98 protein-coding genes, 2 tRNA genes and 1 pseudogene (1 of these 101 running past the window's edge) are annotated in these 107,323 nt (G+C 69.0%); 46 read left to right on the top strand and 55 right to left on the bottom strand.

The window, feature by feature from the left end:
- Positions 1-142 precede the first annotated feature (142 nt).
- The 5 genes from ACQ5SP_RS07685 to arsB are packed head-to-tail and all read left to right on the top strand — an operon-like array spanning position 143 to position 5,421.
- Positions 143-1,192, top strand: a complete 1,050-nt coding sequence (locus ACQ5SP_RS07685; protein WP_430937764.1) for a patatin-like phospholipase family protein — start codon at positions 143-145, stop codon at positions 1,190-1,192.
- A gap of 55 nt (positions 1,193-1,247) precedes the next feature.
- Positions 1,248-2,108 (top strand): helix-turn-helix domain-containing protein, encoded by an 861-nt coding sequence (locus ACQ5SP_RS07680; RefSeq protein WP_430937763.1) that lies wholly within the window; start codon positions 1,248-1,250, stop codon positions 2,106-2,108.
- Positions 2,105-3,103, top strand: a complete 999-nt coding sequence (locus ACQ5SP_RS07675; RefSeq protein ID WP_430937762.1) for an ArsJ-associated glyceraldehyde-3-phosphate dehydrogenase — start codon at positions 2,105-2,107, stop codon at positions 3,101-3,103. Before ACQ5SP_RS07680 ends, ACQ5SP_RS07675 begins: the two co-directional genes overlap by 4 nt.
- Positions 3,100-4,371: an organoarsenical effux MFS transporter ArsJ gene (gene arsJ / locus ACQ5SP_RS07670; protein ID WP_430937761.1), complete on the top strand. Its 1,272-nt coding sequence runs from the start codon at positions 3,100-3,102 to the stop codon at positions 4,369-4,371. Before ACQ5SP_RS07675 ends, arsJ begins: the two co-directional genes overlap by 4 nt.
- Positions 4,372-4,380: 9 nt before the next feature.
- Positions 4,381-5,421, top strand: a complete 1,041-nt coding sequence (gene arsB, locus ACQ5SP_RS07665; RefSeq protein ID WP_430937760.1) for an ACR3 family arsenite efflux transporter — start codon at positions 4,381-4,383, stop codon at positions 5,419-5,421.
- On the opposite strand, the gene ACQ5SP_RS07660 is transcribed toward arsB, so the two are convergent.
- A complete protein-coding gene (locus ACQ5SP_RS07660; RefSeq protein ID WP_430937759.1) occupies positions 5,405-6,025 on the bottom strand; it encodes a helix-turn-helix domain-containing protein in 621 nt (206 codons plus the stop codon). The genes arsB and ACQ5SP_RS07660 overlap by 17 nt on opposite strands.
- A gap of 65 nt (positions 6,026-6,090) precedes the next feature.
- Here ACQ5SP_RS07660 and ACQ5SP_RS07655 point away from each other — a divergent pair, with 65 nt between their 5' ends.
- From ACQ5SP_RS07655 to ACQ5SP_RS07645, 3 genes are read left to right on the top strand one after another with little or no spacing between them, the layout of a single operon-like run.
- On the top strand, positions 6,091-7,626 hold the full coding sequence (locus tag ACQ5SP_RS07655; protein ID WP_430937758.1) for a class I adenylate-forming enzyme family protein: 1,536 nt from the start codon (positions 6,091-6,093) through the stop codon (positions 7,624-7,626).
- Positions 7,623-8,261, top strand: coding sequence for a DsbA family oxidoreductase (locus ACQ5SP_RS07650; RefSeq protein ID WP_430937757.1), 639 nt, complete (start codon positions 7,623-7,625; stop codon positions 8,259-8,261). Before ACQ5SP_RS07655 ends, ACQ5SP_RS07650 begins: the two co-directional genes overlap by 4 nt.
- The gene (locus ACQ5SP_RS07645; RefSeq protein WP_430937756.1) at positions 8,254-9,501 is read left to right on the top strand and encodes a multidrug effflux MFS transporter; all 1,248 of its coding nucleotides are present in this window, start codon (positions 8,254-8,256) and stop codon (positions 9,499-9,501) included. Before ACQ5SP_RS07650 ends, ACQ5SP_RS07645 begins: the two co-directional genes overlap by 8 nt.
- Positions 9,502-9,504: 3 nt before the next feature.
- Here ACQ5SP_RS07645 and mfd read toward each other — a convergent pair whose 3' ends face one another.
- Positions 9,505-12,960, bottom strand: coding sequence for a transcription-repair coupling factor (mfd, locus tag ACQ5SP_RS07640; protein WP_430937755.1), 3,456 nt, complete (start codon positions 12,958-12,960; stop codon positions 9,505-9,507).
- A 40-nt stretch (positions 12,961-13,000) separates the two neighbouring features.
- Positions 13,001-13,528: a component of SufBCD complex gene (locus tag ACQ5SP_RS07635; protein WP_430937754.1), complete on the bottom strand. Its 528-nt coding sequence runs from the start codon at positions 13,526-13,528 to the stop codon at positions 13,001-13,003.
- A 134-nt stretch (positions 13,529-13,662) separates the two neighbouring features.
- Between ACQ5SP_RS07635 and hemB the strand changes: the two genes are divergently transcribed.
- Together hemB and ACQ5SP_RS07625 are read left to right on the top strand one after the other, a co-directional pair.
- The gene (gene hemB / locus ACQ5SP_RS07630) at positions 13,663-14,664 is read left to right on the top strand and encodes a porphobilinogen synthase (protein ID WP_430937753.1); all 1,002 of its coding nucleotides are present in this window, start codon (positions 13,663-13,665) and stop codon (positions 14,662-14,664) included.
- 141 nt (positions 14,665-14,805) lie between these two features.
- Positions 14,806-15,366, top strand: coding sequence for a YSC84-related protein (locus tag ACQ5SP_RS07625; protein WP_430937752.1), 561 nt, complete (start codon positions 14,806-14,808; stop codon positions 15,364-15,366).
- A 34-nt stretch (positions 15,367-15,400) separates the two neighbouring features.
- Here ACQ5SP_RS07625 and ACQ5SP_RS07620 read toward each other — a convergent pair.
- Positions 15,401-16,309 (bottom strand): annotated as a pseudogene (locus ACQ5SP_RS07620) (NAD(P)-dependent oxidoreductase); the annotation flags it as partial.
- Positions 16,310-16,360: 51 nt separating this feature from the next.
- Here ACQ5SP_RS07620 and ACQ5SP_RS07615 point away from each other — a divergent pair.
- Complete coding sequence (locus ACQ5SP_RS07615; RefSeq protein ID WP_430937751.1) at positions 16,361-18,826, top strand: penicillin acylase family protein; 2,466 nt, start codon at positions 16,361-16,363, stop codon at positions 18,824-18,826.
- Between the two features lie 6 nt (positions 18,827-18,832).
- On the opposite strand, the gene hflX is transcribed toward ACQ5SP_RS07615, so the two are convergent.
- The 9 genes from hflX to dusB all read right to left on the bottom strand — a co-directional run bounded on the left by hflX (position 18,833) and on the right by dusB (position 30,620).
- On the bottom strand, positions 18,833-20,089 hold the full coding sequence (gene hflX / locus ACQ5SP_RS07610) for a GTPase HflX (protein ID WP_430937750.1): 1,257 nt from the start codon (positions 20,087-20,089) through the stop codon (positions 18,833-18,835).
- Positions 20,090-20,115: 26 nt separating this feature from the next.
- The gene (gene hfq / locus ACQ5SP_RS07605; RefSeq protein ID WP_430937749.1) at positions 20,116-20,355 is read right to left on the bottom strand and encodes an RNA chaperone Hfq; all 240 of its coding nucleotides are present in this window, start codon (positions 20,353-20,355) and stop codon (positions 20,116-20,118) included.
- A gap of 139 nt (positions 20,356-20,494) precedes the next feature.
- Positions 20,495-22,006, bottom strand: a complete 1,512-nt coding sequence (locus ACQ5SP_RS07600) for a TrkH family potassium uptake protein (protein ID WP_430937748.1) — start codon at positions 22,004-22,006, stop codon at positions 20,495-20,497.
- A gap of 4 nt (positions 22,007-22,010) precedes the next feature.
- Positions 22,011-23,387: a Trk system potassium transporter TrkA gene (gene trkA, locus ACQ5SP_RS07595; protein ID WP_430937747.1), complete on the bottom strand. Its 1,377-nt coding sequence runs from the start codon at positions 23,385-23,387 to the stop codon at positions 22,011-22,013.
- 71 nt (positions 23,388-23,458) lie between these two features.
- Positions 23,459-24,871 (bottom strand): sigma-54-dependent transcriptional regulator, encoded by a 1,413-nt coding sequence (locus tag ACQ5SP_RS07590; protein WP_430937746.1) that lies wholly within the window; start codon positions 24,869-24,871, stop codon positions 23,459-23,461.
- A gap of 19 nt (positions 24,872-24,890) precedes the next feature.
- On the bottom strand, positions 24,891-27,149 hold the full coding sequence (locus tag ACQ5SP_RS07585; protein ID WP_430937745.1) for an ATP-binding protein: 2,259 nt from the start codon (positions 27,147-27,149) through the stop codon (positions 24,891-24,893).
- 78 nt (positions 27,150-27,227) lie between these two features.
- Positions 27,228-28,601, bottom strand: a complete 1,374-nt coding sequence (locus tag ACQ5SP_RS07580; RefSeq protein WP_430937744.1) for a response regulator — start codon at positions 28,599-28,601, stop codon at positions 27,228-27,230.
- Between the two features lie 16 nt (positions 28,602-28,617).
- Positions 28,618-29,697: a two-component system sensor histidine kinase NtrB gene (locus ACQ5SP_RS07575; protein WP_430937743.1), complete on the bottom strand. Its 1,080-nt coding sequence runs from the start codon at positions 29,695-29,697 to the stop codon at positions 28,618-28,620.
- Positions 29,694-30,620 (bottom strand): tRNA dihydrouridine synthase DusB, encoded by a 927-nt coding sequence (gene dusB, locus ACQ5SP_RS07570; protein WP_430937742.1) that lies wholly within the window; start codon positions 30,618-30,620, stop codon positions 29,694-29,696. The genes ACQ5SP_RS07575 and dusB overlap by 4 nt, the downstream gene beginning before the upstream one ends.
- Positions 30,621-30,778: 158 nt before the next feature.
- Here dusB and ACQ5SP_RS07565 point away from each other — a divergent pair, with 158 nt between their 5' ends.
- The 3 genes from ACQ5SP_RS07565 to ACQ5SP_RS07555 are packed head-to-tail and all read left to right on the top strand — an operon-like array spanning position 30,779 to position 32,903.
- Positions 30,779-31,930 (top strand): bifunctional 2-C-methyl-D-erythritol 4-phosphate cytidylyltransferase/2-C-methyl-D-erythritol 2,4-cyclodiphosphate synthase, encoded by a 1,152-nt coding sequence (locus tag ACQ5SP_RS07565; RefSeq protein ID WP_430937741.1) that lies wholly within the window; start codon positions 30,779-30,781, stop codon positions 31,928-31,930.
- Positions 31,927-32,421, top strand: a complete 495-nt coding sequence (locus ACQ5SP_RS07560) for a phosphatidylglycerophosphatase A family protein (RefSeq protein ID WP_430937740.1) — start codon at positions 31,927-31,929, stop codon at positions 32,419-32,421. The genes ACQ5SP_RS07565 and ACQ5SP_RS07560 overlap by 4 nt, the downstream gene beginning before the upstream one ends.
- On the top strand, positions 32,418-32,903 hold the full coding sequence (locus ACQ5SP_RS07555) for a CinA family protein (protein WP_430937739.1): 486 nt from the start codon (positions 32,418-32,420) through the stop codon (positions 32,901-32,903). The genes ACQ5SP_RS07560 and ACQ5SP_RS07555 overlap by 4 nt, the downstream gene beginning before the upstream one ends.
- On the opposite strand, the gene ACQ5SP_RS07550 is transcribed toward ACQ5SP_RS07555, so the two are convergent.
- Positions 32,891-34,225, bottom strand: coding sequence for an MmgE/PrpD family protein (locus ACQ5SP_RS07550; protein WP_430937738.1), 1,335 nt, complete (start codon positions 34,223-34,225; stop codon positions 32,891-32,893). The two genes, ACQ5SP_RS07555 and ACQ5SP_RS07550, sit on opposite strands and share 13 nt — an antisense overlap.
- Positions 34,209-34,664, bottom strand: coding sequence for a type II toxin-antitoxin system RatA family toxin (locus ACQ5SP_RS07545; protein ID WP_430937737.1), 456 nt, complete (start codon positions 34,662-34,664; stop codon positions 34,209-34,211). Before ACQ5SP_RS07545 ends, ACQ5SP_RS07550 begins: the two co-directional genes overlap by 17 nt.
- An 82-nt stretch (positions 34,665-34,746) precedes the next feature.
- On the opposite strand from ACQ5SP_RS07545, the gene hpt reads away from it, so the two are divergent.
- Together hpt and ACQ5SP_RS07535 are read left to right on the top strand one after the other, a co-directional pair.
- On the top strand, positions 34,747-35,286 hold the full coding sequence (gene hpt, locus ACQ5SP_RS07540) for a hypoxanthine phosphoribosyltransferase (RefSeq protein ID WP_430937736.1): 540 nt from the start codon (positions 34,747-34,749) through the stop codon (positions 35,284-35,286).
- A gap of 4 nt (positions 35,287-35,290) precedes the next feature.
- Positions 35,291-35,476 (top strand): hypothetical protein, encoded by a 186-nt coding sequence (locus tag ACQ5SP_RS07535; RefSeq protein WP_430937735.1) that lies wholly within the window; start codon positions 35,291-35,293, stop codon positions 35,474-35,476.
- A 4-nt stretch (positions 35,477-35,480) separates the two neighbouring features.
- Here the strand turns inward: ACQ5SP_RS07535 and ACQ5SP_RS07530 are convergent, their stop codons facing one another.
- The gene (locus ACQ5SP_RS07530; RefSeq protein ID WP_430937734.1) at positions 35,481-36,347 is read right to left on the bottom strand and encodes a LysR family transcriptional regulator; all 867 of its coding nucleotides are present in this window, start codon (positions 36,345-36,347) and stop codon (positions 35,481-35,483) included.
- Between the two features lie 92 nt (positions 36,348-36,439).
- On the opposite strand from ACQ5SP_RS07530, the gene ACQ5SP_RS07525 reads away from it, so the two are divergent.
- Both ACQ5SP_RS07525 and ACQ5SP_RS07520 read left to right on the top strand, forming a co-directional pair.
- Positions 36,440-36,910 (top strand): c-type cytochrome, encoded by a 471-nt coding sequence (locus tag ACQ5SP_RS07525; RefSeq protein WP_430937733.1) that lies wholly within the window; start codon positions 36,440-36,442, stop codon positions 36,908-36,910.
- A gap of 69 nt (positions 36,911-36,979) precedes the next feature.
- On the top strand, positions 36,980-37,873 hold the full coding sequence (locus ACQ5SP_RS07520) for a c-type cytochrome (RefSeq protein ID WP_430937732.1): 894 nt from the start codon (positions 36,980-36,982) through the stop codon (positions 37,871-37,873).
- A gap of 3 nt (positions 37,874-37,876) precedes the next feature.
- Here the strand turns inward: ACQ5SP_RS07520 and lipA are convergent, their stop codons facing one another.
- Positions 37,877-38,827 carry a lipoyl synthase gene (gene lipA / locus ACQ5SP_RS07515; protein WP_430937731.1) on the bottom strand — a complete coding sequence of 317 codons (951 nt, stop codon included), beginning with the start codon at positions 38,825-38,827 and terminating at the stop codon, positions 37,877-37,879.
- 160 nt (positions 38,828-38,987) lie between these two features.
- Here lipA and ACQ5SP_RS07510 point away from each other — a divergent pair, with 160 nt between their 5' ends.
- The 4 genes from ACQ5SP_RS07510 (at position 38,988) to ACQ5SP_RS07495 (ending at position 42,160) form a co-directional block, all read left to right on the top strand.
- Complete coding sequence (locus ACQ5SP_RS07510) at positions 38,988-39,725, top strand: VIT1/CCC1 transporter family protein (protein ID WP_430937730.1); 738 nt, start codon at positions 38,988-38,990, stop codon at positions 39,723-39,725.
- A 91-nt stretch (positions 39,726-39,816) separates the two neighbouring features.
- Positions 39,817-41,031: an NADP-dependent isocitrate dehydrogenase gene (locus ACQ5SP_RS07505; RefSeq protein WP_430937729.1), complete on the top strand. Its 1,215-nt coding sequence runs from the start codon at positions 39,817-39,819 to the stop codon at positions 41,029-41,031.
- Positions 41,032-41,138: 107 nt separating this feature from the next.
- Positions 41,139-41,759 carry a YitT family protein gene (locus ACQ5SP_RS07500; RefSeq protein ID WP_430937728.1) on the top strand — a complete coding sequence of 207 codons (621 nt, stop codon included), beginning with the start codon at positions 41,139-41,141 and terminating at the stop codon, positions 41,757-41,759.
- A gap of 65 nt (positions 41,760-41,824) precedes the next feature.
- The gene (locus ACQ5SP_RS07495; RefSeq protein ID WP_430937727.1) at positions 41,825-42,160 is read left to right on the top strand and encodes a DMT family transporter; all 336 of its coding nucleotides are present in this window, start codon (positions 41,825-41,827) and stop codon (positions 42,158-42,160) included.
- 66 nt (positions 42,161-42,226) lie between these two features.
- On the opposite strand, the gene ACQ5SP_RS07490 is transcribed toward ACQ5SP_RS07495, so the two are convergent.
- The 3 genes from ACQ5SP_RS07490 to recA form a co-directional block, all read right to left on the bottom strand.
- Positions 42,227-42,511: a DUF1330 domain-containing protein gene (locus ACQ5SP_RS07490; RefSeq protein ID WP_430937726.1), complete on the bottom strand. Its 285-nt coding sequence runs from the start codon at positions 42,509-42,511 to the stop codon at positions 42,227-42,229.
- Between the two features lies 1 nt (position 42,512).
- Positions 42,513-45,176, bottom strand: a complete 2,664-nt coding sequence (gene alaS / locus ACQ5SP_RS07485) for an alanine--tRNA ligase (protein ID WP_430937725.1) — start codon at positions 45,174-45,176, stop codon at positions 42,513-42,515.
- 153 nt (positions 45,177-45,329) lie between these two features.
- Entirely contained in the window at positions 45,330-46,400 is a 1,071-nt protein-coding gene (recA, locus tag ACQ5SP_RS07480; RefSeq protein WP_430937724.1) for a recombinase RecA, read from the bottom strand.
- Between the two features lie 198 nt (positions 46,401-46,598).
- On the opposite strand from recA, the gene ACQ5SP_RS07475 reads away from it, so the two are divergent.
- Positions 46,599-47,213 carry a gamma-glutamyl kinase gene (locus ACQ5SP_RS07475; RefSeq protein ID WP_430937723.1) on the top strand — a complete coding sequence of 205 codons (615 nt, stop codon included), beginning with the start codon at positions 46,599-46,601 and terminating at the stop codon, positions 47,211-47,213.
- Between the two features lie 6 nt (positions 47,214-47,219).
- On the opposite strand, the gene ACQ5SP_RS07470 is transcribed toward ACQ5SP_RS07475, so the two are convergent.
- The 4 genes from ACQ5SP_RS07470 to ACQ5SP_RS07455 all read right to left on the bottom strand — a co-directional run bounded on the left by ACQ5SP_RS07470 (position 47,220) and on the right by ACQ5SP_RS07455 (position 53,073).
- Complete coding sequence (locus ACQ5SP_RS07470; protein ID WP_430937722.1) at positions 47,220-49,526, bottom strand: ATP-binding protein; 2,307 nt, start codon at positions 49,524-49,526, stop codon at positions 47,220-47,222.
- A 78-nt stretch (positions 49,527-49,604) separates the two neighbouring features.
- Entirely contained in the window at positions 49,605-50,792 is a 1,188-nt protein-coding gene (locus ACQ5SP_RS07465) for an RsmB/NOP family class I SAM-dependent RNA methyltransferase (protein WP_430937721.1), read from the bottom strand.
- A 73-nt stretch (positions 50,793-50,865) separates the two neighbouring features.
- On the bottom strand, positions 50,866-51,699 hold the full coding sequence (locus tag ACQ5SP_RS07460) for an MBL fold metallo-hydrolase (RefSeq protein ID WP_430937720.1): 834 nt from the start codon (positions 51,697-51,699) through the stop codon (positions 50,866-50,868).
- Between the two features lie 180 nt (positions 51,700-51,879).
- The gene (locus tag ACQ5SP_RS07455) at positions 51,880-53,073 is read right to left on the bottom strand and encodes an MFS transporter (RefSeq protein ID WP_430937719.1); all 1,194 of its coding nucleotides are present in this window, start codon (positions 53,071-53,073) and stop codon (positions 51,880-51,882) included.
- A 229-nt stretch (positions 53,074-53,302) separates the two neighbouring features.
- Here ACQ5SP_RS07455 and ACQ5SP_RS07450 point away from each other — a divergent pair, with 229 nt between their 5' ends.
- Positions 53,303-54,568, top strand: a complete 1,266-nt coding sequence (locus ACQ5SP_RS07450) for an MFS transporter (protein WP_430937718.1) — start codon at positions 53,303-53,305, stop codon at positions 54,566-54,568.
- A gap of 66 nt (positions 54,569-54,634) precedes the next feature.
- Here ACQ5SP_RS07450 and guaB read toward each other — a convergent pair whose 3' ends face one another.
- From guaB to ACQ5SP_RS07430, 4 genes are all read right to left on the bottom strand, one after another.
- The gene (guaB, locus tag ACQ5SP_RS07445) at positions 54,635-56,086 is read right to left on the bottom strand and encodes an IMP dehydrogenase (RefSeq protein ID WP_430937717.1); all 1,452 of its coding nucleotides are present in this window, start codon (positions 56,084-56,086) and stop codon (positions 54,635-54,637) included.
- An 84-nt stretch (positions 56,087-56,170) separates the two neighbouring features.
- Positions 56,171-57,133, bottom strand: coding sequence for a tellurium resistance protein (locus tag ACQ5SP_RS07440; protein WP_430937716.1), 963 nt, complete (start codon positions 57,131-57,133; stop codon positions 56,171-56,173).
- A 93-nt stretch (positions 57,134-57,226) separates the two neighbouring features.
- Positions 57,227-57,961, bottom strand: coding sequence for an RlmE family RNA methyltransferase (locus ACQ5SP_RS07435; protein WP_430937715.1), 735 nt, complete (start codon positions 57,959-57,961; stop codon positions 57,227-57,229).
- A 2-nt stretch (positions 57,962-57,963) separates the two neighbouring features.
- Entirely contained in the window at positions 57,964-59,082 is a 1,119-nt protein-coding gene (locus tag ACQ5SP_RS07430) for a Ppx/GppA phosphatase family protein (RefSeq protein WP_430937714.1), read from the bottom strand.
- A gap of 162 nt (positions 59,083-59,244) precedes the next feature.
- Here ACQ5SP_RS07430 and ACQ5SP_RS07425 point away from each other — a divergent pair, with 162 nt between their 5' ends.
- From ACQ5SP_RS07425 to ACQ5SP_RS07405, 5 genes are all read left to right on the top strand, one after another.
- Entirely contained in the window at positions 59,245-59,553 is a 309-nt protein-coding gene (locus tag ACQ5SP_RS07425) for a virulence factor (protein ID WP_430937713.1), read from the top strand.
- 12 nt (positions 59,554-59,565) lie between these two features.
- Positions 59,566-60,498: a methylenetetrahydrofolate reductase gene (locus ACQ5SP_RS07420; protein ID WP_430937712.1), complete on the top strand. Its 933-nt coding sequence runs from the start codon at positions 59,566-59,568 to the stop codon at positions 60,496-60,498.
- Between the two features lie 10 nt (positions 60,499-60,508).
- On the top strand, positions 60,509-61,480 hold the full coding sequence (locus tag ACQ5SP_RS07415; RefSeq protein WP_430937711.1) for a methyltetrahydrofolate cobalamin methyltransferase: 972 nt from the start codon (positions 60,509-60,511) through the stop codon (positions 61,478-61,480).
- A 65-nt stretch (positions 61,481-61,545) separates the two neighbouring features.
- On the top strand, positions 61,546-63,597 hold the full coding sequence (locus ACQ5SP_RS07410) for an ASKHA domain-containing protein (protein WP_430937710.1): 2,052 nt from the start codon (positions 61,546-61,548) through the stop codon (positions 63,595-63,597).
- 129 nt (positions 63,598-63,726) lie between these two features.
- Positions 63,727-63,800, top strand: a tRNA-Gly gene (locus ACQ5SP_RS07405).
- 73 nt (positions 63,801-63,873) lie between these two features.
- Here the strand turns inward: ACQ5SP_RS07405 and ACQ5SP_RS07400 are convergent.
- Positions 63,874-64,629 (bottom strand): PRC-barrel domain-containing protein, encoded by a 756-nt coding sequence (locus tag ACQ5SP_RS07400; protein ID WP_430937709.1) that lies wholly within the window; start codon positions 64,627-64,629, stop codon positions 63,874-63,876.
- Positions 64,630-64,745: 116 nt separating this feature from the next.
- Here ACQ5SP_RS07400 and ACQ5SP_RS07395 point away from each other — a divergent pair, with 116 nt between their 5' ends.
- The gene (locus ACQ5SP_RS07395; RefSeq protein ID WP_430937708.1) at positions 64,746-65,219 is read left to right on the top strand and encodes an acyl-CoA thioesterase; all 474 of its coding nucleotides are present in this window, start codon (positions 64,746-64,748) and stop codon (positions 65,217-65,219) included.
- A 4-nt stretch (positions 65,220-65,223) separates the two neighbouring features.
- Here the strand turns inward: ACQ5SP_RS07395 and pgi are convergent, their stop codons facing one another.
- From pgi to zwf, 3 genes are read right to left on the bottom strand one after another with little or no spacing between them, the layout of a single operon-like run.
- Positions 65,224-66,843: a glucose-6-phosphate isomerase gene (gene pgi, locus ACQ5SP_RS07390; RefSeq protein WP_430937707.1), complete on the bottom strand. Its 1,620-nt coding sequence runs from the start codon at positions 66,841-66,843 to the stop codon at positions 65,224-65,226.
- Between the two features lie 4 nt (positions 66,844-66,847).
- Positions 66,848-67,522, bottom strand: a complete 675-nt coding sequence (pgl, locus tag ACQ5SP_RS07385) for a 6-phosphogluconolactonase (RefSeq protein WP_430937706.1) — start codon at positions 67,520-67,522, stop codon at positions 66,848-66,850.
- 2 nt (positions 67,523-67,524) lie between these two features.
- Entirely contained in the window at positions 67,525-68,979 is a 1,455-nt protein-coding gene (gene zwf / locus ACQ5SP_RS07380; protein ID WP_430937705.1) for a glucose-6-phosphate dehydrogenase, read from the bottom strand.
- 193 nt (positions 68,980-69,172) lie between these two features.
- Here zwf and ACQ5SP_RS07375 point away from each other — a divergent pair, with 193 nt between their 5' ends.
- The gene (locus ACQ5SP_RS07375; RefSeq protein ID WP_430937704.1) at positions 69,173-70,069 is read left to right on the top strand and encodes a DMT family transporter; all 897 of its coding nucleotides are present in this window, start codon (positions 69,173-69,175) and stop codon (positions 70,067-70,069) included.
- Here the strand turns inward: ACQ5SP_RS07375 and aroB are convergent.
- A complete protein-coding gene (aroB, locus tag ACQ5SP_RS07370) occupies positions 70,043-71,161 on the bottom strand; it encodes a 3-dehydroquinate synthase (RefSeq protein ID WP_430937703.1) in 1,119 nt (372 codons plus the stop codon). The two genes, ACQ5SP_RS07375 and aroB, sit on opposite strands and share 27 nt — an antisense overlap.
- Position 71,162: 1 nt before the next feature.
- Positions 71,163-71,723: a shikimate kinase gene (locus ACQ5SP_RS07365; protein ID WP_430937702.1), complete on the bottom strand. Its 561-nt coding sequence runs from the start codon at positions 71,721-71,723 to the stop codon at positions 71,163-71,165.
- Between the two features lie 138 nt (positions 71,724-71,861).
- Here ACQ5SP_RS07365 and ACQ5SP_RS07360 point away from each other — a divergent pair, with 138 nt between their 5' ends.
- From ACQ5SP_RS07360 to ACQ5SP_RS07340, 5 genes are all read left to right on the top strand, one after another.
- Complete coding sequence (locus ACQ5SP_RS07360) at positions 71,862-71,996, top strand: hypothetical protein (RefSeq protein WP_430937701.1); 135 nt, start codon at positions 71,862-71,864, stop codon at positions 71,994-71,996.
- Entirely contained in the window at positions 71,986-73,512 is a 1,527-nt protein-coding gene (locus ACQ5SP_RS07355) for a hypothetical protein (protein WP_430937700.1), read from the top strand. Before ACQ5SP_RS07360 ends, ACQ5SP_RS07355 begins: the two co-directional genes overlap by 11 nt.
- Positions 73,513-73,515: 3 nt before the next feature.
- Positions 73,516-74,439, top strand: a complete 924-nt coding sequence (locus ACQ5SP_RS07350; protein WP_430937699.1) for a site-specific tyrosine recombinase XerD — start codon at positions 73,516-73,518, stop codon at positions 74,437-74,439.
- A gap of 83 nt (positions 74,440-74,522) precedes the next feature.
- Entirely contained in the window at positions 74,523-75,851 is a 1,329-nt protein-coding gene (locus tag ACQ5SP_RS07345) for an HlyC/CorC family transporter (RefSeq protein WP_430937698.1), read from the top strand.
- A 387-nt stretch (positions 75,852-76,238) separates the two neighbouring features.
- A complete protein-coding gene (locus ACQ5SP_RS07340) occupies positions 76,239-76,805 on the top strand; it encodes an invasion associated locus B family protein (RefSeq protein ID WP_430937697.1) in 567 nt (188 codons plus the stop codon).
- Between the two features lie 6 nt (positions 76,806-76,811).
- On the opposite strand, the gene ACQ5SP_RS07335 is transcribed toward ACQ5SP_RS07340, so the two are convergent.
- The 4 genes from ACQ5SP_RS07335 to ACQ5SP_RS07320 form a co-directional block, all read right to left on the bottom strand.
- Positions 76,812-78,020 (bottom strand): beta-ketoacyl-[acyl-carrier-protein] synthase family protein, encoded by a 1,209-nt coding sequence (locus tag ACQ5SP_RS07335; protein WP_430937696.1) that lies wholly within the window; start codon positions 78,018-78,020, stop codon positions 76,812-76,814.
- Positions 78,017-78,295, bottom strand: coding sequence for an acyl carrier protein (locus ACQ5SP_RS07330; RefSeq protein WP_430937695.1), 279 nt, complete (start codon positions 78,293-78,295; stop codon positions 78,017-78,019). The genes ACQ5SP_RS07335 and ACQ5SP_RS07330 overlap by 4 nt, the downstream gene beginning before the upstream one ends.
- 29 nt (positions 78,296-78,324) lie before the next feature.
- A complete protein-coding gene (lpxD, locus tag ACQ5SP_RS07325) occupies positions 78,325-79,416 on the bottom strand; it encodes a UDP-3-O-(3-hydroxymyristoyl)glucosamine N-acyltransferase (protein ID WP_430937694.1) in 1,092 nt (363 codons plus the stop codon).
- A gap of 69 nt (positions 79,417-79,485) precedes the next feature.
- The gene (locus ACQ5SP_RS07320; protein WP_430937693.1) at positions 79,486-81,096 is read right to left on the bottom strand and encodes a L,D-transpeptidase family protein; all 1,611 of its coding nucleotides are present in this window, start codon (positions 81,094-81,096) and stop codon (positions 79,486-79,488) included.
- A 315-nt stretch (positions 81,097-81,411) separates the two neighbouring features.
- Here ACQ5SP_RS07320 and ACQ5SP_RS07315 point away from each other — a divergent pair, with 315 nt between their 5' ends.
- Positions 81,412-81,981, top strand: a complete 570-nt coding sequence (locus ACQ5SP_RS07315; RefSeq protein ID WP_430937692.1) for a YcbK family protein — start codon at positions 81,412-81,414, stop codon at positions 81,979-81,981.
- A 60-nt stretch (positions 81,982-82,041) separates the two neighbouring features.
- Here the strand turns inward: ACQ5SP_RS07315 and ACQ5SP_RS07310 are convergent, their stop codons facing one another.
- The 7 genes from ACQ5SP_RS07310 to ACQ5SP_RS07280 form a co-directional block, all read right to left on the bottom strand.
- A complete protein-coding gene (locus tag ACQ5SP_RS07310) occupies positions 82,042-83,307 on the bottom strand; it encodes a glutamate-5-semialdehyde dehydrogenase (protein ID WP_430937691.1) in 1,266 nt (421 codons plus the stop codon).
- On the bottom strand, positions 83,304-84,413 hold the full coding sequence (gene proB, locus ACQ5SP_RS07305; RefSeq protein WP_430937780.1) for a glutamate 5-kinase: 1,110 nt from the start codon (positions 84,411-84,413) through the stop codon (positions 83,304-83,306). Before proB ends, ACQ5SP_RS07310 begins: the two co-directional genes overlap by 4 nt.
- Entirely contained in the window at positions 84,410-85,447 is a 1,038-nt protein-coding gene (gene obgE / locus ACQ5SP_RS07300; protein WP_430937690.1) for a GTPase ObgE, read from the bottom strand. Before obgE ends, proB begins: the two co-directional genes overlap by 4 nt.
- Positions 85,448-85,498: 51 nt before the next feature.
- Positions 85,499-86,023: a GNAT family N-acetyltransferase gene (locus tag ACQ5SP_RS07295; RefSeq protein ID WP_430937779.1), complete on the bottom strand. Its 525-nt coding sequence runs from the start codon at positions 86,021-86,023 to the stop codon at positions 85,499-85,501.
- Between the two features lie 244 nt (positions 86,024-86,267).
- Positions 86,268-86,537: a 50S ribosomal protein L27 gene (gene rpmA, locus ACQ5SP_RS07290; RefSeq protein ID WP_430937689.1), complete on the bottom strand. Its 270-nt coding sequence runs from the start codon at positions 86,535-86,537 to the stop codon at positions 86,268-86,270.
- A gap of 6 nt (positions 86,538-86,543) precedes the next feature.
- Positions 86,544-87,194, bottom strand: coding sequence for a 50S ribosomal protein L21 (locus tag ACQ5SP_RS07285; protein WP_430937688.1), 651 nt, complete (start codon positions 87,192-87,194; stop codon positions 86,544-86,546).
- 193 nt (positions 87,195-87,387) lie between these two features.
- On the bottom strand, positions 87,388-88,212 hold the full coding sequence (locus ACQ5SP_RS07280) for a DUF2059 domain-containing protein (protein ID WP_430937687.1): 825 nt from the start codon (positions 88,210-88,212) through the stop codon (positions 87,388-87,390).
- 179 nt (positions 88,213-88,391) lie between these two features.
- Between ACQ5SP_RS07280 and ACQ5SP_RS07275 the strand changes: the two genes are divergently transcribed.
- From ACQ5SP_RS07275 to ACQ5SP_RS07260, 4 genes are all read left to right on the top strand, one after another.
- Positions 88,392-88,481: transfer RNA gene (locus tag ACQ5SP_RS07275), tRNA-Ser, on the top strand.
- Between the two features lie 133 nt (positions 88,482-88,614).
- Entirely contained in the window at positions 88,615-91,152 is a 2,538-nt protein-coding gene (locus tag ACQ5SP_RS07270) for a cation:proton antiporter (protein WP_430937686.1), read from the top strand.
- Between the two features lie 170 nt (positions 91,153-91,322).
- The gene (locus ACQ5SP_RS07265; RefSeq protein ID WP_430937685.1) at positions 91,323-91,520 is read left to right on the top strand and encodes a hypothetical protein; all 198 of its coding nucleotides are present in this window, start codon (positions 91,323-91,325) and stop codon (positions 91,518-91,520) included.
- Between the two features lie 9 nt (positions 91,521-91,529).
- The gene (locus tag ACQ5SP_RS07260; RefSeq protein ID WP_430937684.1) at positions 91,530-92,843 is read left to right on the top strand and encodes an MFS transporter; all 1,314 of its coding nucleotides are present in this window, start codon (positions 91,530-91,532) and stop codon (positions 92,841-92,843) included.
- A gap of 105 nt (positions 92,844-92,948) precedes the next feature.
- Here ACQ5SP_RS07260 and ACQ5SP_RS07255 read toward each other — a convergent pair whose 3' ends face one another.
- Entirely contained in the window at positions 92,949-94,556 is a 1,608-nt protein-coding gene (locus ACQ5SP_RS07255) for a pilus assembly protein TadG-related protein (RefSeq protein WP_430937683.1), read from the bottom strand.
- Positions 94,557-94,791: 235 nt separating this feature from the next.
- Between ACQ5SP_RS07255 and ACQ5SP_RS07250 the strand changes: the two genes are divergently transcribed.
- Positions 94,792-96,153: a nicotinate phosphoribosyltransferase gene (locus ACQ5SP_RS07250; protein ID WP_430937682.1), complete on the top strand. Its 1,362-nt coding sequence runs from the start codon at positions 94,792-94,794 to the stop codon at positions 96,151-96,153.
- Between the two features lie 96 nt (positions 96,154-96,249).
- On the opposite strand, the gene ACQ5SP_RS07245 is transcribed toward ACQ5SP_RS07250, so the two are convergent.
- The 6 genes from ACQ5SP_RS07245 to ACQ5SP_RS07220 form a co-directional block, all read right to left on the bottom strand.
- Complete coding sequence (locus tag ACQ5SP_RS07245) at positions 96,250-96,456, bottom strand: hypothetical protein (RefSeq protein ID WP_430937681.1); 207 nt, start codon at positions 96,454-96,456, stop codon at positions 96,250-96,252.
- Positions 96,453-97,112 (bottom strand): acyl-homoserine-lactone synthase, encoded by a 660-nt coding sequence (locus ACQ5SP_RS07240; RefSeq protein ID WP_430937680.1) that lies wholly within the window; start codon positions 97,110-97,112, stop codon positions 96,453-96,455. Before ACQ5SP_RS07240 ends, ACQ5SP_RS07245 begins: the two co-directional genes overlap by 4 nt.
- 205 nt (positions 97,113-97,317) lie before the next feature.
- A complete protein-coding gene (locus ACQ5SP_RS07235) occupies positions 97,318-98,019 on the bottom strand; it encodes an autoinducer binding domain-containing protein (protein ID WP_430937679.1) in 702 nt (233 codons plus the stop codon).
- Between the two features lie 213 nt (positions 98,020-98,232).
- Entirely contained in the window at positions 98,233-98,601 is a 369-nt protein-coding gene (locus ACQ5SP_RS07230) for a helix-turn-helix domain-containing protein (protein ID WP_430937678.1), read from the bottom strand.
- A gap of 114 nt (positions 98,602-98,715) precedes the next feature.
- Positions 98,716-99,483: an HpcH/HpaI aldolase family protein gene (locus ACQ5SP_RS07225; protein WP_430937677.1), complete on the bottom strand. Its 768-nt coding sequence runs from the start codon at positions 99,481-99,483 to the stop codon at positions 98,716-98,718.
- 10 nt (positions 99,484-99,493) lie between these two features.
- On the bottom strand, positions 99,494-100,729 hold the full coding sequence (locus ACQ5SP_RS07220; protein ID WP_430937778.1) for a urate hydroxylase PuuD: 1,236 nt from the start codon (positions 100,727-100,729) through the stop codon (positions 99,494-99,496).
- Positions 100,730-100,841: 112 nt separating this feature from the next.
- On the opposite strand from ACQ5SP_RS07220, the gene ACQ5SP_RS07215 reads away from it, so the two are divergent.
- Positions 100,842-101,774 carry a LysR substrate-binding domain-containing protein gene (locus tag ACQ5SP_RS07215; protein ID WP_430937676.1) on the top strand — a complete coding sequence of 311 codons (933 nt, stop codon included), beginning with the start codon at positions 100,842-100,844 and terminating at the stop codon, positions 101,772-101,774.
- Here the strand turns inward: ACQ5SP_RS07215 and uraH are convergent.
- Complete coding sequence (uraH, locus tag ACQ5SP_RS07210) at positions 101,759-102,124, bottom strand: hydroxyisourate hydrolase (protein WP_430937675.1); 366 nt, start codon at positions 102,122-102,124, stop codon at positions 101,759-101,761. The two genes, ACQ5SP_RS07215 and uraH, sit on opposite strands and share 16 nt — an antisense overlap.
- A 169-nt stretch (positions 102,125-102,293) precedes the next feature.
- Between uraH and puuE the strand changes: the two genes are divergently transcribed.
- From puuE to ACQ5SP_RS07195, 3 genes are read left to right on the top strand one after another with little or no spacing between them, the layout of a single operon-like run.
- Positions 102,294-103,715 (top strand): allantoinase PuuE, encoded by a 1,422-nt coding sequence (gene puuE, locus ACQ5SP_RS07205; RefSeq protein ID WP_430937674.1) that lies wholly within the window; start codon positions 102,294-102,296, stop codon positions 103,713-103,715.
- Positions 103,712-104,239, top strand: coding sequence for an ureidoglycolate lyase (locus tag ACQ5SP_RS07200; protein WP_430937673.1), 528 nt, complete (start codon positions 103,712-103,714; stop codon positions 104,237-104,239). The genes puuE and ACQ5SP_RS07200 overlap by 4 nt, the downstream gene beginning before the upstream one ends.
- A gap of 25 nt (positions 104,240-104,264) precedes the next feature.
- Positions 104,265-105,710: a uracil-xanthine permease family protein gene (locus tag ACQ5SP_RS07195; protein ID WP_430937672.1), complete on the top strand. Its 1,446-nt coding sequence runs from the start codon at positions 104,265-104,267 to the stop codon at positions 105,708-105,710.
- Between the two features lie 69 nt (positions 105,711-105,779).
- Here ACQ5SP_RS07195 and ACQ5SP_RS07190 read toward each other — a convergent pair whose 3' ends face one another.
- Together ACQ5SP_RS07190 and ACQ5SP_RS07185 are read right to left on the bottom strand one after the other, a co-directional pair.
- Positions 105,780-107,042, bottom strand: a complete 1,263-nt coding sequence (locus tag ACQ5SP_RS07190; protein ID WP_430937671.1) for an FCSD flavin-binding domain-containing protein — start codon at positions 107,040-107,042, stop codon at positions 105,780-105,782.
- Between the two features lie 39 nt (positions 107,043-107,081).
- Positions 107,082-107,323, bottom strand: the final stretch of a protein-coding gene (locus tag ACQ5SP_RS07185) for a c-type cytochrome (RefSeq protein ID WP_430937670.1). 463 nt of this gene lie beyond the right edge of the window; 242 of the gene's 705 nt are visible here — the last part of the coding sequence; the start codon falls outside the window, past its right edge; its stop codon occupies positions 107,082-107,084.

The raw sequence follows: 107,323 nt of genomic DNA, 5'->3' as shown, positions 1-107,323 counted from the left end.
GGGGGGTTTTTTTGGGGGGGGGGGGGGGGGGGGGGGGGGGGGGGGGGGGGGGGGGGGGGGGGGGGGGGGGGGGGGGGGGGGGGGGGGGGGGGGGGGGGGTGGCTTCCCCCCCCCCCCACCCCCCGAGGATATTTCCGGAACGATGAAGGGGCACGGCATGGGCGGGGCGATCCGCATCACTCTCGGCCTGCAGGGCGGCGGTGCGCATGGCGCCTTCACCTGGGGGGTGCTGGACCGCCTGCTCGACGCCGAGGAGATCGAGATCGCCGGGATCTCGGCGACCTCGGCCGGGGCGCTCAACGGGGCCGCGCTCAAGGCCGGGCTGATCGAGGGCGGGCGCGCGGGGGCCCGGCGCAATCTCGACTGGCTCTGGCAGCAGGTGGGCGCGCTGCGCAACGAGGCCCTGGCCGGCTGGATGAGCGCCGCGAGCCCCGAGGCCGGGATCCTCTCGGACCTCGTGGAGCTTTCGCCCGGGTTCAACCTTGCCGACGGGGTCGCGCGCATGCTGAGCCCCTATGGCCTGCCGATGGACAACCCGCTGCGCCGGATCGTGCGGCGGTTCCACTGGGCCAGCGTCTGCGCCGATGACGGTCCGGCGCTTTATGTCTGCGCGACCAATGTGCGGACGGGCAAGATCCGCGTCTTCGAGGGGGATGAAATCTGCACCGACACGATCCTCGCCTCGGCCTGCCTGCCGACGCTGTTCCGCGCGGTCGAATGGGACGATCCGCGGACCGGGCGGCGGGAGGCGTTCTGGGATGGCGGCTACACCGGCAACCCCGCGCTTTTCCCGCTCTTCGACCCCGCCCTGCCCGACGACATCGTGGTGGTGAACATCAACCCGCTGCACCGCGAGCGCGTGCCGGTCACCGCGCGCGACATCCAGAACCGGATCAACGAGATCAGCTTCAACGCCGCGCTGCTGCGCGAACTGCGCGCCATCGCCTTCGCGAAACGCCTGATCGCCGAGGGCCGCGTGGAGCACGACGCCATGAAGGACGTGCGGCTTCACATGATCGCCGACGACGCGCTGATGACCCAGCTCTCCGTGGCGACGAAACTGGTTCCGACGCCGGTCGTGCTCCATCGTCTGAAGGCGGCCGGACGCGCGGCGGCCTCTGCCTTCCTGGATGCGCATGCGGCGGATCTCGGCCGGCGCGGATCGGTCGACCTGCCGGCCACCTTCGGCTGAGACCGTCACGAAAGCTTCACTTGGCGGCGACGCTCGTTTCCAATATTCATGAAATATGGAAACGATCGAATCGCAAGCCCGCAGCCTCGCCACGCTCGGCCATCCCGGCCGGCTGGGCGTGTTCCGCCTGCTCGCCCGACGCGCGCCGGGCGCGGTCCGCCCCGGCGAGATGGCCGAGGCGCTCGCGCTGAAGCCGAACACGCTCTCGGTCTATCTCTCGGCGCTGGCCGAGGCGGGTCTCGTCACGTCCGAGCGGCGCGGCAAGGCCATCTATTACCGGGTCGACATGGCCCGGGCGGGCGCCCTGATCGATTTCCTCGCCGCCGATTGCTGCCGGGGCCGCCCCGCGCTCTGTGCGCCCCGGACCGCCGCCGCCCTTGCCCCAGAGGAGACAGACCCCATGTCCGACCGCCGCCTGAACGTGCTGTTCATCTGTACCGGGAACTCCGCCCGGTCGATCTTCGCCGAATCGATCCTGCGGGCCGAGGCGGGCGACCGTTTCGTCGCCCATTCCGCCGGAACGCGTCCCTATTCCGAGCTCAATCCCTTCGCCGTCGAGATGCTCGAGGCCAAGGGTCACGACGTCTCGGCGCTGCGGGCGAAGAACGTCTCCGAGTTCCAGGGGGCCGAGGCGCCCCTGCTGGATTTCGTCTTCACGGTCTGCGACCAGGCCGCGAACGAGGAATGCCCGGCCTGGGAAGGCCAGCCCGTCACCGCGCATTGGGGCATGCCCGACCCGGTCAAGGCGACCGGCACGGATGCCGAGAAGCGGCTGGCCTTCCAGCAGGCCTATGGCGCGCTGCGCAACCGGATCCGGGCCTTCGCGGCGCTGCCGCTGGAAACGCTGGACCGCGTGGCCCGGCAGAGCGCCGTCGACCGGATCGCCGCCGCCGGGAACGAGGAGACCACCGCATGACCACCTATGCCCTCAACGGGCTCGGCCGGATCGGGAAACTGGCGCTGCGCCCCCTGCTGGAACGCGGCGCGGAGATCGCCTGGATCAACGACGCCACGGGCGATCCGGAAATGCATGCCCACCTTCTGGAATTCGACACGGTGCACGGGCGCTGGCCCGCGGAATTCGCGCATGACGCCGAGAGCCTCAGCATCGACGGAACCCGCCTGCCCGTCCTGAACGCGCGGCGCATCGAGGACCTGCCGCTCGACGGCGTGGACGTGGTGATCGATTGCACCGGCGCCTTCAAGACCGAGGCGCGGCTCGCCCCCTATTTCGAGGCCGGGGTCAAGCGCGTCGTGGTGTCCGCCCCGGTGAAGGAAGACTCGGCCGCCAACCTGGTCTACGGCGTCAACCACGACATCTACGACCCGGCGCGGCACCGGATCGTCACCGCGGCGAGCTGCACCACCAACTGTCTGGCGCCGGTGGTGAAGGTGATACATGAGGGGATCGGCATCACCCACGGCTCGATGACCACGATCCACGACGTCACCAACACCCAGACGATCGTCGATCGGCCGGCCAAGGATCTGCGCCGGGCGCGCTCGGCGCTGAACAGCCTGATCCCCACCACCACCGGCAGCGCCACCGCCATCACGCTGATTTACCCGGAACTGACCGGGAAGCTGAACGGCCATGCGGTGCGGGTGCCGCTGCTGAATGCCTCGCTCACCGATTGCGTGTTCGAGGTCGCGCGCGAGACGACGGTCGCGGAGGTCAACGCGCTCTTCAAGGCCGCGGCCGAAGGCCCGCTGAAGGGCATTCTCGGCTACGAGGAACGGCCGCTCGTCTCGACCGACTACACCAACGATCCGCGCTCCTCGATCGTGGACGCCCCGTCGACCATGGTGGTGAACGGCACCCAGGTGAAGGTCTATGCCTGGTACGACAACGAGTGGGGCTATGCCCAACGCCTGGTGGACGTCGCGCTGATGGTCGGGGCGGCGCCGTGACCCGGCCCGACGGGCTCTCGGCCTATATCGCGGTCACGGCGGCCTACTGGGCCTTCATGCTGACCGACGGGGCGCTGCGCATGCTGGTGCTGCTGCACTTCCACACGCTGGGCTTCTCGCCGGTGCAGCTTGCCTATCTCTTCGTGCTCTACGAGATCGCCGGCGTGATCACCAACCTCTCGGCGGGCTGGATCGCGGCGCGTTTCGGGCTGACCTCGACACTTTACGCGGGTCTCGGGCTGCAGGTTCTCGCGCTGCTGGCGCTGGCGCGGCTCGACCCGGGCTGGGCGATGGGGCTCTCGGTCGCCTATGTGATGGTCGTCCAGGGCGCGTCGGGCGTGGCCAAGGATCTCGCCAAGATGTCGTCGAAATCGGCGGTGAAGCTGCTGGCGCCGAAAGAGGCCGGCGGGCTCTTCCGGTGGGTGGCATGGCTGACCGGCTCGAAGAACGCGGTCAAGGGGCTCGGCTTCCTGCTGGGGGCCGCGCTGCTGGCGGTGGCGGGCTTCGTGCCGGCGGTGCTCGGCATGGCGGCGGTTCTGGCGGTGATCCTGGTCGCCGTGCTGATCGGCATGCCGCGCGGCCTTCCGACGGGCCGCAAGGACGCCCGGATCCGCGAAGTCTTCTCGCGGAACCGGAACGTCAACTGGCTTTCGGCGGCGCGGGTCTTCCTGTTCGGTGCGCGCGACGTGTGGTTCGTCGTCGGCATCCCGGTCTATTTCTACGCCGTGCTGTCGGACGGGTCGGAGGCCGGGAACCGCGCCGCCTTCTTCACCATCGGCAGCTTCATGGCGGTCTGGATCATCCTCTACGGGGGGGTGCAGGCCTGGGCGCCGCGCTTGCTGCGCGCGGCCAGCCGCCCGCAGGCCGAGATCGTGCGCGAGGCGCGGCGCTGGGTCGGGGGGCTGACGGCGATCGTCGCGGCGCTGGCGGTCACGGTGGCCGCCGCCGGCGACCCGGCGCCGTGGTTGACCGTCACGCTGATCGCGGGCTTGCTGGCCTTCGGCGCGGTCTTCGCGGTGAATTCCTCGCTTCATTCCTACCTCATCCTCGCCTTCACCGAGGACAAGAGGGTGACGATGGATGTCGGCTTCTATTACATGGCCAACGCGACGGGGCGGCTGCTGGGCACCGTGCTGTCCGGCGCGAGCTACCAGCTGGCCGGGCTCGCGGGATGCCTGGGCACCGCCGCGACGATGGCCGCGCTGAGCTGGATCTGCGCGGGCGGGCTCGCGCGCGGCGGCACGGCGGCCGCGGCCCGCCAGGGGTAAGGGACGGATATGGGCGCTTTTGAACGCTACCTGACGGTCTGGGTCGGGCTGGCCATCGCCGCCGGCGTCGGGCTCGGCACGCTGTTTCCGGGACTTTTCGCGGCGCTGGCGGGGCTGGAGATCGCCCGCGTCAACCTCGTCGTCGCGGTGCTGATCTGGGTGATGATCTACCCGATGATGGTCCAGGTCGATTTCGGCGCGATCCGCGCGGTCGGGCGCCGGCCCAAGGGCCTTGCGCTGACGCTGGTCGTCAACTGGCTGATCAAGCCCTTTACCATGGCCGCGCTGGGGTGGCTGTTCTTCCGGGTGATCTGGGCCGATCTCGTCGCGCCCGAGGACGCGACGCAATACATCGCGGGGATGATCCTGCTGGGCGTCGCACCCTGCACGGCCATGGTGTTCGTCTGGTCGCAGCTGACCAAGGGCGATCCGAACTACACGCTGTTGCAGGTCTCGGTGAACGACGTCGTCATGGTCTTCGCCTTCGCCCCCATCGCGGCCTTCCTGCTCGGCGTGACCGAGGTGGCGGTGCCCTGGCAGACCCTGCTGTTGTCGGTCGTGCTCTACGTTGTTCTGCCGCTCGTGGCGGGGATCGTCACGCGCCGCAGGCTGGAGCGGCGCAGAGGCGGGGTCGAGGCCTTCCTCGGACGGGTCAAGCCTTGGTCGGTGATCGGGCTGGTCGCCACGGTGGTGCTGCTCTTCGGCTTCCAGGCGGGCAAGATCCTGGCCAACCCCTTCGCCATCGGGCTGATCGCGGTGCCGCTCCTGATCCAGACCTACGGCATCTTCGTGCTGGCCTATGCCGGCGCGCTGGCGCTGCGCCTGCCGCATCGCGTGGCCGCGCCCGCTTGCCTGATCGGCACGTCGAATTTCTTCGAACTGGCGGTGGCCGTGGCGATCTCGCTCTTCGGGCTCAATTCCGGCGCGGCGCTGGCGACGGTGGTGGGTGTGCTGGTCGAGGTGCCGGTCATGCTGTCGCTGGTGGCCGTGGCCAACCGGACGCGCCACTGGTTCCCGGAGGCCGACGCCCCCGCTAGCCGAGCGACGTGACCCAGAGGATCGTGGCGTCGTCGTCGCTGACGGAGATCACGTTGTGACCCATCGAGGCGTCGTAATAGGCGCTGTCGCCGCGGCGCATCTCGACGGGTTCGTAGAATTCCGTGTAAAGCCGGACCGCGCCGGTCAGGACGTAGAGGAATTCCTCGCCGTCATGGCGCACCCAGCCATCGAAATCGTCCATGCTTCGGGCGCGCACCCGCGCCCGGTAGGGCAGCATGCGCTTGCGCGTGAGCCCGGCGGCGAGCAGCTCGTGCTCGTAGGTGGGTGTCGGATGCGCCGCGCCCTCGCCCGAGCGCGTGACATCCATCCGACCCAGCACCTGCTGGCGGCGCGGCGGCTCGAAAAGCTGCGGCATCCCGATGCCGAGGCCTTCGGCCAGCTTGCGCATCGCCTCGTAGGTGGGCGACATCTGCCCGTTCTCGATCTTGGACAGCGTCGAGCGTGCGAGCCCGGCCGCCCGCGCCGCCTGTTCCAGCGTCCAGCCCCGGGCCTTGCGCAGCTCGCGCACGCGCGGGCCAAGCCGGAGCGGGGCGACTTGGGTCTCTGCGCCGCTTTCGCGGGCGAGGCGGATCAGGCTCGGTTCGGTATCGCTCATGGGCAGGTTCTAGTGCGCACCCTGCGGGCTTGCAACTCCGACCGGGGCGGCATAGCACCGGCGCCATGCTGACCGTCTCGCTCTTCGACGAGGGGCCGCCGCCCCCCTGCCCCGCGCCCTTCAACATGGCCGCCTATGTGCTTGCCCATGCGGCCGACCGGCCGGACAAGGTGGCCCTGTCGGTCGTCACCCCGCGCGGCGCCGAACGCTGGAGCTATGCCCGGCTCGAGGCCGCCGTGCGCGGCACGGCCACGGGCCTCCTGGAGATGGGCCTCGTACCCGGTGACCGGGTGCTGATGCGGCTCGGGAACACGGTGGAATTCCCGATCCTGTTCCTCGCGGCGCTGGCGGTTGACCTGGTGCCGGTGCCCACCTCCTCGCAGCTGACCGCGGCGGAGGTGGAAAAACTGCTGCCCGGGCTCGCGCCGGCGCTGATCGTCCAGGGCACCGGCGTGGCGGTGCCGGACGACACCCCCTGCCCGGTCCTGCCAGCGTCCCGGCTGCACGACATGCACGACAACCCGCCGGCGGACTACGCGATGGGTGATCCGGGCCGGCTCGGCTACATCATCTACACCTCCGGCACCTCGGGCCAGCCGCGCGCCGTGATGCATGCCCACCGCGCGATCTGGGCGCGCCGCATGATGTGGCAGGGCTGGTACGGCCTGACCGAGGACGACCGCCTGCTTCATGCCGGTGCCTTCAACTGGACCTACACGCTGGGCACGGGGCTGATGGATCCGTGGTCCGTGGGCGCCACGGCGCTGATCCCGGGGCCCGGCGCGGATCGCTACAGCCTGCCGCTGCTTCTGCGGCGCTACGGGGCCACGATCTTCGCCGCCGCCCCCGGGGTGATCCGCCAGATCGTGGAGACGGATGCCGACCTGCAAATCCCCGGCCTGCGCCACGCGCTTTCGGCCGGCGAAAAGCTGCCGCCGGCCGTCGCCATGGAATGGCAGGACCGCAGCGGCACCGGCATCTACGAGGCGCTCGGCATGTCCGAGTGTTCGACCTTCATCTCCGGCAGCCCGTCGAACCCGCCGGCGCAGGGCAGCTCGGGCCGCCCGCAGCCGGGCCGCCGCGTGGCGGTGCTGTCCGAAGAGACCTGCCAGCCCGTGCCCGTCGGCACGCCCGGCGTGCTGGCCGTCGCGAAGCGCGACCCGGGCCTCATGCTGGGCTATCGCGGCGCCGAGGCCGAGACGGCGGCGCGGTTCTCGGGCGAGTGGTTCCTGACCGGCGACACGGTCGCGATGGCGGCGGACGGCTCGGTAACCTATTTGGGCCGGGACGACGACATGATGAACGCCGGCGGCTTCCGCGTCTCGCCGCTCGAGGTGGAGGCGGCCCTGACCGCGCATCCGGCGATTTCCGAGGCCGCGGCCACGACGGTCGAGGTCAAGGCCGGCGCCGAGGTCATCGCGGGCTTCTACGCCGCCGAGACCGCGCTCGACACGGCCGACCTGGACGCCTGGTGCGCCGCGCGGCTGGCCCGGTACAAGTGCCCCCGGCTTTTCGTCCACCTCGACGCCCTGCCCAAGGGCGCCAACGGCAAGATCCGGCGCAAGGCTCTCCGAGAGGGCTGGAAAGGACACGGCACATGATCAAGCTCGACATCCTCTCCGACCCGATCTGCCCCTGGTGCTATATCGGCAAGAGCTGGCTGGACCGGGCGCTGGCGAAACATCCCGAGCACCCCTTCGCAATCGAATGGCACCCCTTCCAGCTGAACCCGGACATGCCCCGCGAAGGCATGGACCGCGCCGCCTATCTCGAGGCCAAGTTCGGCGGCAAGGATCGCGCGGCCGAGGTCTATGCCAAGATCGCCGAGGCCGCCGAGGCCGCCGGGCTGGAAATCGACTGGTCGACCATCACCCGCACGCCCAACACGCTCGACGCGCACCGGCTGATCCACTGGGCCGGAATCGAGGGCCGGCAGACACCGGTCGTATCGTTCCTGTTCCGGGCGTATTTCCGCGAGGGCCGCGATATCGGCGAGCCGGAGGTTCTGCTGTCCGTCGCGGACAAGGCCGGCATGGACGTGGAGATGACCCGCACCCTGCTGGAGGGCGATGCCGATCTCGACGAGATCCGCGCCCGCGATGACCATGCCCGCGCGCGGGGCGTGACCGGCGTGCCGACCTTCGTGGTGGCCAATACCCACGTGGTGCCGGGCGCACAGCCGCCCGAACTCTGGGAAAACGTCATCGCGGAACTGGCGGGAACGCCGGATGACTGAGCCCGCCTCCACCCGGGACGCCGCGGTCGCGGACCGCTCCCTCTCGTTCACGGAATTCGTGGCGCTGCTGGCGATGCTGTTTTCCACCATCGCGTTTTCCATCGACGCGATGCTGCCCGCGCTGACCGTGATCGGCGAGGAACTGACGCCCGAAGACGTCAACCGCGCGCAGCTGATCGTCACCATCTTCGTGCTGGGCATGGGGATCGGCACCTTCTTCACCGGCCCGCTCTCGGACGCCTATGGACGCAAGCCGGTGGTCGTGGCGGGCATCGCCGTCTATATCGTCGCCGCGCTGGTGGCCGCGACGGCGCCGTCGCTGGAAGTGCTGCTCGCGGCGCGCTTCGTCCAGGGGCTCGGCGCCTCGGCGCCGCGGGTCGTGACGCTGGCCATGGTGCGTGATCTCTTCGCGGGCCGGGCCATGGCGCGGGTCATGTCCTTCGTGATGATGGTGTTCATCCTGGTCCCCGCGGTCGCGCCATCCATCGGCGCGCTGATCATCGATGCCTTTTCCTGGCGCGCGGTGTTCCTGTCCTTCGTGGCTTTCGGGCTGATCTCTGGCAGCTGGCTGACGCTTCGCCAGCCGGAAACTCTGCCACCCGACCGGCGCCGCGCGCTGCGCCTGCCGGCGCTGCTGTCGGCGCTGGGCGAGGTCCTTGGCTCGCGCGTGGTGGTGACCTACACGGCCGCGCTGTCGCTGGGCTTCGGGCAGATGTTCGCCTTCCTGTCCTCCGCCCCGCAGATCTTTACCGAGGTGCTGGACCGCGGCGAGAGCTTTCCCTACTGGTTCGCGGGCGTCGCCGCCTTTGCCGGCACGGCCAGCGTGGTCAACGCGAAGCTGGTGATGCGGCTCGGGATGCGGAAGCTCGCCACCGCCGCCTTCATGATGCAGTTCGCGGTCTCGGGGGTGCTCTCGACGGCACTCTCGGCCGGGGCGCTGCCCTATGACTGGCTGTTTCCCGCCTTCTTCGCCTATATGTGCGTGGCGTTCTTCATGGTGGGGCTGACCTTCGGCAACCTGAACGCCCTGGCGCTGGAGCCGATGGGACACATCGCGGGCTTTGCAGCCGCGATCGTGGGGTCGGTCTCGACGATCCTGGCGGTGGCCATCGCGATCCCGATCGGCCTGGCCTATGACGGCACGCCGCTGCCGCTGACCGTCGGTGTCACGGTCTGTTCGGCGCTGGCGCTCGTCCTCATGCTGACAAACGCCAAGGAGGCCGAGGCCGAACCGGGCTGAGGCCTAGGCGGCCTTTTGCGCCGCCGCCTTCTCGGCCAGGTCGCGGGCGATGGCGAAGGCGCCCTTGATCTTGTCGCTGTCCTTGCGCCAGTCGCGGCGCAGCACGATCTTGTTGTCCTTCACCCGGGCCCGGCCATGCTGGGACTGGATGAACTCGACCAGCCCCTGCGGGTTCGCGAACTTGTCGTTGTGGAACTGCACCGTCGCACCCTTGGGGCCGCCGTCCAGCCGCGCGATGCCCGCGCGCTTGCACATCGCCTTGATCCGCACGATCAGCAGCAGCGTATTCACCTCCTTCGGCAGCGTGCCGAAACGGTCGATGAGTTCCGCCGCGAAACCTTCGAGTTCGACCTTCGTGGTCAGTTCCGACAGCCGCCGGTAGAGCCCAAGCCGCACGTCCAGGTCGGGGACGTAATCCTCGGGGATCAGGACCGGAACGCCGAGATTGATCTGCGGCGCCCACTGGTCGTCCACCTCCGAGATGCCCTCCATCTCGCCCGACTTGATCTTCGCGACAGCCTCTTCGAGCATCGACTGGTACAGCTCGAAGCCGACCTCGCGCATCTGGCCGGACTGTTCCTCGCCGATCAGGTTGCCCGCACCCCGGATGTCGAGATCCTGGCTGGCCAGCGTGAACCCCGCCCCGAGACTGTCGAGCGAGCCGAGGACGCGCAGCCGCTTTTCGGCCGTGGGCGTCAGCGGCGCGCGGGGCTTCGTCGTCAGATAGGCATAGGCCCGCGTCTTGGCGCGGCCGACGCGCCCCCGGATCTGGTAGAGCTGGGCGAGGCCGAACATGTCGGCGCGGTGCACGATCATGGTGTTGGCGGTCGGGATATCGAGCCCCGACTCCACGATCGTCGTGGCCAGCAGAACGTCGTATTTCCCGTCGTAGAAGGCGTTCATGCGATCGTCGAGCTCGCCCGCCGCCATCTGCCCGTGGGCCACGACATAGGAGACTTCGGGCACCTGCTCGGAGAGGAACTCCTCCATCTCGCCCAGGTCCCGCACCCGCGGCACGACGAAGAAGCTCTGCCCGCCGCGGTAATGCTCGCGCAGCAGCGCCTCGCGCACGGTGACCGCATCGAACTCGCTGACATAGGTCCGGATCGCCAGCCGGTCGACGGGCGGCGTGCCGATGATCGACAGCTCGCGCACGCCCGACAGCGACATCTGCAGCGTCCGCGGGATCGGCGTGGCCGTCAGGGTCAGCACGTGGATATCCGTGCGCAGGCTTTTCAGGCGTTCCTTGTGGGCGACGCCGAAATGCTGCTCTTCGTCGATGACCAGCAGGCCGAGGTTCTTGAACCTGACCGTCTTGGCGAGCAGCGCATGGGTGCCGATGGCGATGTCCACCGTGCCCTCGGCGATGCCCTTGCGGGTCTCGGCGGCCTCTTTCTGGCCGACGAAACGCGACAGCTGGCGCACATTCACGGGAAAGCCCCGGAAGCGCTCCGCGAAGCTGTTGTAATGCTGGCGCGCCAGCAGCGTCGTCGGCGCGATCACCGCCACCTGCACGCCGGACATGGCGGCCGCGAAAGCCGCGCGCATCGCCACCTCGGTCTTGCCGAAGCCCACGTCGCCGCAGATCAGCCGATCCATCGGGGCGCCCGATCCCATGTCCGCGAGCACCGCCTCGATCGCGGAGAGCTGGTCATCGGTTTCCTGGTAGGGGAAACGGGCCGAGAAGGCATCCCACATATCCGCGGGCGGTTCGAGGATCGGCGCCGTGCGCAGCGCACGCTCGGCCGCGACGCGGATCAGCTTGTCGGCCATCTCGCGGATGCGTTCCTTGAGCCGCGCCTTCTTGGCCTGCCACGCGCCGCCGCCAAGCTTGTCGAGCAACCCTTCCTCGTGTCCGTAGCGGCTGAGCAGCTCGACGTTTTCCACCGGCAGGTAAAGCCGGTCGCCGCCAGCATATTCGAGGGCCAGGCATTCATGGGGCGCGCCCATCGCCTCGAGCGTCTCGAGCCCGTTGTAGCGCCCCACCCCGTGATCGACATGGACCACCAGGTCGCCGGGGCTGAGGCTCTGGGTCTCGGTCAGGAAATTCTCGGCCCGGCGACGTTTCCGCGGGGCGCGGATCAGCCGGTCGCCCAGCACGTCCTGTTCCGAGATCACGGTCAGGCCCCGGGCCTCGAACCCCTCCTCCAGCGGCCAGACCGCGAGGAACAGCCCGCCCCGGCCCTCGGGGATGTCGCGGGCATGGGCGACCGGTGCCGCGTCGGCGATCTGCTGGTCCTCGAGAAGCCCCTGCAACCGCTCGCGCGCGCCCTCGGACCAGCTGGCGATCACCACCTGACCCGCTTGGCGCTTCGCGCGAACATGATCTGCCAGGGCGCCGAAAAGGCTCAGGTTTTCCTGCTGGCGCTCAGGTGCGAAACTGCGCCCGATCCGCCCGCCCGCATCGATGACGCCCGGCCCTGAGCCCTGCGGCAGAACGTGGAAGGCCATGACCCGGTGATCGGCCACGGCCGCGTCCCAGGCGGCCTCGTCGAGATAGAGCAGATCGGGTGGACAGGGCTTGTAGACGGTGTCGATGCGCGATTTCTGCCCCATCGCCTCGCGCCGGGCGTCGTACTGGTCCGCGATCGCCTCCCAGCGGGCGAGCCGCGCCGGGACGGACTGGTCGTCGAGGCAGACGGTGGCATCGGGCAGGTAGTCGAACAGGGTTTCCAGCCTCTCGTGGAAGAACGGAAGCCAGTGTTCCATCCCCTGGTGCTTGCGCCCGGCGCTCACGGCCTCGTAGAGCGGGTCGTCGGTGCCGGCGGCGCCGAACTCGATCCGGTAATTCTGGCGGAACCGGGTGATCGCGGCCTCGTCGAGGATGATCTCCGAGACCGGTGCCAGCTCCACCCGGTCGAGCTGGGCCGTGGTGCGCTGGCTGCCCGGATCGAAGCGCCGCGCGCCGTCGAGCACGTCGCCGAACAGATCGAGCCGCACCGGCCCCTCGCTGCCCGGCGGGTAGACGTCGATGATCCCGCCCCGGATCGCGTAGTCGCCCGGCTCCATCACCGTGGGGGCCTGCGAAAAGCCCATGCGGACCAAGAAGTTGCGCAATGCTGCTTCGTCGATCTGGCGGCCCACGGTCGCTGTGAAGCTGGACGCCTCCACCACCGCGCGGGCCGGCAGGCGCTGCATCGCGGCGTTGAGCGTGGTCAGCAAAACGAAGGGACCGGGCATCCCCTGCGCCAGCGCCGCCAGCGTGGCCATGCGCGCCGCCGAGATGTCCGGGTTCGGCGAGACCCGGTCATAGGGCAGGCAGTCCCAGGCCGGGAATTCCAGCACCGCGACGTCGGGGCTGAAGAACGCGAGCGCCTGGCGCGTGGCCGCCATGCGGCGGTCGTCGCGCGCGACATGCAGCACCGGCTGTCCCGTGCGCGCCATCTCTTGCAGGATGAGCCGCGCGTCGTAGCCCTCGGGCACGCCGCCGACCGTGATCTGTTCGCCTTGGGGGGTCATCTGGGACATCGGAGCCGAGCTAGGGATCGGGGCAGGATTGTCAACCGCCGAGAACCTGCGTGTTCATGTTGTGCCACATGCCCCAGAAGGCCGTGACGAAGATCGACAGCATCCCGATGACCTGGGTGGCCAGCCGGTGCCGCCGCAAGAGCTTGTAGAGCCATTCGCCCTCGGCCGCCGTGCCGCGGATGCGTCGGGCCATCCGCACCGACAGCAGCCCCACCAGGCCGAGCGGCGCGAGGATCAGAAAGACCGCCTGGCAGAACTCGACCCCGTAGCCGAAGCCGAGCGTCCCGAGACCGGCCAGCACGAAGGTCGCCAGCGCGACCAGCCAGGTGCCTGCCTCTTCGGAGATGTAGAGCAGCCGGTTGCACTGGACCCTGACCAGGATCTCGACGTCCTCCGCCGCGCGGCCGCCGTGCCGGCGGGCGCGGGTGATCAGGTCGAAGGGCACACCCATCACGAAATGGCTCGCGCTCGACCACAGCACCGCCAGCATGATCCAGTACCAGAGGTTGCTGAAGGACCGCATGTCGATCAGTTCGAATACGGTGAGATACCAGTCCAATGCGTGTCCTCATCCCGTTGTCCGGCGAGCTTAGCGCCCGTGGCGGGGGATTCCCATCACGTCGCGGGGTTTCGTCTTGCCGCAACGGGCGGGATCGTGCAACTCAGGATCGACCCGAGACAGGAGGAAAGCCCATGCGCCCCACCGCCGCGCCCTACCCGCTCGCCCGTTTCCGCCGCCTGCGCCGCACGCCCGCCCTGCGCGCGCTTGTCCAGGAGACGACGCTGTCCGCGGGCGACCTGATCTGGCCGATCTTCGTCCGCGACGGCGCCGACCTTGCCGAACCCGTACCGTCGATGCCCGGGGTCGAGCGGCGCTCGGTCGACCGCTGCGCGGCCGCGGCGCGCGAGGCGGCGGATCTCGGCATCCCGGTGATCGCGCTCTTTCCCTATACCGACCCCGCGCTCAAGACCCCGGACTGCGCCGAGGCCTGGAACCCCGACAACCTCGTGAACCGCGCCACCCGCGCGATAAAGGACGCGGTGCCCGAGGTGGCGGTGATGCTCGACGTGGCCCTCGACCCCTACAATGCCGACGGCCATGACGGGCTCGTGCGGGAGGGCGTGGTGCTGAACGACGAGACGCTGGACGCGCTGGAACGCCAGACCCTGGCCCAGGCCGCGGCCGGTGCCGATATACTCGGCCCGTCGGACATGATGGACGGCCGCATCCGGCGCATGCGCGACTCGCTCGAGCGCGAAGGGCACAAGGATACCGCCATCATGGCCTATTCGGCGAAATACGCCTCCGCCTTCTACGGCCCCTTCCGCGACGCGGTGGGCGCCTCGGGGGCGCTCAAGGGCGACAAGAAGACCTACCAGATGAATCCCGCCAACACCGACGAGGCATTGCGCCTGGTCGAGCGCGACCTGGCCGAGGGCGCCGACATGGTGATGGTCAAGCCGGGCATGCCCTATCTCGATATCTGCCGCCGCGTGAAGGACGCGTTCGGCGCACCGACCTTCGCCTACCAGGTCTCGGGGGAATACGCGATGATCCAGGCGGCGGCGCAGAACGGCTGGCTCGACGGCGAGGGCGCGATGATGGAAAGCCTCGGCGCGTTCAAGCGGGCCGGCTGCGACGGCATCCTGACCTATTTCGCGCCGCAGGCCGCCCGCCTGCTCGCCGAGGCCTGATCCACGCCCGGTGGGTGCGGCGGCGGCGTGGATATGCCCGCGCCGGCCGGTGACGCCGCTTGCTGATGACACTGCCCCGGCGATCGCCTATGATGCGCGCATAAAGCCCGGGCCAACCGGGGCAAGCTGAAAGGGCAAGACATGAGCAGGTATCACCGCAGGACATTCCTGGCCGGGCTGGGCGCCGCGACCGCGGTCGTGGCGGGCTGCGGCAACGGCACGCGCAGCGGCGCGGGCGACGTCATCGACATGCGCGTGGAGCGCGCGCTCAACCTGATGTATTCCGAGGTTCCGGGCAGCCGCGACCTGGCCGCGAAAGCCTCCGGCATGCTGGTCATGCCGCTGGTCACCAAGGCCGGCTTCGGGGTCGGCGGCGCCTATGGCGAGGGCGCGCTGCTGATCGACGGGGTGACCGTGGACTACTATTCCACCGCGCAGGCCACCTTCGGGCTGCAGATCGGCGCGCAGCAATTCGCGCACACGCTGTTCTTCATGACCCCGGACGCGCTGGCCGATTTCCGCGGCTCCGACGGCTGGGCCGTGGGCGGCGACGTGGAATACGCGGTGCCCGAGCGCGGCACCAGCCTCGGCATCGAGACCACCACCGAACTCGCCCCGGTCATCGCCGTGGTCTACGGCCAGTCCGGCCTGATCGTGGGCGCGACGCTCAAGGGCAACAAGTACACGCGCATCGTGCGCTGAGCCTGCGCGGCGCGGCCGTCCGGCCGCGCCGTCCTCAGCTTTCCAGAGCGCGCAGCCGGCGGATCAGGCTGGACGTATCCCAGCGCCCGCCGCCCAGCTTCTGGACATCCTTGTAGAACTGGTCGACCAGCGCCGTGACCGGCAGGCTCGCGCCGTTGTTGTCGGCCTCGCCGAGGCAGATGCCGAGATCCTTGCGCATCCAGTCCACCGCGAAGCCGAAATCGAACGTGTCGTCGATCATGGTCTCGTAGCGGTTGATCATCTGCCAGCTGCCGGCCGCCCCGCCGCCGATCACGTCGACCACCGCGCGCCCGTCGAGCCCCGCTTTCTCGGCGAAATGCAAGCCTTCGGCCAACCCCTGGACCAGCCCGGCGATGCAAATCTGGTTGACCATCTTGGTCATCTGTCCCGCGCCGCTTTCGCCGAGCCGCTTGCAGAGCTTGGCATAGGCGTCGATCACGGGTTCCGCGCGCCCGTAGGCGTCGGCGTCGCCGCCGCACATCACCACGAGCTGGGCATTCTCGGCGCCGGCCTGCCCGCCCGATATCGGCGCATCCACGAAGGCGATTCCCGCGTCCCCGGCCGTGGCGTAAAGCTCGCGCGTGACGTCGGCCGACACGGTCGTGTGATCGACCAGGACGCTGCCCGCCGCCATGCCGGCAAACGCCCCGTCGGGCCCGGTGCAGACCGCTCTCAGGTCATCGTCGTTTCCGACACAGGTCATGACGAAATCGGCGCCCCGCGCGGCCTCGGCCGGCGTCGGCGCATGCGCGCCGCCATGCGTTGCGGTCCAGTCCTCCGCCTTGGCGGCGGTGCGGTTGTAGACCGTGACATCGTGGCCGGCAGCCGCCAGATGCCCCGCCATCGGGTAGCCCATCACCCCGAGACCCAGAAAAGCGACATTCGCCATGCGTATCCTCCCTTGCGTTTGCGCCGTGCGGCGTTTCCAACTACCTAAACTGCTGACGCATCACCCTCAACTGGCGCGAGTCGCATGGCAAGAACCTTCCGCTGGCTTCTCCGGACCTTCCTGGCGCTGTCCGCGCTGGGGCTGGTCGCGGCCTTCCTCGTCTACTGGCTCGCCGGCCGGTCGCTGCCGGACTACGATGCGCGTCACGACGTGACCGGCGCCGAGGGCCGCATCGAGATCGTCCGCGACAACCACAACGTTCCCCACATCTTCGCCGGGACCGACGCGGACGTGTTCTTCGGGCTGGGCTTCGCGCATGCGCAGGACCGGCTCTGGCAGATGACCATGCTGCGCCGCACCGCGCAGGGCCGGCTCTCGGAGCTGTTCGGCAGCCGCACGGTCCGCACGGACGAGCTGCTGCGGCGCTTCGATCTCTACGGGCTGGCCCGGGATTCCGTGGCGGCGCAGGACGCCGAGACCCGCGCCGCGCTCGAGGCCTATGCCGCGGGCGTCAACGCCTGGATCCGGCGCGTCAACGACGAGGCGCTCGGCCGCGGCGCGCCGGAGTTCTTCCTGTTTTCGAACCGTATCGCCCCCTGGCAGCCCGCCGACAGCCTTGCGGTGCTGAAGATCATGGCGCTGCAACTCTCCGGCCACCTGAGCGAAGAGGTGCTGCGCGCCCGGGTCTCGCTGATGCTGGCCGACGCGCGCGTGGCCGACATCATGCCCGACGCGCCCGGCGAGGGGGTCGCGGCGCTCAGCGACTACGCCGCGCTGTTCCCCGGCCTGCCCCGCTATGCCGCCCTGCCGGAGGCGCCGCGCGATCCGCTCTCGCCGGTGCCGGAGCGCGGCTTTGCCGGGGCGTCCAACGCCTGGGCGGCCGCGCCCGAGCGCGCCGCGGCCGGCGGCACGCTGCTGGCCAACGATCCGCATCTCGGCCTGTCGGCGCCCTCGATCTGGTATCTCGCCCGGCTCGAGCTGTCCTCGGGCGGGGTGATCGGCGGGTCGATTCCCGGCATGCCGCTGATCCTGACCGGGCGCAGCGCCCGGCTCGGCTGGGGGCTGACCTCGTCCTACATGGACGACCAGGACGTGTTCATCGAGCGGCTCAACCCGGACAATCCGCAGGAATACCTCACGCCCGACGGCTACGTGCCCTTCGAGACCCGCAAGAGCCTGATCGAGGTCAAGGATGCCCCCGCGGTGCCGCTGACCCTGCGCTGGACGGAAAACGGCCCGGTCTTGCCCGGCAGCCATTACGACCTGGCCGCGGTGACACCCAAGGGTCATGTCGCGGCCATCGGCTGGACCGCGCTGGACGCCGCCGACACCTCGATGACCGCCGGCCTCAGGCTGATGCGGGCCGGCAGCGTCGCGGAAGCCCTGGAAGCCGGCGAACTTTTCGTCGCGCCCTCGCAGAACCTGACCATTGCCGATACCGACGGGGTGGCGATGCAGATGGTCGGCGCGATGCCCGGCCGCCTGCCCGGCCATCGCACCAGCGGCCGCCTGCCCGCCCCCGGCTGGCAGGAGGTGAACCGCTGGCAGGGCCGCCTGCCCTATGCCGTCAACCCGCGTTTCACCGATCCCGCCGGCGGGATCGTCGGGAACACCAACAACAAGGTGATCGACCGCGATTTCCCGCTGCATGTCAGTTTTGCCTGGGGCGACACCCAGCGTATCCAGCGCTGGCTGCGCCTGATGAAGAACCGCGAGGTTCACACCCGCGACAGCTTCATCGAGGGCCAGCTCGACACCGTGTCCTTCACCGCGCGCGCACTCCTGCCGCTGATCGCACGCGATCTCTGGTTCACGGGTGACCCCGCCCCGGCCGGGACGCCCGAACGCCGGCGCCAGCGCGCGCTCGACATGCTGGCCGACTGGAACGGCGAGATGAACGAGCACCTGCCCGAGCCGCTGATTTACGCCGCCTGGCTGCGCGAACTGCAGAACCGCCTCTCGCAGGACGAGCTGGGCCCGCTCGCCGCCGAGTTCACCCATCCCGACCCGGTTTTCATCGAGCGCGTGTTCCGCGACGTGGACGGCGCGGCCGCATGGTGCGACGTGGCCCAGTCCACCCGCCGCGAGACCTGCACCGATATCGCGCGCCTCGCCCTGGACGACGCGTTGATCTGGCTGGCCGAACGCTATGGCGAGAATGTCGAGAGCTGGCGCTGGGGCGATGCCCACCAGGCGCGCCATGATCACCAGGTGCTGGGCGAGCTGCCGCTCCTGAACTGGTTCGTCAACATCCGCCAGTCCACCAGCGGCGGCGACAACACGCTCTTGCGCGGGCTCACCGTGGGCCGCGGTCCCGATCCCTTTGCCAATGTGCACGGCGCAGGCTATCGCGGCGTCTACGACTTCGCCGATCCCGACAGTTCCGTCTTCGTGATCTCGACCGGGCAGTCGGGTCATTTCCTGTCCCGCCACTACGACGACCTGGGCGAGCTCTGGCGGCGGGGCGAATACATCCCGATGTCGCTCGACCCCGATCTCGCGCGGGCCGCGGCGGTCGGCATCACGGTGCTGCGCCCGCGCGACGGCTGAGACGGTTCAGAGTTTCTCGAAACGCCGCGCCTGGGTTTCGGTCCAGGTGACCGTCAGGTCGAGCCCGTCCTCGGTCTGCGCCTCGTCCTCGACCACCCCCTGCTGGTAGAGCCAGGCGCGTTTCCGGCCCTCGGAGAAGCCGAGATGCAGATGCGCGGTGCTGACCGGCTCGGCCAGCGCCGCGTCGACGGCATCCTGGAGCGCGCCGATCCCGTCGCCGGTCCAGGCCGAGGCTGCCAGCACCTGTGGGTCGCGCGCCGCCCGCGCCTCGAGCGCGGCGCGGTGGTCGGGGGCGACGCGGTCAATCTTGTTCCAGATCTCGATCATCCGGTCGGCCCGGTCGCGCGCCACGCCGAGATCGTCGAGGATCTCGCGAACATCGGCGGCCTGTTCGTCCGTTTCGGGATGCGAGATATCGCGCACATGCAGGATCAGGTCGGCGTCCAGAACCTCTTCGAGGGTCGCGCGGAAGGACGCGACGAGCTGCGTCGGCAGATCCGAGATGAAGCCCACCGTATCGCTCAGGATGACGTCGCGGCCGGACGGCAGGGTGATCGCCCGCATCGTGGGATCGAGCGTGGCGAAGAGCATGTCCTTGGCCATGACATCGGCGCCGGTCAAGCGGTTGAAGATCGTGGACTTCCCGGCATTCGTGTAGCCCACCAGGGCAACCACCGGATAAGGCACCTTGCGCCGGGCGGCGCGATGCAGGCCACGGGTCTTGGCCACCTTGTCAAGCTGCCGGCGAAGCCGCACGATCTGCTCGTCGATGGCGCGGCGGTCGGCCTCGATCTGCGTCTCGCCGGGGCCGCCCACGAACCCGAGACCGCCACGCTGGCGTTCGAGGTGGGTCCAGGCCCGGACGAGCCGGGTCCGCTGGTAGCTGAGCGCCGCCAGCTCGACCTGCAACACGCCCTCGCGGGTGCGGGCGCGGTCGGCGAAGATCTCGAGGATCAGCCCGGTGCGATCCAGCACCTTGACCTTCCATTCGCGTTCGAGATTGCGCTGCTGGACCGGCGTGACGGGGCCGTCGACCAGGACGAGCCCGATCTCGGCCGCCTCCAGCCGCGCGCCGAGCTCGGCGATCTTGCCCTTGCCGAACAGGTAGCCCGCCCGCGCCCGCGGCAGCGGGACGATTTCGCCGCCGACAAGCTCCACGTCGCCGAGCGCCTCGGCCAGCGCCAGCGCCTCTTCGAGCGCATAGGCCGGGTCGCGGCGCTCCGGCTCGTTCTGGATATCGGGGTGAAGGACGTAGGCGCGCACTTAGCCCCCGTCCGAGACGCGCGCCATCAGCTGTCCGCGTCCCCGTCGTAGAGATTGATCGGCTGCGCGGGCATCACGGTCGAGATCGCGTGCTTGTAGACGAGTTGCGATTGCCCGTCGCGGCGCAGAAGTACGCAGAAATTGTCGAACCAGGTGATGACACCCTGCAGCTTGACACCGTTGATCAGGAAAATCGTCACGGGAACCTTGGTCTTGCGAACGTGGTTCAGGAATGCGTCTTGCAAATTCTGTTTATCGGCGGCCATTCTTCGTTGCCTTTTTGTCTTGTCTGCCTTGGCGGCGGCAGCCCGTTGTTATGCATCGCGCCCAAATATGGATGGGAGCGAGCGGAATTTCCACCCGAATCATGGGGATTTCTCGGTCGAAACTGTCGCGCCGGGCGCTCTAGCGCCAGAAATCCGGGTTCAGCAACGCGATAATCACCAGCGTCTCCAGCCGGCCGAGAATCATTGCCCCGGACAGCATCAGCTTTGCCGCGTCGGTCAACGTTCCGTAAGACAGCGGCGTCTCGGCCGCGAAGGTCGCCACCGGCCCGGTGGTCGACAGCGCCGCGATCGAGAATGTCAGCGCGCTCTCGAAATCCAGCCCGGTCAGCGACAGCATGATCATCAGCAGCCCGACCGAGATCAGGAACAGCATGAAGAACACCCAGGCGATCTGCGCGCCCTCGCGGCGGATGCGGCGCGACTGCACCCCGGCGCCCCCCACCGACGAGGGATGGACCAGCTTTTCCATCTCGCGGATCCCGTGCTTGTAGAGCGCGTGCACCCGCAGCAGCTTCACCCCGCCGGCGGTGGTGGCGACCCCGCCCCCGGTCAGCGCCAGCCCCATCAGGATCAGCCCCGGTGTCTGCAGGCCGGACCAGTCGCGCGCGGCCACCCAGTCGAGGCTGGCATAGCCGTGCGTCGTCAGGAAGGACAGCACGGTGAACACCCCGCCCCAGAGCGCGTGCAGCCCCTCTATCACGCTCTCGTCCTCGTTCACCTCCAGCGCCCCGATCCAGTGGCGCAGGAACAGCACGGCCGGGATCAGCAGCACGATGGCGACGGCGAGCTGGAACTCGCGATCTGCCCGCAGCCGCGCCAGCGTGCCGAGCCGCAGGCCCTCGGAGAAGGTCGCGCGCGAGACGGCGAAGAACAGGAAGACGAAGATCAGCGCCTCCCCGGCGAGCCCGGCTTCGGCATTGGCCAGCCCCCCGACCGGGGAAAGCCCGCTGGTCGAGATCGTCGCCATCGCGTGGCAGAGCGCCACCAGCGCGCTTTCGCCGAGGATCAGCAGCCCGACCCAGAGCACGAGCGTCAACCCGCCATAGATCGGAACGAGCTTGACGGCAAAGCGGGTCAGCCGCTCGGTCGCGTCGGCCACGCGGATCTGCGCCCCGGCGCGCACCTGCTGGCTGGCCGGCCCGCGGGCGAAGACCTCGAAACCGCCGAGGTTCAGCGGCGCCATGATCGCGATCGCGCTCAGCCAGAACAGGAACCCGCCGAGCCAGGCGACGAGCCCCTTCCACAGGTGCAGCGTCGGCGCCAGCCGCCGCGGATCGTCGAAGGCGCTGGCCCCGGTCGTGGTCAGGCTGGCGACCATGTCGAAATAGAGATTGACGAAGCGCGCGTCGACCACGACCTGGGCCATCGGCAGCGCCAGCACCGCCGGCAGCGCGACGAAGCCAGCCACCAGCGCCAGCAGGTGGCTCCTGGCGGAATTCTTCGGATGATACCCCAGCGTGGCCAGCGCCATCATGCCGGTCAGGAACAGGCCCAGCGTGCCGTGATAGAAGAATGACCGCGCGATGTCGTAATCGCCGGCGACGGCGCCATGGATCGCGGGCACGTACATCGCCAGGAGCGCCACGCCCAGCAGGATGACGAACAGCGGAAGATCAAGCAGCGCGCGCATCGGCTCAGAAAAAATCGATCGAGACCTGGAGCAGCCGCTCGACCTCGGCCACGTCCGCGGCCATGGCGAACAGCGTGATGACGTCCCCCTCCTCGATCCGCATGCTGCCGGTCGGGCGCACGACCTTGCCCCGTTTCATCAGCGCGCCCACCAGCACGCCCTCGGGGAAGTCTATGTCGCGGATCTGCTGGCCGGCGATGGGCGAGGTCGACAGCACCTGCGCCTCGATGACCTCGGCCTCGGCGTCGCCGATGGAATAGATCGCGCGCACCCGCCCGTGGCGGATATGGCGCAGGATCGAACTGACCGTTGTGATCCGCGGGTTGATGAAGGCGTCGATGTCGAGCGGCTTCATCAGCGAAGTCAGCGACGGATCGTTGACGAGCGCGATGGCCAGCGGGCAACCCGCGGCCTTGGCCCGCACCGAGGCCAGCAGGTTCGTCTTGTCGTCGTCGGTCACCGCCAGGACCGCGTCCGCACGGGTCACGTTGGCCTCGTCGAGCAACTCCATGTCGAGCCCGTCGCCGTTCAGCACGATCGTCCGCTCCAGCGCGTCGGCCGCCCGTTCCGCGATGGCCCGGTTCTTCTCGATCACCTTGGCGCGGATACGTTCGGCGCGGGCCTCCAGCCGCTTGGCGACACTGAGCCCGACATTGCCGCCCCCGATGATGATCACGCGTTCCTGCTTTTTCGTGGACTTGCCGAAGATCTCGAGCGTGCGGTTCAGATCCTCCGTATGGGTGAAGACGTAGATCTGGTCGCCGGGGAAAAGCTGGTCTCCCGGATCGGGGGTAAAGAGCGTGTGGTCGCGGCGCACGCCCACCACGATGGCCCGCAGCGTCGAGAACAGCTCCGACAATTGGCGGAGCGGCGTGTGCAGCACCGGGCAGGTCTCGTCCAGCACCAGCCCGATCAGCTGCGCCTGGCCCTCGAGGAAGCTCTCGGTATCGAAGGTGGCCGGCGCGGACAGCCGCTGCAGGGCGGCCTCGGCCACCTCGCGCTCGGGGCTGATCACCACGTCGATCGGCAGGTGGTCGCGCCGGTAGAGATCCGAGTAGATCGCGTTCAGATAGCTCTGCGCGCGCAGTCGCGCGATCTTGCGCGGCACCGAGAAAACGGAATGGGCCACCTGGCAGGTGACCATGTTGACCTCGTCGGAATGGGTCGCGGCGATGATCATGTCCGCGTCGCGCGCACCGGCGCGGTCGAGGATGTCGGGATAGGAGGCGAAGCCGGTGATGCCCTGCACGTCCAGCGTGTCGGACGCGCGGCGCACCAGATCCGGGTTGCTGTCCACGACCGTGACATCGTTGCGTTCCGAGGACAGGTGGCGCGCGATCTGCCACCCGACCTGGCCGGCCCCACAGATGATGACCTTCATCACGGTCTCCCGAAAACGGTCCAGGCTCCCCTCTTGGCAGAGCCCGCGCGGGGGGTCAATTCCCCTTCAGATCAGGCCTCGTCGGTCTCGTGGTCCTGGATTCGCGCCACCCGCGCGCCCCCGCGGTTGGTGGTGACCACGTTGAGCGACTTGAGCTTGCGATGCAGCGCCGAGCGTTCCATCCCGACGAAACTGGCCGTCCGCGAGATATTGCCGCCGAAACGGTTGATCTGGGTCAGCAGGTATTCGCGCTCGAACAGTTCACGCGCCTCGCGCAGCGGCAGCGTCGCGATGGACCCGGACAGCGACAGGCCCGAGCCCGAACCCGCCTCGGCCTCGACCGTGGGCAACTCGCGCGCCTCGATCGGCCCGGTGCCGTCGCCCAGGATCAGGACGCGTTCAATCACGTTCTTCAGCTGGCGGACATTGCCCGGCCACGGCATGGTCTGGAGCAGCGCCTCGGCCTCGGAGGACAGCTCGCGTTTCGGCAGGCCCTGGCTGCGGTGGAACTCGTCGATGAAATGCGCCGCGAGCACGGGGATGTCTTCCAGCCGTTCCTCCAGCGCGGGCACCTCGATCGGGACGACGTTCAGGCGGTGATAGAGCTCCTCGCGGAAGCGCCCTGCCTGAATTTCAGCCATCAAGTCCCTGCTGGTGCTGGAAATAACGCGAATATCCACGCGCACCTTGTCGGCACCGCCGACACGCTGGAACTGTTGTTCGACCAGGACGCGCAGGATCTTGGACTGGGTGCCGGACGGCATGTCGGCCACCTCGTCGAAGAAGACCACGCCGCCATGGGCCTGCTCGAGCAGGCCCGGCTCCACGCCGCGCTCCGCCGTCTCGCGGCCGAAGAGCACCTCTTCCATGCGCTCGGGCTCGACCGAGGCACAGTTGATGCTCATGAAGGGCGCCCCGGCGCGGGTCGAGCCGGCATGGATGAAGCGCGCCGCAACCTCCTTGCCCGCGCCGGAGGGGCCGGACAGCATCACCCGTCCATTGGATTTCGTGACTTTCTCGAGCTGGGATTTCAGCCCTTTGAAGGCGGTGGAACCGCCGATCATCTCGGCCGTGGTCACGTCGCGGCGGCGCAGTTCCATGTTTTCGCGCCGCAGCTTGGCGGCTTCCATGGCGCGTGAAATGACGACGAGCAACTGGTCGATATTGAAGGGTTTCTCGATGAAGTCATAGGCGCCCTGCTTGATCGCGGCGACCGCGATCTCGATGTTGCCATGCCCCGAGATGATGACCACCGGCACATCGGGGTTGTCGCGCTTGACGGTCTTGAGGATATCGATCCCGTCCATCTTGCTGTCCTTCAGCCAGATGTCGAGCACGATCAGCGCCGGGGGCTCGGTGTTGATCTCGCGCATGCAGTCCTCGGAATTGGCGGCCAGCCGCGTGGCATAGCCCTCGTCGCCGAGAATGTCCGATATCAGTTCGCGGATATCCCGCTCGTCGTCCACAATAAGAATATCGCTCATGTTCTTTCCCTGCCGGCCCTCAGGCCACATGCCTCCCTGTCAGTCCCTTCTTGCGCGGCGTCGCGCGCGGCAGCGTCATCCGCGCCAGCGCGCCGCGGTGATCGGCGCCCTCGAAGACCGGTGCGTCCAGCAATTCGAGCGTGCCGCCGTGTTCCTCGACGATCTTCTTGACGATCGGCAGACCGAGCCCGGTGCCCTTCTCGCGCGTCGTCACATACGGCTCGAAGAGCCGCGAGCGATCCTCGGGCAGGCCGATGCCGTTATCGGCGATGGTGACCTCGATCCGCGACTCCGACTGGCGGACCGCGACGCGGATCTCCGGCTTGATATCGTCACCGACTTTTTCCTTATAGCTTTCAATGGCCTCGCCCGCGTTCTTAATAAGGTTTGTCAGCGCCTGCGAGATCATGGTCCGGTCGATATCCGCGGGCAGCGGCCCCTCGGGGCAGTCCAGGGTCAGCTCCACCTCCGGCATGCCCTCGCGCTGCAGGAAGACGGCATCGCGCACCAGCGCCGCCAGGTCATGCTCGTTCCGGTCGGGCTCGGGCATGCGGGCGAATTTCGAGAACTCGTCGACGATCCGGCGCAGGTCGTTGGTCTGGCGCACGATCACGTCGGTGTATTGTTCCAGCGCCGCCGCCTCGTCGCCGGCGAGCGGGCGAAACTTGCGCCGCAGCCGTTCGGCCGATAGCTGGATCGGCGTCAGCGGGTTCTTGATCTCGTGCGCGATGCGCCGGGCGACGTCGCCCCAGGCCGCCATCCGCTGCGCGCTGACCAGGTCGGTGACGTCGTCGAAGGCCACCACGTAGCCTTCCAGCCGGCCGGCGGTGTTGCGCCGCGTGGCGATCCGCACCAGCAGGCTCTCGAGCTTGCCGTCGCGCGAGACCTTGATCTCTTCCTGCGCCACCTCGCCCCCGCCCTGGCTGATCGTCTCGAAAAGGCCGGCGAATTCCGGCACGGCGGCACGCAGGGCCACGTCGCTGTCGCGCGCCTCGTCCAGCAGCAGCAGCCGCATGGCCGAGCGGTTCATGAAATCGAGCCGCCCCTCGGAATCGAGCCCGATGACCCCGGCGGTCACGCTCGAGAGCACGCTGTCGAAGAGACGCCGGCGCCGTTCGGTCTGGCGGTGGCTGTCGAGCAAGGCGTCCCGCTGCCCCTTGAGCTGGCGCGTCATCTGGTTGAAGAGCCGCCCCAGCATGGCGATCTCGTCGTCGCTGTCCGCGACCTTGACCTGCACGTCCAGGTCGCCCGCGCCGACGCGCTGGGCCGCGCTCGCCAGCCGGCCCACCGGGCGCGACAGCCGTTCGGCGAACCACAGCCCCAGCCAGATCGCGGCAAGGATGAGGATCACTGCAAAGCCGAGATACAACAGCCCGAATTCAAACAGCAATCTGCCACGCTCGTTTTCCAGTTGCTGGTAGAGCCGCACGGTCTCCTGGGTTTCATCCAGCAGGTTCAGGATCTGCCCGTCGACGTTGCGCGAGACATAGAGATACCGGTCCGCCCAACTGTCGAGCGCGATCAGCGCGCGGAACTCGTTGTTGTCCCAGTCGCGGATGATGACGGTTTCGCCGGCCTGGGCCCGGGAGATTTGCGCCGGGGCCGGCTCTTCGTAATCGAAGAGATAGCTTCGTTCGCCCCGCGCCCTGAGATCGCCGCCCCCGTCGATGACATAGGCCTCGCGCAGCCCGCGCTGGATTTGGGCCTGGCCCTGGGTCAGCAGCTGGCGCAGCTCGCCGTCCGACAGGAACTGGGTCCGCGCCTTGGCGCGGCCGAGAAAGCCCGCCAGCGCCTCGGCATCCTCGGTCAGGTCGTCGCGATGTTCTTGTTCATAGGCCTCGGCCGCGGCCAGCGAATTGCCGACCACCTGCCGCACCCGGTCCGAGAACCATCCCTCCAGCCCGAAATTCACCGTCAGCACGGCAAAGACCGCGACCAGCACGGTGGGAATCAGCGCGATGATCGCGAAGACGCCGGTCAGCCGCAGATGCAGGCGCGAGCCTGCGGACTTGGCGCGGCGGGCCGCGACCATGCGCGCGACCCGCTGCAGCACCAGCGCGGCGATGGCCAGCACATAGACGAGATCGGCCAGCAGGATCGCCCGCAGGCTGAAGGCACTGGCGCCGGGATCGAAGACATTGAGGATCAGGAAGGTCGCAACCGCGAGAACCGGCCCGAGACCCACCAGCCCCAGTGTCGCGGCGTTCTGGAAACGACGCTGCTTGCGCAGCCGGTTCAGACGCTCCCAGCTTACCCTGCCCGCGCGGCTGTTGCTCACGCCACCCTCTTGCCTTGCGTGCCGTCGAAGAGCCCGACCGGCGAGAGACGCCAATCGGCCACATAAGATGTTGCGAGATTACATCAATTTCCGGCGCCGAGTCACGCGAATATCGTGATCGGTGATTTTCTTGCGCAGCGTGTTCCGGTTGATGCCGAGCAGATCGGCGCATTTGGCCTGGTTGCCGCCGGTGGCGTCGAGCGCGATCTCGATCAGCGGGGTCTCCACCTCGCGCAGGACCCGCTGGTAGAGCCCCGGCGGCGGCAGCACCCCGCCATGCAGATCGAAATAGCGCCGCAGATGGGCCGCGACCGAGGCCGAGAGCTTGTCGCCCTCGCCTGCGCTGCCCACCGGCTCCATCGCGGGCTGGCCGGACAGGACGGCCTCGGCATCGGCGCGGGTGATCTCGTCCTCGGGGCTGGTGACGGCGAGCCGGCGGATCGTGTTCTCGAGCTGGCGGACATTGCCGGGCCAGCTGTAGGTCTTGAGCATTTCCATCGCATCGGCCGACAGGGTTTTCTGGCTGAAGCCGTCGCGCCCGATCCGAACCAGGAAGTGCTCGGTCAGGAGCGGGATGTCGTCGACCCGCTCGCGCAACGCCGGAACGGTCAGGGTCACGCCGCTCAACCGGTAGAACAGGTCCTCGCGGAACGCGCCGTCATCCATGCGCCGGGACAGGTCCTGCTGGGACGTCGCCATGACCCGCGGGCCGCTGTCGCCGAAACTGTCGAGCATCCGCACGATGCGCAGCTGGGCCTCGGCGTCGAAATCGCCCACCTCGTCGAAGAGGATCGATCCCGACTTGGCCTTTGCGATCACCGCCGAGGGGCCGTCGACACCGGCCAGGTCCTCGGCCGAGGCGACGACGAAGGGTTGCGTCCGCCGATCGCTGAAATCGTGAATCGCACGCGCAATCAATGATTTGCCGGTGCCGCTTTCACCGCTGATCAGTACCGGCAACTCGGCGTTCATCACCCGTGCGACCAGGCGGTAGAGCGCCTGCATCTGCGGCGTGCGGCCGACCAGCGGCAGCTCGTCCTGCTCGGCGTCGGCCCGTGTGCCCGGAACGGCGCGCGCCGGTGCCCGGCGCCGCGCCTGCAGCGCGCGCGCGGCGCGCTTCATCAGGTCCGGCAGGTCGAAGGGCTTGGGCAGGTAATCATAGGCCTCTGCCTCCTCGGCCTGGATCGCGGTCATGATCGTGTTCTGCGCCGAGATCACGATCACCGGCAGCTCGGGCCGGTCGGCCGAGATTTTCGGAAGCATTTCCAAGCCGTTGCCATCCGGCATGATGACGTCGGAGATCACCAGGTCGCCGCGCCCCTCGCCGACCCAGCGCATCAGCGTCGTCAGCGACGAGGTCGCGTGCACCTTGCACCCGGCGCGCGTCAGCGCCTGGGTCAGAACCGTGCGGATTGTGCGGTCGTCATCGGCGACCAGGACCGTGCCGTCCATCAGTGTTTCTCCTGGGTCATTCGGGGCGTTCCTCTTTCGGGGCGACGGGCAGCGAGACGCGGAACACGGTGCGGCCGGGCACCGAGTCGACCGCGATCCAGCCGTCATGTTCGGAGACGATCTTGGAGACCAGCGCCAGCCCGAGCCCGGTGCCGTTCTCGCGCCCGGAGACGAAGGGCTCGAAGATGTCGCCGGCGATCTCGGGCGGCAGGCCCGGCCCGTCATCGATGATCTCCACCTGGAGCGGCACCGCCCCGGCGCTGCCGTCGGGTTTGCGCAGCCGGAGGCTGAGCTCGTAGAAGGTGCGCAGCGTGATCGTCCCGCCCTCGGGGCCGGCGGCCTCGGCGGCGTTCTTCATCAGGTTCTGGACCACCTGCAGCAGCTGGTCGGTATCCCCCCAGGTCGGCGGCAGCGACGGGTCGTAATCCTCGCGGATCGTCATCTTGGCCGCGAAGCCGAGCGCGGCCGACTTATGCGCCCGGTCGAGAATGTCGTGGATGTTGACCGCCCGCCTCTCGGGTGCGCGCAGGTTGCCGAACTGTTCCACCTGGTCCAGCAGCCCCAGGATGCGCCGGGTCTCGGCCACGATCAGGTCGGTCATCTCGCGGTCTTCCGCGCCGATGTTCATCGACAGCAGCTGGGCCGCGCCGGTGATCCCGGCCAGCGGGTTCTTGATCTCGTGGGCCAGCATCTCGGCCATGCCGATCGCGGATTTCGCCGCGCTCTTGACGCCCATCGCCCGGCCCAGCCGGCCGGCGATCTCGCGCGGGGCGATCAGCAGCAGGACCGCGTCCGACCGATCGGAAAGCGGCGCCACCTGCATGTTGCAGACGGTGGGCGCACGGTCGCCGGTGCCGACGTCGACATCGTTCATGAACAGCGCGGAATGACCGTTGCGCACGCGGGCGAGGCTGTCCTCGATCGGGGCGTCAACCATCAGCCGGTCCCAGACCGGCGCCCCAATCAGACCCTTGGCCGAGGTGTTGAAGAACAGCTCGGCGGCCGGGTTCAGATCCTCGATCCGGTCATCGGCCCCGACAATCAGCGCCGGCACGGGCAGCGACGCCCAGATGGTTTCAGAGGACGGGCCGCTCATGCGGCCGCCTCGCACGGGGCGAGGGCATCGGCCAGCCGCCTGCGGGCCCGGTCCGGATCGCTTTCGGTGAGGATCGCGCGCCGGGTCGCGGCGTCGACACCGGCCCGGTCCATGTACCAGCCGAGATGCTTGCGCGCGACCCGCACCCCCAGGTCGCGGCCGTAAAAGGCCAGCATGTCCTCGTAATGCGCCGCGACCATGTCGCTGAAGGCCGCGCCTTCGGGCACGTCGGGCGCCGGCGTGCCGAAGAGATCGGCGGCGATACGGGCCAGAAGCCAGGGTCGTCCCTGCACGCCGCGCCCCACCATCACCCCCCGCGCACCGGAGCGCGCCAGCGCCTGCCGCGCGGTCTCGGCGGAGGTGATGTCGCCATTGGCGATGACCGGGACCGAGACGGCCTCGGTGACCGCGCGGATCGCGTCCCAGTCGGCCGCGCCCTTGTAGAACTGGCAGCGGGTGCGGCCGTGGATCGTGATCATCTGCACCCCGGCCCCCTGCGCCCAGGCGGCGATCTGCGGCGCGTTCAGCAGGTCGTCGTCCCAACCCAGCCGGGTCTTCAGCGTCACCGGCACCCGCACCGCGCGCACGACCGCCTCGATCAGGCGCAGCGCGTGGTCCGGGTCGCGCATCAGCGCCGAGCCCGAGAGCCCGCTGGTGACCTTCTTGGCCGGGCAGCCCATGTTGATGTCGATGATCCGGGCGCCGAGATCCTCGGCCATGCGGGCCGCCTCGGCCATCCAGTGCGCCTCGCGCCCGGCGATCTGCACGGCAGTCCGCCCGTCGCCGGCGTCAAGCTCGGCGCGCGCCCGCACGGAGGGTTTCGCCTCGACCATTTCCTGGCTTGCCACCATTTCCGATACCACCAACCCGGCGCCGAACCGCGCCACGAGCTTTCGAAACGGAAGATCGGTGATGCCGGCCATGGGTGCCAGAAAAACCGGCGGTGAGAGCGGGATATCTGCCACTTGAATGGTCAAATGCCTAATCCTTGTGCATTTATGCCAAATAGCTAGCGCAAACAGGCATGGAAGGCAATGCGACCGAGATGGACAGCCCCCGGATTCCCGCCTAGAGAACGCCCATGACCACGGGGCAGGACAGGACAGCGGCGCTGATCGTCGCCGCCGGACGCGGCATCCGCGCGGGCGGCGGGATTCCGAAACAGTATCGCGATCTCGGGGGCCGGCCGGTGCTGGCGCGGACGCTGGACGTGTTTCACGCCCATCCGGCCATCGACCGGATCCTCGTCGTGGCCAATCCCGACGACGCCGCCCATTTCGCCGGATGCATCGGTCACGGGGTCGAGACGGTGCCGGGCGGCGCGACCCGCGGCGGCTCTGTCCGCGCGGGGCTCGAGGCGCTCGCCGGCGACGGCGTCGCGCGGGTGCTGATCCATGACGCGGCCCGCCCGCTGCTGCCCCCGGCGGTGATCGACCGGGTCCTTGCCGCGCTGGACACCGCCCCCGCGGCGGCCCCCGCGCTGGCGGTCACGGATGCGCTCTGGCGCGGCACGGCGGGCGTCGTGACCGGCGTCGAGGATCGCGCCGGGCTTTACCGCGCACAGACGCCGCAAGGCTTCGACTTCGCGGCGATCCTGGCGGCTCACCGCGCGGATGACGGCAGCGCCGCGGACGACGTGGCCGTGGCCCGCGCCGCCGGGCTTGACGTGGCCATCGTCGCGGGGGATGAGGCCAACATGAAACTGACCACGGCGGCGGATTTCGACCGCGCCGCGGCACTGCTGGAGACGGATATGGACGTGCGCAGCGGCACCGGGTACGACGTGCACCGCTTCGGCCCGGGTGACTGGGTGACGCTCTGCGGCGTGGCGGTGCCCCATGACCGGGCGCTCCAGGGCCATTCCGACGCCGACGTCGCCATGCATGCGGTGACCGACGCGCTTTACGGGGCGCTGGCCGAGGGCGATATCGGCCAGCATTTCCCGCCGAGCGATCCGCAATGGAAGGGCGCGGCAAGCGACATCTTCCTGGCGCACGCGGTGGCACGGGTCGCGGCGCGCGGCTTTCGCATCGCCAATGTCGACTGCACCATCATCTGCGAGCGGCCGAAGATCGGTCCCCATGCCGGCGCCATGCGCGCGCGGCTGGCCGGGTTGCTCGGCATCGCGCCCGACCGCGTCAGCGTGAAGGCCACGACATCGGAACGGCTGGGCTTCACCGGCCGCGAGGAAGGGATCGCCGCCATGGCCGCGGCGACACTGGTCAGCACATGAACATGCCGCACCTCATCGCGACCTTCGGCTATGTCGGGCATCTCCGCCCGGCCTCGGGCACCTGGGGCTCGGCGGCGGCGATTCCCGCGGCCTGGGCCCTGCACCTTGCCGGGGGCTTTCCGCTGCTGGCCCTCGCCACGATCCTGGCGCTGGCGCTCGGCTGGTGGGCGACGACGGAATGGACCCGCGGCAAGACCGATCACGATCCTTCGGAGGTGGTCATCGACGAGGTGGTCGGCCAGTGGATCGCGCTCTTCCCCGTCTCGGCCGGCGCCTGGCATGTCGGCGCCGGGTTCACGGCGCTCTGGCCCGGCATTCTCGGGGCCTTCCTGCTCTTCCGTCTCTTCGACGTCTGGAAGCCGGGCCCCGTCGGCTGGGCCGACCGCCAGCCCAACGCCGCCGGGGTCATGCTGGACGACGTGGTGGCCGGCCTCTTCGCGGCGATCGGCGTGGCACTGGCCGCGGCGATCTCGCACGGGATGCTGATGTGACCCGCGCCCTGGCCGAGGACCTGCTGGCGACCTGCCGCGCCGCGGGCGTGACGCTCGCCACGGCCGAAAGCTGCACCGGCGGGCTGATCGCCGGGGCGATCACCGACATTCCCGGCAGCTCGGACGTGTTCGACCGCGGATTCGTGACCTATTCGAACGCCGCCAAGACAGAGATGCTGGGCGTTGCGCCGGCGACGCTGGACGCCCACGGCGCGGTTTCCGAGGCCACGGCGACGGAGATGGCCGCGGGCGCGCTGGCGCGGTCCGCGGCCGGGCTCGCCGTGTCGGTCACCGGCATCGCCGGGCCGGGCGGCGGCAGCCCCGGCAAGCCCGAGGGGCGCGTCTGCTTCGGCCTTGCCCGCACGGGCGCCGCGACCGTCGCCGAGACCGTGGATTTCGGTGCGCTCGGCCGCGACGCCGTGCGCCGCGCGACCGTCGAGCACGCGCTGCGCCTGCTGATCCGGGCGGCTCAGGCCGGCTGACGCAACAGCTCCGCCAGCGCCGCGACGTCGCCTGCCGTCACCGCCGACCAGAGCCGTTCGGCCCCCTCGGCGCCCAGCAGTGCCGCCCCCTTGGCGCGAAGCTTCGCCTGGCGGGTCTCCAGGCGCATCGGTGCCGCGAGATCATGCGCGGCCTCCAGCCGCTGCCCGTCGCTCAGCCACACCGACACGCGGGCGGCGGTCTCGGGCAGGGTCTCGTCCGTCTCGACCGTCACCTTGTCACGCAGCGCGACCAGCGCCGGGTCCGACGCGGCCCGGTCGCCGAAGGTGTCCAGCGCGCCGGTGTCCCGCCCGGCCAGGGCCATCGCCGCCGTCAGGCGATAGCTGAACTTGGCCTCGAGCCCGGTCCGTGGCGCGGGCTGGTTGCAGACCCGCAGCCACCGCGGATGCGTGGTGACCGTCACCGCCGCCACGCCACCGGGCGCCACCCCCTGCCCGGCGATCTCGCCAAGCGCCTCGAGCATGGCATGGGTGCCGTGGCAGCAGGCGTGGAACTTGTGGCTGATCCCGTCGAAAAGCCAATCCGTCCCGAGACCGGCCAGCCCGGCGGGATCGGCCGCCCCGGCATGGGTCGGGCCGAAGCCCTGTTCGCCTTCGATCCCCTCGGGCGTCGAGACGAACCCGGCCGCGGCCAGCAGCGCCGCCTCGGTCCCGCTCTGCGCCGCGATGCCGGCGTTATAGGGCTTGCCCATCGTGCCGAATTGCGACTTGAGCCCCGCCGCCCGCGTCGCGGCCAGCCCCAGCGCATGGGCCGCGCGGCCGGCATCCAGCCCGAGCAGACGCGCCGCGGCGGCGGCCGCGCCGAAGGTGCCGGCCGTCGCGGTCTGGTGAAACCCGGTCTGGTAATGCCCGCGCCCGAGCCAGACCCCCACCCGGACCGACGCCTCGACGCCGACCAGCGCCGCGTCCAGCAGGGCCGCGCCATCGGCGCCGGTTCTCTCGGCCAAGGCCAGGGCGGCGGGAATCACCGCGACGCTGGGGTGCCCGATATGGGCGAAGTGGGTGTCGTCGTAGTCGAGCGCGTGGCTGGTCGCCCCGTTGACCAGCGCCGCCGCCCGGACCGGCAGGCGCGGGCCGGCGCCGATCACGCTCGCCTCCGCGGCGCCGCCATCGGCCAGCGCCAGCCCGCGCGTGATCCGCGCCACGGGCTCGTCCCGGCCGGCGATGCCGCAGACCGCCCAGTCGAAGAGCGAAAGACGCATCATCGCGCGCGTCGGCCTAGGGATACCGTCCGCCGGCATCTCTGCCGCGAAGGCGCCAAGCCGCGCCGTCACCGGTGCGGCGTCGTCAGCTCTCGCGTCCATAGAGTGCCTCCGCCCGTTTCTCGAAAGCCGCCACGATGCGCTGCATCGCCTCGTTGAAGACGACGCCGATCAGCGCCTGCAAGGTGCGCGAGCGGAACTCGAAATCGACGAAGAAATCGACCTCGCAGCCGCCCCCGGGCTGCGGGGTGAAATGCCAGTGGTTGTTCAGGTACTTGAACGGACCGTCGAGATACTCGACGTCGATCATCGTCTGGTCCGGCCGCAGCGTGACGCGTGACCCGAACCGTTCGCGGAACACCCGGAACGAGATCACCAGGTCGGCATCGAGCACCTCGCCCTCGTCGAAGGGGTGTCGCCCGCGGATGCGCGCGGCCGCGCACCAAGGCAGGAACTCGGGGTAAGAGTTCACATCCGCCACCAGGTCGTACATCTGCTGCGCCGAATAGGGCAGGTTCCGTTTTTCCGCATGCGTCGGCATGGCGCTCGCCTGTTCTGTGTTCCGGCGGTATAACCGCGGCGCCGTTTTTCCTAGGATGGCATCGGGAATGCAAGGGGACATCATGGACCATTCCGATTACGTGATCGACGAGATGATCTCGGCCAAGTCGATCGCCGCGCGCGTCGAGGAACTGGCGCGCGAGATCCACGCGCATTTCGCGGACACCGACAAGCTGGTCGTGGTCGGGCTTCTGCGCGGGTCTTTCGTCTTCATCGCCGATCTCGTGCGCGAGCTTGACCTGCCGGTGGAGGTGGACTTCCTCGAGGCGTCCTCCTACGGCAACGCGATGGAAAGCTCGCGCGAGGTGCGGATCCTCAAGGATCTGCGCGGCGAGATCGGCGGGCGCGACGTGCTGGTGGTGGAGGACATCGTCGATACCGGCTTCACGCTCGCCCACGTGGTCAAGCTGCTCCGCTCGCGCGAGCCGAAACGGCTGGAGGTCTGCGCGCTGCTCGACAAGCCGTCGCGCCGCGAGGTCGAGATCAAGGCCACCTGGACCGGCTTCGAGATCCCCGACGCGTTCGTCGTCGGCTACGGGATCGATTACGCGCAGCGCAACCGTAACCTGCCGCATATCGGCAAGGTCCGGCGCAAGGCCTGAGCCGATGCAGCTGCGCTGGCTGCTCCGGGCCGCGAAATGGGTTCATCGCCCGCCATCCCCGCGGCATGTCGTGCTGGTGCTGGCCGTCGTCGCGGCCTGCCTGCTGCTGGCCGCGTTCGAGCTTGTCTTCGGCTGGCCGGACGCGCTGGTGCCGGGGCGGGCCCCGGGCGCCGCCCTGCCCCGGTTCTGAGCGCTCAGCCGGCGAGGCGATCCCGGTCCGCGGCCAGCCCTTCGATCAGGGCCTCGCGCACCGCCCGGATACGCGGCACGTCGGCCATGTCGGCATGGCTGGCCACCCAGAGATCCACGCTGATATCCGTGCCCCTGTCCGGGCTGCGGACGAGGCGCGGATCCGCATCCCCCACCACGCAGGGCAAGAGCACGCGGCCGATCCCCGCCGCCGCCATCTCGCAGGCGACGACGAAACTGTCGGACCGTGCCACGATCCGGTCGGGCGGCACCTCGTCGGCCATCCATTGCCCCGCGACGGAGCGCGACAGCGTGCCGCCGAGGCCGATCCACCCGGCCGCGGGGGGCAGCGCGCCCACGGGCTCGTAGGCGGCGAAACCCAGGCGGGCGGGTGCCGCGCCGCGCAGGCCCTTGGGCAGTCCGAGCGCCGGGCGCACCGTCACCTCGGCATCGAGCCGGGACAGGTCGAGATGGGCATTGGTGCAGACCAGGTCGACGAAGACCTCCGGCGCGCGCTTGCGGAAGCGGCCGATCAGCCGCGGCAGGACATACTGCATGATCGTGTCCGTCGAGGTCACGCGCACGCGCCCCCGGAGCGCCGAATCATGGCCGGACAGGACCCGCTCGACCCCGTGCACGGCCGACTGCACGGCGCGTGCGGCCTCGAGCAGCGGACGCGTCTCGGGCGAGACACGCGTGCCCCGCGCCGTCCGCTCGAACAGGGTTACGCCGTGGCGATCCTCGAAGCCCGCGATGCGGCGCAGGACGGTGGCGTGGTTCACGCCAAGCTGCTTGGCCGCGGCATTCACCGATCCGGCCTCGGCCACGGCAAGGACGTAGCGCAGGTCATCCCAGGAAGAGTTGTGATTCATCGCACAACTATATTGCGAAATCGCAGAGTTTTCAGCGAGAAATTCACAGGTAAACTCAAATTGCCGGTTCGACATATTTTCAGGAGTCTTCCATGAGCATTCTTCGCAGTTTCACCGCCGCCCTTCTCGGCCTGGGCGTCTTCGCGGGCCCGGCGCTCGCCGACGGGCATCTCGATGCGGCCGTCAAGGCCCGCAAGGCCCATATGCAGCTTTACGCCTTCAACCTCGGGCAGCTGGGCGGCATGGCCAAGGGTGAAATCGACTACGACGCCGCGGCCGCCGGAGCCGCCGCGGCCAACCTCGCCGATCTCGCGGCCATGAACCAGGCGCGCTACTGGCCCGAGGGCAGCGACAATTTCGCCATGGGCGAGGAGACCCGCACGCTTCCCGCGCTCTGGGACAATATCGACGACGTGATGAAGATCTCGGGCGATCTCGAGGAGGCAACGACCGCGCTGGCCTCCGCGGCCGGGCAGGACCTCGATTCGCTGCGCGCCGCGCTCGGCGACGTGGGCAAGGCCTGCGGGGCCTGCCACGAGGATTACCGCCAGTCCAACGACTGACGGATTTGTAAGACACGATCCGGGCAGGCGGTCCGCCGGGCCGCCTGTCCGCGTCTCTGAGGTCCCCCGATGGAACGCCTTTTTCTCTTTCTCCTGATCCTCGCGACGGCCGGGGCGCTGGGCTTCTGGCTGGTGACCCGGCCGGTGACCGCCGATCCCGACGCGCTGACCGGCCTGACCGGCGACGCCGCGCGCGGCGCGGCCGTCTTCCATGCCGGCGGCTGCGCCGGCTGTCACGCCGCCCCCGACGCCGAGGACGAGGCCCGGCTGGTGCTGGCCGGCGGACGTCGCTTCGAGTCGCCCTACGGCACCTTCGTCGCGCCCAACATCTCGCCCGACCCGGAACACGGCATCGGCGGCTGGGACACGCTGGACCTGGTCAACGCCATGCAGCACGGCGTCTCGCCCGGCGGCGCGCATTACTACCCGGCCTTTCCCTACACATCTTACGCGCGGGCCTCGGTCCGGGACGTCGTCGATCTGAAAGCTTATCTCGACACGCTGCCCGCCGATGCCACGCCCAACGCCCCGCACGAGATCGGCTTTCCCTTCAACATCCGCCGCAGTCTCGGCGCGTGGAAACGCCTCTTCGGCGACGACGGCTGGGTGGTCGCGGGCGACGGACTCTCGCCCGAGGCGCTGCGCGGGCGCTACCTGGCCGAGAGCCTCGGTCATTGCGGCGAGTGCCACACGCCGCGGGGCGCCCTGGGACAGCTCGACATGGCGGCCTGGCTCGGCGGGGCGGCGAACCCGGCCGGGGACGGGCGGATCCCCAATATCACGCCGGGCGGGCTCGACTGGTCCGAGGGCGATATCGCGGCCTATCTCGAGACCGGCTTCACCCCCGAATACGACGTGGTCGGCGGCGAGATGGCGGAGGTGGTCGAGAATCTCTCGCAGCTCCCGCGCGAGGATCTCGCGGCGATCGCGGCCTATCTCAAGGCCGTGCCGGCGGTGGAATGAGGCTTACGCGCCCTCGAGCTTCCTGAGCCGGGCCTCGCGCAGCCGCGCGAAATCCTCGCCCGCGTGGTAGGAGGACCGCGTCAGCGGCGTGGCCGAGACCATCAGGAACCCCTTGCCATAGGCGGCCTTCTCGTAGTTGGCGAATTCCTCGGGCGTCACGAACCGGTCGACGGCGTGATGCTTGGGCGTCGGCTGCAGGTACTGGCCGATGGTCAGGAAATCGACGTCCGCCGCGCGCATGTCGTCCATGACCTGGGTGACCTGCTGACGCTCTTCGCCGAGCCCCACCATGATCCCGGACTTGGTGAACATGCTCGGGTCGATCTCTTTCACCCGCTGCAGCAGGCGCAGGGAATGGAAATACCGCGCCCCGGGCCGCACGTCGGGATAGAGCCCGGGCACCGTTTCGAGGTTGTGGTTGAAGACGTCGGGTTTCGCCGCCACGACGGTTTCCAGGACCGACGGATCGCATTTCAGGAAATCGGGCGTCAGGATCTCGATCGTGGTGTCGGGCGACTTGCGCCGGATCGCGCGGATGGTCATCGCGAAATGCTCGGCGCCGCCATCCTCGAGGTCGTCGCGGTCGACGCTGGTGATCACCACGTGGTTCAGGCCCAGTTTCTGCACCGCATCGGCCACCCGCGCCGGCTCGAACACGTCCAGCGCGTCGGGACGGCCGGTGGCGATGTTGCAGAAGGTGCAGCCGCGGGTGCAGATCTCGCCCATGATCATCATGGTGGCGTGGCCCGCGCTCCAGCATTCGCCGACATTGGGGCAGCCGGCCTCTTCGCAGACGGTCACGAGCTTGTTCTCGCGCATGATGTCGCGGGTCTGCTTGTAACCCTCCGACGTCGGGGCCTTGACCCGGATCCAGTCGGGCTTGCGCGGCTGGGCGTTGTCGGGGCGATGCGCCTTCTCGGGGTGGCGCTGCTCGGGGATTTTCAGATCTCGCATGAAGCTCCTCTTTCCTGCCCGGAAAATAGTCCCTTTGGCGGAAAATGAAACGGGAAATTCCGGGAGACCGCCATGCGCCGCCCGCAAGGCCCGCGCCGGCATCGCTTGCAGACCCCGCGCCAGTGCCTAGGATAGCCGGGCACCAGCAGGGACCACGCCGATGGATATCGACGGATCCGCCGACCGGCGCGCCGCGCACCGGCTCGACCGGCTGCAGAGCTATCTGCGCCAGATCGTCTATGGCGGCAATGACGGCATCGTCACGACCTTCGCCATCGTCGCGGGCTTCGCCGGCGCCGGCGCCGAGGGCGCGGCCGAGATCGGCGCGCTGGCCGTGCTCGTCTTCGGGCTGGCCAATCTCTTCGCCGATGCCGTGTCAATGGGGCTGGGCGAGTTCCTCTCCGCCCGCTCGGAGCGCGATCTCTACATGGGGGAGCGGGCCCGCGAGCTCGAGGAGATCCGCAGCCAGCCCGAACAGGAGGCGCGCGAGGTGTTCGAGCAGCTGCGCCAGCGCGGCCTCTCGCGCGAGGATGCCGAGACCACGGCCGAGATCCTCGTGCGCAATCCCGAGATCATGGCCGACTGGATGATGAGCTACGAGATGGGCATGGCCGACCCGCGCGACGACACGCCGGCGGTCAACGGGCTCTTCACCTTCGTCTCCTTCGTGCTCTTCGGCGCGGTGCCGCTCATCCCCTATTTCCTGATGGAGCCCACGGGCGCGACCTTCCGGCTCTCGGTCGCCGCGACCTTCCTCGCGCTGGTCGCGCTCGGCCTGCTGCGCTGGAACGCCACCGGCGAGCGGCTGCGGCGCTGCGTGGGCGAGACGGTGCTGGTCGGCGGCACCTGCGCCGTCGTCGCGTTCGCCGTCGGCATGATCGTGGGCGGTGGCGGCTGATCAGTATACCGTCGCATACGATCTAGCCAGGCGCGTCGTTTCAGGATATAGAGCGCGCGAGATCGATTCATTTCCAGCGAGGGGCGTTCCAATGTCCAAGATCAAAGTCGAAAACCCGGTCGTCGAGCTCGACGGCGACGAGATGACCCGGATCATCTGGGATTTCATCAAGCAGAAGCTGATCCTGCCCTATCTCGACATCGACCTGCTCTACTACGACCTCGGCATCGAGGAACGCGACCGCACCGACGACCAGATCACCGTCGACGCGGCCGAGAAGATCAAGGAAGTGGGCGTCGGCGTGAAATGCGCCACCATCACCCCCGACGAGCAGCGCGTCGAGGAGTTCGGCCTCAAGCGCATGTATCGCAGCCCCAACGGCACGATCCGCAACATCCTGGGCGGCGTCGTGTTCCGCGCCCCGATCATCTGCAAGAACGTGCCCCGCCTCGTTCCGGGCTGGACCCAGCCGATCGTGATCGGCCGCCATGCCTTCGGCGACCAGTACCGCGCCACCGACATCAAGTTTCCCGGACCGGGCAAGCTGAGCCTGAAATTCGTCGGCGAGGACGGCGAGGTGATCGAGCGCGAGGTCTACGACGCGCCGTCGGCCGGCGTCTACATGGGCATGTACAACCTCGACGAGTCGATCCGCGACTTCGCCCGCGCCTCGATGAATTACGGCCTCAAGATGGGCTGGCCGGTCTATCTCTCGACCAAGAACACGATCCTCAAGGTCTATGACGGGCGCTTCAAGGACATCTTCCAGGAGATCTTCGACACGGAGTTCAAGGAGCAGTTCGAGAAGGCGGGCATCACCTACGAACACCGCCTGATCGACGACATGGTCGCCGCCGCGATGAAGTGGTCGGGCGGCTTCGTCTGGGCCTGCAAGAACTACGACGGCGACGTGCAGTCCGACACCGTGGCGCAGGGCTTCGGCTCGCTCGGGCTGATGACCAGCCAGCTGATGACGCCCGACGGCAAGATCATGGAGGCCGAGGCCGCCCACGGCACCGTCACCCGTCACTACCGCCAGCACCAGCGCGGCGAGGAAACCTCGACCAACTCGATCGCCTCGATCTACGCCTGGACCGGCGGGCTGAAGCATCGCGCCAAGCTCGACGGCAACGCCCGGCTGCAGGACTTCGCCGAGACGCTCGAACGCGTCGTGGTCGAGACGGTCGAATCGGGCCACATGACCAAGGATCTCGCGCTGCTGGTCGGGCCGGACCAGAAATGGCTGACGACCACCGGCTTCCTCGAGAAGGTGGACGAGAACCTGAACACGGCGCTGACCGGCTGATCCCGGCCCCGGCCTAGAGATCCCAGGGGGCCGCCCGCGGGCGGCCCCTTCCAGGTGCGGTCGCGCCCCGTCTGGACTTGACCGCCCACCGGGCCTAGGACGGCCCCATGACGACCCACCGGCCCGGAACCGAACCGCCCCGCCACACGCCCCTGCAGGACGCGCAGGGCATCGCCTTCGGCGTGCTGATGGTGGCGCTCTCGGTCACGCTGATGCAGCATCTGGGCTTCGTCACCGGGCAGACCGCGGGGCTTGCGCTGGTGGTCTCCTACGCCACCGGCTGGAGTTTCGGCGCGGTGTTCTTCGTGGTGAACCTGCCCTTCTACTGGCTGGCCCTGGCCCGGATCGGGGTCGGGTTCACGATCAAGACCTTTCTCGCCGTGGGGCTCCTGTCGCTGCTCGCGGGCTGGCTGCCCTCCGTCTTCGAGATCGGCGCCCTCGCGCCGCTGCCCGGCGCGCTGCTGGTCGGCGCCACCGCGGGCGCGGGGCTGCTGGCGCTCTTCCGGCATGGCGCCAGCCTCGGCGGCGTCGGGGTGCTGGCCGTCTACCTGCAGGACAGGACCGGGTTCCGGGCGGGCTGGACCCAGCTGATCGTCGACGCCGCCGTCTTCGGCCTCGCCTTCCTGGTCCTCGATCCGGTCCCGGTGCTCTGGTCGCTGCTCGGCGCCGTGGTGCTGAACCTGATCATCGCCATCAATCATCGCCGCGACCACTACGTCGCCTTCTGACTGGCGCCCGCGCCTGCCCCGCGCTAGGAGGGGCTAGGACATCCCGGATTCTTGCGGAGACTCTCATGCAGCAGGCCTATCTCATCCTGGTGATCGCCGTCCTGTTCGAGACGCTCGGGACCGCCTCGCTCCAGGCGAGCCAGCAATTCACCCGGCTCCTGCCCTCGCTCGGCGTTGTGATCGGCTTCGGCGCCGCGTTCTACTGCTTTACCCTGGTGCTCAAGGTGCTGCCGCTGGGCGTGACCTACGCGATCTGGTCGGGCCTCGGCATCTGCCTGACCGCGCTGATCGGCTGGGCGATGTTTCGCCAGTCGGTGGACCTGGCGGCATTGATCGGAATGGGGCTGATCGTCGCCGGGATCGTGGTGATCAACGTGTTTTCGTCGACCGCCACGCACTGAGCCTCTCCAGGTGGCGGAAATATCCCCGCCGGAGGCATGTCTCGCCGCGCAGCGGCGGCGGCCGGCTCAATCCGCCTCGACGATCACCAGTTCGCGCACCGATGCATCGCGGGCATGCGACAGCGCCTCCTGGTAACGCGCCGACTCATAGCAGGCGACCGCATCCTCGAAGCTCGGAAAGCGCGCCACCACGTTGCGCGGCCGGTCGGGGCCTTCCATCTGGCGATACCGCCCCCCGCGCGCGAGGAACTCGCCGCCATGCGCGGCGATGGCCTCGGTCGCGATGGCCGCGTAGCGCCCATAGGCGTCGGGGTCGGTCACCTTCACATGCGCGATCCAGAACGCCGCCATCTCAGCCCCCGATCACGGCTTCGGCCGCCTTGATCGCCGCCGCGGCATTGCCCGCGTCCGGGCCGCCGCCCTGGGCCATGTCGGGCCGGCCGCCGCCACCCTTGCCGCCCAGGACCGGCGTCGCCGCGCGCACCAGGTCCACCGCCGAGATCCGGTCGGTCAGGTCACCGGTCACGCCGGCCGCCACCGCGGCCTTGCCGTCGGTATCGGCGATCAGCAGGATCGCGCCCGTGCCGATCCGCGCCTTGTGCTCGTCGATCAGCGCCGGCAGATCCTTGCCCGACACGCCCGAGAGCACCTGGGCCAGGAACGGCACCCCGCCCACGTCGCGCGGGTCCGGCGCGGCGCCCTGCCCCGGCCCGCCGGCCATGGCCAGCTCGCGGCGGAGCTGCGCGACCTCGTTCTGCAGCGCGCGCCGCTCGTCCATCAGGGTCTTCACGCGATCCGGCACCTCGTCGGGCTGGGCCTTCAGCGCCAGCGCGACCGCGTTCATGCGGGCGTCCTGCGCGCTCAGATGGCGGACCGCGTCCTCGCCGGTGAGCGCCTCGACCCGGCGCACGCCGGCGCTCGACGCGCTGTCGGAGAGCAGCACGAAGACCCCGATATCGCCGGTGCGCCGCACATGGGTGCCGCCGCAGAGCTCGATCGAGTAGGTCTCGCCGTCGGCACCCTTGCCCGAATTGGTCTGCCGCCCCATCGAGACGACGCGCACCTCGTCGCCGTATTTCTCGCCGAACAGCGCCTGGGCGCCCAGCTCGCGCGCCTCGTCGGGCGTCATGATCCGGGTCTCGACCGCCGCGTTCTGGCGGATCAGCGCGTTCACCTCGGCCTCGACCTCGGTGATCTCGGCATCCGACAGCGCGCGCGTGTGGCTGAAATCGAAGCGCAGGCGGTCCGGCGCGTTGAGCGACCCGCGCTGCGCGACATGCGCGCCGAGATGGCGGCGCAGGGCCTCGTGCAGCAGGTGGGTGGCCGAGTGATTGGCACGGATCGCGCCGCGGCGGGCGTGGTCCACCTCGAGCTGGGCCGCCGTCCCCGGCAGGATCTCGCCCTCGGTCACCTCGGCGAAATGGATGAAGACGCCGGCGCTCTTCTTGGTGTCGATGATCCGCGCGGTCCCGCCGTCGGTCCGAAGCGTGCCGGTATCGCCCACCTGGCCGCCGGCCTCGGCGTAGAACGGCGTCTGGTTCAGCACCACCTGGACGCTCTCGCCCTTGGCGGCTTTGCCGGCCCGGTCGCCATCCACGACCACGGCGAGGATCTGGCCCTCGGCCGCCTCGGTGTCGTAGCCGAGGAACTCGGTCGCGCCATGCTCTTCGGCGAGGTCGTACCAGATCGCGGCGTCCGCGGTCTCGCCCGAGCCGGCCCAGCTGGCGCGGGCCTTGGCCTTCTGCTCGGCCATGGCCGCGTCGAACCCCTCGGTATCCACGACGCGGCCGCGCTCGCGCAGCGCGTCCTGCGTCAGGTCCAGCGGGAAGCCGTAGGTGTCGTAGAGCTTGAACGCCGCCGCGCCCGGCAGCGGGCGGCCCTCGCCCAGCTTGCCCAGCTCGTCGTCGAGCAGCCGCAACCCGCGGTCCAGCGTCTGCTTGAAGCGCGTCTCCTCGAGGCGCAGCGTCTCCTCGATCAGCGGGCGGGCGCGGGTCAGCTCCGGGTAATGGGCGCCCATCTTGCCGACCAGCGCGCCGACCAGGCGGTGCATCAGCGGGTCGGCCGCGCCCAGCTGATGGGCGTGGCGCATGGCGCGGCGCATGATCCGGCGCAGCACGTAGCCGCGACCCTCGTTCGACGGCATCACCCCGTCGGCGATCAGGAAGGCGGTGGATCGCAGGTGATCCGCGATCACGCGGTGATGCACCTTGCCCGGCCCGTCGGGGTCGGCCGAGGTGGCGTTGGCACTGGCCTCGATCAGCGCGCGCATGAGATCGGTGTCGTAGTTGTCGTGCTTGCCCTGCAGGAGCGCGCCGATCCGTTCGAGTCCCATGCCGGTATCGATCGAGGGATGCGGCAGCGTCTCGCGCCGCCCGTCCTCGAACTGCTCGAACTGCATGAAGACGAGGTTCCAGATCTCGATGAAGCGGTCGCCATCCTCCTCGGGGCTGCCCGGCGGGCCACCCGGGATGCCGGGGCCGTGATCGTAGAAGATCTCCGTGCAGGGGCCGCAGGGTCCCGTGGCACCCATCGACCAGAAATTGTCCGATGTCGGGATGCGGATGATGCGTTCGTCCGGCAGGCCGGCGTATTTCTTCCAGATATCGGCCGCCTCGTCATCGGTGTGGTAAATGGTGACGAGCAGCCGATCCTTGTCGATGCCGAATTCCTTCGTGACGAGATCCCAGGCATAGGGGATCGCGGCCTCCTTGAAGTAATCTCCGAAGGAGAAGTTGCCGAGCATCTCGAAGAAGGTGTGGTGACGCGCGGTGTAGCCGACATTGTCCAGGTCGTTGTGCTTGCCGCCCGCGCGGACGCATTTCTGCGAGGTGGCCGCGCGGTTGTAGTCGCGATGCTCGACCCCGGTGAACACGTTCTTGAACTGCACCATGCCGGCATTCGTGAACATCAGCGTCGGGTCGTTGCGCGGCACCAGCGGCGAGCTGTCCACGATCTCGTGGCCGTTCTTGGCGAAGTAGTCGAGGAAGGTCGAACGGATGTCGTTCAGACTGGCCATGTTGCGCGGTCCTTGGCTCCAGTGATCCGGGTCGGTTTCGGGGTGTATCCCGCCGCCGGGCGGCTGTCCAGCGATCGGGCGCGGCGCATGGAAAAAGGGCCGTGCCCGGCGGCACGGCCCTGTCACGATCCCGGTCGGCGGCGCGCGCCGCGGTCAGGCCTCGACGAGGTCGTCCCCGCCCGCCGCACCGCCCGGCGCGTCGAGCCCGTGGGCCGCACGGATCTTGTCCTCGATCTCGGCGGCGATCTCGGGGTTTTCCTTGAGGAAGGTCTTCGCGTTCTCGCGCCCCTGGCCGATGCGTTCGTCGCCATAGGAGAACCAGGAGCCCGACTTCTCGACGATGCCGGCCTTCACGCCCATGTCGACGAGTTCGCCGGTCTTCGAGATTCCCTCGCCATACATGATGTCGAACTCGACCTGCTTGAAGGGCGGCGCGACCTTGTTCTTGACCACCTTCACGCGGGTGGTGTTGCCCACCACCTCGTCGCGGTCCTTGATCGCCCCGATCCGGCGGATATCCATCCGCACGGAGGCGTAGAATTTCAGCGCGTTGCCGCCGGTCGTCGTCTCGGGCGAGCCGAACATCACGCCGATCTTCATGCGGATCTGGTTGATGAAGATCACCGTGCATTTCGAGCGCGCGATGGAGCCGGTCAGCTTGCGCATCGCCTGGCTCATCAGCCGGGCCTGCACGCCCACGCTGGAGTCGCCCATGTCGCCCTCGAGCTCGGATTTCGGGGTCAGCGCGGCGACCGAATCGACCACCACCATGTTGACCGCGCCCGAACGCACCAGCGTGTCGGTGATCTCCAGCGCCTGCTCGCCCGTGTCGGGCTGCGAGATCAGCAGCTCGTCGAGATTGACGCCGAGTTTCTTGGCGTATTGCGGATCGAGCGCGTGTTCCGCGTCAACGAAGGCGCAGACGCCGCCCTGTTTCTGCTCTTCGGCGACGGCGTGCAGCGTCAGCGTCGTCTTGCCCGAGGATTCGGGGCCGTAGATTTCCACGATCCGGCCCTTCGGAATGCCGCCAATGCCGAGCGCGATGTCGAGCCCGATCGACCCGGTCGAGGTCGCCGCGATCTCGGCGACCGGATTATCGGCGCCGAGGCGCATGATAGAGCCCTTGCCGAACTGCCGCTCGATTTGGCTGAGCGCCGAATCCAGCGCCTTCTGCTTGTCCATGTCGCGCTTTCCGTCCAACTCGAGTACGTTCTGGGATGCCATGTCTCGGACCTCTTATTTCACATCGCCGCAATTGCAGCAATGACTGCACGTGTTCGCCTCTTGTTCTCATGCACTATGAGATCAAAAAGGGAACAAATCAATGAAAATTTGCGTCGTCCCAGCTTTTTCCGAAAGCGGTTAAAGAGTAGTTTACGCAAGTGACGCGGCGACGGTCCCGCCGCCCCCGGAGTATGCGTGATGTTGGTTTTCTGGACCCAGCGGCTGGTTTTCCTGGCGACGCCCAAGACGGGCACAGTGGCTCTCGAGGGGGCACTGGCCCCGGACGCGGCCATGGTGTTCCGCGATCCGCCCGAGATGAAGCACATGCCCTACCGGGTGTACGAAAGCTTCCTGAAACCGCGCCTCGACCGGATGGGCGGGATCGGCCTCGAGACGATCGCGGTGATGCGCGAGCCGCTCGACTGGCTCGGCAGCTGGTACCGCTACCGCGCCCGGCCCGCGCTGCGCGGCCACCCGAACAGCACGGCCGACATGAGTTTCGACGATTTCGTCGCCGGCTACCTCGCCACGCCGCGCCCGGGATTCGCCGATGTGGGCTGCCAGTCGGACTTCGTGGCCGATGCCACCGGGCAGGTCGCGGTCGACTACCTTCTGCCCTACGAGGATCCGGCCGCGGTCACCGGCTTCTTCGCCCGCCGGCTGGGCCGCGCCGTGGCACCGCGGCGGCTGAACGTCTCGCCCGAGATGGCGCTGCCGCTCTCGCCCCGGCTGGCGGCGGCCTTCCGCCACCACGCGGCACGGGACCTGCGCCTGCACGCGCGGGTCCGCGCCGGCGAGATGGCCGATCCCTGAGCCCGGTCAGACCAGCTGGGCCTGGACCGTCGCCGTCAGCTCCTGCAGCGAGAAGGGCTTGGGCAGGAAGACGGCGTTGGGAATGCGCCCGTCCCCGTCGGGGATCGCGTCCTCGGCATAGCCCGAGACGAAGACGACGCGCACATCGGGGCGGATCTCGAGCGCCTTGCGCACCCAGCTGGGCCCGTCGAGCCCGGGCATCACGACGTCGGTGACGAAGACGTCGATCTCGAGCCCATCGTCGGAAAGCAGCTCCAGCGCCTCCTCGCCGCTCTCGGCCTCGATCACGCTGTAGCCGCGGCTGCGCAGGGCGCGCGACGCGAAGGCGCGCACCGGGGCCTCGTCCTCGACGAGCAGAATGGCCCCCTCGCCCTGCGGCGGCGGGCCGGTCCTGGCCGGGCGCTCCGCCGGGGCGGCGCGGCGCAGCGGCAGATCATGCGCCGGGAACATCAGCGTGAACACGCTGCCCATGCCCGGGGTCGAGTCGACGAAGATGAAGCCGCCGGTCTGCTTGACGATCCCGTAAGCCGTCGACAGCCCGAGGCCGGTGCCCTCGCCTGTGCGCTTGGTGGTGTAGAAGGGCTCGAACACCTTCGGCAGGCGATCGGGGGGGATGCCGGCGCCGTCGTCGGTGACGCTGACCACCACGTAGCGGCCCTGCGGAATCCGGACGCGGTCGCGCACCCGGTCCTCGGACAGCAGCTCGTTGCGGGTCTCGATCCGGATCGTGCCGCCGTGGGGCATGGCGTCGCGCGCGTTGACGATCAGGTTCATGATGACCTGCTCGAGCTGGCGCTTGTCGCCGCGGATCGGCTTCAGATCCGGGTCATGGGACAGCGTCAGCTCGATCCGCTCGCCGACCAGGCGGTTCAGCAGGTGGGTCAGGTCGGCCAGGGTATCGCGCAGGTCCATCACCTCCGGCTGCAAGGTCTGCTTGCGCGAGAAGGCCAGCAGCTGGCTGACGAGGCTGGCCGCGCGATTGGCGTTCTGGTTGATCTGCACGAGGTCGGCATAATCCGGATCCTCGGCGTCATGGCGCAGCAACAACAGGTCGCAATGTCCTGAAATTGCCGTCAAAAGATTGTTGAAGTCATGCGCCACGCCACCCGCGAGCTGCCCGATCGCCTGCATCTTCTGGCTTTGGACAAACTGCGCCTCGAGGGTCTTCAGCTCGGTCGCGTCGTTCAGCACGGCGACGAGGAAGACCTCGCCGTCCTCGAGGATCCGGTTCAGCGTGATCTGCAGGTAGACCTCCGATTCCGAACGGGCCGCCTGCAGAACCTCGGGCTTGCGCAGCCCCCGACCCTCGGCCGCCTCGGCGATCCAGTCGTTCACCGACCGGCCGAGCCCGCTCACGAGGCTCTCGAGACGGACCGCGCCGTTCATCGAATGACAGAGCAGTTCGCGCGCGATCCGGTTCGCCATCAGGACCGTGCCCCTGGCGTCGAGCTTGAGCAGCGCCACCGGCAGTTCGTCGAAGAAGCGCCGGGTGGAGGCCCCGGTCATCTCCTCGGGATCGCAGGGCGTGAGACAGATCTCGCGTCGGGCACCGCGCCCGCGCACCTCGCTGACCCGGACGCTGACCGGACCGGACGCCGTGGCCAGGTCGTGCACGCCGTCCGGGCGCAGGGGCAGGTCCGCGAACAGGCGGTCCAGATGCGCCGCCCGGCCGCCGACCATGCGGCGCAGGGTTTCGTTCAGGTAGAGAATGCCGCCATCCGGGTCCGCGGTCAGAAGCGGCAGCGCCTGCGGGCTGTCCGGGTCGGGCTTGGAACTTTCGCGCGGCAAGACTCGCCAGAGACAGCCCTCCGCCCCGAGCCTGCGCACGGTGATATGAAGGTGCCCATCGGTCGCGACGACCTCCTCGACGGCCTGGCCGTGACGCAGCGCGGCCTGCCGCAGCCGCACGACCAGCGACCCCGCATCCGGCAGCCGAACCGCCAGCAGGTCGGCCAGCATGGCCGCGCCGCCGGGATCCGGGAACCGCCGGGCGGCAGCGGTGTTGCGAAAGGTCACGCGCCCCGTCGCGTCCGACAGGAAGATCGGCGCCGGGTCGTTGCGCAGGAAGGTCGTGATGACCGCCCAGTCCCCGGTCCGCCGGCGCCGGCGGAGCAGGTCGGCCAGCGCGACGAAGGCCGCCGAGGCGCCCATCACGCCGCCCGCCGAAAGCAACACCAGCTGCGCGGGTCCCACGGGGGCAAGCAGCGCCCCGGCGAGGCAGAGCGCGGCCCCGAGGCCGAGATAGAGCACCCGGCGCGGCGTGGTCGCGTCCCGCACCGGGACCGGGATGGGCAGATCCGCGGACTGGGTCACCGCGTCCTCCTTCCGTTACCGTCCGGCGCATTTGGGACAAACCGGGTTAAGAGGAGCTTAAGCGCACTCTAAAGGCGATTATGAGACATTTTCTTCGCGCTGCAAGAGTGCGATGTAGAATCCGTCGCCCCCGTCCAGCGGCGTGAGACGCCGTTCCGAGACCAGGCGCCAGCCCCGGTGCCGGGCGCGAAACCCGGCGATCTGGGCCCCGTTCTCCGGCGCGAGCAGCGAACAGGTCGTGTAGGCCAGGTGCCCGCCCGCGGCGACCAGCGGCGCGGCCCGGTCGAGAATCCCGGCCTGCGTCCGGCAGAGCGCCTCCAGCCCGCCGGGGTCGAGCCGCCACTTGGCCTCGGGGCTGCGCCGCCAGGCGCCGCTGCCGGAACAGGGCGCGTCGCAAAGCACCAGATCGTAGGCGCCCCCTGCCGCCACCTCCCCGCTGTCGAGGCAGGTGATCACGGCACCGGCCCGCGCCGCGCGCGCCGGCAGGTCGCGCATCCGGCGCGGGTCCGCGTCATGGGCGAAGACCGTGGCGCGGGGCGCCTGTGACGCCATCGCCAGGGCCTTGCCGCCACCCCCCGCGCAGTAGTCGAGGACCCGCGGCGCATCGGCCAGCGGCAGCATCTCCACCACCGCCTGCGACGCCGCGTCCTGCAATTCGACCAGCCCGTCGCGATAGGCGGCCGCGTTCTGGATTTTCCGCGGATTCTCCGTCACTTCCAGGGCGGTCTTCGCCAGCGCGTGCGGCCGCGTTCCGATGCCATCGGCGGCCAGCGCGGCGCGGGCCGCCTCGCGCGTCGTCCTGGCGCTGTTCACGCGCAGGAAGACCGGTGCGCGATCCCGTAACGCGGACATGACCGGTTCGAAGGCGTCGCCGAGCGCGGCCTCCAGCTCCGGCGCCAGCCAGTCCGGACAGTCGAGGACGATGTTGCGCTCCATCTCGACCGCCCGGTCGAGACGCGCGATCTCCGCCGCCGTCAGGGGCGGCGGCGCATGGCCGCTGCCCGAGAAGATCCCGGGGCAATCGGCGCCCGCCTCGCGCAGCTGGCCGATCAACAACCCGCGGCCCGTCATCGCGCCACCAAGCGCGGCGTGAGAGCGCTTGCGGCGCAGGCTGGCGAAGACATGGTCACGGACCGCCGCGCGATCGCCCGAGCCCGCAAAACGGCTCGCGCGGGCCCAGTTCGTCAGCGCCTGTTCGGCGGGCGTGCCGCTCAGCACGCGGTCGAGAATCTCGATCGCGGCGGCAACCCGCGCGCCCGGCGTCATCGGGACCGCCCCCGACCCATCGCATCAGCTTTTGACGGCAAGGCGTTGATAAAAAAGCAGGAAAACAATCGGCTCAGGCCTCGTCGACGAATCGATAGCCGCCGTTGGCCCGCTCCACATGGCCGAAGGCGGGACGCAGGATATGCCCGCCCGAGAAACGGATGCCATCGGTCGCCAGCATGTCGAGCAGCCGCTTGCGCGAGGCGCGCGCGGTGTCGGCATCGACGTCGAAGACCACGCCGACATCCGGATCCGCCAGTTGCAGCGCCTGGGCATGGACGATGTCGGCGGCATGCACGAAGCTCTCGTCGCCGACGTCCAGCCGGAACCCGCTGTGGCCCGGCGTGTGACCGGGCAAGGGCAGCGCGGTCATCCCAGGCGCGATCTCGCCGGCATCCGTGACCGTTCGGATACGCCCCTCATAGGCGGCCAGCACCGCCGCGGCCAGCTGCTGCCAGCCCGACAGGGTCTCGTCCCCCGCGAAGCGCGCCGCGTCGGACCAGAACGCGATCTCGGCGGCGGGGATCACCATTTCCGCGTTCGGGAAAACGGGTTGGCCGTCGGGGGTTACCGTGCCGGCGATGTGATCGGGGTGCAGATGCGTGAGAAAGATCAGGTCGACCTCTTCCGGGGCGGTTCCGGCCTCGGCCAGCGCCTCCGGCAGATGTCCGGCCGTTGGTCCGAACAGGTCGCGCGGCCCCGAATCCACCAGGATCGTCTGGCCGGGGCGCCGGATCAGGACCGCGTTGAAATTGGTCCGGATCGCCTCTTCGCCGGCGGCGTCGAGCAGCGCATCGATATGGGCCGGATCGGTGCCCGGGAAGATCTCGCGGTCGAACTCCAACGTGCCGTCGGTCAGCACGATCAGGTCGGCATCGCCAAGTTTGCGGCTCAGGATCTGGGCCATGTGATAATCCTCCTCGGGTCAGGGTCCTGTCGCCGGGCGCGTGCGGGCGCTTGGCCGCCGACGTCACGGGCCCGGTCATGGAACGGCGTTCGGGCGCCATCCCCGTGCGGCGCATTGTGCCCATACGGGTTAGCGCCCGCCGCCGTTCACGGTCAAGTCCTTCCACACTCGCGCCCCGGCCTACGTGCCCTGCCCGGCCCGCGCGCCAGGTGCCGGGCGGTCATGGGCGTGACGGTCTCGCAACCCGGCCGCCAGCAACGCCGGCAGCGCGGCGGCGACCAGGAACATCGCCCGCGGGCCGGCCATGTCCGACATCACCCCGGCGACCGCGGGGCCGAGAACGCTGCCGGCCGCCATGGCCAGGAGCGCCGCCGTGAAGCTCAGCGACGGCAGCCCGGGATAGAGCCGCTCGGACCAGAAGGCGAGAACGGCGCTCGTCATCATGACGTGGACCCCCTGCAGCCCCGCCGAGGGGATCAGCCCGGCCCAGTGCCCCGGCGCAAGCGCGACGAGCGCCAGCGAGCCGGCCCCCGCCAGCATCAGCGCGCGCAGAAGACCTGGCAGGCCGAGCCGCGCCTTGAGGCGGCCCGTCATCAGGCCCGAGAAGCCGCAGAGACCGTAAAGGATGAAGATCAGGGCCGGCACCGCGTCGACGGGCACGCCCGGCAGGCCGCCCGCCGCAACCGCGCGGTCGGCCGCGAAGGACACGTAGATCGCCGAGGTGGTGCCGTAGACGAAGCCGATCCCGAAGAGCGGCGCCGCCACGGGCTGCACGAGACCGCGCCAGGCCCGCGGCATCGCCTCCGGCGCCCGGTCGAGATCGCGCAGCGCCCGGACATTCACCCAGAGCGCCAGCGCGCTCGCCCCCGCGAACAGCGCCCAGCACATCCGCCAGGACAAGCCGAGGCCCACCATGCCAAGCGCCGCCAGGCCCGCGCCCGCGACGCCTATGCTCGTTCCGCTGCTGATGGTCGACAGCGCCGCCGGCCGCCACCAGTCGGGAACCGTCCGGTGGACCGCGTCGTTGAACGGCGTCCAGGCGAAGCCCGCGCTCGCCGTGGCGAGGAAGACACCACCGGCCAGAACCGGCGCGTTCGGCGCGAGCGCCACCGCCAGGAGTCCCGCCGTCGCCACGACGAGCCCCGCGACGACCGGCAGTTCCGGCCCCCGCCGCGCCAGCAGCGCCTGCGCGACCAGGAGCCCGATGAAGAAGCCGAGAAAGCCGAGCCCCGAGATCAGGCCGATATCCGCGCTCGACAAGGCGAACGCGGCGCGGAATTCCGGAACGAACAGGCCAAAGCCCATGCGCGCCGGCCCGAAACTGATGGCCGTGGCGGCGAAACCCGCGGCAGAGAGCGCCCAGAACCGCGTCATGGTCCGACCTCCTTCCTTCCCCGGCGGAATGCGTCCGGAGCCGGTGGTGTTCCTGCCGCGGCCCGCTCGCGGGCACGCCCATTCACGGACAAGTGACCGCGGCGCTGGGGGGCTTTCGCCCCAGTGTCGCTATCGGACGCGTATGCGGCGCTGCAGCGACGGCAGTGCAGCATGACATGTGCGACGCGGCGACGACGCGGGGCGGTCCCGCGGCGCGAAAGGGCATCTCATGATTCAAGTCCTGTCCGGGGTCTGGGCCCTCCTGATCGGAATCGTGTTCATCATGCTGGGCAACGGCATGCATTTCACCCTGATCGGCCTGCGCGGCGATATCGAGGGATTCTCGGCCGCGGCGCTCGCGGTGGTCACCTCGGGCTATTTCATGGGCTTTCTCTCGGGCGCACGGCTCACGCCGCTTCTGATCCAGCGGGTCGGACATGTGCGGGTCTTCGCGGCGCTGGGCAGTTTCATGTCCGCCGGGCTGCTGTCCTTTCCGCTGCTTGCCGAGCCCTGGGCCTGGACGGTGCTGCGCGTGCTGATCGGGTTCTGCATGTCCGGCATCTACGTCACGGCCGAAAGCTGGCTGAACAATGCCGCTACCAACGAGACCCGCGGCAAGGTCCTGGCGGCCTACATGATCGCGCAGACCCTGGGGATCATCGGCGCGCAGGGCCTTCTGACGCTGGGCGATGCGGGCACGTCGGTGCTCTTCATCGGGGCCTCGATCCTGGTCTCCGTCTCCTTCGCGCCGATCCTGCTCTCGGCCACCCCGGTTCCGGCCGCCGAGGTGACGCGGCCCATGCCGCTGCGCGATCTCTTCGCGGGCTCGCCGCTCGGCACGGTGGGGATCTTCCTGCTGGGCAGCGTCTACGCGACGCAATCGGGCATGGGCGCGGTCTTCGGCACCCAGATCGGGATGACCACGGCCGAGATCGCGCTCTTCGTCGCCATGCTTTTCGCCGGGGCGCTCGCGCTTCAGTACCCGGTGGGCTGGCTGTCGGACCGCATGGACCGGCGCAAGCTGATTTTCGGCGCGGCCACCCTCGGCGCGACTTCCTGCGCGGTGGGCTGGATGACCGGCGGCGGTCTCTGGGCGCTGATGGCGGCCGCCTTCTTCGCCGGGGGCGTGACCACGCCGCTTTACGCGCTGTTCCTGGCCTATACCAACGACTTCCTGTCGGCCGAGGACATGCCGGCCGCGTCCGGTGGGCTGGTCTTTACCTTCGGGCTCGGCGCCATCGTGGGCCCGATGATCACGGGCTGGGCGATGCAGGGGCTGGGGCCCTTCGCCTTCTGGCTGGTGCTTGGCACGACCTTTGCCGCCATCGCGCTCTATGCTCTCTACCGCATGACCCAGCGCGCGATCGTGCCGGTCGACGAGACCGAGAGCTACGTGGGCGTCCTGCCGACCGCCTCGCCGGTGACGGTGGAGGTGGCCGGCGTCTGGGCCGCGGAACAGGCCGAGGCCGAGCGCGAGGCCGAGGAGACGCCGTGACATCCCGCGCCCCGGCCCGTCACGGACCCGGGGGCGCGGATGAAGATCGCCCCCTAAAGACCCGCTTTAAGAGCGATAATTCGGCGACTCCCGCGTGATCTGCACGTCGTGGACATGGCTTTCCTTCAGCCCCGCGCCGGTGATCCGCACGAAGTTGCAGCCGCCGCGCATCTCGTCGATGGTGGCCGAACCGGTATAGCCCATCGCCGCGCGCAGGCCGCCCACGAGCTGGTGGACCACCGCGCCGGCCGAGCCCTTGTAGGGCACCTGCCCCTCGATCCCCTCGGGCACCAGCTTGTCGCTGGCCGCGTCCTTCTGGAAATAGCGGTCGGCCGAGCCGCGCGCCATCGCGCCGAGGCTGCCCATGCCCCGATACGACTTGAAGCTGCGGCCCTGGTAGAGGATCACCTCGCCCGGGCTCTCGTCGGTGCCGGCGATCATGCTGCCCACCATCGCGCAATGGGCCCCCGCGGCGATCGCCTTGGCGAAATCGCCCGAGAACTTGATGCCGCCATCGGCGATGATCGGCGTGCCGCTCTCGGCGGCGGCGCGGGCGCAATCCATGATGGCCGTCAGCTGCGGCATGCCGACCCCGGCCACGACCCGCGTCGTGCAGATCGATCCCGGGCCGATGCCGACCTTGATCCCGTCCGCGCCCGCGTCGATCAGCGCGCGCGTGGCCTCGGCGGTGGCCACGTTGCCGGCAATGACCTGCGCGGCGTTGGACAGCTTCTTGATGCGTTCCACGGCCCTGGCGACGCCTTCGGAATGGCCGTGGGCGGTGTCGACCACGATCAGGTCGCAGCCGGCGTCGATCAGCGCCTCGGACCGTTCGAAGCCGGCATCGCCGACGGTGGTCGCCGCGGCCACGCGCAGCCGGCCCAACTCGTCCTTGCAGGCCGCCGGGTTCAGCACCGCCTTCTCGATATCCTTGATCGTCAGCAGTCCGGTCAGCCGGCCCTGCTTGTCGGCGACCAGCAGCTTCTCGATCCGGCGTTCGTGCATCATCGCCTTTGCCGCGGCGAGATCCGCCGGTTCCTCGAGCATGGCGAGGTTCTCGGAGGTCATCATCGCGCTGACCGGCGTCCGGTCATCCTCGGCGAAGCGCATGTCGCGGTTGGTGACGATGCCCAGCACGTGGCCCTCGGCGTCCACCACCGGGAAGCCGGTGATCTTGTAACGCTCCTGCAGGGCCTTGGCGTCGGCCAGCGTCTGGTCGGGGCGCAGCGTGACCGGGTTGTAGACCACCCCCGACTCGAACCGCTTCACCCGCCGCACCTCGCGGGCCTGATCCTCGATGTTGAGATTTCGGTGAATCACCCCGATGCCGCCCGCCTGCGCCATGGTGATCGCCATCGGACCCTCGGTGACGGTGTCCATGGCCGAGGACAGGAGCGGGATGTTCATCCGGATGGACCTGGTAACCAGGGTGCGCGTATCCGCCTCGTTGGGCAGCACGCTGGATGCACCGGGAACCAGCAGCACGTCGTCGAAGGTGAGCGCCTCGCGAATCTCCATTGGGAGTCTCCTTGGGGAGTTTCGTTTGGCGCTTCCCTATCTCACGGGGACGGGGGAAAGGAAAGCCGCAATTTCCGCGCGGGCTCAGGCGGTCGCCGCATTGGTCTTGGCCGCGAGCTGGCCCTTGGCCCACATCTGCATCACCTTCCAGGCGATGGGCGGCACGACCAGCGTCGCCGCCACGAGCACGCCGGCCGCGATCAGCCGGAAGGGCTGGGCCGCGACGTAGCCGGCCATCAGCGCCATCAGGCCGGCGGTGGCGGCAAGCGGAAAGGTGAACGCCCCCCAGAACGGGCTGAAGCCCGCCTCGGTCAGCCAGCGAACGCGAATCGCAAGCAGCAAGAGCAGCGCCACCGCGGCCCAGGCGAGCCCGGTCGCGAGCCCGCCCTGCCCCAGCATCAGCGAGACGGTGCCGAGCAGCGCCACCGGGGCCAGGTGGATCGCGAGCAGCGGGCGCAGCGGCGCCGGCACCCCGCGCAGCGTGAACTGGCGCAGGCTCTCGGCCCAGATCGCTATGGCCAGCGCCCCGGTGCCCCAGAGGATCGCCTGCGCCAACCCGTGCAGGCCGAGCGGCACGGCCGGCACCGCGGCGACGATGAAGCCGACGAAGCTGAGGTGGAAGACGGGGGTGACCACCCGCTGCTCGGCCGGCCCGGTGGCCAGGACATAGAGGATCAGCGCCACCAGCCCCGCATGCGCCGCCAGGCCGGCATAGAGCACCGCGGTCGCGGCGCCCGCGCCGTAGGGAACCAGGACGGCCGCCAGCAGGTAGAGCGAGAGCATCATGGTCGACAGCCCCGCCCGGCCCGGCAGGATCCGCAGATCCTCGGCCACGACGGCGGGGCGGCGGACGGCCTTGGCGCCATAGGCCAGAACCGCGAACAGGAAAAGCAGGGTCACCGCGCCGAGAATCGCCTCGCCGACCGCGGCCGGCACGTCGAAGACCGGCACCGCGCGGCGCCAGGCGAGCCCCAGCGCGAGAAGGCCGAAGATCGGCGGAAAGATCGCGGGCGGTGTCCGCCGCCAGAGCCCGGGGGTCGCCTGCATGTGTCCTGCTCCGTTCCGTGCGTCGTCTGCGTGCGCCGCGATCCTGACCCGCCCTGCCGCGGAACGGGAGGCGCCGCAGCGTCGCACCGCCCGTCAGTCGTCGTCGGGCGCCGTGTCCGCCGGGCCGCGATACCCGGTCGCGACCACGAATTTCTCAGAGGAATCCTGCCGGCTGGCCGGCGGCTTGACGTTGGCGACCTTGGCGAAGCGCTTTTTCAGAAGCGCCTGCAACTCCGACTCGGCGCCCCCCGCGAGCACCTTCGCGACGAAGGTGCCACCCTCTTCGAGCACGTCGAAGGCGAATGCCGCGGCCGCCTCGCACAGCGCCACGATGCGCAGATGATCGGTCTGCTTGTGGCCGGAGGACGCCGCGGCCATGTCCGACATCACCACGTCCGCGGGGCCGCCCAGCCAGGCCTTGACCTTCTCGTCGGCGCCGTCCTCGAGGAAATCGAGCACGTGAAGCTCGGCCCCCGGGATCGGCTCGACCTCCTGCAGGTCGATGCCGATGACGCGGCCGACCGCCTTGCCCGTCTTCTCGCCGAGCGCGTTCACGCTCCGGACGGCGACCTGGCTCCAGCCGCCGGGCGCGCAGCCCAGGTCGACGACCCGCGCGCCGGGCACGAGGAAGCGATACTTGTCGTCCAGCTCGAGGATCTTGTAGGCGGCACGGCCGCGATAGCCCTCTTTCCGGGCGCGCTGGACGTAAGGATCGTTCAGCTGCCGTTCCAGCCAGCGCGTGGACGAGGATTTACGCCCGCGGGCCGTCTTCACCCGCACGCGCAATTCGCGCTGCCCGCGCCCCGAGGTCTTGCCGGATCGCGCCATGTTCAGAACGCCCCGCTTTCCAGAACGCCGTCGGCGTTCATCTGGGCATAGAGCAGGCCCTCGCGAAGCCCGCGGTCGGCCACCGACAGCCGGTCCGTCGGCCAGGCACGCAGCAGCGCCTGCAGGATCGCCGCGCCCGACATGATCAGCGAATGGCGGTCGCGCCCGATCCGCGGGTCGAGCCGCCGGCCCACCGGGCCGAGCGCGAGGTAATCGCGGATTACCGCGTCGATCTGGTCGGAAGTCATGCGCAGCCCGTCCACCTTGTTCCGGTCATAGCGTTTCAGCCCCAGGTGACTCGCCGCCACGGTGGTCACGGTGCCGCTGGTGCCGATGATCTGGAAGCCATCACGCGCCTGGTCGGCGGCATCGTGATAGGGCGAGAAGGCCGCCAGCTTTTCCTCGAAATAGCAGGACATCAGCGCGAAACGCGCCGCGTCGTCCTCGACGTCGTCGAACTGATCCTTGAGCGTCGCCACCCCGAGCGGGACCGAGATCCAGTCCACCACCTTGGCCGCCGGGAAGGGCGAGTCGGTGCGGTCGAACCCGGTATGCAGCCGCATCAGCGCGCGCTGTCGGTCCAGCGGGGCAACCGCCGAGAGATCGATCCAGACCAGTTCGGTCGACCCGCCGCCGATATCGACTACCAGCAACTGCTCGGTGCGGGTTGACACCAGCGGCGCGCAGCTGACCACGGCAAGCCGCGCCTCTTCCTCGGCCTCGATGACCTGCAGCTCGAGACCGGTCTCGCGCTTTACCAGGTTCAGGAAATCGCGGCCGTTGCGCGCGCGCCGGCACGCCTCGGTCGCGACGAGCCGCATGCGGCGCACGTCGTGTTTCCGCAGCTTGCGCTGACAGATGCGCAATGCTCCCACCGCCCGCCCGATCGACGCGCGCGAGAGCCGGCCATGCGCCTCCAGCCCGTGGCCCAGCTGCACCGATTTGGAAAAGCTGTCGACCACGTGGAACTGGCTGCCCTTCGGCTGAGCGATGAGCATGCGGCAGCTGTTGGTGCCGAGATCCAGCGCGGCATATAGCTCCGCCGGATCCGGCCTGTCGGGCGCGGGGCGCTCTACCGGTTTCGGGAACGCGCCCGCATGTGCGGGGCGCTTAGGCGCCATGTCATGGTGCCTCCAATTCGTGTTGCCTTGAAGTTACTCTTTGCGTGCGTCCTGTTCAAGCGCCGTCGGCTTGTCGTTTCCAAGGGCCGCATTGTCGAAATCCGTCGCGGCACCCGGCGCGGAGGCTCCTAGAAGACACCGAAACGCAACGAGGAATCGGATATGCCCGACGTCACCATCGTCTACTGGCGCGACATCCCGGCCCAGGTCATCGTCGGCAAGGGCCGTCGCGGCGCCAAGCATCCGCTGCCCGAACGCTTCGAGCAGGCCATTGACAGATGCGCGATGAAGGTAGGCGCGCGGGACGCGGATGCCTATCTGGAGGAATGGCGCAAGGCGCCGCCCTACTCTGTCGAGGGTGACCCACAGGAGGTCGCAAAAACCGAAGCCGCGCGGATCGAGGCCGAGTACGACAGCGAACGAGTGAAGGCACTGATCACCAATGACGGGTGGGCCGAGGCCCAGAACTGAAGGAGACGCGCCATGGCGCTGCTGAATTTCCGCTCCAGGTCCGAGACGGCCCCGCCCCCGGTCAAGCCCGAGGTCGAGGCGTTCCTGCAGGACTACTCGATCGAGGTGATGCCCCGGACCGCCGAGAAGGTCGAGGATTTCCGCGCCCTTCTGCCGGCCGGCACCCGCGTCTACATCGCCCATATCGAGGGCACGCCGATCGACGACATGGTCGCCACCGCCCGCCGGCTGAACGCCGAGGGCTACACGGTGATGCCGCATTTCCCGGCCCGCATCATCAAGGACAAGGCCACGCTCGGGGACTGGATCGCGCGCTACCAGGGCGAGGCCGACGTCCGCCAGGCGCTGGTGCTCGCCGGGGGTGTTTCAAGCCCGCATGGCGACTTTCACTCCTCAATGCAACTCCTTGAAACCGGGCTCTTCGATGCCGCCGGCTTCGAGAGGCTGCACGTCGCCGGCCACCCCGAGGGCAACCGGGACATCGACCCCGAGGGCGGCAACCGCGTCGTGGACGAGGCGCTGCGCTGGAAGCAGGCCTTCAGCGCCCACACCGCCGCCGAGATGGCCATCGTGACCCAGTTCGCCTTCGAGTCCGGGCCGGTGATCGCCTGGGCCGACCGGCTGCGCGCGGCCGGGATCACCCTGCCGATCCATATCGGCGTGGCCGGCCCGGCCAAGTTGCAGACGCTGATCAAGTTCTCGATCGCCTGCGGGGTGGGCGCGTCGCTGCGCGTGCTGCAGCGCCGCGCCAAGGACGTCACCAAGCTGCTGATGCCGTTCGAGCCGGACGAGTTCGTGGGCGCGCTGGCCGCGCACAAGGCCGCCAACCCGGACTTCAACATCACCAATGTGCACTTCTTCCCGCTTGGCGGGATCAAGGCCAACGCGACCTGGGCGATCGAGCATGGCGGCACCGCCGCCGTGCCGGCCGACGCCAAGACATAAGGACAGGGACATGACCCGCACCGTCGTCGAATCGAAGACCAAATCCGTCACCATCGGCTTTGACGAGCCGTTCTGCGTGATCGGTGAACGCATCAACCCGACCGGCCGCAAGAAGCTGGCCGCCGAGCTGGAGGCCGGCGATTTCTCCACCGTCGAGAAGGACGCGCTGGAACAGGCCGCCTGCGGGGCGATGGTGCTCGATGTGAACGCGGGCGTGGTCTACAACTCCAACCCCAACCCGAACGAGACCGAGCCGCCGCTCATGACCAAGATGATCGAGCTGGTGCAGGGGCTGGTGGACATCCCGCTCTGCATCGACAGCTCGGTGCCGGCGGCGCTCGAGGCGGGGCTGGCGGCGGCCCATGGCCGGCCGCTCCTGAACTCGGTGACCGGCGAGGAGGAGCGGCTCGAGGCGATCCTGCCGCTCGTCAAGAAATACGACGTGCCCGTGGTGGCGATCTCGAACGACGACACCGGGATCTCGGAAGATCCGGACGTGCGCTTCGCCGTGGCCAAGAAGATCGTGGAACGCGCCGCCGATTTCGGCATCCCGGCCCATGACATCGTCGTCGATCCGCTGGTGATGCCGGTCGGCGCGATGGCGACGGCGGGGCGGCAGGTCTTCACCCTGGTCCGCCGCCTGCGCGAGGAGTTGGGCGTCAACACCACCTGCGGCGCGTCCAACATCTCCTTCGGTCTGCCCAACCGGCACGGGATCAACGCGGCCTTCCTGCCGATGGCGATCGGCGCGGGCATGACCAGCGCGATCATGAACCCGGTCCGCCCCGTCGAGATGGAGGCGATCCGCGCGGCCAACTTCCTGATGGCCAATGATCCCAACGGGGGCGCGTGGATCAAGTTCTCGCGCGTTCTCGACCAGGTGAAGGAAGGCAAGGACTTCGCCGAGGCCTCGCGGGAAAGCGCCGCCGCCGCTGCCGGCCAGCGTGGCGGGCGGCGCGGCGGACGCCGGCGCAGCGCCTGACGCGACAGGGCCAGCCCCGGCGGGCCATTCGCCGGGGCGGCCACGGCCAGCGACCAAGGACACACATGGCACAGGATCCCCTCGTCGTCTTCACCCCGTCCGGCAAGCGCGGCCGCGTGGCACCGGGCACGACGGTTCTGGCCGCCGCGCGCCAGCTCGGCGTCGATCTCGACTCGGTCTGCGGCGGGCGCGGGATCTGCTCCAAATGCCAGGTCGCCCCGGCCTATGGCGAATTCTCCAAGCACGGCGTCACCGTGGCCGGGGACGCGCTCTCGCCCTGGAACACGGTCGAGGAGCGCTACGACAGCAAGCGTGGCCTGAAGGAGGGCCGCCGGCTCGGCTGCCAGGCCCAGATCGTCAAGGACGTCGTGATCGACGTGCCCCCCGAGAGCCAGGTCCACAAGCAGGTGGTGCGCAAGGCCGCGACCGCCCGCGACATCGTCATGGACCCGGCCACCAAGCTCTACTACGTCGAGGTCGAAGAGCCGGACATGCACGAGCCCTCGGGCGACCTGGAACGGCTGGCGCGGGCGCTGCATGACCAGTGGGGCCTCGCCGACGTGACCGCCGACCTGCACATCCTCCGCGAAGTGCAGCCGGTGCTCCGCAAGGGAGGCTGGAAGGTCACCGTGGCCGTCCATCGCGGCACCCATGACCATCGCCCCCGCATAATGGAAATCTGGCCCGGCTTCCACGAGGGCGGCATCTACGGGCTCGCCATAGACCTGGGCTCCACCACCGTCGCGGCCCATCTCTGCGATCTCGCGGACGGCCGCGTGCTGGCCTCGGCGGGCGTGATGAACCCGCAGATCCGGTTCGGCGAGGACCTGATGAGCCGGGTCAGCTACGCCATGATGAACCCCGGCGGCGATCGGGAAATGACGACAGCCGTCCGCGACGCGATCAACCGGCTGACGGTCGAGATCGCCGAGGAAGCCGGGATCGCCCCCGCGCTGATCATGGAGGCGACTTTCGTCTGCAACCCGGTGATGCATCACCTGCTGCTTGGAATCGACCCGGTGGAGCTGGGCCAGGCGCCCTTCGCGCTGGCCACGGCGGATTCGCTGACGCTGAACGCGCGCGAGATGGACCTCACCGCCATGAACGACGCGGCGCGGGTCTTCGTGCTGCCCTGCATCGCCGGTCATGTGGGCGCCGATGCCGCCGCCGTGGCGCTCTCGGAAGAGCCGCACAAATCCGAGGATCTGGTGCTGATCGTCGACGTGGGCACGAATGCCGAGATCCTGCTCGGCAACCGCGAGCGGGTCCTGGCCTGCTCGTCGCCCACGGGCCCGGCCTTCGAGGGCGCGCAGATCAGTGCCGGGCAGCGTGCCGCGCCCGGGGCGATCGAGCGGGTCGAGATCGACCCGGCGACGAAAACGCCGCGGTTCAAGGTGATCGGCTCGGATCTCTGGTCCGACGACCCGGCCTTCCCGGAGGCCACCGCCGCGACCGGGATCACCGGCATCTGCGGCTCGGGAATCATCGAGGCCGTGGCCGAGATGCGGATGGCCGGGCTGCTCGACCCCTCGGGCCTGATCGGCTCGGCGGCGCAGACCGGCACCGATCGGTGCGTCGCCGACGGGCGCACCCATGCCTATGTGCTGCATGACGGCCGCGCCGAGGGCGGGCCGTTGATCTCGGTCACGCAGGGCGACATCCGCGCGATCCAGCTGGCGAAATCCGCGCTTTATGCGGGCGCGCGGCTGCTGATGGACGAGCTTGGGGTCGACGCGGTCGACCGCGTGGTTCTGGCCGGCGCCTTCGGCGCGCATATCAGCCCGAAACACGCCATGGTTCTCGGCATGATCCCCGATGCCCCGCTCGACAAGGTCAGCTCCGCCGGGAACGCCGCCGGGACCGGCGCGCGCATCGCGCTCTGCAACGTCACCGCACGGGCCGAGATCGAACAGATCGTGCGCCGGATCCACAAGGTGGAGACCGCCGTCGAGCCCCGCTTCCAGGAACACTTCGTCGCCGCCAACGCGATCCCGCACGCCACCGCCCCCTTCCCGCATCTCTCGGCGGCGGTGCCCCTGCCGCGTGTCGGCTTCAACACCGGCGCGGGGGATGACGGCGCCGAGGGCGGGCGCCGGCGCCGCCGGCGGCGCGCCTGACGCCGCCCTTGGGTCGACCCCCGGCCGCCGGACACCGCCCCGCCGGGCCGCGCCGCGTCCCGGCTGGCGCGCGGCGCGTATTCCCGTCTTGACCTCTGCCACGGCTTCGCCTAGCTCTTTTCCACCCGAGCGGGTGTAGCTCAATGGTAGAGCAGCAGCTTCCCAAGCTGACGACGAGGGTTCGATTCCCTTCACCCGCTCCAGCCTTCCCGACGCGCAGAAGAAAACGGCCTCCACCCGGCAGGTGAAGGCCGTTCCGTTCGCTCCGCGAGGGGATCAGGACGATCCGTCCCGCATCTGGTCGTAGTTGAACGGATCGATCTCGTGCACCTCGCCCGGGCCATAGGGCAGGTCGTAATACTGGTCTCCCGGCGCCCAGCCGTACTTGTAGTACCCGTAATGGGGATAGGCGTAGTTGCCGGTTCCGAAACCGCCGCTCACGTCGACCACCGTGGCCGCGATCCGGCCGTCACGGATCAGCATGTCGCTGACATAGCCGTAGTCGAGCGGTACGCCGTCCGTGCCGCGCAGCCGCGCGTAGTCGCCGACGAGTTCCGTGGCCCGCCAGGCACGGCCCTCGATCTCCGCGTCGTCGAGGCCGGGCTGGATCGCGTCGCCGAGGCGGCTGCCCGGCAGGCCCGACACCTCGAAGGCATCGTAGTCGGAAACCGTGTCCTCGGTGATCGGCACCGTCACCACGTCCTCGGCATGATCGACGGTCACCTCGTCCCAGGGCACGCCTACGTGATGGTCGCCGAGATCCCAGACACCGCCGATTTCCGCGATGATCGAGATCACTCGCGCATCGGGGCCGAAGATCACGTCCTCGACCTCGCCCAGGTCTTCGCCACCGGCGCTGCGGACCCTGGTGCCGATCAGGCGGTCGACGCTCCAGCCGCCGCCGGCATAGATGTTTTCATAAGTCCATCCCGCCATCGGGATGATCTCTCCCTTGTCGACCTGCGTCTGCGCCGCCGCGACGCCCGGAAGGGTCAGCGCACAGGCCAGCGCGGTCGTCGTCAGCGTTTTCATGATCCGTCCTCCTCAAAGCATCGTTTCGTTCCATGCGAGGCCTCGGCAGGGAAACGCGCCGGGCCCGGCCGGGTTCCGGATTGCATGCGCGCGGGCCACGGGGTAGTGGAGCCGGGATGACGCTGGCTTACCGCACCCCCCTGCCCCCGGAAACGCTCGCCGCCCATGGCGTGCCGGCCGACTGGCGCTACGGCATGGCCGACCGCGTCCGGTTTCGCGAACTCGACGTGCTCGACCACGTCAACAACGCGGTCTACCTGACCTGGTTCGAAACCGTCCGTGTCGCCTATGTGCGGGACTACGGGATCTCGCACTACCGTGCCGAAGATCCCAAGATGGTGCTGCGTGCCACGGGCGCCGAGTTCCATGCGCCGCTGCATCTCGACGACGAGTATATCGTCACGGCCCGCAGCACGCGCATGCGGCGCAGCAGTTTCCAGATGGCTTACGGTGTCTTCTCGGGCGGGCGGATGGCCGCGAGCGGGCACGCCGTGATCGTGATGCTCGAGGACGACCTGCGCACGCGCCGCGAGATCCCCGACGCGATCCGGCAGACACTGGCCGCGCGGGACGGCGCCGTGCAGGAGTGACCGCTCAGCCGCGGTGCCGCGCGAGGTAGGCGAGAAGGTTCCGCGTGGAGCCGTCGCGCCCCTCGGCCGTCTCGGTGCCGGCGACGACCGGCGCAAGGCTCTTGGCAAGCTCCTTGCCGAGTTCGACGCCCCACTGGTCGAAGCTGTTGATCCCCAGGATCACCCCCTCGACGAAGACGCGATGCTCGTAGAGCGCGATGATCTGGCCCAGCACATAGGGCGTCAGCATCGGGTAGAGCAACGTGGTGGAGGGCCGGTTGCCCGGGAAAACCCGGTGGCGCGCCTGGCGCTCCAGCTCCGCGCCGGCATATCCCGCGCTTTCCATCAACGCGCGCGCCGCGTCGAGCGACCGCCCGCGCATCAGCGCCTCCGACTGGGCCAGGCAATTTGCCAGCAGCAGCTGGTGATGGCCGGCCAGGTCGGGCTCGTGGCCCGCGGCGCCGGCCATGAATTCGCACGGCACGACGCGCGTGCCCTGGTGAATGAGCTGGTAGAAGGCATGCTGCCCGTTCGTGCCCGGCGCGCCCCAGACGATCGGCCCCGACTGGCGATCGAGCGCCGCACCGTCCATCGCCACGGACTTGCCGTTGCTCTCCATCTCGAGCTGCTGGAGATAGGCCGGCAGCAGTTCCAGCCGTTGTTCGTAGGGCAGCACCGCGCGGGTCGCGTGACCGCAGAGCTGGTTGTGCCAGATGCCGGTCAGGGCCAGCAGCATCGGCAGGTTTCCGGACGGCGGGGCCTCCTGGAAATGCCGGTCCATGGCGCGTCCGCCGTCGAGGAAGGCGCGGAAATTCTCGGGGCCCACCGCCAGCATCAGGCTCAGCCCGATCGGCCCCCAGACCGAGTAGCGCCCCCCGACCCAGTCGGCGAACCCGAACACGCGCTCGGGCGGAATGCCGAAGGCGGCGGTGCGGTCCGGCGCGCTGGACAGCGCCACGAAATGACCGGGCGCCTTGTCCGCCCCGACCCGGGCCGCGAGACGTTCGCGCGCCGTCTCCGCGTTGGTCATCGTCTCAATGGTGGTGAAGGTCTTGGACGCCACGATGAACAGCGTCGCGGTCAGCTGCACCCGGTCCAGCACGTCGTGGATATGCGCCCCGTCCACGTTGGAGACGAAATGCACCTCCGGCCCGTCGCAATAGGGCGCCAGCGCCCGCGTGGCCATCGCCGGCCCCAGGTCCGACCCGCCGATCCCGATATTCACCACGTGGCTGAAGCGCCCGCCGCCCGGCGGCGCGATATGGCCCGCGCGCACGCCCTCGGCGAAGGCGGTCATCCGCCCGAGCGTCTCGCGCAGCTCCGGCATGACGTCCGCGCCGTCCACCGTGATCGCGGCGTCGGGGTTGCGCAGCGCGGTGTGGAGCACCGCGCGCCCCTCCGTTTCGTTGATCCGCGCGCCCGCGAACATCGCCGCGCGCCGCCCGGCGACGTCCGCCTCCTCGGCCAGCTGCAGCAGCGCCGCGCGGGTCTCGGCGTCGATGGCGGTCTTGGAATAGTCGAAGAGCAGCCCGTCGGCCTCGGCCGCGAACCCCGTGGCGCGGGCCGGATCGGCGTCGAACAGCGACAGGATACTGCGCCCGGCCGCCCTGTCCCTGAGCGTGTGAAGCGTCTTCCAGGCGGTCATGGCACTACTCCGCGTAATGAACGGTCGCATCCGGCAGAACGCAGCGGATCGGGGCCTCGGCCACCGGCCCGGCCTGCGCCGCCCTCTCGAGCGCCGCGCGTTTCTCGGCGCCCGCGATCAGCAGGTGGACATGCATCGCGCCCTTCAGCACGGGCGCGGTCAGCGTGATCCGCGGCTCCGTCGCGCCGGGCGCCCGCATCGCCAGGAGCGGCGGCGCCTCCGGCGCGAGCGCCTCCTCCAGCCGGTCTGCGCCCGGAAAGAGCGAGGCGGTGTGCATGTCCGCGCCCATGCCGAGCAGGCAGACCGACAGCGGCAACGCCGCCGCCACCCCGGCGGACAGCTCCGCCAGCCGCTCTTCCGGCGTCTCGGCCTGCGCATAGAGCGGCACGAGACGCGCGGCGGCGGCCCGGCCCGTCAGCAGGCGCTCGCGCAGCAGCCGCGTGTTGGAGCGCGGCGAATCCTCGGGCACCCAGCGTTCGTCGGTCAGCAGAACCGAAACACCGGCCCAGTCCAGATCGGCCGCCGACAGCACGTCGAAGACCGGTCCCGGCGTGGTGCCGCCGGGCACCGCCAGCGTGGCCTGGCCCCGGCTCATCAGCGCGCTGTTCAGGTCGCCCGCGATACGCTGGGCCACGTCGACCATCATCATCTCGCGGTCGGGATATTCGATCAGTTCCATCTCTAGCCCTCGATCTCGCGCCAGCGGCGCCCGTCGCGGTGCAACAGCATCAGCGCGTCCTCGGGCCCGGCGCCCCCGGGATCATACGGCAAGGGGCGATCCCCGCGCGACTCCCAGCCGGCGATCACGGGATCCGTCCAGGCCCAGGCGGCCTCGACCTCGTCGCCGCGCATGAACAGCGTCTGGTTGCCCCGGATCACGTCCATGATCAGGCGTTCATAGGCATCCGGCATGTCGGCGGCATGCTCGCCGAGCGCCTCGGCGAAGCTCATGTCCAGCGGCACCTCGACCAGGCGCATGCCACCCGGCCCCGGCTCCTTGATGGTCACACGCATGGTCATGCCCTCGTCCGGCTGCAGACGGATCGCAAGCACGTTGCCGCGCCGCTTGCCATCCTCGCCGAAGATCGAATGAGGCGGGTCCTTGAAGACCACCGCGATTTCCGAGACCCGCGCGCGCAGGCGCTTGCCCGTCCGCATGTAGAAGGGTGTGCCGGCCCATCGCCAGTTCGAGACATGCACCTTCATCGCGACGAAGCTCTCGGTGGTGCTGTCGGGGTTTTCCGCCGCCTCCAGGTAGCCGGGCTCGTCGTCGCGGCCGCGATACTGGCCGCGCACGATGTCGCCCGGCGCCACCGGGTCGAGCGCGCGGATGACCTTGAGCTTCTCGTCGCGCACCGCGTCGGGTTCGAAGCGGCTCGGCGGTTCCATCGCGATCAGGCAAAGCAGTTGCATCAGGTGATTCTGCACCATGTCCCGCATCGCGCCGGACTTGTCGTAATAGGCGCCCCGTCCCTCGACGCCGACGGTCTCGGCCACGGTGATCTGGACATGGTCGACATACTGCGCGTTCCAGAGCGGCTCGAAGAGCACGTTGGCGAAGCGGACCGCCATGAGGTTCTGGACCGTCTCCTTCCCGAGATAGTGGTCGATCCGGTAGATCTGGTGCTCGTCGAAGGAATGCGCCAGCGTCGCGTTGAGTTCGCGCGCCGAGGCGAGGTCGTGGCCAAAGGGCTTCTCGACCACGATCCGCGCGTCGGGCGTCGCGATTCCGTGGCCGTGAAGCCGCTCGGCGATGCCCCCGAACAGCGACGGGCTGACGGAGAAGTAGAAGGCATGGATGGTGTCGGGCCGCACCATCGCGGCGAGCGTGTCCCATCCCTCGGTGCCGGTCGCGTCGACCGCCACGTAGCGCACCATGGCCAGGAAGGCCTCGATCGTCTCGGCGTCGCGCTTGTCGGGCGCGACGAAGGTCTCGATCGCCTCGCGGACGAACTGGCGATAGCCAGCGTCGTCCTGCGCGGTCCGCGCCGCGCCGATCACATGCGCGTCCCTGGGCATCTGGCCGTCCCAGAAGCGCCGGTAGAGGCCGGGCAGGATCTTCCGCCGGGCCAGGTCCCCGGTGCCCCCGAAGATGACGAGGTCGAAGGGATCGACGGGAATGACTCGCGAGACCATCCTGCACTCCGCTTGTGTTAGCGCTAACAAGCGCATCCCTACCGCCGTTCCCGCGCCATGTCCAGTCCGCGCCCAGCATAGGCCCCCGCCCCCCGGTCCCACAACCGCCGCGACGGGGTCGCGCCAGGCCGCTTCCGTTTCCAGCCCGTCTCGGGTAGCCCTGAGCCATGCGTGTCGCTGTGCCGCCTTTCCCATGCGCCTGAGCGCCGATCCGCGTGCCGGATGGGCGGCGCTGGCCTTTACCATCGCGGTCTGGGCCAGCTATCTCGTCGCCGCGCGCGCCGCCGTCACGACCAGCTTCACACCCGTCGAGCTGGGGCTGATGCGCTTCTTGCCGGGTGCGGTGCTCTTCGCGCCGCTGCTCTGGCGGCGCGGGCTCCGGCCCGGCGGGGCGCGCTGGCGCGACGTGGGGCTGATCGCGGGCTTCGGCGGTGTCCTGTTCGTGCTGCTGCTGACATCCGGGCTGCGCTTCGCGCCGGTGGCCGACAGCGTGATCTTCACCCCCGCGATGCTGCCGGTTTTCGTCGCGGGCCTCGCGCGGCTGATCGACGGGGACCGGATCACGGGCCGCCGCCTTGCCGGGCTCGGGCTGATCCTGGCCGGGGCGATGGCTGTCGGCGGCTGGGAGGCGCTCGCCCGCGGCGGCGGCGCCTGGCGGGGCCACCTGCTGTTTCTCGGGGCATCGTTTTCCTGGGCGGTCTACACGCTGGCCTATCGCCGCTCGGGGCTGGGCGCGACCGACAGCGCGGCCATCATGTGCTTCTGGACGTCGCTCGCCTTCCTGCCGCTGGCGCTGATCACCGGCGTGGATTTCCTGCGCGGGGGCTGGGGCCCGCTGGCCCTGCACGGCACCTTGCAGGGGCTCTTTTCCGGGTTTCTCGCCACGCTCAGCTTCTTCGTCGCGATCACCCGGCTCGGCCCCGGCACGGTCGCGCCCTTCGCCGCGCTGGTGCCCGGGCTCGCCGCGCTGGGGGCCTGGGCGATCCTGGACGAGCCCGTCGGCGCGGTGAAACTTGCCGGGCTGGCGGTGGTCTCGCTGGGGGTGGCGCTGGCCTCGGGGGCGCTAGCGCCGCGCCGACAGCGCCTCTGACAGCATCTCCTGCAGCACGTCGCCATCGACCTCCTCTGCCACGAAGGCCGCGCCGATGTCGCGGGCCAGCACGAAGCGCAGACGCCCGCCCCGCACCTTCTTGTCCTGCATCATGAGCTGGATCAGCCCGGCGGTATCGGGCAGCTCGCCCGGGATATCGGCGATGTCGGTGAGCATGCCCATCTGGCCAAGATGCGCCCGCACGCGGCTCGGCGCCTCCTGCGCGCAGAGCCCGAGCCGCGCCGAGAACTCGAAGGCCAGCGCGCAGCCGACCGCCACCGCCTCGCCATGCAGCAGCCGGTCGGAATAGCCGGTCGCGGCTTCCAGCGCATGGCCGAAGGTATGGCCCAGGTTCAGCAATGCGCGGTCGCCCTGCTCGGTCTCGTCGCGCACCACGATATCGGCCTTCATCTCGACCGACCGCCGCACCGCATGCGCCCGCGCAACCGCGTCGCCGCGGGCCAGCGCGGGGCCGTTTTCCTCAAGCCAGGCAAAGAAGGACGCGTCGCCGAGAAGCCCGTACTTCACGACCTCCCCGTATCCCGCGCGAAAATCGCGATCGGTCAGGGTATCGAGAACACCGGTATCCGCCAGCACCAGCGCCGGCTGGTGGAAGGCGCCCACGAGGTTCTTGCCGTGCTCGGAATTGATCCCCGTCTTGCCCCCGACCGAGCTGTCGACCTGCGCCAGCAACGAGGTCGGCACCTGCACGAACCGCACCCCGCGCCGAGTGACCGCCGCGGCGAAGCCCGCCAGATCGCCGATCACGCCCCCGCCGAGCGCGATCACCAGATCGCCCCGCTCGATCTGCTTTTCCAGCAGCCAGTCGACCGCGCGGCGCAGCCAGTCCCAGGACTTGGTGGCCTCGCCGGGGGGCAGCGCCAGCGACACGGAATCGATCCCGGCCGCGCCGAGCCCCTGCTCGAACGTCGCGAGATGGATCTCGGCCACGGTCTCGTCGGTCAGGATGGCGGCCTTCTGCCCTTGCAGAAGCGGCGCAATCTCGGCCCCGGCGCGCGCCAGCAGGCCCGGCCCGATCCGCACGTCATAGGCCCGGTCGCCAAGCGGCACATGAACGGTCTCGATGGTCATGTCACTCTTTCTCTTCCAGAAGTCCGGCCGGATCGGCGGCCAGCGCCGCGACGACCTTTTCGGCCATCTGCTGCACCGACAGCCCGCGTTCGGCCTCGACCACGATCCCGGCCTCGGCGTAGAAGGGCGCACGCGCTTCGAGCAGCGATTTCAGCTTAGCATAGGGATCGGGCACGCGCAGCAGGGGCCGCGTGGTCTTGTGGCGCACCCGCGACCAGAGCAGATCGAGATCCGCCTTGAGCCAGAGCGCCACGCCCTTTTCGCCGATCAGCCTCCGGTTCGTCTCGGACAGGAAGGCGCCGCCGCCGGTCGACAGGATCGCGGGCGGGCCGTCCAGCAGCCGCGTCAGAACCTGCGTTTCCTTTTCCCGGAAAAACGGCTCGCCGTAGCGCTCGAAGATCTCGGCCACGCTCATGTTCGCGGCGCGCTCGATCTCGTGGTCGGAATCCTTGAACGCCACGCCAAGCGCGCGCGCCACCGCCGTCCCCACGGCGGTCTTGCCGGACCCCATCATGCCCACCAGCGCGACGGTCCGGGTCAGTTGGCGGGCGTGTCTCGGCATGGTCCTGCTTATCCTCTTCCGATTACGGCCCGTTGGCATGGAGCCGCAAAAAATGGCATATATACTGACGAGCGCAATGGCCACCGTTTCGGACCAATCACCGGGCCGGCGGCACACACAACGATAAAAGAGGCAGTGATGGGGCGGGTTCTGAAACTGGTTTTCTTCCTGATCGTCATAGGGTTCGTGGCGCTCGTGGGATTCGCGTATCTCGGCGACATGGCCCCCGACCGCCAGGAGGTGAACGAGCCGGTGACGCTCGATGTGGATTAGGGGTGTCATCGCCGGGCTGGCGCTGGCTGGCGCGGCGCCCGCCGCGGCGCAGGACGCGCCGCTCTCGGCGATCGACTGGCTGTCGGACACGGTGCGCGCGCGCCCGGTGATCGCCCCCGCGCCGCCGGACGTGGCCGATTCCGCCGCCGTCGAGGAAGTGACCACCACGCCGCTCGGCGCCGTGCGCAAGGACGCGGTCGGCCTGTTGCCACCCACGGTGACGGGGCTGCCCGCCGGGCTCTGGTCCGCGTCCGAAAGCGCCACCCTCGAGAGCCTGATCGCGCGCCAGCGCCCGGACGCGCTGCCGGCGATTCTCGACATGCTCTATCGCCTGATGCTGGCCGAGGCCGACCCGCCCGCCGGCGCCGGCGAGGAGGCCCGGCTCCTGCTGGCGCGGCTCGACAAGCTGCTGGACCTTGGCGCGCTCGACCAGGCGCAGGCGCTGCTGGAACGCGCCGGGCCGACCGAGCCCGAGTTCTTTCGCCGATGGTTCGACGTCAGCCTGCTGACAGGGCACGAAGAACGGGCCTGCGCCACGATGCGCGCCACCCCGGACATCGCCCCGACCCTGCCGGCGCGGGTCTTCTGCCTGGCGCGCGGCGGCGACTGGAACGCCGCGGTATTGACGCTCGAGACCGGCGAGACGCTCGGCCGGATATCGGAAGGCGAGGCCGCGCTCCTGGCGCGCTTTCTCGACCCGGATCTGTTCGAGGGGATGCCCGCCCCGCCATCGCCCGAGCGCATGACGCCGCTGGTCTTCCGCATCCGCGAGGCCATCGCCCTGCCGCGCCCGCCGGGCCCGCTGCCGCTGGCCTTCGCCCAGGCGGACCTGTCCCCCGTCGCCGGGTGGAAGACGCAGCTCGAAGCGGCCGAACGGCTGGCACGCAGCCAGGCGATTCCGCCCAGCCAGCTCTTCGCCCTCTACACCGAGCGGCGCCCGGCGGCCTCGGGGGGAATCTGGGACCGGGTCGCGGCGGTTCAGGCGCTCGACGTGGCGCTGCTGGCCTTCGACCGGGCGGCGGTCGCCCGCCACCTGCCCGAGGCCCTGGCCGCCATGCAGGCGGTCGGACTCGAGGTGCCCTTCGCGCGCATGTACGGCGAACGGCTCGAGCGCATGCGCCTCGACGGGTCCACGGGCGACATGGCCTTCCGGGTCGCGCTGCTCTCGGACGGGTACGAACGCGCAGCGGCGGCCCATGACGGCGGCGGTCCCGAAGAGGCGTTCCTGCGCGGGATCGCGCGCGGCGCGCTCTCCGGCGTGACGCCGACGGGGCGGCTGGGCACGGCCATCGCCGACGGCTTCACCCGCCCGCTTCCGTCGGGGATCCTCAAGGGCCTGCTGCAGGAAGGCCGTCTGGGCGAGGCCGTGTTGCGCGCCATGCTGCGCGTGGAGGATGGCGCCCATGCCGACCCGCGCGACATCCAGGCGACGCTCGCGCTCTTCCGGCAGGTGGGGCTCGAGGACCTGGCGCGGCGCACCGCGCTGCAGCTCATGCTTCTCGACCGGCGGGGGTGACGGGTGGCGGACTGGATCGGCACTTTCCTCGAGGCACAACGCGCCGAGCTTGATGCCGCGGACAACACGATCCTGGCCTATGCCCGCGACCTGGGCCATTTCCGCGACTGGCTCGCGGCGGCGGGGCGGGATCTGGCCACGGCCGACCGTGACGCCGTCGAATCCTACCTGATCGAGCTCGAGACGCTCGGCATGGCCCGATCGACGCGGGCGCGGCGCCTGTCGGCGATCCGCCAGCTTTACCGCTTCGCCTATGACGAGGGCTGGCGCGGCGACAACCCGGCGATCCAGATCAAGGGGCCCGGCAAGGCACGGCGCCTGCCCAAGACGCTCGGCGAGGCCGAGGTCGACCGGCTGCTGGCGGCCGCGCGCGACACCGGCCGGACGCCGCCCGACCGCCTGCGAAACACCTGCCTGGTGGAGCTGCTCTATGCCACCGGGATGCGCGTCTCCGAGCTGGTCTCGCTGCCGGTGAGCGCGGCGCGGGGCGATCCGCGGATGCTGCTGGTGCGCGGCAAGGGCGGGCGCGAGCGGATGGTCCCGCTTTCCGATCCTGCCCGCGCGGCGCTCGCGGCCTGGCTCGAAACCCGCGACGCCGCCGAGGATGCCGCGCGGGCCAACGGCCGGCCGGCGTCGCGCTTTCTCTTCCCGTCCAGCGGCAAGGCCGGGCATCTGACGCGGCATCGCTTTCATGGCCTCATCAAGGAAATCGCGGTCGCCGCCGGGGTCAGCCCCGCCAAGGTGACCCCGCACACGCTGCGCCACGCCTTCGCGACCCATCTGCTGGCCGGCGGTGCGGATCTGCGGGCGATCCAGACCATGCTCGGCCATGCCGATGTTTCGACCACGGAGATCTACACGCATGTGCTGGACGAGCGGCTGAAGGCGCTGGTGCTGGAAAAGCACCCGCTCTCGGCCGGCGACTAGCCGGCGACCCGGAACCGCCAGCCCTTGAAGCGCCGCCCCTTCGCCCCCATAAGGGTCTGAACGTCCCTCATAACAGCCAAGCCATGGATCCCACGCCAGACGCCGTGTCCACGACCGCCACCGCCTTCGATATCGCCCTGTTCGGCACCGCCGGCGCAATTCTCTGCCTGTTGCTGCTCTCGGGGTTCTTCTCGGGCTCGGAAACAGCCCTGACGGCGGCCAGCCGCGGCAAGCTGCGCGCGCAGGCCGACCGCGGCTCGGCCGGCGCGCTCAAGGCGCTGGTCATCACCCAGGACAGCGAACGGCTGATCGGGGCGGTTCTGCTCGGCAACAACCTCGTCAACATCCTGGCCGCCTCGCTGGCGACCAGCCTGTTCACCCGGCTCTTCGGGGATTCGGGCGTGGCGCTCGCCACGCTGGTGATGACGCTGCTCGTGCTCGTCTTCGCCGAGGTGCTGCCCAAGACCTATGCCATCACCAACGCCGAAACCGCGGCGGCCAAGGTCTCGCCGGTGATCCAGGTGGTCATCCTGCTCTTCTCGCCCGTGGTGACCGCGGTGCGCTGGTTCGTACGCCAGCTTCTGCGGCTGTTCGGGGTGCAGACCGACCCCGACAGCCTCGTGCTTTCGGCGCGCGAGGAAATCGCCGGGGCCATCGCGCTCGGCCACTCCGAGGGCGTGATGGAAAAGGAGGACCGCGACCGCCTGCTCGGCGCGCTGGACCTGTCCGACCGCACCGTGGAGGAGATCATGCTGCACCGCTCGTCGATCGAGATGATCGACGCGGATGCCGATTCCGAGCAGATCCTCTCGCAATGCCTCGACTCGCCCCATACCCGGCTGCCGGTCTTCAAGGATCAGCCCGAGAATATCGTCGGCGTGGTTCATGCCAAGGATCTGCTGCGGGCGGTCGACAAGTTGATGCGCGGCCCCGAGGCCAGCGAGACGAAGCTGCAGAATTTCCGCGTGCTCGACGTGGCGATGGAGCCCTATTTCGTGCCCGAGACCACGACGCTCGACGACCAGATGCGCGAGTTCCTGCGCCGCAAGACGCATTTCGCCCTGGTCGTGGACGAATACGGCGCCCTGCGCGGGCTGATCACGCTTGAGGACATCCTCGAGGAGATCGTCGGCGAGATCACCGACGAGTTCGACGTCGATGCCGAGCATCCCCTGCGCGAGACCGAGGACGGCCAGTGCATCGTCGAGGGCGGCATGACGATCCGCGACCTGAACCGGGCGACCGACTGGAACCTGCCCGACGAGGAGGCCAACACCATCGCGGGGCTGGTGATCCACGAGGCGCAGATGATCCCGAGCACGGGCCAGGTCTTCAGCTTCCACGGGTTCCGCTTCGAGGTGCTGTCGCGCAAGGACAACCGGATCACCAAGCTCAAGATCGGGCGGCTCTGAGCGGCCCCGTCCCCGAAAAGGGAATTTTAACGACGCCGTGGCAGTCTGCAGGACGGTCCGGGGTCCTCCCGGTGCCCGGGCCGTTACTTCCTCCCTGTCGACTGGCCGCGCCCTCGGGCGCGGCTTTTTTTTCGTGGCCTGCGGGTGACGCATGGCAAAATTCGGCTGTTGACCCCTGCGACCAACTGCCGTAGCGTTCCCATCAATGACGATGTCGGCCAGTCCGGCAGGGAGAAAGCACAATGGAAAAAGGGCCCTTCGGGACCCTTTTTTCTTTGTGTGCGGCCGGTCGGCGCGTTCGGGCCGATGCGGCGAATTCCTCCTGACACCCCCGCCCGGCCATGCTAGGACACAGGGGGATGTGACACGACAAGCAACGGATCAGTGATGTTCAGATCAGCCGCGCCCCTCGCCGCGTTTCTCGCGATGACGCTCGCCTCCGCCGCGCCGGCCCAGGACACCGGCACCGCCGACGGCGACCTCTCCCTCGGATCGGAACAGGGCTCGCAACCCGGCGAAACCTATGTCGCCGCCACCCATGGCGACTGGGAGGTGCGCTGCGTCCGCACCGACGGGGAAAACGATCCCTGCCAGATGAACCAGGTCGTCGCGGATCCCGAGGGCAACCCCGTGGCCGAGGTCTCGATCTTCGACGTGCCGCCGGGGCGCCAGGCCGCTGCGGGCGCGACCATCGTGACGCCGCTCGGCACGCTGCTGACGGCGCAGCTCTCGCTTTCCATCGACGAGAACCAGCCCAAGCGCTACCCGTTTTCCTGGTGCGTCCAGCAGGGCTGCTTCGCCCGGATCGGCTTCACCGCGGCCGAGCTCGACGCGCTCAAGCGCGGCGTGAAGGCCGACATGGCCATCGCCTCGTTCCAGGCGCCGGACCAGCCCGTGCGGCTCGAGGTGTCGCTCTCCGGATTCACCGCGGCCTTCGACGATATTTCCCGCTGATCCCCCTCAGACGGACCTGAGCGCCAGCACGGCGTTCAGGCCGCCGAAAGCGAAGGCGTTGGACAGCACCGCCGTCACCGTCGCCTCGCGCGCGGTGTTCGGAACCACGTCCAGCGTGCATTCCGGGTCGGATTCCTCGTAGCCGATCGTGGGCGCGATCACCCCGTCCCGCAGCGCCATGATGCAGGCCAGCAGTTCCACCGCGCCGGTGCCGCCGATCAGGTGGCCATGCATCGACTTGGTCGACGAGATCATCAGCCGGTCGGCATGGGCGCCGAACACCTCGGCCACCGCGGCGCATTCGGTCTTGTCGTTGGCCGCGGTGCCCGTCCCGTGGGCGTTGATGTAGCCGATATCCTCGGGCGACAGCGCGGCATCGGCCAACGCCCCCCGCATGGCGCGCGCCGCGCCCTGCTTGGAGGGCATCACGATGTCGGACGCGTCCGAGGTCATGGCGAAGCCCACCACCTCCGCCAGGATGTCGGCGCCGCGTTTCTTCGCGTGTTCGTATTCCTCGAAGACGAAGACCGCCGCGCCCTCGCCCTGGACCATGCCGTTGCGGTTGGCACTGAAGGGACGGCAGGCGTCGCGCGACATCACGCGCAGACCTTCCCAGGCCTTCACCCCGCCGAAGCACAGCATGGACTCGGTCCCGCCGGTGATCATCACCGGGCTCGCCCCGGTCCGTACCATCTGGAAGGCCTGGCCCATCGCGTGGTTCGACGAGGCGCAGGCGGTCGCCACCGTGAAGCTCGGCCCCATCAGGTTATGGGTCATCGAGATATGGCTGGCGGCCGCGTTGTTCATCAGTTTCGGCACCACGAAGGGATGGACGCGGTTCTTGCCCTCCTCGTAGACCGAGCGGTAATTCTCGTCGAGCGTGGTCATGCCCCCGCCCGAGGTGCCCAGCACAACGCCCGAGCGCAGCGCCAGGTCACCGTCGAAGCGCAGGCCCGACTGGCGGATCGCTTCGTCCGCCGCCAGCAGCGCGAATTGCGTGAAACGGTCGTAGAGCGCGATTTGCTGGCGGTTGAAATGGTCCTCGGGAACATAGCCCCGCACCTGCCCCCCGATCCGTATGGCGAGGCGCTCGACGTCGCGGATGTCGAGTTCGCCGATGCCAAGGGTGCCGGCGCGCATGGCGGCACAGGTGTCGGCGGCGCTATGGCCCAGGGCGTTGATCGTGCCCTGCCCCGTGATAACGACCCGCTTCATCCGCCGGCCGCGCGCTCCTGCTCGGCCACGAGCTTTTCGACGGCGCCGATGATGGCGGCGACGTTCGAGATGTCGAAATCGCTTTCCGAGGGATCGTTGGCGTTGAAGGGCACCTGGATGTCGAAAGCTTCCTCGATCGCGAAGATCGACTCCACCAGGCCGAGCGAGTCGATGCCCAGCTCCTCGAGCGTCGCCTCGGGCTTCACGTCTTCCTTATCGAGGACGGCCTGCTCGGCGATGATTTCCCTGACCTTTTCGGCGACGCTTGACGACATCTCAACTCCCCCGAACGACTGCATCTGACTTAGTCGCTTTGCGGTCCTTTTGAAACCCGTTTCTGAAGCGCGGCGACCTGCTTCATCAGGCGTGGCAGACGCCGGATCGCCTTGTAGCTCTCGATGCTCTGGTCCATTTTCATCGCCGGGTAGCCCAGCAGGACACGGCCGCTCGGCACGCTGGACAGGATGCCGCTGCCACCGCCGGCGATCACGTCGTCGCCGATCTCGAGATGATCGCCCACGCCGACCTGCCCGGCGAAGACGACCCGGTCGCCGATGACGGTCGAGCCCGCGATACCGGTCTGCCCGCAGAGCAGGCAATCCTCGCCGATCCGCACGTTGTGGCCGATCTGCACGAGGTTGTCGATCTTCGTGCCGTTGCCGATCACCGTGTCGCTGAGCGTGCCGCGATCGATGGCGACGTTGGCGCCCACCTCGACGTCGTCGCCGATCCGCACCGCGCCGAGCGAGTCGATGCGCACATACTTGCCCTGTCGCGCCGCCCCGCGCTGGCCCAGCGTCTTGCGCACCTGTTCCACCGCGCCTTCCTCGGGGGTGACGAAGGAAAACCCGTCGCCGCCGATCACCGCGCCCGGCTGCGCGATGAACCGCGCCCCGATGGTCACGCGCGCGCCGATGCGCGCGCCGGAATGGATCAGCGCGTCCGGCCCGATCCGGGCCCCGGCGCCGATGCTGACATGCGAGACGAGCCGCGCATGCGCGCCGAGCACCGCGTCCGGTCCGACCCAGCAAAAGGGTCCGATGGCGGCGCCCGCGGCGATATCGGCGGAGGGATCGACGACCGCGCTCGGGTGGATGCCGTCGGCGATCTGCAGGTCGGGCGAGAACATCCGGGTGACGCCGGCCATGGCAAACCGCGGCCGGTCGACGAAAATCGCGGCCTCCAGCCCCATGGCCTGCCAGTCCGCCCCCGCCCAGAGCACCGCCGCACGGGCGCCGCCCGCGACCAGCGCCTCGGCGTATTTCGGCTCCATCGCCATGGCGATGCTGTCGGGCCCGGCCCGCGCGGGCTCGGCCGCGCCGGTCACGGTCAGCGCGCCGTCGCCCTCGTGCCGTGCCCCGAGCGCCTCGGCGATCTGGCGGATGCTGTGAGCCATGAACGTCCTCCGGTCTGGCAGACAAGGCGGCCGCGCGCCGCGCGGCCGCCCGAAACCCTGCCGGAAGGCTTAGCTTTGAATGGCGCGGAGCGCCACCCCGGCGCGGCTGAGAGCGTCGAAGATGCGCCCGTCACGGCCATAGATGTCGGCCCGGTAATTGACGCCGCCTTTCGGATCGACCCAGGCGGTGCGGTAGGTCAGGTGCACCGGCACCGGCGACTGCAGATCGATCTGGGTCTCGCGGCCGCTGTCGAGCGCACGGTGAAAGACGCCTTTCGGATCGGGGGTTTGCGGCGCGAGCAGGTGGTAGGCCAGCTCGAACGGCCGCTGGACGCGGACGCAGCCATGGCTGAAGGCGCGCACGTTCCGCCCGAACAGCGATTTCTGCGGGGTGTCGTGCAGGTAGATGTTGTAGCGGTTGGGAAACATGAACTTCACCAGCCCCAGCGCGTTCGACGGCGACGGCGGCTGCTTCATGTCGAAGGGAAAGTTCCGCTCGTTGAACTGGGTGAAATCGACGTTCTGGCGGTTCACGACCCGGCCGCGCGCATCGATCAACCGGAGATGCCCGACCGCGTTGGGATTCCGCTTGAGCTGCGGCAGGTATTCCTGCGTCGCGATGGAACGCGGCACGTTCCAGGTCGGGTTGATCACCATGTGTTCCATCACGTCCGAGAATTCCGGCGTGCGCAGGTCAGAGCGGGTCCGGCCCACGACCACGCGGGTCTCGAAGCTGACCTTGCCGTCATCGACGACATAGCCATGAAAATCCGCCTGGTTGACGAGGATATGCCGCGCCCCGAGCGGCTTGTTGAGCCAGCGCTCGCGCTCGAGCCCCACGATGACCTGCTGCAGACGCGTCCGCGCCTGGGTATTGATCGCGGCCAGGGTGTTGTCGCCGGCCACGCCGTCCTCGGCCAGCCCGTGCTGGCGCTGGAAGCGCTGCACCGCCTGCTGAAGCGCGGCGTCGTAGCCGGCCGCGGCGGAGCGGTCCATGTACCCCATCCGGATCAGCCTGTCGCGCAGCGCGATGACCTGTGGGCCGCTGTCGCCCGGCTCGAGCTTTCCGGCGCGCACCGGCGCGCCCCAGCCGCCCCGCCCGACAAGGCGTTCCAGCCGGCGCTTTTCCTTGAGCAGGCGCACATAGCCCTGGCTCTGCGGCGGCAGCGCGCGCATATAGGCCGCCGGCGACGATTGCGAAAACGCGCGGATCTGCGCGAGGCGGTCGCGGCGCGGCGGATCGAGCACGAGCCCGGCATCCACCGACCCCGGATCGAGAACGCCGGACTGGATATCCTCGGCATACCGCAGGAAAAGCCGGCTGATCTCGACCTCGACGCGCCCGCGATCCGCGGCGCTCCGCACCCCGGCGAGCAGCTCGCGCAGGGCCGCCGGACGGTAGCGGTCCGCGGGCAGGCCGTGATCCCCGGCCGCCTCGAGCGCGGCGACGAGGGCGGTGCGGCGCTTGGCGTCGTCACGCCCGGTCCAAAGCGCCTCGTACTCCGTCTCGCGGTAAAAGGCCGACAGGGCCCGATCCTCCGCGGCGGTCTCGGCCACCGCCTGCTTGAACGCGGTGATCTGAGCCAGCGCCCCCTGCGGCGTGGCCACCAGAAGCGCCAGCAGCATCAACGCCGCCGGCAGGCGCAGGCCGAAAGTCAGCGTCTTTCCGTCATCAGTCATCGTATCCGATCCAAATCTCTGTCCGCGGCACAGGCATATCCTTAGCAGAATGCTACGGTTTCCCCATCGCCTGTCCACTCACGTTTAAGCCAATGGCCTGCCCTGTCGCGCGTTTACAACGCCCTGCGGAAAACGCGATACCCTCCCCCGAACCGGTGAAGTTGAGCGAAACTTTGCCGATTTTGCCCCCGCCCGCATATTCTCGACGTGCCTGGCTTGGCGCGGCGGGGGGTCTTGTGCGATAAAACCAGCGTCTGGGGGGACATTTCGCGAAGCTGCATCAAGCAGCGAGCAAAAACGGGACAGGCACGACTCATGGCAGCTGACAATTCCGCGACGTTGACCAGGCGCGCGCTTCTGGGCGCCTTTGCCGCAACCGCCGCCACCGCGGCACCCTACTACGCCAACGCGGCCGGCTTCCTGCGCGGCGGCGGCGACATCCGGCGGCTCCGCATGCATTCCCAGCGCACGGGCGAAACGCTCGAGACCATCTACTGGATCGAGGGCGAGTACATTCGCGAGGCGCTGCGCGAGATCAACTACTTCATGCGTGACTGGCGGACCGACGGCGTCACGAGCATCGACAACCGCGCCATCGACATCATGGCCGCGGCGCACGGCCTGCTCGAGGTTGACGAACCCTACATGCTGCTTTCGGGCTACCGCTCGCCGCAGACCAACGCGATGCTGCGCCGCCGGTCCAGCGGCGTCGCGAAGAACTCGCTGCATCTCAAGGGCCAGGCGGCCGACCTGCGGCTCAACTCGCGCTCGGTCAGCCAGATGGCCCGCGCCGCCGAGGCCTGCCGGGCCGGCGGCGTCGGGCGCTACTCGCGCTCGAACTTCGTGCATATGGATTGCGGCACGGTGCGCAGCTGGGGCCGGTAGGCCCCTGCCCCATTCCCCGCTGCCCCGACGCGCCCGCCCTGACCGGCGGGCGTTTCCCGTTCAGGACCGGATCGTGCCGTCGCCCTCGACGAGATACTTGAAGCTGGTGAGCTGCTCGGCCCCGACCGGGCCGCGGGCATGCATCTTTCCGGTGGCGATGCCGATCTCGGCCCCCATGCCGAACTCGCCCCCGTCGGCGAACTGGGTCGAGGCGTTGCGCATCAGGATCGCGCTGTCGAGCCGGGCGAAGAAGCGATCCGCCGTCGCGTCGTTCTCGGTGATGATCGCATCCGTGTGCTGAGAGCCGAACCGCCGGATATGGGCGATCGCCCCGTCGACGCCGTCCACCGCCCGCGCCGCGATGATCATGTCGAGATACTCGCGGCCGTAATCCTCGTCACCCGCGGGCACGGTGCCGGCGACGGCCCGGAGCGTCTCGTCGGCCCGCACCTCGACCCCGGCGGCGACGAGATCCTCCAGGAAGGGCGCACCGTGCGCGTCGAAGAACGCCCGGTCCACCAGGACGCATTCCGCGGCCCCGCAGATGCCGGTGCGCCGGGTCTTGGCGTTCAGGATCACGCGGCGCGCCTTGTCGATGTCGGCGTCCCGATCGACGTAGATGTGGCAGATCCCTTCGAGATGGGCGAAGACCGGCACCCGCGCCTCGCGCTGCACCAGCCCGACAAGCCCCTTGCCGCCGCGCGGCACGATCACGTCGATGAACGCGGTGGCCTTCAGCATTTCGCTGACCGCCGCCCGGTCGCGCGTCGGCACCAGCTGGATCGCCGTCCCGGGCAGGCCCGCGGCGGCGAGGCCTTCGATCAGGCATTCATGGATCAGCCCGGCGCTGTGGAAGCTTTCCGATCCGCCACGCAGGATCACGGCGTTCCCGGCCTTGAGGCAAAGCGCCCCGGCATCCGCCGTGACGTTCGGACGGCTTTCATAGATCACGCCGACCACGCCGAGCGGCGTGCGCACGCGCCGGATATGCAGCCCCGACGGCATGTCCCATTCGGCCATGACCCGGCCCACCGGATCCTCCTGCGCCGCCACGGCGCGCAGCCCGGCGACGATGCCGGCGATCCGATCCTCGTCGAGCATCAGCCGATCCATCATCGCGGGGCTGAGCCCCTTGTCCCGGCCGAACGCCAGGTCGCGCTGGTTGGCCGCGACGATATCGGCGCGGCGGCGCCATACCGCGTCGGCCGCCGCCTCGAGCGCCCGGCGCTTCTGCTCGGCGCCGGCATAGGCCAGGTCCGCCGCGGCCGCGCGCGCAGCGGTCCCGATATCGCGCATCAGCGCGGGAATGTTCTGCGTGTCCGTCATAGCACCATGTCGTCCCTGTGGATCAGCGCCGCCCGCCCCGGATAGCCCAGCACGGCCTCGATCTCGCCGCTCTGGCGGCCGGCGATCAGCCGGGCTTCCTCGGCGGTGTAGCGCACCAGCCCCTTGCCCAGAGTCTCGCCCGAAGGGCCGAGGATCGCAACCGGCTCGCCCCGGCCGAACGTGCCGACGACCCGCGTCACGCCGGCGGGCAGCAACGACTTGCCGCGGCCGAGCGCCCCGGCCGCGCCGGCATCGACCGCGAGCGCGCCGCGGGTCTTCATGCCGGCGATCCAGTGTTTGCGCGCGGCCCCCGGGTCGCCTTGCGGGCTGAACCATGTGCAGGGCACGGCGCCGGCCGCCAGCCTGGCCAGCGGGTTCGCCACCGAGCCCTCGGTAATCGCCATGGCGCAACCGGCGCCCGTGGCGGTCTTGGCCGCCATCAGCTTGGTCTTCATGCCGCCCCGCGACAGGTCCGATCCGGCGTCGCCGGCCATCGCCTCGATCTCGGGCGTGATCTCGTCGATCACGTCGAACCGCCGCGCCGCGGGATCGGTCCTGGGATTGCCGGAATAGAACCCGTCCACGTCGGAGAGCAGCACCAGCGCGTCGGCCCCGCACATCAGCGCGACCTGCGCGGCCAGCCTGTCGTTGTCGCCGAAGCGGATCTCGTCGGTCGCGACGGTGTCGTTCTCGTTGACGATGGGCACCGCGCCGAAGCCGAGCAGCGTGCCGATGGTCGCGCGCGAGTTCAGATAGCGCCGCCGATCCGCGCTGTCCTCCAGCGTGACGAGAACCTGCGCGGTGGTCAGGCCATGGGGCGCGAGCGCCTCTTCATAGGCGCGGGCGAGCCGGATCTGACCGACCGCCGCGGCGGCCTGGCTCTGTTCGAGCGCGAGCGCGCCATCCCCGAGCTCCAGCACCCCGCGGCCGAGCGCGATCGAGCCCGAGGAGACCAGCACGACGTCCTGCCCGCGAGCCTTCGCCGCGGCCACGTCGGCGGCGAGCCCGGCCAGCCATTCGGTCCGGAGCGCGCCGCTTGCCCGGTCGACCAGCAGCGCCGAGCCGATCTTGACCACGATGCGCTTCGCCGCGTCGAGCGGCCTCAGGGTCGCCACGGCGTCTCCTCCTCCCCGGCGGCGGCCTCGGCGCCGCGGGCGCGGTCGATCTCGGCCTTGAGGGCGCGCAGAACCTCGGTCACGCCCTCGCCGCTGACACCCGAGAGCATCATGACCGGCTCGCCATGGGCCGCTTCCAGCGCGGCGCGCCGGGCGTCGCGCTCGGCGTCGTCCAGAGCGTCGATCTTGTTGAGCGCGGTCACCCGCGGCTTGTCGGACAGGCCATGGGCATAGGCGTCGAGCTCGTGGACGATGGTGGCGTAATCCTCGGCCACCGTCTCGGAGGTCGCGTCCACCAGGTGCAGGAGCACCGCGCAGCGCTCGACATGGCCGAGGAAGCGGTCACCGATCCCCTTGCCCTCATGCGCGCCCTCGATCAGCCCCGGGATATCGGCCATCACGAATTCGGCGTTGTCCACGCCGACCACGCCGAGGTTCGGATGCAGCGTCGTGAAGGGATAATCCGCGATCTTCGGCCGCGCGTTCGAGGTCGCCGCGAGAAAGGTCGACTTGCCCGCATTGGGCAGCCCCACGAGCCCCGCATCCGCGATCAGCTTCAGGCGCAGCCAGATCACGCGTTCCACCCCGGGCTGGCCCGGGTTGGCGTGGCGCGGCGCCTGGTTGGTCGAGGTCTTGAAATGCAGGTTGCCGAAGCCGCCGTTGCCGCCGCGGGCCAGCCGCACGCGCTGGCCCACCTCGGTCAGGTCCGCGATCACGGTCTCCTCGTCCTCGTCGAGGATCTCGGTGCCCACGGGCACGCGCAGCACGATATCGCCGCCGTCGCGCCCGGTGCGCTGTTTGCCCATGCCCGGACGGCCGTTCTCGGCGAAGAAATGCTGCTGGTAGCGGAAATCGATCAGGGTGTTGAGCCCCGTCACCGCCTCGGCCCAGACGTCGCCGCCATCGCCCCCGTCGCCGCCGTCGGGGCCGCCGAACTCGATGTATTTCTCACGCCGGAAACTGACGCAGCCATTGCCGCCGGAACCGGAACGGATCGTCACCTTGGCGAGGTCGAGGAACTTCATGGGAATCTTGTCCTTTGCCGTTCCTCCCTATCGCAAAAGGGACGGACGGGCTCAATCGAGTTTACGCAGGTAGGTCCAGGTGGGCACGGTCGCGCCCCGGGCCACGGAATAGGCTTCGGCATCGCCGAGATACTCGAACCCCGCCCGCGTCAGCACCCGGGCCGAGGGCGCGTTTTCCTGGAAGACGGAGGCGAAATAGGTCTTGTTGCCCAGCGGGTTGGCGCGGATCAGCGCCTGCACGGCCTCCGACGCGTAGCCCGCGTTCCAGAACGCCGGCGCCACCCAGTAGCCGATCTCGGACTGGTCGCGGTCGAGTTCCTTGAGGGAGATGATCCCCAGCACCTCGGACTGGCCGTCGGCGCTGCCGTCCATGGCCCAGACATGCTCGTCCCGGGCGTCGGCCATCGCGCGCGCGATGAAGGCCTCGGTCGCGCCGGGCGGCAGCGGGTGCGGAACCGTCGTGGTCATCTCGGCCACGCGCCGGTCGCCGGCATAGAAGGTGATGAGCCCTTCGTCGGATTTCCTGAGCGGGCGCAGGGTAATGCGCTCCGCCTCGACCACGGGTTGAACGACCATCTGCTCGATTTTCACCAATACTACCTCCCTAACTTATGGCGCGGCCTCCCCGCGCGCGCCATTCCGGTTTTCTCGCCCGCGCCCCCGAGATGGCGACGGCTGCCCCGTCGCGCAAGCGTCCTGTCACGCAACCGGGACGGATCGTGACCGCTTAGACGGCGATCATGACTTTCCGGTTAAGAAATGGAAAAGGGGACCGGCCGGTGCCGATCCCCTTGAAACTCTTGCGACTCTCAGGTCCGGCTTACTCGGCGGCCTCCGCTTCGGGAAGCACGGATACGAAGGTACGGCCCTTGAACCCCTTGCGGAAGGTCACACGCCCCTCGTCGATCGCGTAGATGGTGTGATCCTTGCCCATGCCGACACCCTCGCCCGGCCACCACTTGGTGCCGCGCTGGCGCAGGATGATGTTGCCCGGAATCACTTCCTGGCCACCGAATTTCTTGACCCCGAGACGGCGTCCGGCGGAGTCGCGACCGTTACGGGACGAACCGCCTGCTTTCTTGTGTGCCATTGGTCGTTACTCCTTCTCTGCGGCCAGGGTCTTCGCCTGCGCGACCCAGTCCGGCTTGATTTTCACGGTCTCGACCGCGGCGATGTCGTCGTCGCTCATGGCCGCGAGCTGCGCGTAGGTGGTGATGCCGGCCTCGGCCAGCTTCTTGACGGCGGCCGGGCCGACGCCGGTGATCGCCGACAGGTCGTCCGCGGCGGCGGGCTTCGCCTCGGCCTTGGCGGGCGCGGCCTTGGCGGCGGCCTTCTTCGGCGCGGCCGTCTTCTTGGCCGGTGCAGCGGCCTCGACCGCGGCGCCCGACACCGAGCCGGCCCCGATCGCGGCCTTCACGCCGCTCTTGTCGGCGCCCGACGCGAGAATGTCGGTCACCCGCAGGAGCGTCAGCTGCTGGCGATGACCGCGGGTGCGCTGCGAGCCGTGCTTGCGGCGGCGCTTGACGAAGTGGATGACCTTGTCGCCCTTGATCTGGTCGATGACCTCGGCCTGCACAGCCGCGCCGTCGACGAGGGGCGTGCCCATCGTCACCTTGTCACCGCCGACCATCAGGACCTCGTTGAACTGAACGGTCTCGCCGGCATCGGCGGCCAGCTTCTCGACCCGGAGCACGTCGCCGCTCTGGACCTTGTATTGCTTGCCGCCGGTTTTCATCACCGCGAACATCTGCGTCTTCCTTTTCCTTGCCGCGCCCTGCGGCCCCCGTTCGGGTGTTCGTCGCGGGTTGTCCCGCGCCTCGGGCTGCGCGCCCCTTGCGGGCGGTTGTCAAAACAGGACCACGCGGCAGCCAGGGCCCCGCGTGGAGGCCGCTGTATCGGTCAATCCGGCCCTATTGTCAAGCGCTGCGCACGGGGCCGGTTCAGATCTTCTGGCCGGACATGAAGCGCGCCACCGACGCGCCCAGCCGGCGCGAGATCGCGGTGAACATGGTGTCGAAAGCTTCGAAAAGCGCCCGGTTGTAGCGCCGGCCGACTTCGCTTTCGGAGAAGGCGATATAGGCGTCGAGTTCCCCGCCCGTCAGCGGACGGTAGGCCAGCGCAAGGTAGGAATAGATCCACTCCTCGGTATCGCGGCGGATCTCGGGTTCCTGCGACCAGACATCGGCCAGCATTTCCTCCTCGCTCATGGCGTAGGGAAAAGCGTCGCCTTCGTTCAGCGCGACGTAGAAGGCGTAGTTGGCGTTGAGCGCCCCGACCACGTTCGATTCGACCAGGTCGTTGGCGTCCACGAAGGCGCGCAGCCGCCCGATGCGCGGGCCGTCGGCCGCGATCAGTTCCTCCAGCAGCGCCTTGCTCTCGTCCTCCACCTCCGGGTCGAGCAGCGCGCTGCGCGCGCTGACCTCCAGCGTGATGACCCGCTCGCCGAGGTCGGACTCGAAGAAATCCAGCGCCTTCTCGACGGTGGCGGGTTCCAGCCGGCCGGCGAAATCGGTGACGAAGATCTCGCGCATCGCGTCGGTCGCGTAGATGCCCGAGACCGTGGCCTCCCAGGCCGCGCCGCCCGAGCCGGGGAAGAACTGCGTCTCCAGCTCCCCGGCGTAATCGAGGCCCTCGGCGCGCATCACCTCGAGCACGTCGCTCATGCCGAGCGCCTCGAGCAGCCGCCGCTCCTCGGGCGTGGGGGTCGCCGCCATGGCCGGGGTCCAGACCAGAAGAAGAAGCGCAAACAGGAATCGGTGTGCCATGTGTCAGCCGTCCGGAGGAAACCGGGGCCGCGTCCGCCCCCGCATGACGACGAGTCCTAGCACCGGGTGGCCCGGAATCCAATCACCCTCGCCCGCGGCCGCGCACGCCGCATGCGGGGGGTTGCACGCGCGGTGTCATAGGGTTATCTCAGCCCCGCGACCGCGCAGAACGCGCTTGCGGAGAGGTGCCGGAGTGGTCGAACGGGGCGGTCTCGAAAACCGTTGAGCCTTCACGGGCTCCCAGGGTTCGAATCCCTGTCTCTCCGCCACTTTCCTTTCCGCTGCCCGTGTTGCCCGGCGATCTTGTCGCCAACCCTCCCCAGAAAGGACAGCGTTCCTGCCCGAACCCGGTTTCCGAGCTCGAGAATTCCCAGAGCCCGGAATTCCCGCTAGGTCAGGGTCATGGATATCGTTCTCGTCACCACGGTCATCGCGTCGCTGTTCCTCGTGATCGGGGCGGCCGAGCCGCTGGCCGCGCGGCTGCGGCTGCCCTACAGCGTGATCCTGGCCGTGATCGGCGTACTGATCGGTACCGCCGCCATCTTCTTCCTGCGGACAGACCTGACCGATGCGCTGAACCCGGTGGCCGAGGCGATCCTGGGCCTGCCGATCCGGTCCAACATCTTCCTCTACGTCTTTCTCCCGACGCTGCTGTTCCAGGCGACGCTGGGCATGAACCTGCGCCGGATGCTGGACGACTGGGTGCCGATCCTCGTGCTGGCCGTCGTGGCCGTGGTGGTCGCGACGCTCGGCGTGGGCTACGCCCTCTCCTGGGCCAGCGCACTGCCGCTCGCGGCCTGCCTGCTGATCGGCGCGATCGTGTCCACGACCGATCCCTCCGCGGTGGTCAGCATCTTCCGAGCCATCTCGGCCCCGCGCCGGCTGGCGCGGATCATCGAGGGCGAGAGCCTGCTGAACGACGCCGCCGCCATCGCGCTGTTCGGCCTGTTCATGGGCTTCGTGATGCTGGGCGTCCCCGATCCCAGCCTCGGGGACGCGCTGGCGCGTTTCCCGCTGTTGATCGCGGGGGGCGCGTTCACGGGCTGGCTGGCGGCCCGGGTCGCGGTCCGGGTCATGGCGCTTTTCAGCCGGTTCGAGCTGGCGCAGATCTCGATCTCGGTCGCGCTGCCCTACCTGGCCTATATCGGCGCGGAGCAGAGCATCGGCGCCTCGGGCGTGATCGCCGTGGTCGCCGCCGGGCTGACGATGAACCTCACCGGGCCGGGGCGGCTGCCGCCGCAGGCCTGGGCCAACCTGCGCGAGCTGTGGGATGTGCTGGCGCATTGGGCCGGGGCGCTGATCTTCATCCTCGCGGCGCTGCTGATCCCGCGGCTTCTGGAAGAGGTGCGGGCCGAGGACTTCATGCTGGTCGGCGTGGTGATCCTGGCCGCGATCGCGGCGCGGTCGGTCATCCTGTTCGGGCTGCTGCCCCTCCTGACGGCGTTGCGGCTCTCGCCGGCGGTGGAGCGTCCCTACCGGGTCGCGATCCTCTGGGGCGGGCTGCGGGGCGCCGTGACGCTGGCGCTGGCGCTCGCCGTGACCGAAAGCTTCCGGGTCCCTGACGGGATCCAGCGCGTGGTCGGCATCCTCGCCACGGGCTTCACGCTGTTCACGCTGATCGTGCAAGGCACCACCCTGCGCTGGATGATCGGCCGGCTCGGTCTCGACCGGCTCTCCCCCATCGACGAGGCGCTGTCGCGCCAGGTCGTCGCCGTGGCGCTTCAGACCGTGCGCGAGGACGTGGCGCGCACGACCGAGAACTACGAGCTGAACCACGACACGGTGCGATCCGAGGCCAAGCGTTTCGGCGCGCGTCTCGACGACGCGGTGAAATCGGCCGAGGACAGCGCCGACATCCTCGACCGCGACCGCGTCACGCTGGGCCTGATCGCGCTGGCCGGACATGAGCGCGACACCATCCTCGCGCGGGTGCGGGAACGCACGATCTCGTCACGCATGGCCGACCAGATGCTTTCCGACGCCGATCGCCTGATCGAGGGCGCGCGCAGCGCCGGGCGCAGCGGGTATCAGCGCGCGGCCCGGCGCACCGTCGCCTTCGGCCCGCGGTTCCGGGCCGCGGTGATCCTGCACAATCGCTTCGGCCTGTCCTTTCCCCTCGCCCGGATCACCGCCGACCGGTTCGAGCATCTCCTGTCGCAACGGCTCATCCTGCGCGATCTCGGCGGTTTCATTGACGGGCGGATCCGCCGCATCCATGGCCGCCGCGTGGCGGAGCTGCTGCACGATCTGCTGTCGCGGCGCATCGAGGCCGTGGAAACCGCGCTGGAAGGGCTGCAACTCCAGTATCCGGGCTACGCCGAGAAACTGGAACGCCGCTTCATCCGCCGTACCGCGTTGCGGCTGGAGGAACGCGAATACACCGCCATGCGCGAAGACGGGCTCGTCGGCGCCGAGGTCTACACGGCGCTGATGCAGGAGATCGGCCGCCGGCGCGCCGCCGCCGAGAAACGCCCGCACCTGGACATCGCGCTCCGACGCACGGAACTCGTGCGGCAGTTCCCGCTTTTCGCGGATCTCGAGGAGGCCGCGCTGAAGCGGCTGGCCCGGGTCCTGACGACCCGCCATGCCAATCCCGGCGAAATCCTCCTGCGCAAGGACAGCGCCGCGAAAAGCGTGTTCTTCATCGCCTCGGGTGCCGTGGAAGTGGAGACCGCCGGCCAGACATGGCGGCTGGGGCGCGGCGAAATGTTCGGCCAGATGGCCATTCTCATGAAGAAGGCGCGCCGCACCGAGGTCCGGGCCATCGCGCCCTCGACGCTTCTTGAACTGGGCGAAGAGCGCTTCCGCCGCCTGCTGAAACGCAGCAAGGCGCTGCAGGACGCCGTGCGCGCCAGCGCGGAGAAGCGCGGGATCGCGCCGGGGGACCTGTTCCCGCCGGAGGAGGCATCGCGGAAACGCCGGGATCGCGGGATGCCATGAGGCCGCTGCGCGGGGCCGTCGAGCCGGGCGGCGCGGCGGCCCCGGCGTCGGCCGATGCCGTCTTGCGCGTCCCGCCGCCCGCCATCCATCCTGCCCACCCGCCCCTTCGCCCCGGCGGCGGGTGCCGGGGCCGGCTTGTTCTCTCCACGGCGTCAGGATACGCCTCGGGTATGACAACGCCCCGTCGCCCCCCGGGCCACCCGGCCCCGACCGCCCGGCTGAACCGCGCCGGGGGGTATCCGCGCGCGGTCGCGAAGGTCACGACGACGGCCGGGCGGGCGCTGATCCATCAGCCCATGCAGCATCCTCTTGACGGTGCGGTGGCCGGTGACCGGAATGAACCGGCGGCCATCGCCCGCTATCCCTGAGGCGCTCCCATGTTCGAGATCCTGACCGACCGCACCTATCGCCACCTGTTCCTGGCCCAGGTGGTGGCGCTGCTCGGCACCGGGCTGGCCACGGTGGCGCTGGGGCTGCTGGCCTATGACCTCGCCGGCGACGGGGCGGCGATGGTGCTGGGCACGGTCTTCACGATCAAGATGGTGGCCTATGTCGGCATCGCGCCCATCGCCGGCGCCTTCGCCGACCGGGTGAACCGGCGCGTGCTGCTGGTGACGCTGGACGTGGTGCGGGCCGCGGCGACGCTCTGCCTGCCCTTCGTGACGGAGGTCTGGCAGGTCTACGTGCTGATCTTCCTGCTGCAATCGGCATCGGCCGCCTTCACGCCCACCTTCCAGGCGACCATTCCCGACGTTCTGCCCGAAGAGGCGCGCTATACCCGCGCGCTGTCGCTCTCGCGGCTGGCCTACGACCTCGAGAACATCGCCAGCCCCACTCTGGCCGCACTGCTGCTGGCGGTGATGAGCTACAACTCCCTGTTCCTCGGTACCGTGGCCGGCTTCGCGGCCTCGGCGCTGCTGGTGGTCTCGGTCCTGCTGCCAAGCCCGGAACCCGCGGAACCGCGCGGCATCTACGACCGCACGACCCGCGGCATCCGCATCTATCTCGCCACGCCGCGGCTGCGCGGGCTGCTCGCGCTGAACCTCGGCGCCTCGGCCGCCGGCGCGATGGTGCTGGTCAACACGGTGGTGATGGTGCGCGGCACGCTCGGCCTGTCGGAAAGCGCACTGGCCTGGACCATGTTCGCCTTCGGCGCGGGCTCTATGCTCGCGGCGCTGATCCTGCCGCGCATCCTCGACCATCTGCGCGACCGGCCCGTCATGCTCGCGGGCGGGGGTGTCATGATCCTCTCGCTGCTGGGGCTGGCGGCGTCGATCCTGGCCGTCGGCCTTGCCTGGCCGGTCCTGCTGGGGACCTGGCTGCTAACCGGCCTGGGCTACGCGGCAGTCCTGACGCCGTCGGGCCGGCTCCTGCGCCGCTCGGCCCATCCTGCGGACCGGCCCGCCGTCTTCGCGGCGCAGTTCGCGCTGAGCCACGCCTGCTGGCTGGCGAGCTATCCGCTGGCGGGCTGGCTGATGACCGCGGCCGGCGCCGTTCCGGCGCTGCTGGGACTGGCGACGCTCGCCACGGGCGGGTTGTTGGCGGCGCTTGCCCTCTGGCCCGCGGCCGACCCGGAGGCGCCCCTGCACCGGCATGACGACCTGCCGTCGGACCATCCCCACATCGCCGGGGGGCGCGCGCACCGGCACGGCTACGTGATCGACGATCTGCATCCCCGTTGGCCGCACTGAAAGCGGCGCGGCATGACATGGATCGGGGATGACGTGCTTGCATTGGCACGGGCTCGCTGCATGCCCGCGTAACACGCGGCCCAGCCCCGGACATTGCACCTGCGCCTAGCGCGGCGCGACGTGGCGGATGACCTCGAAGGCCGGTGAAAACGGGCCGCCCTCTTCCTCGCAGGCCAGGAAGGTGTGCCCGGCCGCCAGCTTGACCGACCCGCTGGCGTAATAGCTCGCGCCGTAGTGGTCGCTCCCCTGGGCCGAGGCGCCCGCGAAGTGAATGTCGCCGTCCACGACGAAACTGACATTCGAGCCGCTGAAGCCCGCAGGCACCTGCATCCGGCCGGCCGACATGATCGTGGTCCGCTCTTCGGGATCGCAGACATTGCCCGAGGCCCCGACACGGGCCTGGGAATGGGCCGAGACCGCGCCGCTGCTGTCGGTATTCGTCGTCATGATGAAACTCGCCGTGATCGCGGCGCCGCGACCGAAATGCAGCTTGCAATCGGTTATGATGGCGACGTTTTTCAGCCCGTCCGCGCCGTTGCTGTCGTCGAGCGTCAGCTCGCCGCTCTTTCCGCCGCCACCGCCGCCGCCGTTGCCGCCGCCGCCCCCGTTGTCCTTGTCCTTGCCGCCGCCCTTGCCATTGCCGTTGCCGTTGCCGTTGTTGCCGCTGTCGTCGGCCGCGTCTTCTTGGTCACCGGCGGGATCGCTGCCACCGCCGCCCCCGCTACAGGAGACGTTGTAGGTCAGGCCCTCGGGGATCGAGGTCAGGCTTTCGAACTCGGCTTCGGTCAGGCTGACCACGTCGCCGAGACGAAGCCCGGCCGTATCGACCACCGCCTCCAGCGGCGTGAGATCGGCGTGATCGGTCATGTCGCCGAAGATCGCGTCCTTTTCCGGCGTCATGTCGTCGCCGGCCGCGACGAAGGCGCCCGACGCGCGCGACACCATGGCGGGGATGTCCGGCATCAGGATATTCGCCTCGAACTTCGCGGCATCGGACCCCGGGTTGGCCCCGTCGGTGCACTTGCCGTTGCAATCCGCGAGATCCGGCATCCCGACCCCGGCGCCCGGCTCGAACTCGGTGCGCTGGGGCATCCAGACACGTTCCTTGCTGTAGAGGCAGAATTCGCTGCCGACATATTGCGAGGAGGTGGTATCGAGCTGCCCCTGCGCGTAGATCCCGTCCGACCCCGAGCACCCCGACAGCGGCAGCACCGCCGCGACGCCCGTCACCTGCATGTTCCAGGCGATCTTTTCCACCTGCCCGCGCGTGGCCAGCGAGGCCAGGCGCAACATGAAGGTGCGCACCGAATTGCCCACCGACTCGTCGCGGTGCAGCGTCACCGAGACCGCGTTGACCGGTCCGGCGGCGTTCACGCTGTTGCTCGCGGGCTCGTAATGCACCAGCCGCACGTCCTGGTCCGCATCGGCGATGAGCTGACCGAAGACCGATTGCGGCATGTTGAGCGCGATGGCATCGATCGCGGTCTGGCGAACCGTCGACAGGTCATCCCCCCGCGCCAGGCTGACCACGCCCGCATGCGCCGCCACGTCGGCCGTCTGCTGGATCTGCTGCTGGTTGCGCCAGGCATTGGTCCCGTCGACGGCGAAGCCCGCCATCAGGAAGCAGAGCATCATCCAGAACAGCGCGAAGACCGTCCCGGCACCGGACTCGTCGCGGCGCAGACGCGCGAGCGCCCGCGGGACAGGGTGCACCCACACCGGCCACGTCTTTACCTGGTTTCCTGCCTCTGACATCGACTGCCTTTTTACTGGTCCGCAACGGCCTGACGCTGCCTCAACGCCTCGGGCTCAGGGTTTCGCAAGTCTTAAGGGCGGAAGTTTGGCGGAGATGTGGATCAAAACCGGCGGTTTCCGGACAGAACCGCGCCGCGCGGTTGCCCCGTCATGCGGTGTCGGGCAGGATCGGCGGGCCAGCGACGGGAATCCCATGGACCGGACCGAAAGCTTCCTGCTGACCGATCTCTACCAGCTTGCCATGATGGAGGCCTATCTGGCCAACGGGCAGACCGACACGGCGGTCTTCGAGTTCTTTGTGCGCAAGCTGCCCGACCGGCACGGGTTCTTCCTTGCCGCGGGACTCGAACAGGTGCTTGCCTTCCTCGAGGAGCTGCATGTGCCCGAGGACGACCTGGCCTGGCTGGGCGAAAGCGGGCGCTTCGGCGCCGCGTTCCTCGACCATCTCGCCGGGTTCCGCTTCACCGGCGATGTCGAGGCCATGCCCGAGGGCACGGCCTTCTTTCCAGATGCGCCGATCCTCCGTATCACGGCCCCCCTGCCCGAGGCGCAGTATGTCGAGACCCGGATCATCAATATCCTGCATTACCAGTCGCTCGTGGCCTCCAAGGCCGCGCGCATGAGGCTGGCGGCCGGCGGGGCGCGGCTGATCGATTTCGGCCTGCGCCGCGCCCACGGGGCCGAGGCCGGTCTCTTCGCCGCGCGCGCCGCCTATATCGGCGGCTTCGACGGGACCGCCACCGTCGCCGCCGCGCGGCGCTACGGCGTGCCCGTCTACGGGACCATGGCGCATTCCTTCGTCCAGGCGCAGGACACCGAGGACGCTGCCTTCACGCGCTTCGCCCATGCCCGGCCCGAGGGGCTGGTTCTGCTGATCGACACCTACGATACCGAGGCGGCGGCGCGGAAGGTCGCCGCGCTGGCGCCCCGGCTGCGTGCCGAGGGGATCGAGGTGCAGGCGGTGCGGCTGGACAGCGGCGATCTCGGCGCGCTGGCGACATCGGTGCGCGCGATCCTCGACGGGGCGGGCGAGACGGAAATCGGCATCATCGCTTCGGGCGGGCTCGACGAGGATCGCATCGCGGGGCTGGTCGCCGCCGGCGCCCCGATCGACGGCTACGGCGTCGGCTCCAGCCTGACGACCTGCTCGGATGCGCCGGTGCTCGACTGCGCCTACAAGCTGCAGGAATACGCGGGGTTGGCGCGGCGCAAGCTGTCGGCCGGCAAATCGACATGGCCCGGCCGCAAGCAGGTCTGGCGCAGCCATGACCCGGCCGGGACGATGGCCGGCGACGTGCTCAGCACGGCAGAGGACTGGCAACCCGGCGCGCCCCTTCTCCGGCCCGTGATGCGCGGCGGGACCCGCTGCGCCCCGGCCGAGTATCTGGGCGCGATCCGCCATCGCGCGGCCGCCGAGATGGACCGCCTGCCCGCACGCCTGCGGCGGATGGATGCGCCGGCCGATTACACCGTCGAGGTCGCGACGCCCCTGCGCGACCTGGCCGAGGCGGTGATCCACCGCATGGAAGCGGCCGAGGGTCGCAAGCTGCGCTGAGCCCCTGCCCGCAAGGCGTCGTGGCCCGTCATGCGGGCCACGCCATTCTTTCATCCCCTGTCGGCATCCCCGGCCCGTGCGCCGGGTGGGCCGCGATCAGCTCGGCGTCAGGCAGGCCGGTATCGCGACCAGCTCGAAGATCAGCCGAACCGTCGCCTCGACCTCTTCCTCGGTATCCGCGGCGGCGAGCTGTTCGGCACAGTATTGCCGGAGCCCGGGATCCTCGATCGAGGCAATCAGCGACAGCATGCCGGCCTTCCCGACCGGTGTCGCCTTCTGGGCCTGGGTGACACGGACATTCATGCCGCGACCTCCGCCGCCATCTTCGGCTCGACATGATCCGCGCCGACGAACACGTCGTGATGGATGCCCGCGAAGTTACGCACACGCTGGATGCGCTCGTCGGTACAATCCAGCAGGGCGGCAAGCGCCTTGACCTTGCCCATCTGCTTTGGCGTGCCGATGTAGTCGTAGGGCGCATTGTCCGATCTCTTTAACAGGCGATCGACCAGGGGATCGGTCACGGTCACGATATCCTCGATCCCCGAATTCTTCGCGAATTCCAGCGCACCAATCATCAGTTCGCAGGTTGCGTAGGAGACGGAGTTGCGCGCCGTGCCACGGCCCAGGCGTTCCGTATCCACGCAGAACCGGGTCGATTCCCAGAGGGTGGCACTGCGGATCGGCGGTTCACCGTCGAGCAGGTCGGAAAACACATCCGCCAGCATGTGCGGACCCGTCGTCTGCAAGGCCCGCACGCAAGAGACGACATGCCCCTCGTCGTCCACACCGATCACATAGGCAGGGTCAAGGTCATCGAACTTGTCGATTTCCTTTCCATCGCGGACATCCACTTCCCAGCCCAGACGATCCTGGAAAACACGCGCCCGAAGGCGAAACATCTCGTCGAGGAGCTGCGTGTGCTTGTCCCGGTTCAGGGCATCAACGACAATAATCATAGCATTTCCCTTCTTGTTTTGAGCGTCCCTGTGCCACGAAGACTACCGCCGTCCGAAAACGGGACTATTGGGGAAATCCCTTATGGGCTTTCCCGTAACCTTGCAGCTAGGTTTCAAACGCTCTTGAAATCCGAGATTGTCAGGTGATGGCGCAGGCAGGCGTGCCGCCCCGGCAGGCCGTTCCAAAGCCGGAGAGAATCCGAAGTCAGGCGGGGAAAATCAGCCCGAGGCCGATGGCACGTCCGATCGCCTGGGATGTCGTGAGCGCGCAGAGTTTCTCGCGGCTCGACCTCAGGTGGACTTCGACAGTGCGGTGAGAGATCGACAGGATGTCACCCACATCCTGCTGCGATTTTCCGGCCGCAATCCATTGCAATATCTCAAGTTCCCGCGTCGAAAGCGCGGGGTAGCGCAGCAACTGGACGAGGGAATCCGACTGCATCACGTTGTCGTGGATATGCACCGCCACGGACTGAAGCTCACTCAGGAATCGTTTCTTGAGCCGTGCCCATTCGTCAACCTTGCAGTCCCGCGTAACGCTGAACATTCCGATGTCACCATAGGGGCCTCTCACCGGAATGGTGAGACCGCGGTCGGAGATTCCGAACTCGCGCGCGTTGCGGAAAACCGACTGGAAGCGTTCGTTGCGTTCGAGGCGCTGCCAGTCCACGGGTGCGATGCTCCGGCCAGCCTCGTGCAAAGTGGGATCGATACGGTGGAACCCCTTTCGGGCATAGTGCAATTTCCACTCGTCGGGGTAGTTCACGTAGCCGTGGACGGCATCGCCGATACCGCTCTGCCCGGCATATGCGGCGTAATCCAGTTCGAACCGTTCGCAGACCTGATCGAGAAAGCGAGTGTAGTCCTCGTTGGAGCCGCGCGCCATGCTGAGATCGATCAGGTCCATCTGTCGCAGTCACCCACTTTCATCCCGTCCCTTTGCCTCGCTGCACGCGTTTCGCTGGCCCCGAGGAAAGAGCTCTTGAACTGCTCGAATTCTGCTTCACTCCAAGCAGGTACCGATCCAGGACACATCCGTACTTTCAATCGAAAGCCACATCCTAGACGCAAGTACAGGTTATCACAGAAAACTGGTCAGAACACCAATCTCTAATCGTTGTTATCGCCCGATGGCCTCCGGCCGCCGGATCGCGCGGGCGAGGCTGAGCAGCGCGCGGCGATGCTCGGCGGGCAGGCTCAGGAAGGCGGTGGCGAGTTCGCGGGCCTCGGTTTCCATCTCTGCGGCCGGGTCCGCATGGCGGGCGACGCCCCTGTCACCGGCATGGGCGAAAAAATAGGAAATCGGAACGTCGAGGCTTTGCGCGATCTTCCAGAGTTTGGAGGCGCTGACGCGGTTCCGGCCCGTCTCGTATTTCTGAATCTGCTGGAACCTGACGCCGATCTCGTCGCCCAGATCGCGTTGCGTCATGCCAAGTTCGCGCCGCCGCCTGCGAATTCGGGTGCCGACCAAGAGATCGATTTCCGTCATGCCAGTCCTCGTAGAATCGCCCAAATCAATGCCGGCATAAAAGCGCAAAATGCAACCTATGCGCAAGTGATTTAACCCTACCTACACCGAAACGGAGAACCCGGGGCGCGCGGCTCAGGCCCGGAAGGCGGAGGCAAGCCCGCGGGCGGCGGCCCCGAAAACGGTCACGTCACCACCCACGGCGACGAAGCGGGCGCCTGTGGAGATATGGCGTTCCGCGCGGGCCGGATCGAAGGCGATGATGCCGGCCGCCTTGCCGCTGGCCGCGATCCGCGCCAGCGCATCCTCCGCGACGCGGTCGAGTTCCGCGGGGCTCACCGGCCCTGCCCGGCCCAGGTCGGCGCCGAGATCCGCCGGACCGACGAAAACGCCGTCCACGCCCTCGACGGCGCAGATCGCATCGAGGTTGTCGATCGCGGCGCGGCTCTCGGCCTGGACGATGGTGCAGATCTGGGCATTGGCGGTTTCGACGTAATCGGCGGCGGCGTTGTAGCCCGAGGCCCGCGCCAGCGCCGCCCCCACCCCGCGCCGCCCCTCGGGCGGGTAGCGCAGCATCGCCACCACGTCGGCCGCCTGCGCGGCCGTATCGACCATCGGGATCAGGAAGCTCTGCACGCCGAGATCCAGCATCTGTTTCACGACCCAGTCCTGCCCCACCGGCGGGCGCACCACCGGCGTGGCCGGGCTGCCGTTCATCGCCTGGAGCTGGGCCAGAAGCGTCGGGATCGTGTTGGGCCCGTGTTCGGCGTCGAGCAGCAGCCAGTCGAACCCGGCATGGGCCGAGATCTCCGTCGCGACCGGGCTGGCCATGGCCTGCCAGAACCCGATCTGCGTCCGTCCCGCGGCAAGCGCCTGTTTCAGCGGGTTCACGGGGGCGGGCATGGGCGTCTCCTCAACTGCCGGCGCCGGTCGCGGCGCGGTACCACTCGACGATCTTCCGGCGCTCGGCCGCCTCGATATAGGAGACATTGGCCGGCGGCATGGCGTGGGTCAGCCCCGCCTGCAGGTAGATATCCTTCGCATATCGCGCGATCTGGGCTTCGGTTTCAAGGCGCACGTCCTTGGGCGCCCAGCGGATGCCGTCCCAGAAAGGTTCGGCCGCGTGGCACATGGAACAGCGCCCGAGCACGATGTCATGAACCTCGTCGAAGCCCGCCGCGGCGACGAACCGTTCCTGGCGGGGCGTCAGCGTCGCCGTGCCGTCCTCGGCGGTGGCGCGCATCGGTGCGGTCGAGAGCCACATGACCAGGATGAACAGGATCGCGGTGGCCAGCCAGGTCCAGGTCGGGTTTCCGGCCCGGGCGTGGATCGTGTTGAAGTAGTGCCGGATGGTCACCCCCATCAGGAAGACGAGGCTCGCGATGATCCAGTTATACTCGGTGGCGAAGGCCAGCGGGTAATGATTGGACAGCATCAGGAAAAGAACCGGCAGCGTCAGGTAGTTGTTGTGGGTGGACCGCTGCTTGGCGATCTTGCCGTATTTTGGATCCGGGCTGCGGCCCGCCTTGAGATCGGCGACGACGATTTTCTGGTTGGGAATGATGATCATGAAGACGTTGGCCGACATGATCGTCGCGGTGAAGGCCCCCAGGTGTAGCAGCGCCGCGCGGCCCGTGAACACCTGCGTGTAGCCCCAGGACATCGCCACCAGCACCAGGAAGAGCGCCCCCATCAACACCGTCTGGTTGGCGTCCACGAAGACCCGGCAGAGGGTGTTGTAGGCCAGCCATCCCAGCGCGAGGGAGGCCAGCGAGATCAGGATGCCCTGCCAGGGCGCGATATCGGCGACGTTCGGATCCACAAGGTAGAGATCGGCGCCGAGATAGTAGATCAGCACCAGCATCGCGAAGCCCGAGAGCCAGGTCGCGTAGCTTTCCCATTTGAACCAGGTCAGGTGCTCAGGCAGCCGTTCGGGCGCCACGAGGTATTTCTGGATGTGGTAGAACCCCCCGCCATGCACCTGCCATTCCTCGCCATGCGCCCCGGCCGGCAGGTCGGGCGCCTTGCGAAGACCGAGGTCCAGCGCGATGAAATAAAAGGAGGATCCGATCCAGGCGATCGCGGTGATGACATGGACCCAGCGCACCGCGAAGGCCAGCCAGTCTCCCATGACGGCAAGTTCGAACATGATGACCTCGTATTGCTCCGGCCCGAGAGTGACCGGATGCGTGCCTTCCGTGAAGCCGAACAATCAACCAAGCACTTTCAAAGATACCAGAACAATCCTAAGCTCCGCGCCCATGTCCTATGTCAACAACGTGCGCATGTTCCTGCGGGTCTACGAACTCGGATCGATGTCGGCGGCCGCGCGCGACCAGCGGGTGTCGCCGGCCGTCGCCTCGAGCCGCATCGCGGAGTTGGAAAAGCATCTCGGCGTGCGCCTCTTCAACCGCACGACCCGCACGCTCAAGCCCACCGAACACGGGCGGATCTTCTATGACGGGGCGCTCAAGGTGATCGAGGCGATCGAGGCCGCCGAGGCCGCGGTCGCGGATGTCGCCCACAACCCGCGCGGCTCGATCTTCGTGGCCGCGCCGCTGGGCGTCGGGCGGCGCTTCATCGCGCCGCACGTGCCGGCGTTCAAGGACGAGTATCCGGAGATCGACGTCCGGCTGCGGCTGTCGGATCGCAAGGTCGACATCACCGCCGAGGGGCTCGACGTGGCCTTCACGCTCGGCCAGCTGGAGGATTCGAACCTGAAGGTGCGGGTGATCGCGGACTGTCCCCGCATCCTCTGCGCGGCGCCCGCCTATATCGCGCGCCGCGGCATGCCGGCCAACGGCCGCGCACTGGTGACCGACAAGCATGACTGCCTGCTCCTGCGCTTCCCCGGACAGCCGGAATTCCAGTGGCTGCTCTCGACCCCGGACGGGCCGATCCGCTTCGAGGTCTCGGGACCCTACGAGTCGGATGACGGCGACGTGCTGACGATGTGGGCGCTCGAGGGGCGCGGCATCGTCAACAAGCCGGTCTTCGAGGTCGCCGAACACCTGGCCTCGGGCGCACTGGTGCCGGTGGCCGAGGACACGCCGCCCGTTCCGGTGCAGCTGGCCTGTCTCTACCCCCACAGGCGCCTGCAGGACACCAAGATACGCGTCTTCATAGATTTCATGATCGCGCGCTGCCGCGAGGCGTTGCGCGCCAAGGAAGCGCTGGCTCAGCTGCCGCGATAGGTGGAATAGCCGAAGGGCGAGACCAGCAGCGGCACGTGGTAATGGCTGTCGGCCTCGCCGATGCCGAAGCGGATCGGCACCAGGTCGAGGAAGCGCGGCGTTCCGCTGTCGGTGCCCTGCGCGTCGAGATAGGCGCCCACGTCGAATTCCAGCTCGTAGGTGCCGATGGCGAACTCCGCCGCGGGCAGGATCGGGCTGTCGGTGCGCCCGTCGGCATTGGTCCGCATCGCGCGGATCTGCGTCCGCCCCTGCCCGTTTAGCCGGTAGAGCGTGACCGTCATGCCCGCCGCCGGGCGCCCCGTCGCCGTATCCAGAACATGGGTCGTCAGGAAACCGGTATCGCCGCTCATCTCGCGCTCCTGTCTGTTTGCGCCATCATGCGCCCTGCCCCGGTTTCGGGGAACCGGGCGGGAAACTGAAGTGCTTATGGAAAATTTTGAAAACATGGGACGGCTTTCTCGATTATGAACGATCTCAGGCGTCGCCGGAAGAGCGGCGGACCAAGCCAGGGAGACCCGATTGAAACGCTACCCGCGCGACATGCAGGGCTACGGCGCCACGCCCCCCGACGCGCAATGGCCGGGGGGCGCCCGGATCGCCGTCCAGATCGTGGTCAATTTCGAGGAAGGCGGCGAGAACTGCATCCTGCATGGTGACCCGGCGTCGGAGGCGTTCCTGTCCGAGATCGTCGGCGCGGCCGCCTGGCCCGGCCAGCGGCACTGGAACATGGAATCGATCTACGAATACGGCGCCCGGGCCGGCTTCTGGCGCCTGCACCGGCTCTTCACCGGACGCGGGATCCCGGTCACCGTCTTCGGGGTGGCCACCGCCCTTGCCCGCGCCCCCGCCCAGCTCGAGGCGATGCAGGAGGCCGGCTGGGAGATCGCCAGCCATGGGCTCAAGTGGATCGAGCACAAGGACATGCCCGAGGAGGAGGAGCGCGCGCAGATCCGCGCCGCGATCCGCCTGCACGCCGAGGTGACGGGCGCCCCGCCGCGCGGCTGGTACACCGGGCGCTGTTCCGTGAACACCCTTCGCCTGGCCGCCGAGGAAGGCGCGTTCGACTACATCGCCGACAGCTATGCCGACGACCTGCCCTACCGGGTCCGGGTCGCAGACCGCGATCAGCTGATCGTGCCCTACACGCTCGATGCCAACGACATGCGGTTTGCCACGCCGCAAGGCTTCAACGCGGGCGACCAGTTCTTCGCCTATCTGCGCGACAGTTTCGACGCGCTCTATGCCGAGGGCGCGGCCGGCCGGCCAAAGATGCTGTCCATCGGGCTTCACTGCCGGTTGGCCGGGCGCCCGGGCCGGATCATGGCGCTGCAGCGGTTTCTCGACCACGCGCTGGCGCATGACGACGTGTGGTTCGCACGCCGCATCGACATCGCGGAACACTGGCAGGCCACCCATCCCGCCCCGGCGCGGGCGACCCGCCCCTCCGAGATGGATCGCGCCGCCTTCGTCGCGGCCTTCGGCGGCGTGTTCGAGCATTCGCCCTGGATCGCCGACCGCGCCCATGCGCTGGAACTGGGCCCGGCCCATGACAGCGCGGCCGGGGTGCACAACGCGCTGGCCCGCGTCTTCCGCAGCGCCAGCCCCAAGGAGCGGCTCGGCGTGCTGACCGCGCATCCGGACCTTGCCGGCAAGCTCGCCGCGGCCCGGCGTCTGACGGCCGAGTCCACCGCCGAGCAGGCCTCGGCCGGGCTCGATGCGCTGACCGACACCGAACGCGCGAGCTTCGAGCGCCTGAACACCGCCTATGTCGAGAAATTCGGCTTTCCCTTCATCATCGCGGTGCGCGACCACGACAAGACCTCGATCCTCGCCGCCTTCGAGCGCCGGATCGCCAACGACCGCGAGACCGAGTTCGCGGAGGCCTGCCGGCAGGTGGAACGCATCGCCCGGCTGCGGCTGTCCGAAAAGCTTCCGGAATGAGCCGCGAGATCGCCATCGCGCCGCTGACCGCGGAGGCCTTCGCGCCCTTCGGAGAGGTCATCGCGCCCGAGGGCCCGCCGGACGCGATGATCAATGCCGGCATGTGCGCGCGCTATACCGATCGCGCGACGCTCGACTTCGCACCGGAGGGCCGCGCCGGGATCAGCCTCTTCCACGGCCAGCCGTACGCGCTGCCGCTGACGCTGGCACTGATGGAACGCCATCCGCTGGGCAGCCAGGCCTTCCTGCCGCTCTCGGCCGATCCCTTCCTGGTGATCGTGGCCCCCGACGCGGAGGGCCACCCGGGCCGGCCACTGGCCTTTCGCACGGCGCCCGGCCAGGGCGTCAACTATCGCCGGGGCACCTGGCACGGTGTGCTGACCCCGGTCGGGCGCCCCGCCCTTTTCGCCGTGGTCGACTATATCGGTCCCGGCGCCAATCTCGAGGAACACCGCTTCGAGGTTCCCTACACGGTCGGGACGGCCGTGGATGCCAAGGCGTTCGCAGAAACGCCGGACACATAGCCAACACTCACGGGAGGAACGAGACATGGCCGACAGCTCCATAGGAACGCCGGAGCAACTCCGCGATCCGAATTATACCCCGCCGCTCGTCAAGGCGGTGCCGCTGGGGATCCAGCACGTGCTGGCGATGTTCGTCTCGAACGTCACGCCGGCGATCATCGTCGCCGGCGCCGCCGGGTTCGGCTTCGGCTCCAACTCGCCGGATTTCCCGGAAATGCTCTACCTGATCCAGATGTCGATGCTGTTCGCCGGCGTCGCCACGCTGATCCAGACCATCGGGGTCGGCCCGGCGGGCGCGCGGCTGCCCATCGTGCAGGGCACCAGCTTCGCCTTCATCCCGATCATGATCCCGCTGGTCGCGGGCAAGGGCGTGGACGCGCTGGCCGCGCTCTTCGGCGGCGTGATCATCGGCGGTATTTTCCATGCGCTGATCGGCACCTTCATCGGGCGTATCCGCTTCGCGCTGCCGCCCCTGGTGACCGGGCTGGTGGTGACGATGATCGGGCTCGCGCTGGTCAAGGTCGGCATCGAGTACGCCGCGGGCGGCGTCCCGGCCAAGCAGTTCGACAACCCCGAATACGGCAGCCTCCTGAACTGGTCGGCCGCCTTCGTGGTGATCGTCGTCACGCTCGGGCTCAAGTTCTTCGCCCGCGGCATGCTGTCGGTCTCTGCCGTGCTGGTGGGCATCCTCGCGGGCTATGCCTACGCGCTCGTCATGGGCATCCAGAGCGTCGAGGGCATCAGCCAGAGCTGGACCTTCGCCAAGAGCTTCGCGCTGCCGGACCCGTTCCGCTACGGCTTCGAGTTCTCGCTGGCGGCGGTCATCGGCTTTTCGCTGATGGCCTTCGTCTCGGCGGTCGAAACGGTGGGCGACGTGTCGGGGATCACCAAGGGCGGCGCCAACCGCGAGGCCACCGACGAGGAGATCCGCGGCGCGACCTTCGCCGACGGGATCGGCACGGCGATCGCCGGGATCTTCGGCGGCATGCCCAACACCTCGTTCAGCCAGAATGTCGGGCTGATCGCCATGACCGGCGTGATGAGCCGCCACGTCGTGACCATCGGGGCGCTTTTCCTGATCGTCTGCGGGCTCGTGCCCAAGGTCGGCGCGCTGATCCGCACCGTGCCGATCGAGGTGCTGGGCGGCGGCGTGATCGTGATGTTCGGCATGGTCGTGGCGGCCGGCGTCTCGATGCTGGCCGACGTGACCTGGAACCGCCGCAACATGGTGATCTTCGCGGTCGCGCTCTCCATCGGGCTGGGGCTGCAACTCGAGGTGATGAACCTTGCACCCGGCGATCCGAACGCGCTGCAGTTCCTGCCGGACACGCTGCGGGTGCTGGCGGCCTCGGGCATCCTGCCGGCCGCGCTGATCGCCATCGTGCTGAACCTGATCCTGCCGGATACCCTGCCCGGCGAGGCCACCGAGGAGGTCTCCGGCGGCTGGGCCGGCAAGGGCGTCGACCGCTGACCTGACCGCACGACAAAAAAAGGCCCCCGCCGCGGCGGGGGCCCTTCCTCCTCCTCCCCGAGGATTCTGTCAGCCGAACATATCCGAGGTGATGCCGTCGTACCAGCCGATGCTTTCCTCGTAGGTCGCCTTGCGCAGTGCCGCATCCTCGCCGGTCTGGCTGATGAAGCCGTCGGTCTTGGCGATCTTCTCATCCGTCGCCTCGTAGCTCGCGCCGACCTTGACGCCGTCATCGGTGTCGATCAGCGACCAGCAGGTGTTGGCGAACTTGGCCGGGAACATGCGGCTGTCGGTCAGCGCGGCGCGCACCGCCATCGCGGCGACCTTGGCCTGGCTGTTGGCCGAGAAGCCGGATTTCGGCATGTCGCCCTGGTCCGTGGCGTCGCCCAGGATATGGATGTTCTCGTCCATGCGGCTGGCCATCGTGTGCGGCACGACCGGGGCCCAGTTGCCGTCGGTCAGGCCGGCCTCGGCACAGATGCGCCCGGCTTTCTGCGCCGGAATGACGTTGCAGGCGTCGACCTTTTCCACGACCCCGTCGATGACGATTTCCATGGCGGCCGGCCGCACCTCGACATTCTCGCCGCCGAAATCCGGGCCGATGCGCTCGACCATGCCGGGATAATGCTTGTTCCAGCCCTCCTCGAAGAGCGCCTGTTTCGAGAACTTGGCCTTGGGGTCGGCCACAAGGATCCGCGCGGTCGGGTTAATCTGCTGCAGCAGATGGGCCACCATCGAGATCCGCTCATAGGGTCCCGGCGGGCAGCGATAGGGGTTGGGCGGGGCCACCATGCCGAAGACGCCGCCCTCGGGCATCGCCTCGATCTGGGCCTTGAGAAGCTGGGTCTGGCTGCCGGCCTTGTAGGCATGCGGCATCGCGTTCTGCTCGGCCACGGACCAGCCCGGCACCGAGCCCTCGACGAAATCGATGCCCGGCGAGAGGATCAGCCTGTCATAGGGCAGCGCGCCCCCGCCGGCGAGCTCCACCGTCCGGGCGTCCCTGTCGACGCCGGTCGCCCAGTCATGCACCACGTTGATGCCGTACTCCGCCGCCAGCGTTCCATAGCTGTGACCGATCGAGGCGAAGTCGCGGAAGCCGCCGATATAGAGGTTCGAGAAGAAGCAGGTATAGTAGCTGCGCGAGGGTTCGATCAGCGTCACGTCGATGGCGCCGTCGCTGTCCTTGGCGATGTAGCGCGCCGCCGTGGCGCCGCCGGCGCCGCCCCCGACCACCACCACGCGCGGCCGGGCCTGGCCGAGAACTTGCGGCGCGGCCAGCATGGCCGAAGCGGCCGCCGACGCGCCGAGGAAGCTGCGTCTGTTGAGTTTCATGATACTCCTCCCTGGTTAAGTGAACGTCGCGCCCCGGATTCAGTCGTCCGGGTTCGCGAAATAGGCGGCCAGCGCCGCGATCTCTTCGTTGGAGAGACGCCCCGCGATCATCTGCATCACGGGATGCGGGCGCAGCTCGCGCTTGTAGGCATGCATGGCGACGACGAAATCCTCCTCGGGCCAGTAGATGATCGAGGGAATGCCCGAATCCGAGCCGTCGCTCTGATGGCAGGTCGTGCACTCGCTCGAGAGGTATTCGCCATATTCCGGGTCCCCCTGTA

This window comes from Rhodovulum sp. YNF3179, assembly GCF_050586465.1.
In the GTDB taxonomy this organism is placed as follows: Bacteria; Pseudomonadota; Alphaproteobacteria; order Rhodobacterales; family Rhodobacteraceae; genus CAJXYS01.
This window is presented reverse-complemented; position numbering and strand designations above follow the sequence as displayed.

What these genes read in the sequence shown, in the direction of transcription:
- ACQ5SP_RS07685 (WP_430937764.1), top strand. Translation starts at nt 143, where the DNA reads ATGAAGGGGCACGGCATGGGCGGGGCGATCCGCATCACTCTCGGCCTG.
- ACQ5SP_RS07680 (WP_430937763.1), top strand. Translation starts at nt 1,248, where the DNA reads ATGGAAACGATCGAATCGCAAGCCCGCAGCCTCGCCACGCTCGGCCAT.
- ACQ5SP_RS07675 (WP_430937762.1), top strand. Translation starts at nt 2,105, where the DNA reads ATGACCACCTATGCCCTCAACGGGCTCGGCCGGATCGGGAAACTGGCG.
- arsB (WP_430937760.1), top strand. Translation starts at nt 4,381, where the DNA reads ATGGGCGCTTTTGAACGCTACCTGACGGTCTGGGTCGGGCTGGCCATC.
- ACQ5SP_RS07660 (WP_430937759.1), bottom strand. Translation starts at nt 6,025, where the DNA reads ATGAGCGATACCGAACCGAGCCTGATCCGCCTCGCCCGCGAAAGCGGC.
- ACQ5SP_RS07655 (WP_430937758.1), top strand. Translation starts at nt 6,091, where the DNA reads ATGCTGACCGTCTCGCTCTTCGACGAGGGGCCGCCGCCCCCCTGCCCC.
- ACQ5SP_RS07650 (WP_430937757.1), top strand. Translation starts at nt 7,623, where the DNA reads ATGATCAAGCTCGACATCCTCTCCGACCCGATCTGCCCCTGGTGCTAT.
- ACQ5SP_RS07645 (WP_430937756.1), top strand. Translation starts at nt 8,254, where the DNA reads ATGACTGAGCCCGCCTCCACCCGGGACGCCGCGGTCGCGGACCGCTCC.
- mfd (WP_430937755.1), bottom strand. Translation starts at nt 12,960, where the DNA reads ATGACCCCCCAAGGCGAACAGATCACGGTCGGCGGCGTGCCCGAGGGC.
- hemB (WP_430937753.1), top strand. Translation starts at nt 13,663, where the DNA reads ATGCGCCCCACCGCCGCGCCCTACCCGCTCGCCCGTTTCCGCCGCCTG.
- ACQ5SP_RS07625 (WP_430937752.1), top strand. Translation starts at nt 14,806, where the DNA reads ATGAGCAGGTATCACCGCAGGACATTCCTGGCCGGGCTGGGCGCCGCG.
- ACQ5SP_RS07615 (WP_430937751.1), top strand. Translation starts at nt 16,361, where the DNA reads ATGGCAAGAACCTTCCGCTGGCTTCTCCGGACCTTCCTGGCGCTGTCC.
- hfq (WP_430937749.1), bottom strand. Translation starts at nt 20,355, where the DNA reads ATGGCCGCCGATAAACAGAATTTGCAAGACGCATTCCTGAACCACGTT.
- ACQ5SP_RS07600 (WP_430937748.1), bottom strand. Translation starts at nt 22,006, where the DNA reads ATGCGCGCGCTGCTTGATCTTCCGCTGTTCGTCATCCTGCTGGGCGTG.
- trkA (WP_430937747.1), bottom strand. Translation starts at nt 23,387, where the DNA reads ATGAAGGTCATCATCTGTGGGGCCGGCCAGGTCGGGTGGCAGATCGCG.
- ACQ5SP_RS07590 (WP_430937746.1), bottom strand. Translation starts at nt 24,871, where the DNA reads ATGAGCGATATTCTTATTGTGGACGACGAGCGGGATATCCGCGAACTG.
- ACQ5SP_RS07580 (WP_430937744.1), bottom strand. Translation starts at nt 28,601, where the DNA reads ATGGACGGCACGGTCCTGGTCGCCGATGACGACCGCACAATCCGCACG.
- ACQ5SP_RS07575 (WP_430937743.1), bottom strand. Translation starts at nt 29,697, where the DNA reads ATGAGCGGCCCGTCCTCTGAAACCATCTGGGCGTCGCTGCCCGTGCCG.
- dusB (WP_430937742.1), bottom strand. Translation starts at nt 30,620, where the DNA reads ATGGCCGGCATCACCGATCTTCCGTTTCGAAAGCTCGTGGCGCGGTTC.
- ACQ5SP_RS07565 (WP_430937741.1), top strand. Translation starts at nt 30,779, where the DNA reads ATGACCACGGGGCAGGACAGGACAGCGGCGCTGATCGTCGCCGCCGGA.
- ACQ5SP_RS07560 (WP_430937740.1), top strand. Translation starts at nt 31,927, where the DNA reads ATGAACATGCCGCACCTCATCGCGACCTTCGGCTATGTCGGGCATCTC.
- ACQ5SP_RS07550 (WP_430937738.1), bottom strand. Translation starts at nt 34,225, where the DNA reads ATGGACGCGAGAGCTGACGACGCCGCACCGGTGACGGCGCGGCTTGGC.
- ACQ5SP_RS07545 (WP_430937737.1), bottom strand. Translation starts at nt 34,664, where the DNA reads ATGCCGACGCATGCGGAAAAACGGAACCTGCCCTATTCGGCGCAGCAG.
- hpt (WP_430937736.1), top strand. Translation starts at nt 34,747, where the DNA reads ATGGACCATTCCGATTACGTGATCGACGAGATGATCTCGGCCAAGTCG.
- ACQ5SP_RS07535 (WP_430937735.1), top strand. Translation starts at nt 35,291, where the DNA reads ATGCAGCTGCGCTGGCTGCTCCGGGCCGCGAAATGGGTTCATCGCCCG.
- ACQ5SP_RS07530 (WP_430937734.1), bottom strand. Translation starts at nt 36,347, where the DNA reads ATGAATCACAACTCTTCCTGGGATGACCTGCGCTACGTCCTTGCCGTG.
- ACQ5SP_RS07525 (WP_430937733.1), top strand. Translation starts at nt 36,440, where the DNA reads ATGAGCATTCTTCGCAGTTTCACCGCCGCCCTTCTCGGCCTGGGCGTC.
- ACQ5SP_RS07520 (WP_430937732.1), top strand. Translation starts at nt 36,980, where the DNA reads ATGGAACGCCTTTTTCTCTTTCTCCTGATCCTCGCGACGGCCGGGGCG.
- lipA (WP_430937731.1), bottom strand. Translation starts at nt 38,827, where the DNA reads ATGCGAGATCTGAAAATCCCCGAGCAGCGCCACCCCGAGAAGGCGCAT.
- ACQ5SP_RS07510 (WP_430937730.1), top strand. Translation starts at nt 38,988, where the DNA reads ATGGATATCGACGGATCCGCCGACCGGCGCGCCGCGCACCGGCTCGAC.
- ACQ5SP_RS07505 (WP_430937729.1), top strand. Translation starts at nt 39,817, where the DNA reads ATGTCCAAGATCAAAGTCGAAAACCCGGTCGTCGAGCTCGACGGCGAC.
- ACQ5SP_RS07500 (WP_430937728.1), top strand. Translation starts at nt 41,139, where the DNA reads ATGACGACCCACCGGCCCGGAACCGAACCGCCCCGCCACACGCCCCTG.
- ACQ5SP_RS07495 (WP_430937727.1), top strand. Translation starts at nt 41,825, where the DNA reads ATGCAGCAGGCCTATCTCATCCTGGTGATCGCCGTCCTGTTCGAGACG.
- ACQ5SP_RS07490 (WP_430937726.1), bottom strand. Translation starts at nt 42,511, where the DNA reads ATGGCGGCGTTCTGGATCGCGCATGTGAAGGTGACCGACCCCGACGCC.
- alaS (WP_430937725.1), bottom strand. Translation starts at nt 45,176, where the DNA reads ATGGCCAGTCTGAACGACATCCGTTCGACCTTCCTCGACTACTTCGCC.
- recA (WP_430937724.1), bottom strand. Translation starts at nt 46,400, where the DNA reads ATGGCATCCCAGAACGTACTCGAGTTGGACGGAAAGCGCGACATGGAC.
- ACQ5SP_RS07475 (WP_430937723.1), top strand. Translation starts at nt 46,599, where the DNA reads ATGTTGGTTTTCTGGACCCAGCGGCTGGTTTTCCTGGCGACGCCCAAG.
- ACQ5SP_RS07465 (WP_430937721.1), bottom strand. Translation starts at nt 50,792, where the DNA reads ATGACGCCGGGCGCGCGGGTTGCCGCCGCGATCGAGATTCTCGACCGC.
- ACQ5SP_RS07460 (WP_430937720.1), bottom strand. Translation starts at nt 51,699, where the DNA reads ATGGCCCAGATCCTGAGCCGCAAACTTGGCGATGCCGACCTGATCGTG.
- ACQ5SP_RS07455 (WP_430937719.1), bottom strand. Translation starts at nt 53,073, where the DNA reads ATGACGCGGTTCTGGGCGCTCTCTGCCGCGGGTTTCGCCGCCACGGCC.
- ACQ5SP_RS07450 (WP_430937718.1), top strand. Translation starts at nt 53,303, where the DNA reads ATGATTCAAGTCCTGTCCGGGGTCTGGGCCCTCCTGATCGGAATCGTG.
- guaB (WP_430937717.1), bottom strand. Translation starts at nt 56,086, where the DNA reads ATGGAGATTCGCGAGGCGCTCACCTTCGACGACGTGCTGCTGGTTCCC.
- ACQ5SP_RS07440 (WP_430937716.1), bottom strand. Translation starts at nt 57,133, where the DNA reads ATGCAGGCGACCCCCGGGCTCTGGCGGCGGACACCGCCCGCGATCTTT.
- ACQ5SP_RS07435 (WP_430937715.1), bottom strand. Translation starts at nt 57,961, where the DNA reads ATGGCGCGATCCGGCAAGACCTCGGGGCGCGGGCAGCGCGAATTGCGC.
- ACQ5SP_RS07430 (WP_430937714.1), bottom strand. Translation starts at nt 59,082, where the DNA reads ATGGCGCCTAAGCGCCCCGCACATGCGGGCGCGTTCCCGAAACCGGTA.
- ACQ5SP_RS07425 (WP_430937713.1), top strand. Translation starts at nt 59,245, where the DNA reads ATGCCCGACGTCACCATCGTCTACTGGCGCGACATCCCGGCCCAGGTC.
- ACQ5SP_RS07420 (WP_430937712.1), top strand. Translation starts at nt 59,566, where the DNA reads ATGGCGCTGCTGAATTTCCGCTCCAGGTCCGAGACGGCCCCGCCCCCG.
- ACQ5SP_RS07415 (WP_430937711.1), top strand. Translation starts at nt 60,509, where the DNA reads ATGACCCGCACCGTCGTCGAATCGAAGACCAAATCCGTCACCATCGGC.
- ACQ5SP_RS07410 (WP_430937710.1), top strand. Translation starts at nt 61,546, where the DNA reads ATGGCACAGGATCCCCTCGTCGTCTTCACCCCGTCCGGCAAGCGCGGC.
- ACQ5SP_RS07400 (WP_430937709.1), bottom strand. Translation starts at nt 64,629, where the DNA reads ATGAAAACGCTGACGACGACCGCGCTGGCCTGTGCGCTGACCCTTCCG.
- ACQ5SP_RS07395 (WP_430937708.1), top strand. Translation starts at nt 64,746, where the DNA reads ATGACGCTGGCTTACCGCACCCCCCTGCCCCCGGAAACGCTCGCCGCC.
- pgi (WP_430937707.1), bottom strand. Translation starts at nt 66,843, where the DNA reads ATGACCGCCTGGAAGACGCTTCACACGCTCAGGGACAGGGCGGCCGGG.
- pgl (WP_430937706.1), bottom strand. Translation starts at nt 67,522, where the DNA reads ATGGAACTGATCGAATATCCCGACCGCGAGATGATGATGGTCGACGTG.
- zwf (WP_430937705.1), bottom strand. Translation starts at nt 68,979, where the DNA reads ATGGTCTCGCGAGTCATTCCCGTCGATCCCTTCGACCTCGTCATCTTC.
- ACQ5SP_RS07375 (WP_430937704.1), top strand. Translation starts at nt 69,173, where the DNA reads ATGCGCCTGAGCGCCGATCCGCGTGCCGGATGGGCGGCGCTGGCCTTT.
- aroB (WP_430937703.1), bottom strand. Translation starts at nt 71,161, where the DNA reads ATGACCATCGAGACCGTTCATGTGCCGCTTGGCGACCGGGCCTATGAC.
- ACQ5SP_RS07365 (WP_430937702.1), bottom strand. Translation starts at nt 71,723, where the DNA reads ATGCCGAGACACGCCCGCCAACTGACCCGGACCGTCGCGCTGGTGGGC.
- ACQ5SP_RS07360 (WP_430937701.1), top strand. Translation starts at nt 71,862, where the DNA reads ATGGGGCGGGTTCTGAAACTGGTTTTCTTCCTGATCGTCATAGGGTTC.
- ACQ5SP_RS07355 (WP_430937700.1), top strand. Translation starts at nt 71,986, where the DNA reads ATGTGGATTAGGGGTGTCATCGCCGGGCTGGCGCTGGCTGGCGCGGCG.
- ACQ5SP_RS07345 (WP_430937698.1), top strand. Translation starts at nt 74,523, where the DNA reads ATGGATCCCACGCCAGACGCCGTGTCCACGACCGCCACCGCCTTCGAT.
- ACQ5SP_RS07340 (WP_430937697.1), top strand. Translation starts at nt 76,239, where the DNA reads ATGTTCAGATCAGCCGCGCCCCTCGCCGCGTTTCTCGCGATGACGCTC.
- ACQ5SP_RS07335 (WP_430937696.1), bottom strand. Translation starts at nt 78,020, where the DNA reads ATGAAGCGGGTCGTTATCACGGGGCAGGGCACGATCAACGCCCTGGGC.
- ACQ5SP_RS07330 (WP_430937695.1), bottom strand. Translation starts at nt 78,295, where the DNA reads ATGTCGTCAAGCGTCGCCGAAAAGGTCAGGGAAATCATCGCCGAGCAG.
- lpxD (WP_430937694.1), bottom strand. Translation starts at nt 79,416, where the DNA reads ATGGCTCACAGCATCCGCCAGATCGCCGAGGCGCTCGGGGCACGGCAC.
- ACQ5SP_RS07320 (WP_430937693.1), bottom strand. Translation starts at nt 81,096, where the DNA reads ATGACTGATGACGGAAAGACGCTGACTTTCGGCCTGCGCCTGCCGGCG.
- ACQ5SP_RS07315 (WP_430937692.1), top strand. Translation starts at nt 81,412, where the DNA reads ATGGCAGCTGACAATTCCGCGACGTTGACCAGGCGCGCGCTTCTGGGC.
- ACQ5SP_RS07310 (WP_430937691.1), bottom strand. Translation starts at nt 83,307, where the DNA reads ATGACGGACACGCAGAACATTCCCGCGCTGATGCGCGATATCGGGACC.
- obgE (WP_430937690.1), bottom strand. Translation starts at nt 85,447, where the DNA reads ATGAAGTTCCTCGACCTCGCCAAGGTGACGATCCGTTCCGGTTCCGGC.
- ACQ5SP_RS07295 (WP_430937779.1), bottom strand. Translation starts at nt 86,023, where the DNA reads ATGGTCGTTCAACCCGTGGTCGAGGCGGAGCGCATTACCCTGCGCCCG.
- rpmA (WP_430937689.1), bottom strand. Translation starts at nt 86,537, where the DNA reads ATGGCACACAAGAAAGCAGGCGGTTCGTCCCGTAACGGTCGCGACTCC.
- ACQ5SP_RS07285 (WP_430937688.1), bottom strand. Translation starts at nt 87,194, where the DNA reads ATGTTCGCGGTGATGAAAACCGGCGGCAAGCAATACAAGGTCCAGAGC.
- ACQ5SP_RS07280 (WP_430937687.1), bottom strand. Translation starts at nt 88,212, where the DNA reads ATGGCACACCGATTCCTGTTTGCGCTTCTTCTTCTGGTCTGGACCCCG.
- ACQ5SP_RS07270 (WP_430937686.1), top strand. Translation starts at nt 88,615, where the DNA reads ATGGATATCGTTCTCGTCACCACGGTCATCGCGTCGCTGTTCCTCGTG.
- ACQ5SP_RS07265 (WP_430937685.1), top strand. Translation starts at nt 91,323, where the DNA reads ATGACAACGCCCCGTCGCCCCCCGGGCCACCCGGCCCCGACCGCCCGG.
- ACQ5SP_RS07260 (WP_430937684.1), top strand. Translation starts at nt 91,530, where the DNA reads ATGTTCGAGATCCTGACCGACCGCACCTATCGCCACCTGTTCCTGGCC.
- ACQ5SP_RS07250 (WP_430937682.1), top strand. Translation starts at nt 94,792, where the DNA reads ATGGACCGGACCGAAAGCTTCCTGCTGACCGATCTCTACCAGCTTGCC.
- ACQ5SP_RS07245 (WP_430937681.1), bottom strand. Translation starts at nt 96,456, where the DNA reads ATGAATGTCCGTGTCACCCAGGCCCAGAAGGCGACACCGGTCGGGAAG.
- ACQ5SP_RS07240 (WP_430937680.1), bottom strand. Translation starts at nt 97,112, where the DNA reads ATGATTATTGTCGTTGATGCCCTGAACCGGGACAAGCACACGCAGCTC.
- ACQ5SP_RS07235 (WP_430937679.1), bottom strand. Translation starts at nt 98,019, where the DNA reads ATGGACCTGATCGATCTCAGCATGGCGCGCGGCTCCAACGAGGACTAC.
- ACQ5SP_RS07230 (WP_430937678.1), bottom strand. Translation starts at nt 98,601, where the DNA reads ATGACGGAAATCGATCTCTTGGTCGGCACCCGAATTCGCAGGCGGCGG.
- ACQ5SP_RS07225 (WP_430937677.1), bottom strand. Translation starts at nt 99,483, where the DNA reads ATGCCCGCCCCCGTGAACCCGCTGAAACAGGCGCTTGCCGCGGGACGG.
- ACQ5SP_RS07220 (WP_430937778.1), bottom strand. Translation starts at nt 100,729, where the DNA reads ATGTTCGAACTTGCCGTCATGGGAGACTGGCTGGCCTTCGCGGTGCGC.
- ACQ5SP_RS07215 (WP_430937676.1), top strand. Translation starts at nt 100,842, where the DNA reads ATGTCCTATGTCAACAACGTGCGCATGTTCCTGCGGGTCTACGAACTC.
- uraH (WP_430937675.1), bottom strand. Translation starts at nt 102,124, where the DNA reads ATGAGCGGCGATACCGGTTTCCTGACGACCCATGTTCTGGATACGGCG.
- ACQ5SP_RS07200 (WP_430937673.1), top strand. Translation starts at nt 103,712, where the DNA reads ATGAGCCGCGAGATCGCCATCGCGCCGCTGACCGCGGAGGCCTTCGCG.
- ACQ5SP_RS07195 (WP_430937672.1), top strand. Translation starts at nt 104,265, where the DNA reads ATGGCCGACAGCTCCATAGGAACGCCGGAGCAACTCCGCGATCCGAAT.
- ACQ5SP_RS07190 (WP_430937671.1), bottom strand. Translation starts at nt 107,042, where the DNA reads ATGAAACTCAACAGACGCAGCTTCCTCGGCGCGTCGGCGGCCGCTTCG.